Origin of the sequence: Streptomyces qinglanensis, from assembly GCF_900111245.1 — a bacterium.
Classification (GTDB): Bacteria; Actinomycetota; Actinomycetes; order Streptomycetales; family Streptomycetaceae; genus Streptomyces; species Streptomyces qinglanensis.
Map to the genome: position 1 here is coordinate 283456 of NZ_FOGO01000005.1, position 112700 is coordinate 396155.

Sequence of the window (112700 nt, forward strand, 5' to 3'; positions counted from 1 at the left end):
CCGGGAGGGTGAGGGTGGGAGCCATGGCGCCGGGCTCGGTGAAGCCGGTCTCGGCGTACCCGGCGGTGCACAGCGTGGACTCGCCGGTGCGGCAGCGGTCGCACAGCTGGCAGTTGCGGAACCCCTCCCCCACCGTCTTGCGGCCCACGAGCGTGCCGGGCACCCCGTCGCCGACCGCTTCGACGGTGCCCGACCACTCGTGACCGGGCGTCACCGGATAGCGCGCGTACGGCGCGGGGCGGTTGCCCTGGTGCAGCTCGCGGTCGCTGCCGCAGATGCCGGCGGCGTGCACCCGGACCCGTGCCTCGCCGGGGCCGGGCGGGCGCGGGGTGTGCGGGACGAGGCGGACGGTGCCGGGTGCCTCCAGGACGACGGCGCGGCCGTCACCGGCACCGGCGGTCCCGGCGGTCACCGGCCGGCGCCGCTCGGGTCGCGGGTCTCCCAGCCCTCGGCCCACAGGTCGAAGTGGGCGCGCTGCTGGGGGAACTCCGCGGCCGCGTCGGTGTCCAGCTCCACGCCCAGGCCCGGCTCCCGGGAGAGCGGGAAGCAGCCGGTCGCGGGGTCCACCTCGGGCGCGCCTCTGACCACCTTCCTGATCTCGGCGTCGGCGAAGTCGTTGAAGTGCTCCAGCACCTTGAAGTTGGGCGTGGCGAAGCCGACCTGGAGGCTGGCGGCGGTCAGCACCGGGCCGCCGACGTTGTGCGGGGCCACGAGTGTGTAGTGGGTCTCGGCCGTGGCGGCCAGCTTGCGGGTCTCGGCGATGCCGCCGAGGTGTCCGAGGTCGGGCTGGACGATGTCGGCGGCCTGGCTCTCGAACAGCTCGCGGAACTCGATCCGGTCGTGGATGCGTTCGCCCGTGGCCACCGGCATGTCCACCTTGTCCGCGACCTTGGCGAGCGCCTTGAGGTTCTCCGGCGGCACCGGCTCCTCCAGCCACGCGGGCCGGAACGGCGCCATCTCGCGGGCGAGCCGGACGGCGGTGGCGGGCGCGAACCGGCCGTGCATCTCCAGCATGAGTTCCGCCTCGGGGCCGATGGCGTCGCGCACCGCCTCGATGAGGGAGACCGCGTACCGCGTCTCGGCGTGGGAGAGTTCCAGGTGGCCGGTGCCGAACGGGTCGATCTTCAGGGCGCGGTAGCCGCGCGCCATGACGTCCCGGGCCGCCCGGTGGTAGGCGTCGGGTGTGCGTTCGGTGGTGTACCAGCCGTTGGCGTACGCGGGGACGGCCTCGGTGACGTTCCCGCCCAGCAGTTGCCACACGGGCACGCCCAGCGCCTTGCCCTTGATGTCCCAGCAGGCCGTCTCCACGCAGGCGATGCCGGACATCACGATCTCGCCCGCGCGCCCGTAGTCCCCGTACTTCATCCGCCGGACCAGGTCCTCCGTGCGGAAGGGGTCGGAGCCGGCGATGTGGTTGACCTCGGCCTCCCGCAGATAGCCGAGCAGCGCTTCGGTGCGGCCCAGCATCCGGGTCTCTCCGACCCCGGTGAGTCCTTCGTCGGTGTGGACCTGGACATAGGTCAGGTTCCGCCAAGGCGTCCCGACCACGTGGGTACTGATACCGGTGATGCGCACGAGAACCGCTCCTGAAGTCGTCCGCCATGTTCGACATTTCGACACGTGTTCGAAATAGCGATGTGACACTAAGGAGGACCCAGAGGGGTGTCAATGACCGGAACGCGCTTTTCTGTGCGCTCTGTTGAGTGAGCGTGACCGGCTTTGTTGCTCGCTGTGCGGTGTCCTCGTGCGCGCGGTCAGGGACTGCGCGCCGTCAGGGACGCGGGGTGATGCTGCTGTGCACCCGGTAGCGCGGCGGCTCCTGCCCCGCGCGCGGCGGACACAGCCGGACGGCGACCGGCCCCGCGAAGCTGAAGCGCCGCTCGGCTGCGTGCCGCCGCACCTCGGACGCGAGCCGTTCACCGACCGGGCCCGCCTGGCCGGCCAGCCGCGCGTAACTCTCGGACGGAAGTTCCAGCTCGAAGGCGTTGGGCACCACCGTGCGCCCCCGGCCCACGATGACCGCCTTCACCTCGCACTCGCGGCGCAGCACCTCCAGCACTTCCACCGGCTCCTCGGCGCCGCGTGCGAACAGCCGCCACAAGGAGTCGGAAAAGCGCTCCATCCTGCTCTCGACCTCACGGAAGAACGTCATCGCTGCCCGCTTCCCCCTCCACGCCCGAGCATGCTCCCCCGATCAGGTGGTCCGGAGCGGTCCGGGAGGAACACGCATGCGGAGGGGAAGCGGCCCCCCGTGGGTACGCCGGTCACCGAGCCCGTCCGGCGGGCCGCACCGCGCCCCGTGCCTCCTCCCCGCCGCCGGCCGGGCACGACGCCGCGGCCGCCGGGGGCTCCCGGCGCGCCGGGAGCCCGCCCGGCCCCGCAGGACCGGGCGGCCTGCCCCCGGCCGCTGCTCCGAGCGCGCTCAGCCGCGGCGCGACTCGGTGTGCAGGCCGAGGGCCTGGGCCAGCTCCTGGACATTGGTGAAGCGGATGTCCGCGGGAAGTCCCGCGGCCATGTCCACGAGCCGGTCCGGGGCGTGCTCGGCACGCAGCGCGTCCAGCACCTCCGCGCGCCCGGTCGGATACAGATGCCGGCCCAGGTACTGGGCGATCTCCGAGCGCAGCTCGACATCGCGGGGCGTCATCCCGGCCGGGGTGCCGCCGGTCCGCAGGGCCTGCGGGTCCCGGAAGGGCTCGGGCTGGTCCTCGCCCGAGGGCTCCATCTCCCGCCCTTCCTCGCGGTTGGAACGCAGCTCGCCGCGGAGCCGCTTCTTGGCCTCGTCGTCCTGGATCGGTCCGTTTTTGTCGTTCTCCTGCATGGTGTGCTCCTTACGCGCTGAGCAGACAGAAGGAGGCTCCCTTGGGATCGCGGAGCGTCGCGGTCCGCCCCAGGGGTCCGGCCCGGGGCGGGGTGGCGACGGCGCCGCCTTCCCGTTCCGCGGCACGCAGCGCCGCGTCCAGGTCGGGTACCCGGAAGTACGGCTCCCACCGCGCCCGGATGCCCGGATCGGGCGGGGCCTCCAGGGCGCCACCGCGCAGCCCGGCGACCGGGGCCCCGTCGACCCGTACGACGATCTCGTCGTACTGCTCCTCATAGGTGACCCCGTGGCTCGGGTCGGCCATCCAGTCGAAGATCTCTCCGTAGAAGACGGCGGCGGCGAAGGCGTCGGAGGTGTGCAACTGGAGCCAGGCGGGCGCGGGGCCGGACCCCACCCACCAGGAGGCGGGCCCGTCGCCCTGCCACAGGCCGAACGGCGCGCCCCACCGGTCGGCCGCGATGACGGCACGGCCGCCGCCCGCGCGCAGCGGGCCGACCGCGACGGTCGCACCCCGCTCGGCGATGCGTTCGGCGACCACGTCGGCGTCCTCGACCTGGAAGTACACCGTCCAGCGCTCGGCTTCCGGCCCGGCGCCGGCGGCGAGCTGGTTGATCCCGGCGACCGGCTGACCGGCCACCGTGGCGATCCGCCGGTCGGGCCCCGCGTCCGAGGTGACGAAGGTCCAGCTCAGCACCGGCCCGTAGAACTCCTCGGCGGCCCGTTGATCGGGGGTCATCAGACTCACCCAGCAGGGCACTCCGCCGACCGCAGCCATGTGTCCGCCTTCCCGCCGCGTGGGGCATCGCGTGTGCTCCACTCAGGGTACATATGGCGCCGTACCAGGCATAACGGACGCGTCTGCGACCGGAGGTGCACCCCACTTCTTCGCGCCCCCGCAAGTTCTTCGCGCCCCCGCAAGGGGCCTCCTCTGTACCGACCAGTACGTACACCTCGGTCGCGGCGTCACGGCAGGGTCAGGATGCGCGGGCCCTGGTCGGTGACGGCGACGGTGTGTTCGACATGGGCGGCCCGGCTGCCGTCGGTGGTCAGCAGCGTCCAGCCGTCGGCGCCGGTGCGGTAGGCGTTCCGTCCACCCGCCATGAACATGGGTTCGATGGCGAGCACCAGGCCGTGACGGAGCGGGAAGCCGCGGCCGGGACGGCCCCGGTTGGGCACATGGGGGTCCTCGTGCATGCTGCGGCCGATGCCGTGGCCACCGAAGTCGGCGGGCATGCCGCAGCCGGCCTGCCGGGCGACGGTGTCGACGGCGTGCGAGATGTCGCCGAGGCGGCCACCGGCCTGCGCGGCGGCGACACCGGCGGCCAGGGCCCGGCGGGTGGCGTCGATCAGCTCCCGGTCCGCGGGGCGCGGGGTGCCGACGGTGAAGCTGACGGCCGCGTCACCGGTCCAGCCGTCGAGCCGGGCGCCGCAGTCGAGGCTCACCAGGTCGCCGTCGCGCAGCCGGTGGTCGGTGGGGACGCCGTGCACCACGGCGTCGTTCACCGAGGCGCAGAGCACGGCCGGGAAGGGGGTCGCCGCGAAGGAGGGCCGGTATCCCAGGAACGGGGAGTCGGCTCCCGCCTCGGCCAGCACCGCACGGGCCGCCTCGTCGAGCTCCCGCAGGGACACCCCGACCCCGGCCGCCTCCCGGGCCGCGGCCAGGGCGCGGGCCACCACCCGCCCGGCCTCCCGCATCGCGTCCATCGCGGCGTCGGTCTTGATCTCCACCATGTGCTGCGTCTCCCCGCCTCGCCACTACCCAATACTTATACCGGTATTAGTATCACAGTCATGGTGAGGACTCCTTTGACCCCGGAGGAACGGGAACGCGGCGAGCGCTTCGGCCTGCTGCTGCGCCAGGCACGCGGCAGCAGGAGCATGACGGAGGTGGCCGCCGCCGCCGGCGTCTCCGCCGAGACGCTGCGCAAGATCGAGACCGGCAGGGCGCCCACTCCGGCCTTCTTCACCGTCGCGGCCCTGGCCTCGGCCCTGCATGTGTCCCTGGACGCGCTGGCCGCGGGATGCGCACCGGATCCGGAACGGGAGGAGGCGGCGCTCTCGGCCTGACGGCAGCGCCCCGCACGCACGGCCGCCGGAGCGCTGAGCACCGTTCACGCAGGTGACAGCGGCGACAGCGGCGACAGCGGCGACAGCGGCGACAGCTGACCCTAAACCGGTGGCTCGGGGCGGCAGGGGTCCGCGATCATGAACCGACCGCCGCCTCCGCCGAAGGACCACGCCCATGCCTGTGCCCGCCGATCCGACCGTACTCCACCCGATGCCCGGGCAGCCGCGGGTGGTGCTGCTCAAACCGCTGGTGACGTCCCCGCTGATCGAGGTCGGCGAGTACTCCTACTACGACGACCCGGACGATCCGACCGCGTTCGAGACGCGCAACGTGCTGTACCACTACGGCCCGGAGAAGCTCGTCATCGGCAAGTTCTGCGCACTGGGCACCGGCGTGCGGTTCCTGATGAACGGCGCCAACCACCGCATGGACGGCCCCTCGACCTTCCCCTTCCCCACCATGGGCGGTGCGTGGGCGGAGCACTTCGACCTGCTCACCGGGCTGCCCAGCCGGGGCGACACCGTCGTCGGCAACGACGTCTGGTTCGGCCACGGCACGACGGTGCTGCCCGGGGTGCGGATCGGACACGGCGCGATCATCGGCTCCGGCGCCGTGGTCACCCAGGACGTACCCGACTACGGAATCGTGGGCGGCAACCCGGCCCGGCTCCTGCGCACCCGGTACAGCCCCGAGGAGGTCGCCCGGCTGCTCGCGGTGGCCTGGTGGGACTGGCCCGCGGAACACCTCACCGCTCAGCTGCGGACGGTCATGTCGGGCAGCGTCGCCGAGCTGGAGGCCGCCGCCCCGCGGACGTGACGCTCCCGCGGCTCCGTCGCCCCCGCACGCCACTCGGCGCCCCGCCCGGGCCGCCCGGCTCCACGCGCGGCGCCGGAAGGCGGCGCCCCGGCGAAAAAGGGGATGCCCGCGGGCCGGGGCGGGACTACAGTCCCGCGCATGTACTTCTGCGCTCAGATCTACGGCTGACACGGCCGGGGCAACGCCCCGCCGCTCCCCGGCACGCCCCTGTGCGCGCCCCGTCCGGTACCGCCGGGCAGGCCGGCGCGCGGGCCTGCCGTGTCCTGTCCGCCGCAGATCTGAAGTGAGTGATCACCCTTGTCCCGTCGCCGTGCCCATATCGCGATGGTGGGCATCCCCGCCGTCAGCCACGTCCTGCCCAGCCTCGAGGTCATCCGCGAACTGGTGGCCCGCGGCCACCGCGTGACCTACGCCAACGACCCGGCGGTGGCCGCCATGACGGCGGCCACCGGAGCCGAACCGGTCGTCTGCACCTCCACGCTGCCGGTCGCCGACAACAACTGGCCGGAGGATCCCATCGCCGCGATGGACCTCTTCCTCGACAACGCCGTACAGGCGCTGCCCCGCCTGCAGGCCGCCTACCGCCATGATCCGGCGGACCTGTATCTGTACGACATCGGCGGCTACGCCGCCCGCGCGCTGGCCGAAGCGCAGAACCGGCCGCTGATGCAGCTCTCCCCGACCTTCGTGGCCTGGGACGGCTACGAGCAGGAGATCGGTGCACAGCTGCGCCGGTTGCCGGGCGCGGCAGCGCACCGGGCCAAGTTCGCCCGGTGGCTGGCCGGCTGCGGCGCCACCACCACCGATGTGGACGCCTTCGCCGGCTCGCCCCCGCGCGCCCTGGCGCTGATCACCCCGGCGATGCAGCCGCACGCCGACCGGGTCGACTCCCGCCGGGTGGATTTCGTCGGTCCCTGCTTCGACCCGGCCGCCTCCGCCGACCGGTGGACCCGGCCGGCGGACGCGGAGAGCGTGCTGCTGGTCTCCCTGGGCTCGGCCTGCACTCGGCGACCGGAGTTCTACCGCCGGTGCCTGGCGGCCTACGGCGACCTGCCCGGGTGGCATGTCGTCCTCCAGATCGGCAAGTACACCGACCCGCGGGAACTCGGCGCCGTCCCCGCCAACGTCGAGGTGCACCCCTGGGTGCCGCAGCGGGCGATCCTGGAGCAGGCGGACGCCTTCGTCACCCACGCCGGGATGGGCGGCTGCGGAGAAGGGCTGCTGGCGGGCGTCCCGATGATCGCGGTGCCGCAGGCCACCGACCAGTTCATGAACGCCGACCGGCTGGTGGAACTGGGCGTGGCCCGCCGGCTGGACACCCCGGAGGCGACCGCCGAGGCGCTGCGCACGGCGCTGCACGAACTGGTCACCGACCCGGAGGTCGCCCGCCGTTCGGCACTGCTGCGCGCGCAGGCACGGGCCGCGGGCGGCACCGCGCGCGCCGCCGACCTCGTCGAGGAGATGCTGGACTGATCCCGCCTGCGGCCGGGCACCGGGGTGCGCCCCGGTGCCCGGCCGCCCCCCCCGTCCCGGTGCCCCAGCCGTTCTGGGCGATCCGGGCGTCCTCAGCGCTCCAGCAGGAAGGTGGCGATCTCCCAGGGGCGCAGCCGCACGGCGACGGACTCGTCCGCCACGGACAGTTCGCCCTGCCCGACCGGCCGGCCGAGCAGATCGCAGCGCCGCGCGTACCGCAGCCCCGGCAGCGCGAGCCGGGCCGGCACCGGGTGCGGGACCTCGGCGACGACGCGGACCTCCAATCGCCCCTCCCGCTCCCGCACCGCGCTCAGCACCACGCCCTCACCGGCGAGGGACAGTCCCTGCCCCGCGGCGGGCAGCGGGGCGGCGGCGGGCGCGGTGCCGGGCAGCGCGGTGAAGGGATGCCGGAAGGACTCGGCGGCGGTGTGCACCCCCGACTCGTGCCACTCCCCCGGGTACGGCAGCACGCCGAACGTCACCGTCCGCGGCCCGCGGCACTGCGCCTGCGGGGTGGCGAACTCGCCGCCCGCGGGCTCGTCGCGCCACACATGGCGGTTGCGGGACATCATGCCGGTCGGCCGCAGCAGGGTCAGCGCCAGCTCGCGGCCCTCCGCCACCAGTTCGTACTCGGTGGCGTGCTCCAGCAGCACGGCCGCACCGCCCGCCGCGACGAAGGCGGCGGCGGGGAAGGTCGGCAGCGGCTCCTCGCCGAAGCCGCCCTCCGCGGTCAGGCCCCGCTCGACCACGGCGAACTGCCCCTCCGCGTGCGAGGTCCCGGCGCGGCGGGGCAGCGGGACGTGCAGCCGGACGCGGTGGTCCTCGCTGCGGTTGTCGAAGGAGACCCGCAGCCGCACGAAGGGTTCCCCGGCGCGCAGTTCGACGCGGGTGAGCACGGTCGTCGGCTCGGTGGCGGCGGTGCGGCCGTCGGCGGCGACGTCACCGGCCGCGGGCCAGGCGTAGCGGCGCTCGATCTCGTATGCGCCGAGCAGCGGGCCCTCGGCGAGGCGGCGGACGGCGACCTCGGTGGGCCGGTCCACCAGCACGTCGTGCCGGGGCGGGGCGTAGTTGTAGGTGTCGCCCAGGTCGCCACCGTCCACCACCCGGCCGACGCCGGTCAGTTCGACTCCGTCCGCGGTCCGCACCGTGCAGGTGCCGTCCTCGGCGGGCTCCACGGTGAGCAGGCCGTTGGTGAGCGTGCCGTCCGCCGCGCGCACCGGGTGGGCGGGCTCGGGCGCCGCGCCCGGTGCGGCGCGCACGGCCGCGTGGCCCAGGGCCGGTGCCGGCACTGCCGCGACGATCCGCTGCCGGGGCTCGGCCTCGATGACCACCCGCCAGTCGCCCTCCGGTCGCGCGGCGGACAGCGCGTCCCGGACCTCGGCGACGTCGAACCCGGCCTCGCTCCTGCGGGCGACGGTGAAGTGCAGCAGCCGCTCGGCGGGGTCGAGGTGCCAGGAGGTGATCTCCTGCCCGTACAGCTCGCTGCCGTGCACCCGTGCCAGCACGGTGGGCAGCCGGTCGGCCGGAACGGTGTCGTCGGCCAGCAGCGTGGCCGCGGTGGCCGTCCGCTGGGCGGGGAGGACGGTGCCGTCCGCGGCCGCCAGGTGCACGGGGCCGTCGCCCGCCACGTCCAGCTCCACCAGGTCGGTGCGGGGCGCGGGCGTCGGGTTGAGCAGCAGATGCGCATCGTGCGGGACCTGCGCGGTCAGCCGCTTGCCCACCATGTCCCGGACAGCCAGGCCGAGTTGCTCGGCCTCGGCGATGCGTGCCGCGACCTGCTGCGCGGTCTCGTCGCAGCCGCAGCCGGTGACGGAGTCGTGGCAGGAGACTTCGATCAGGCGGTGCCAGGCCATCTCCAGGAAGCGCTGTGCCGGGTCGTCGAGCCACAGCGCGGCCAGCGGTTCGGCGTACCGCTCCACGGCGCGTTCGGCGCGGGCCATGGCCTGCTTGAGCGGGACGCGCGCCGAGAGGACGCCGGGCAGGATGTTGGCCCGCGCATGGCTGCGCAGTTCGCCGTGCACGACCCGCAGTCCCGCCGTGCCGGTGGGCTGTGCCGCGAAGTACTCGGCCATGGTCGCCAGCCGCAGCCGGACTCCGCCCTCGGCCGGCTGCCGCTTGTTGTGCCGCTCCAGCAGATCGGCCAGGTCGGCTGCGGGCGCGGTGTGGTCCGAGCCGTACATCGCCAGCATCGGGGAACCGTCCGGGCGCCAGGCCCGGAGCGCTTCGGCGACGGCACCGGCGCGTTCGGCGACCCGTGCCGGGTCGTCGAACAGGCCCGCCGCACTGCCGTATCCGCCCGCGGCCAGATACTCGGTGCGGACGGCTGTGCCGTCGGGCGCGGTCCAGGCGAAGACGTGGCTGTCCACGGATTCCGGGACGCCGCGCCACACGCAGGCGTGTTCGAGCCCGGCTCCGCGCAGGATCTGCGGCATCTGGGCGCAGTGCCCGAACATGTCGGGCAGATAGCCGACCGGTAGCGAACCGCCCAGCTCCTGGCTGCGGCGCAGGCCGAGTTCGAGGTTGCGGACGATGTTCTCGCCGGAGCAGAGGAACTCGTCCAGCAGGATCTGCCACGGTCCTACGGCCAGCCGGCCCGCGGCGACCAGCGCCGCCAACTGCTCGCGCCGGTCGGGCCGGACCTCCAGATAGTCGTCCACCGCGACGGCCTGCCCGTCGAGGGTGAAGCGCTGGCGCGGGTCGTTGTCCATGCGCTCCAGCACCTCGTCCAGCAGCCCGATGAGCTGGAGGCGGAACTGCTGGAAGGGCAGGTACCACTCGCGGTCCCAGTGGGTGTGCGGCACGATGACGAGTTCGTCCGTGCGCTGCCGTGTGACGCTCATGCGGTTGCTGCCTCTCCTTCGCAGGGGAGCCGGTGGTGGTCCGCGTACGCCGTGACGGCGCGCTGCGCGGTGGTCAGGTCCTGCAGCGCGCCCTCGGTGCCGGTGCGCGGCGGGGTGCCCTCGGTGACCATCGCGTGGAAGGCGGCCAGCTCCTCCTCGAACGCCTCGGTCACCGAGCGGTGTTCGGCGCGCCGCTCGGCGGGCGGCCCCTCGCCCGGGGCTGTGGTGGTCTCGGTCAGCACGGTCGGTGCGTTCATCAGATAGGGCGAGGGGAAGGCCAGTTCGAGGGTGCCGCTCTCGTGGTGGACGGCGAAGGTCTCCCGGTAGGCGGCGTGCCCGGGCAGGAAGTGCCAGCGGACCGCGTAGCGGGCGCCGCCGGGCAGCCGCCCCGACAGTTCGACGGAGCCGGGACCTTCGGCGGAGGCACCCCACATGGCGGCCAGGTCGACGGTCTCGGGGGCGCCGACCGCGGTCCGCAGCAGCGACAGGTCGTGGCTGATGGAGCCGATGACGATGTGGTAGAGCGAGCGCATTTCCGGGGTGGCGCCGCTGCCGAGCGCCGCGTCGGTCAGTGCGTCGTCGCGCGCCGTGAGCGCGGCCAGTTCCGCCGCGTCCACGTCGCCGCCGGGTGCGGGCAGCCGGGCGAAGGCGAGCTGGTCGGGTCCGGTGGGGTGCAGTACGCACACCTCGGCGGACCGGACGCGGGAGGGCCCGCCGGCGTCCGCGAGCAGCGCCGCCAGCCTCCGGGTGGCCGGATCGTACTGCTTCATGTAGCCGACCATCAGCCGCGGGCCGCGCCGCTGGGCGCGTTCGGCGTCGGCGATGCGGGCGGCCTCGGCCCGGGTGAAGGCCAGCGGCTTCTCGCACAGGACGGCGTGCCCGGCGCGCAGCGCGGCCTCGGCGGCCGGACCGTGCGAGCCGGAGGTCAGCAGCACGACGGCGTCGAATCCGCCGTCGGCGAGCAGTGCTTCGGTGCTCGTGTGCCGGTGCTCGGGCGGTACGCCGTATCTGTCCCCGAGCTCCGCGAGGGCGCTCGGGGACAGGTCGCACAGCGCGGTGATCTCGAACAGCTCGCGGCGCCGCTCCAGCAGCGGCAGATGCGCGGTGCGTGCGATGGCCCCGAGCCCGGCGACGGCGATGCGCAGTCGCCGGCCGGCGGACGTGGAGGTGGCGGGGGTCATGGGTGCGGCCTTTCCTGACAGAGCGGTTCGGACGGTGTCCCGCGCGGTCCCGCGGGTGGCGGATCGCGCAGCAGGCCGCGGAGCAGGGCGCTGTTCGCCTTCTGCTGCGCGGCGATGCGGCCCTGGTCCGGGTCGGCTTCCCGGCCATGGGCCTGGTCCGGACTCCGGCCCGGGACCTGGTCCTGGTCGTGTTCCTGGGGAGGGGCGTCCTGCTCGACGACCAGCCAGCCGCCGTAGCCCGCCGCCTGCAGGGCCGCCAGGACGGCGGGGAGGTCGATGTCGCCCTCGCCCAGCGCGGGGAAACCGCCGGCGGCGACCACCGCCCAGAGGTCCCCGCCGGCGCGGCGGACCCGTTCGTGCACGGCGCGGTCCGCGTCCTTGAGGTGCACCTGGCGGATCCGGGGTCCGAACTCGGCCACCGCGGCCACCGGATCGCCGCCCGCCAGCCACCAGTGCCCGGTGTCCAGGCACAGCGAGACATCGGTGCGGGAGAGCAGCAGGCGGGTCTCCTCGGGGGTTTCCACCGCGGTGCCCAGATGCGGGTGGAAGACCGGCTCCAGCCCCCGCTCCCGGCACCGGTCCGCGGCCCGCTGCACATCCGCGGCGAAGTCCTCCCGCTCCTGGTCCGGACGGACCGAACGGCCTGGATGGCCTGGACGGCCTGGATGGTCCGGGGCGTCCGGCCGCTGCCGGTCCGGGCCGTAGGGCACGCCCGGGGCCGCGAAGCGCTCCGGGTCGGCGGGGCAGGCCAGGGTGGGGCGTGGCGCGAAGAGCGCGTCGTCGACCGGGACGGCGGTGAAGGCGTCCAGGGCCCGGTCGAGGGCGCGCAGGTCGGCGGCGAACGCGGCAGGCTCCGCGCCGTAGCGCAGATCGGCCCAGCCGCCCGCGAGCGAGAGGCCGTGCCGGGCGAGGCGGCGGGCCAGTGCCTCTCCTTCGCCGAGGTAGCCGAGCGGGCCGCTGTCGGTCCCCTGGTAGCCGTGGTCGCGGAAGGCGGCCAGCAGACGGTCCGGCGGGAGCGGGTGGTCGGGGCGGTAGATCCCGTACGAGACGGGGGCGTTGGCGACACGGACGCGCATGGATCCCTTTCGTCGCGCCGGGTGGGCGCCCGAACGGTTCAGCTGCACAGGGCCACCACCTCGCAGGTGTGCGTCTCCAGCCGGTGGAGCCCGTCGGCGGCCGGCAGCCGGACGGTGTCGCCGCGCACCACGGTGCGCCGCCCGTCGGGCCGCACCAGTACGGTGCCGTCGGCGTCGAGGGCGAGCAGTTCGTCCCCGTACCGCAGCAGCACGGCGGCGCCGGGACCGGCCGAGACGGCGGTGCGGCCCGCCGCGAGACCGGCCAGGACGTCACCGTCCGGGCACAGCACCCAGGTGGTCGGGGCGCCGAGGGGGCGGCCCTGCTCGGGGCGGTGGAAGTCGCTGCCGCCGAGCGGGACGACCTCTTCGCGCCAGGCCCGCGCCCAGGCGAGGGGTGCCGAGTGCCGCCGGTCGGTCCAGGTGTGGTGCCAGAGTTCGGCGTGCCGGGGCCGCCGTGCGGCGAAGGGGAGCTCCCAGCCGCAGTCGTCGGCCAGCGGGTGGTTGACGGACAGGACGCCGCCCGCGGCCTCGGCCTGCTCCAACCACTCCCCGGCGGGGCGGCGGAAGTCGATCCACCCGGTGTCGCCGAACACGTTGGCGTGCCCGAGGTCGGTGGTGACCTCCTGGCCGGGCAGCAGCCGGATGCCCTGCCGGCGGGCGACGGCCGGCAGCCAGGGGTGGTGGCTGACGGTGTTGTGGTCGGTGACGGCGAGGAAGTCCAGACCCTCGGCGGCCGCGGCGCGGACCAGCTCGTCCGGGGTGAGGGAGCCGTCGCTGTGCACCGTGTGCGCGTGCAGGTCGCCGGCCAGCCACTCGGCGCCGTCCAGCCGGGGGACGCCACGCCGCGGGCGCCGGTCCCCCGGCAGGTGCGGGGGCGGAGTGGCGGCCGGCGGCGCCGCGGGTGCCCGGGTGCCGAGCCGGGCCCGCACCGTCCAGGGCAGGCCCTGGGGCGGGATGCGGTGCAGCCGCAGCAGGACCTGCCAGGTCCCGGGCTCCAGCGGACCGGGCAGATAGCCGGGGGTGGCCCACTCCTCGGTGACGGTGAAGGCGTCGCGGGCGCCGCCCGACCAGCCGCGGAACTCCCCGTGCGGGCCGAGGAGTCCCAGGTCGAGCACGCCTGCGGCGCGCGGGTAGGCGAGGGTCGCGGTGAGCGCACCGGTACCGCCGGGCACCTCGACCGGGACCGTGCGGAGGACGTCCTGGGCGCGCTGCTCCATCGTCCAGGTGCCGTGCCGGATCTGTTCGCGTACGGTCATGACAGCGGGGCCGCGGCGGTTCCGGCTTCCGCGCGGGCCGCGAGGAGGTCTCCGTCCCGGTACAGCAGCGCCCGGTCCGCACGGGGTGCGGCCCAGCCCCGGGTGCCGGGCGCCGGCTCGTGCTCCTCGGGGACGACGACCTGCACGCTGCTGCCGTCCTCGGGCTCCAGGGTGACCAACTGGGCGCTGCCGAGGTTCTCCACGACCGAGACGGTGCCGCTCACCGCACCGTCCGCCGCGCTGTCGGACCAGCTCAGGTACTCGGGACGGATGCCGTAGACGACCTCTTCGCCCGCCTCGGCCAGCGGGGCGGCCTCGTCGGGCACCGGCAGCTCGCCGCCCGCCACCCGCACGGTCCCGTCCCCGGTGACCCGGCCCGGCAGCAGGTTCATGGGGGTCGATCCGATGAACGAGGCCACGAAGGTGCTGGCGGGCCGGCGGAAGACCTCGGTGGGGGTGCCCACCTGGCGCAGTTCGCCGCCCTCCATCACCGCGAGGCGGTCGGCCATGGCCAGCGCTTCGGCCTGGTCGTGGGTGACGAAGACGGTGGTCACGCCCAGTTCCCGCTGGAGCTTCTTGAGGAAGGTGCGGGCCTCCAGGCGCATCCGCGCGTCCAGGTTGGACAGCGGCTCGTCGAAGAGGAAGACCTGCGGATGGCAGGCCATGGCGCGGGCCAGCGCGGCCCGTTGCTGCTGGCCGCCGGAGAGCTGGCCCGGCCGGCGCTCCGAGAGGTGGCCGAGGCCGAGTTCCTCGGCGGTCCGCCGGGCCTTGGCGGCGCGTTCCGCCCTGCCCACCTTCTTGATCTTCAGCGGGTAGCCGATGTTCTCCTCGACGGTCATGTGCGGGAAGAGGGCGTAGTCCTGGAAGACCATGGCGATGTCCCGGTCGCCCGGCTGCAGTTCCGTGACGTCGCGCGCGCCGATCCGGACGGTGCCGCCGCTGGCGGCCTCCAGTCCCGCGACGGTGCGCAGCAGCGTGGACTTGCCGCAGCCGGAAGGGCCCAGGAGGGCGAAGAACTCGCCGTCCCGGACGGTCAGGTCCAGATCGTGCAGGGCCCGCACGCCACCGGGGTAGACCTTGGCGAGCCGGTCGAGGGTGATGTCTGCCATCAGGCCTTGATCCCTCCGTGGAAGCGGAAGCCGTAGCGGCGGCTGACGAAGAGGAACATCAGCACGACCGGCAGCGAGTAGAGCAGGGAGAAGGTGGAGATCAGCGCGAGGTCGGGCTGGCCGCCCTCGGTGTAGAAGGTGTACATGACCACCGCGGCGGGCGACTTGTCCGGCGAGCGCAGCAGCAGGAACGGGATGAGGAAGTTGCCCCACACCTGGGCTACCGTCCAGACCCCGACCGTGGCGAGTCCGGGCCGGACCACCGGCACGACGATGTCCTTCATGACGCGCAGCGGGGAGGCGCCGAAGACCCGTGCCGACTCCTCGTAGGAGCGCGGCGTGGTGTCCATGAAGTCCTTGAGGATGAAGATCGCCGCGGGCAGGAGACCGCCGGTGAGGACGAGGACGACCCCGAGGTAGGAGTCGACCAGGTCGAGTTCGGCGGCGAGCAGGAAGATCGGCACCATCGCCGCGGTGCCGGTGACGATGGAGGAGAGCAGCAGCAGCGCGTACAGCAGCCCGTCCCGGCCGCGGATGTGCACCCGGCTGAGCGCGTAGGCGGCCAGCGCGGAGAGTCCGACGACCAGTACGGCGCTGCCGCCGGCCAGGATCAGCGAACTGGCCAGCGAGTCGACGGCGTTGGGGTTGTTCCAGAGCCGTTCGAAGTTGGCGAGGGTGAAGTCGGGCAGCGAGACGGTGATGCCCGGGTGCTTGTCGAAGGGGGCGCTGGCCAGCCACAGCATGGGCAGCGCGAAGAACGCGAGGGTGAGGGCGACCAGGAGGTAGACGCCGACGCCGCGCAGCAGTGCGGCGGCGGGGTTCGCCGGGGTTCTCACGCTGACTCCTCCAGTTCGCTGCCGCGGGCGCCTTCGGCGGATCGTCCGCGTGCGGTCCGGGTCTTCTTCTTCCGGTTCTTCTGGCCGAGCAGCCGCAGGTAGATCACCGCCACCACCAGGTTGATCAGCAGCATCAGGAACGAGAGCGCAGCACCGTAGCCCAGCTCTCCGCTGCCGAGCGCCGTCTTGTAGATGTGCACGGGCAGCGTCTCGGTCTTCCCGTCGGGGCCACCGGCCGTGATGAGGAACGGGGTGAAGTCGTTGAACGTCCACAGGCTGATCAGCAGCAGGTTCGTCAGGATGTGGCCGCGGATGCGTGGGAAGACGACGTCGCGCAGTTGCTGGAATCCGCTCGCCCCGGCCAGCCGCGCGGTCTCCAGGTGGGAGGCGGGCACGTTCCCGAGGGCCGCGCTGTAGAGCATCATCGAGAAGGCGCTGCCGCGCCAGATGTTGTAGACGATGATCGACAGCATCGGGTGGTCGAGCAGCCAGGCGGCGCCGGGCGTGCGGAGCAGTTCGTTGAGGGTGCCGCCGTCCCGGTCGAGGAAGGCGATCCACAGGAAGGCCACGACCGAACTGGGCAGGATCCAGGCGAGCATCACCAGCGCTTCGAGCGTCGTCCTGAGCCATCCGCTGCGCTCGCGCATCCACCAGGCGAGCGCGAAGCCGAGTCCGGCCTGGCCGATGACGGCGGAGCCGAGGACGAAGAGCAGGGTGAGGCGGAGCGAGTGCAGGAAGCTCTCGTCGCCCAGCGCCTTGGTGATGTTGTCGAATCCGACGAAGCTGGGGTCGATGGCGGGGATTCCGGTCAGCCGGTAGTCGGTGGCGCCCAGGTAGAGCGTCCAGACGGCGGGCAGCACCAGGAACAGGGCGACCAGCACCAGCGCCGGCGCGACGAAGGCGGCGGCCCGGCGCCGGCCGAGTCCGGCCGCGTCCCGCTCGGGCTCCCGGCCCTCCGCGTTCCCCGGGCCGCGGTCCGCCGCCGGAGCGGCCTGTTCAGCCGATGATGTGGTCGCTGCCACCGAGCACCTCCTCCAGTTCCTTGCGGTAGCCCTGTGCGACGTGGTCGGGCTCCCGGCCCGCCACCACCCGGGCCGTCGCCTCCTGGAGCGCGAGGGAGACGGCGGTGTAGGCGGCGAGCGGGGGCCGGAAGCTGGTGACGGGCAGTGCCTTGTCGGCGCAGAACCGGAGCATGGGGTCCTTCTCCAGGACCGTGTCGTTGACGTCGTCCCGCTCGGTGATCATGGCGGCGTCCCCGAGCCGTGCCCGCAGCGCGCGGGCCGAGTGCAGCGCGGTCAGCAGGGCGAACGCCTGGCGGGGATGGCGGGTGTTCGGGTTGAGCACGTGCACGGCGCCGCCGGACAGGCTGACATGGTCCCGGCCCCCGATGCCCTCGTGCCGCGCGCGGGCGGGCACCAGGGCATAGCCGACATCGTTGTCACGCTGCTTCATGGGGGCCGTCCCGGTCCCGGGGGAGATCACGTCCCGCCAGAAGTAGTCGCCCTCGGCCAGGATGCCCAGCCTGCCCTCGGCGAACTGCTCGAAGGACTTGTCCCGGCCCTTGGCCTCCTGCTGGAGCCGCGGGTCGCCCAGCCCGTGCCGGTAGACGTCACGGTAGAAGCCGAGCACGGCACGGAGCTCCGGGGTGTCGCCGTACCAGCGGTCCCCCTTGGCGATCCGGCCGCCGGCCCCGGTGAGCAGCGGGAGCACGCCCTGCATGGTGGTGGCCTCGCCCATCGCGGTGCCCGCGTTGATCTGGAGCGGGGTGACACCGTCGAGGCGCTTGAGCGTGCGGGCCGCGTCGAGGATGTCCTGCCAACTGGCCGGCTGCCAGTCGGCGGGGAGTCCCGCCCTGCGGAAGAGCGGTTTGTGGAAGTAGAGGACCCGCGCGTCGGTGCCCGCGGGTATGCCGTAGAGCTTTCCCTCGAAACGGGCCAGAGAGCGCACCTTCGGGCTGATCTGCCGCCAGCCGGACCAGTCGGCCACGCCGGACCCGGCCACCTCGTGCAGCGGTCTGATGTACTCGGCCTGCGCGAACTCGCCCAGCCAGATGCCGTCCAGCGCCATCACGTCCGGCCCCGCCTGCGCCTTCAGGTCGAGGGCCAGTTTGGTCTTGTACTGCTCGTCGTCCACACCGCTGGGCTGGAACTCCACCCGTACGTCGACGCCTTCGGCGCGCTGCTGGGCGACGAAGCGGGGTATGACCCAGCGTTCGATCCACTCGGCCTCGTCGGCGTTCTTGCCGCCCGCGACGGCGTTGGTGGCGACGCTGAGCGCCATTGCGCCGTCCCCGCCCTCGCCTCCGCGTGGATCGAGCGGGCTCCCGCAGCCTGCGAGTGCCGCCGAGCCAGCTCCGAGGACGGCGGCGGTCAGCGCGGTTCTCCGCGCGACAACTCCCATCCGGGCCCCTCCTTGCGTCCTTGCGCCAGAGATCGTGCCCGGAAGAGTGGCACGGTGCCCGGATGACGTAAAGAGCTGTTGTCCTTACATTTACATCACGGACACAGCACCCGACCGGCCGCCACGAAGGGGCAGTTCGGCCGGCCGCCGCAGCGGGGGCGGTTCAGCGCGGAGAGCGCCGGTTGGCCCCGGCGGTGATGCGCCAGGCCGCGTACAGAAAGGCGATCAGCGCCACGAAGATGCCGATGACCAGCAAGTAGAACAGTCCTTCGACGATGGAGCCGAAGACTCCCAGCAGGATCGCCACCGCGACCAGGAACAGGAACAGCAGCATCGCGACCTCCCCGTCTCAGCGGCGCGCGAGGCGGCGCTCGCCACCCGCACCCGGGGTGTACTCGATCTCGTAGTGGGCGAAGACGGAGGGCTCGTCCCCGGCCGGCAGCACGTCGTCCGTCCCGATGGACGGGGCGTCCTTGACCTGGCTCCGGGGATACCGGACCTTCAGATACCCCGGCCCCACGGTGGCCCCTGCCAGCGGGACGAAGACCAGCCGGTGCCGGGTGGGCACACCGACGGTCACGGTGGCGAAGGAGGGCTGGTCGGTGGCCGTGTCCACGTACACCGACTCCAGCGGGCCGATCTTGCTGCCGCCCGCGTCCACCACGTCGTGCCCGCGCCACTCCCGGATGTCGTCCGGCTCGAACATCTCTTCCTCCATGTCGGGGGCCTGCTTCCATGGTGGCACCGGAACCCCCGGCGCTCGCGGCAGCGCGCCGGGAGCGCACGCAGCCCATGGGGCCACGGAGGGTGACGACGGGCCGCGCCGCCGCGGCAGCCGCGGCGGCGCGGCCGGGACCCCGGAGGCCGGCCCGCCCGGACCGACCGGGCTCGGCACCCCCGCTCGGCGCCACACGACCGGCGGACGGCCGGACGGGCAGCCGCGGGTGAGGTCCACGCGGGCCCCGGCGGAGAGGGAGCCGGGGCGAGGATCGGGCCGAGGAGGGCCCGGCGGCAGCGCACGAGACGGCGTCGCCGCGCATCGGACACCCCGCGGGAGACCGCCGATCGCAATCGCGTAGCCACGACCCCGGCGCCGCCCCGCGACACACCCGCTGCCGGGCGGCGCCAGGGACAGATGCACCGGTAAGAACGCGAAAGTTCGAGTTTCAATCGTACGAGCGAATACCGTCGGCGCTCAATTCCCGCCGTTGCGGCTGAAAACCAGCGGACCGAAGCAGCAACCTCCGGATCTCCCAGGCGAGTTCACCTATCGTTCACCTTTGACGTGCGGGTTCGTCACGCCCTGTGGGTGACGATGGAATCGGCCCAGCTCGGAGCAGTGGACCGGAGGACGACGATGCGACGCCATGTGACCGCCGCCAAGGCGTGCCTCTCGGCCCTCGTCCTGCTCCTGTCCGTCCTGCTGGCCGCCGAAGGCACCGGCGCCCTCCTCTCCGCGGCGAGCGGACCGCCGGCACCTGCCGCCGCGACCGCCGAGGACGTCTCCCCCTCCGCCGGGCACGAGACCGAGCACGGGGCAGCCGCCTGCCACCCGCGCCGCACCGTCCGGCCCCCGGGCGCACCGCCGGCCCCCGGTGAGCGGCCGCCGCACGCGTGCGCCCCGCCGCTCGGCCCTCCGGCCGCCGCGGGACCGGCCGCGCTGCCCGGGAACGGCAGCGCCGGTATGCCGTGGCGCAGATCCGTCGAGGTCCCCGTACTGCACCAGGTGCTGCTGCACTGATACCGGCTGCGGCGCCCGCCCGCCGGTACCGTCCGTGACGGACCGGTACGCGGTGCGCACCGCCGCGGGGCACGGCCCCCGCCGACTTCCGTACGCAGAGTCCCCGCGCCGCGATCCGCACGCGGCCCCGGCACCCGGCCCGGGCGGGAGGGCTCCGTACGCCGATCCCGTACGCACCTGAACGCAAGGTAACCTGATGCGCTCTCTCATCCCGTATGCACGCTCCTTCTCCGCACGGATCAGCGACCGCGACGACGACCGCGAGAGCTACGGCAGGCTGGCGCAGGGCCAGTCCCCCGAAGCCCTCTTCATCTCCTGCTCCGACTCGCGGGTGCAGCCTGCCGTGTTCACCGGCGCCCGCCCCGGACAGCTCTTCGAACTGCGCACCGCGGGCAACGCCGTACCGCCCTGCTCCGGAGCCGGACACCCCAGCGGCGAGTCGGCCACCATCGAGTACGCGGTCCGGGTCCTGGAGGTGCCCGAGATCGTGGTGTGCGGGCACTCGCACTGCGGCGCGGTCGGCGCCCTGGTGCGCGGCGAGGACCTGGCGGCCGTGCCGGCCGTGCACGGCTGGCTGACCGCCCAACTGCAGCCCTCCGCCGAGCTCGCTCCCGACGACGAGGCGCGCACGCAACCCGACGTGGCCGCCGCCGTGCAACGCCATGTCCGCGCCCAGTTGGCCCGGCTGCGCGACCATCCCTGCGTCGCCGAGCGCGAGGCCGCCGGGCTGCTCCGGCTGCGCGGCTGGTTCTACAGCATCGACACCGGTCTGATACTCCAACTCGACACGCGTCTCGACGCGTTCCTCCCGCTGTGAGAGGTGGCGTCATGACGCACTCCGAGAACTCCGAGAACAGCAGTGTGAAGAATCCGGGCGGCGCGCGTGCCGTCCGTCCCCCGCGCGACCGGCGCTCCCTGCGGGCGGACTTCACCGCCTCCCTGGTCGTCTTCCTCGTCGCCGTGCCGCTGTGCGTGGGCATCGCCGTCGCCTCCGGCGTCCCGGCCGAACTCGGGCTGGTCACCGGCATCGTGGGCGGTCTGGTCACCGGGTTCCTGCCCGGCAGCAGCCTCCAGGTCAGCGGCCCCGCCGCCGGGCTGACGGTGCTGGTGTACGAGGCCGTGCAGACCTACGGCATCGGCGCGCTCGGCGTCCTGGTACTGCTGGCCGGGCTGCTGCAACTGCTGATGGGCGTGCTCCGGCTGGGCCGCTGGTTCCGTGCCATCTCCGTCTCCGTCGTCCAGGGCATGCTCGCGGGCATCGGCCTGGTCCTGATCGCCGGCCAGCTCTACGCACTCGCCGACGCCGAGGCGCCCGCCGGCGGCCCGGAGAAGATCCTGGGCCTGGGCGGGCTGGTGCTGGACACCGCACGCGACAGCACCGCCGCGACCGCCCTGGCGATCGGGGCCGGAACGGTGGCGGTGCTGCTGCTGTGGCCGAAGTGGCGGTCAGCGGCCCAGGTGCTGCCCGCACCGCTGGCGGCGGTGCTGCTGGCCACGGCGGTGACGGCGGTGCTCGATCTGCCCGTCGCACGTGTCGAGGTGCACGGCCTGCTGGACTCCGTCCAGCCTCCCGGCCTGGACGAGTTCGGCGGCCTCGCCTCGCTCGGCATGCTGGGCACGGTGCTCGCGTTCACACTGATCGCCTCGGCCGAGTCGCTGTTCAGCGCGGCAGCCGTCGACCGGCTGCACGACGGTCCGCGCACCGACTACAACAAGGAGCTGATGGCCCAGGGCGCCGGGAACACCGTGTGCGGGGCGCTGGGCGCGCTGCCGATGACGGCGGTCATCGTCCGCAGCTCGGCCAATGTCCACGCCGGGGCCAGGACGAAGGTCTCCCGGGTGCTGCACGGCCTGTGGCTGCTGCTGTTCGCGGCCGCACTGCCCGGGGCGCTCGGCATGATCCCGCTCTCCGCACTGGCGGGCGTCCTGGTCCACGCGGGCTGGAAGCTGATTCCGCTCCGCGATCTGCGCCCGATGTGGCGGGAGCACCGCGCCGAGGCGGTGGTGCTGGCCGTGACCGCGCTGGCCATCGTGCTGACCAACATGTTCGAAGGGGTGCTGCTGGGACTGCTGATGGCCGTTGTCAAGACCGCCTGGGAGACCTCGCACGTCCATGTCGAGACGGAGGACCCCGGCGAGGAGCGGCCGCTGCGGGTCACGGTGCTGGGGAACGCCACCTTCCTGCGGCTGCCCAAGCTGCAGGACCAGTTGGAGGCGCTGCCCGCCGACCGGCGCGTCGAGCTGTGCCTGGAGAAGCTGCGGCACATGGACCACGCCTGCGGACTCGCCCTCTCCACCTGGGAGGAGCAGCACAACAAGGCGGCCGCACGCCGCGGTGCTGCCGGGCCCGGCGCCGGGGACCAGCACGGGAAGCAGCACGGGGAGGGCACTTCTAGCATGATCCGATGACACGTTTCGAGGGGTACGCGGCGCTGGTGACCGGCGCCGGGCAGGGCATCGGAGCGGCCGTCGCCCGCCGGCTCGCCGCCGAGGGCGCTCAAGTGCTGGTCACCGACCGGGATCCGGACCGCGCCGAGCGGATCGCCGCGGACATCCGCGGCAGCGGCGGCCGGGCCGAGTCCCGCGGCTGCGACGTGACGGACACCTCGGCGGCACAGGCGGCGGCCGACCACGCCGCCGAGGCGTTCGGAGGGCTCGACGTCCTGGTCAACAACGCCTACGCCTGCCACCGTGATCCGGCCCGCTTCGAGGAGTGGCAGGAGGCGCCCTGGTACGAGGACTTCGAGGTCACTCTGCACGGGGCGGCGCGGTGCACCCGTGCCGCGCTGCCCCTGCTGGCCGCGGCCGAGGCGCGTGGAGCCGTCGTCAACGTGGGCTCGGTCAACGCGGAGCAGCACTTCGGGGACCACGCCTACAGCGCCGCCAAGGCCGGACTGGCCTCCCTCACCCGCACCCTGGCGGTCGAGTCGGCGCCGCGCGGGGTGCGGGTCAACATGGTCGAGCCCGGCACGGTGCGCACCGACGTGTGGCGGGAGCGGGCCGAGATGCTGGAGCGCGTCGCCGCGCACTACCCGCTCGGCCGGGTGGGCGAGCCCTCGGACATCGCCGCCGCCGTGGCGTTCCTGGCCTCCCGGGACGCGGCCTGGATCACCGGGGTCAGCCTCCCGGTGGACGGCGGACTGCTGGTGTCCAACCTGGCGATGAACCGCACCATGGCCCAGCCCTGACCGGGCGCCACCCGGCCCGGACGGGACCACCCCGGGGCCCGGCGGGGCCGGGGGCGGCGGGGGCAAGCGGGCCTCCGCCCCGCCGCACCGGCCGGGCCCCGGCGGGCCGCGCTACGGGCACTGCGGCAGCGGTGTCAGACGTGCACGCCGCGGCTGCGCAGCCAGGGCAGCGGGTCCACCCCCGAACCGACGTCAGGAGTGACCCGGACCTCGAAGTGCAGATGCGGTCCTGTGGAGTTGCCGGTGCTTCCGGACAGGCCGATCTGCTCACCCGCGTGTACCCGGTCGCCCTGCCTGGTCTGGATACGGGAGAGGTGCGCGTACTGGGTGTAGTAGCCGTTGGGGTGCTTGATGACGACGTGGTTGCCGAACGGCCCGCCACTGCTGGTCCGTACGACGGTCCCCGCGCCGACGGCCCGCACCGGAGTGCCGGTCCCGACCGCGAAGTCCTGGCCGGTGTGGCTGTGCGCCCAGCGCTTGCCGGCCGAGGCGAAGCCCGCCGACAGCGTGTAGTCCTCGACCGGAGCCACCCACTTCGCTTCCTCGCCGCCGGAGCGGAGCGCGGCACGGGTGATCGGGCCGGCGGCGCGCGCGGCCCTCTCCTCCCGCCCCTCCCGGACCCGTTTCCCGGCCTGCGTCAGCCGCCGTTCGACAGCGCGCTGCGCGCGTCGCCGCCGGTCGGCCTCGGCCTTCAGCTCGCCCAGCACCGTTTCCCGGTGCGCCCGCTGCCGGGCCAGCTGCTGCTGGACCGTCTCCGTGGTGCGCAGCAGCCGGTGGAAGGCGTGGTCGCCCTGGTGCTGGGCCCGGAGCTGGTCGAAGAGGGTGTCCGGCGATCCGGTCGTCAGCAGCCGGGTGGCGGGGACCCAGCCGCCCTGCTGGTACTGCCTGCGGGCGACGGCACCGAGTTGCCGGTGCAGCCGCCGCAGCCGGTGCTCTCCTCTGCTGACGGCACGTTCGGCGCGGGCGACCGCCGCGCGTTGGGCCGCCACCTTGCGGGTGGCGGCCTCGTAGCGGGCGGCGGCGGCCGCGGCCTCCCGGTAGAGCGCGGGCAGCGGCCGCGCGGCCTCGGCGACGCCCTTCGCGGGGGCGGTTCCCGCGGCCTGCGGCGTGCCTCCGGCGAGTACCGCGGCACACACCAGTGCGGCCAGCGGAGCCGCCGCCCGTCTCTTTCGTACGGCCTCATTCATGGCACGATCGTGCGGCCGGGAACCGCGTGGCAGCCGTCGGGCGAGCGCGGCGCGCGGGCAGCTTGAGCCGTTCGCCGCAGCGGTCTGTCCTCAGGACGGGTGCTTTCCCGCCCGGTCCGCAAGTGCGTCAGTCGTGCCGGGCAGCGGCTGTCTTCCGGTCGGGGCCGGGATCCGTGCCGCCGCTCTCCCCGGGCCGGGGCCGCAGCAGCACCCACGCCAGGACGGCGGCGACCGCGAGCAGTGCGGCACCGGCCAGCCCGGTGGCCTGGACGCCGCCGGTGAAGGCGGACCTGGCCTCGGCGATCAGTGCCCTGCCGGGTTCACCGCCCAGTCGCGCGGCGGCGGCCAGCGCGTTGCCGAGCGTCTCGCGGGCCGCCTCCAGCGCGGCCTCCGGTACGCCGTCCACCGGGTCGAGGCGCATCCGGTACGCGGAGGAGAGCACGCTGCCCAGCACGGCCACCCCGAGGGCCCCGCCCAGCTCGATACCGGTCTCGGAGACGGCGGAGGCGGCGCCCGCGCGCTCGGGCGGGACGGCGGCCAGGACCATGCTGTTGGTCAGCGTCATCACCGTGCCCACGCCCAGACTGACCAGGCAGAAGGCGAGCACGACCAGGGCCACGCCGTGCCCGAGCGGCAGTGCCGTGAGCACCGCGAATCCGGCGGCCGCGGTCGCCAGCCCCGCGGTGATCAACTGTCGGACGCCGGTGTGGCGGGCCGCGGCCGCCGCGAAGAACCCGGAGGCCACCGAGAGGGCGGCGCCGGGCAGCAGGAGCAGTCCGCCGCGCAGCGGCGAGAGTCCGGCCGAGAGCTGGAGGAACTGGGGGATGAAGAAGAGCGAGCCGGCCAGCACGAAGACGACGAGCACATTGGTGACGATCGCGGCGGAGAAGTGCCGGATGCCGAAGAGGGAGAGGTCGATCAGCGGGTCGGCGAGGGTGCGCTGGCGGCGGACGAAAACCCAGCCGAAGGCGAGCCCCAGGACGAGGAAGGGCAGGGCCGCGGGGCCGTCGCCGTGTGCGAAGGACTTCACGGCGTAGACGGCGGGCAGCACGGCCAGCAGGGTCAGCGCCGCGCTGGGCAGGTCGAAGCGGCCCGGTGAGGGGTCCTTGGTCTCGGGTACCAGCAGCGGCAGGCCGATCAGCGCGAGCAGCACCAGCGGCAGGTTGATCAGGAAGACCGAGCCCCACCAGAAGTGCTCCAGCAGCAGTCCGCCGATGACCGGGCCGAGCGCGGAACCGGCGCTGAAGGCCGAGCCCCAGGCGGCGACGGCGACCAGCCGCTGGCGCTCGTCGCGGAACATGTTGCGCAGCAGCGAGAGGGTGGAGGGCATCAGCGTCGCACCGGCCACGCCGAGCAGCACGCGGGCCGCGATCAGCCAGCCCGCACTCGGGGCGTAGGCGGCGAGCGCGGAAGCAGCGCCGAATCCGGCGCATCCGGTCATCAGCAGTCTGCGCCGGCCGATGCGGTCGCCGAGGGTTCCCATGGTCACCAGCAGCCCGGCGAGGACGAAGGAGTAGATGTCCACGAGCCACAGCAGTTGGGTACCGGACGGTGCGAGGTCGGCGCTGAGGGCGGGGACGGCGAAGCCGAGGACGGTGAGGTCGACCGCGATCAGCAGCACGGGCAGGGTGAGGATCAGCAGCCCCGCCCACTCCCGGGGGCCGGCCTTCTCGGTCGTCTCCTGCGCCATGGCTCGCTGTCTCCGTCTCCCGGCGCCTTTCGCGGCGCGTTCTGCCCCCGTGTGCGGTGCGGCGCCACACCGGTGCGGCGCGTCCCCCACGCGTACCGCACTTTTGTGTACAGCCGTACATAAAACTGTGTACTAGGGTACACAGAATTGCCGGAGCCGAGGAAGGCGGTCAGCGCCGATGGGAGCCAAGCGCGGGCCCGCCGATCCCGCACGCCGGGAACGGATCATGGCCGCCACCGAGCGCATCCTGCTGCGGGGCGGCATCGCGGCTCTCAGCCACCGCGCGGTGGCCCGCGAGGCCGGGGTACCGCTGGGCTCGACCACCTACTACTTCGCCACCCTGGACGACCTGCTCGACGCGGCCATCCGCAGGCTGAGCGAGCGCTACGCGCTCCGGCTGCACGCCTGGGGCGCCGCGCTGGGCGACCTCTCCCGCGCCGGGCTGGTCGAGGCGCTGGCCGACCTGGTGGAGGCGCTGGTACGGGAGGACCGCCCCGCACTGGTGCTCTCGTTCGAGCTGTCCGCCGCCGCCATGCGCCGACCGGAGCTGCGCGATGCGGCGCTGCTGTACGCGGAGACCGAGTGCGAGGTACTGCGCGTGCACACCGACGAGCGCACCGCGCGCGCACTCTCCCGCGTACTCGACGGCCTGCTGCTGCACTCGCTCGCCGCGGCGGTCCCACCCACCCGTGCCGACATCACGGGGCCGCTCGCGGCACTGCTGACGCCCGGGGAATGAGCACCCGGCACACCCGGGACACGGGCCACGGGCCACGGGGCACGGCACACAAGGCCGCGCCCGGCAGGTGACGCATCCCCGGCCGGATCGCCGAGAAGCCGCGCCATCCTTCCGGGCGGGCCGCCGTGCGGTGCGGGGCCGCCGCGGTCCGCTGCGCTGCGCAGGGAGCCGGTCGCCTCAGCCGGCTCCGCCGCTGCCGAAGGATCCGCTCTTGCCGGGCTCCCACTTCTTGCGCGTCGGGGGTTCGCCCGGATGATGCTCGCGGTCGCCCTGGTCATGCACCCCGCTGTGCGGCAGCCGGCGGATCCCGTCGCGGGGCATCTCGTCCGGCTCGCGATTCTCCGTGATCTCCTCGACCGGGCCGCTGTCGGGCAGGTGCGGCTGCTGGTCGGGCTCCGGGAGTTCGGGCTCACGGCTCTTGATCCGGATGCCGAGCCAGACGGCGCCGATCAACGCGGCCACGATCAGCAGCCCGATGAGTCCGGGCACCAGGCCCACCAGGTGATCGCGGGCGGCGAGGTCCGTCGCCGTTCCGAGGACGTCCGCGTTCATGTGCTCAGCCCCCTTCGGCTCGCGGTGTCGCCCCACGGGGTTTCCGCAGCCGTCGGGCCGGAAACCTCGCTCCGGGGCGAGCACCCGGCCGCGCCGCGCTCAGTCACCGTCCTGCGCGCTCGCGGCGGTGCGGCCGTTGACCGCGCGCACCCCCGGCACCGCCACCAGCTCACCCACCAGCTCCGGCACCGAGCCGGGCCCGGAGACCGCGAGGGTCAGCCGCGCCAGATCCGGTTGCCGCTCGTCCATCTGCTCGACGCTGGTCTCGGTCACCGCGAACCCCCGCTCCGTGCACAGCTCCAGCACCGTGCGCAGCACGCCCCGCCCCTCCTGGTAGGTGAGCCGCAGATGGCCGGGCTCCACGCCCGGCAACCGATCGCTGATCTTGGTGAAGCCCCACACCGTGAGGAAGTGCATCGCCACGACCGCCACGGCCAGCAGCGGCAGACCCGCGCCGCAGGCCATCCCGACCGCGGCCGAGACCCACACGATCGCCGCGGTCGTCAGCCCGCGCACCACGTCCCGGCGCAGGAAGATGACCCCGGCACCGAGGAACCCGACGCCCGAGACCACCTGCGCCGCGATCCGGGACGGGTCGAAGGAGACGTCCTCCATCCCCATCAGATCGGCGAAGCCGTACTTGCTGACCAGCATGAAGAGCGCGGCACCGATGCCCACCAGCGCATGGGTGCGCAGTCCCGCGCTCTTGCGCTTGGCCCGCCTCTCCAGCCCGATCAGCGAGGTCAGGACGAAGGCGAGGGCGAGGTCGGCGAACTGCGGCCAGCCCTGGCCCGTCGAGGAGAAGAACGCGTCGTTCATGTCCGAGGTCTCACCGCTTCACATGGTCCGTCCGGGCAGGCGGCCCGCAGACGGCGACGGACGGGCTGCGCCCCGCACCGCGCCCGTCTCCGTCTCCGTCTCCGTCTCCGTCTCCGTCTCCGTCTCCGTCTCCGTCTCCGTCAGGTCCGACTGCCCGTGTTCCTGGGTTCCTGGTTCCTGGGTTCCTGAAGAAGTTTTCCGATTTTCTCCGTTTGGCACCCGTTTCGCCCCGTTTCACCGTTTCGTTGCGCGACGCGTGGGGACCCGCTCCGGTGAGCCGACCTCGGAGGTGATCCCACGTGCAGCAGGACCAGACGACCCGTGACGAGAACGCCCGGGAAACCCGCCGCCCGACAGTGCACGTCTCGCGGACGGCGAGCCGCCCGGACGGCCCCATGAGCTACGGACCGCGCTCCTCCCGCGGCGACGGGGACCCGGAATCGCACATCTTCCGCGGCGAGGACTGAGCCCGCTCCGACCGGGCCGGGACGGTGGCGGCCCCGGGCCGCCACGCGGCACCCGGGGCCGCCCGGGTACCCGTACCCGCCCGCCGCACTCCGCCCGGATGCCGGACCGGCCGGGCGGAGGACCGCACCCCGGCGACGGGGCCGGCCGCGCAGCCGGACGGCAGCCGTCGACGCCGACCAGGTCGAAGGGGGCCCAGCCGACGGGCCCCCAGGAGCCGAAGGCGTAGGTGACCCGCCCGCCGAAGTGTCCGGATCGCCGCCGCGGCCCGGGCGAGAATCGCGTGGAGCCGTTCGGGCACCGGCCCCGGCGAGGCGCCGAACTCGTCGTCGACGCTCTCGACACGGCACACGCCCGGGGCGGACCTGAGCCGGGCTGCGTGGAGCACAGCGATCGCGGCAGTGCGGACACGTCCGCCCAGCTCCGGCCGCGAATGGGGAAGTCGGGACTGCGGCAGAGCTGCGGACGCACCGGATCACGCTTCGACAACGCCGCCGCGGAAAGCTTCTGGTCCCTGCTCGAAGAGGAGGTCGGCGCCTGGTGACCCCCGTGCGGGTGGTCAGGACTGTGGGTGCGGTCGTTGCTGGGGCATCGGGGTGATGTTTGCGGGAATACGGGAGGGGGTGTGTCGCTCTTCGGAGGCGCGGTTGGGGGGTCGGTAGCGTACTGGGGAGTGCGGGTGTCGGCCCGGTGTTGCCGGTGGTCGCTGCGATGCGGCACTGGGCGCCTTCGGGCGCATGCCGAAGCCTGAAATCGGGGTTGTGGAGGCAGCCGTGGCGGAGTCGCAGGACGACGGGCGGCTCGCGGGGCGCTTGGCGGCCCTCGCCGCGCTGGGGTTCGTGCTGGTCATCCCGCCGTTGCTGGCGCGGTTCGACCGGGTGGACCGGGTTTTCGGCGTACCGGTTCTGTGGGCGTACCTCTATCTCGTCTGGGTGGTCGTGATCGGCCTGGTCGCCGCCGTGTGCGCCAGGTCCCGGTAGCACGGTGCTCCGGACCGAGGTCATCGTCGGGATTTCGGTGGCGTATCTGGGTCTGCTCTTCGGAGTGGCCTTCTACGCCGACCGGCGGGCGGATGCCGGGCGGAGTCTGATCAACAACGCTACGGTCTACGCGCTGTCGCTCGCGGTGTACGAGACGGCGTGGGCCCTTTACGGCAATGTGGGTGGGGCTGCCACGACCGGTATCGGCTTCCTGGGAGTCTATCTGGGGCCGACGCTCATGCTCGCGCTCGGCTGGCTGGTGCTGCGCAGAATCATCCGGATCAGCCGGCGGCACCGGCTGACTTCGCTGTCCGATTTCGTCTCCGCCCGCTACGGCAAGAGCGCGGTGCTGGGTGGCCTGGTGGCGGTCATCGCCGTGGTGGGGGTCGTCCCTTATATCTCGTTGCAGTTGAAGGCGATCTCCAACGCCTTCGAGATCCTTCGGCGGTATCCTGAGATCACCACTCCTTCGGAGCTCGGCCATGTCCCGCTGCTCGAGGACACCGGCTTGTATGTGACGCTGCTGCTCGCCGCGTTCACCATTCTTTTCGGTGCACGGCACCTGGACACCGCCGAGCGTCACGAGGGGATGGTGACGGCTGTCGCCTTCGAGTCCCTGGTCAAGCTCGGGGCGCTCCTGGCGGTCGGGGTCTTTGTCACGTTCTGGATGTTCAGCGGATTCGGTGATCTGTTCACTCGTGCGGCGAATGCCGACTTCACGCAACTGTTCGTTCTGGAAGGGCACGTCAGCTACGGCAGTTGGGTCTGGCTGACCGTGCTGTCGATGCTGTCGATCGTGCTGCTGCCTCGGCAGTGGCAGATCACCATTGTCGAGAACGTCGATGAGAGGCATCTCAAGCGGGGGATGTGGTTGTTCCCGCTCTATTCGCTCGCCATCACGATCTTTGTGCTTCCGCTCGCGGCCGGGGGGCTGCTGCGGCTCGGAGATACCGCCGACGCCGACACCTACGTACTGACCCTGCCGATGGCCGAGGGGCAGCAGGGGCTGGCGCTGCTGGTCTTCGTCGGGGGGCTCAGCGCGGGCACGGCCATGATCACGGTCGAGACCATCGCGCTCAGCACCATGGTGTCCAACTCGCTGGTGATGCCGCTGCTGCTGCGTCCCATGTCCCGGCTGGCGTACCGGGCCGACGTCACCCGGCTGGTGCTGGGCATTCGCCGGACGGCCATCGTGCTGATCCTGCTGCTCGGGTACGCGTACTTCCGGCTCGCGGGCGAAGGGCAGGCGCTGACGGCGTTCGGCCTGGTGTCGTTCGCGGCTGTGGCACAGTTCGCGCCCGCGATTCTCGGCGGCCTGTTCTGGAAGGGCGGTACTCGCTGGGGTGTGCTGGTGGGCCTCGTCGCGGGGTTCGCCATGTGGGCTTACACCCTGCTGCTGCCGAGCTTCGCCGAGGCGGGGTTGTTGTCCGCCTCGTTCCTGCGTGACGGCCCGTTCGGTATCGAACTGCTCCGGCCCCAGCAGTTGTTCGGCCTGACGGGAATGGATCCGATCAGCCATGCGATGTTCTGGAGTGCGCTGGTGAACATCGGCGGATATGTCGGCGTCTCCCTCGTAGGCCGGCCGACGGTCGCCGAGCAGGCGCAGGCGGTGCAGTTCGTCGACATCCTCACGGAGCCTGCCGGAGGGCGCCGTCGGCAGGTCAGTGCCACGGTCGGCGCGTTGCAGTCCGTGCTGGAGCGCTTCCTGGGGCGGGAGGGCGCACAGCGGGCGGTGCGCTCCTATCCCGGAGCCGGCCCCGACTCGCCGGAGGCCAAGGCCACCCCCGATCTGATCCATCACATGGAGGCTCAGCTCTCCGGCTCTGTCGGTGCGGCGTCCGCGCGGCTTGCGATCGACACGGTGGTCGGAGCGGAACCGGTCCGCACCGATGAAGTAATGGAGATGCTCGGCGAGGCCTCGCAGAGGGTCGAGCTGATCCGGCGACGGCTGGATTTCCTCTACGACGCGACCAGCGACATCGGCACCACCCTCGATGTGGTCCAAACGGCCGAGGAGCTGGCACGGGCAGCGGTCCCGGGCTTCGCGGACTATGTCACCGTGGATCTGGCCGAGCCGGTGCTGCGCGGCGACGAACCGGCGCTGGGCGGCGGCGACAGCAGACGGTTGCTCCGTACGGCCGTCAACGGGATCCGTGATGAGGTGCCTTTCTTCACCGTCGGTGAGGTGATCACGTTCACGCCGGCGTCGCCGTCCGCCCGCACCGTCGAGACAGGTCAGGCGATTCTGGTGCCCCGGCTGCGTGACTCCCCCGGATGGCGGACAGTTGGGCCGGAGCGGGCCGCCCGTATTCTCGACTTCGGGGCTCACTCGCTCATCACGGCGCCGCTGCCCGCCCGCGGTGTGCTCCTGGGCGTCGTCAACTTCTGGCGGTCGGAGAGACCGGAGCCCTTCGATCAGGACGACCTCTCCCTCGCGGCTGAACTGGCCACTCATGCAGCCGTGTCTCTCGACAACGCACGCCGCTACACCCGGGAACACGGTATGGCAGTGGCGCTTCAGCGGAGCCTGCTGCCGCGTGCCCTACCCGAGCAGCACGCCGTCGAGGTGGCTTACCGCTACCTCCCCGCGCAGGAGGGGGTCGGTGGCGACTGGTTCGATGTCATCCCCCTGCCGGGCGCCCGTGTCGCGCTGGTGATGGGCGACGTCGTCGGGCACGGGCTGCACGCCGCCGCCACCATGGGACGGCTGCGCACCGCTGTGCACAACTTCTCCTCCCTCGACCCGCCTCCCGACGAACTCCTCGGTCACCTGGAAGAGCTGGTCACCCTCACCGACCAGGACGTGGTCGCGGACGGTGACGAGACCACCATGACCGGCGCCACCTGCCTGTACGCCGTCTACGACTCCGTGACCCGTGACTGTGCGATCGCCAGGGCCGGGCACCCGACGCCCGCTCTAGCACACCCCGACGGCACGGTCGAGTATCTGGATGTGCCGTCCGGGCTGCCTCTCGGCATCGGCGGGCTGCCCTTCGAATCCGCCGAGCTGCGGCTGCCCGAGGGCAGCAGGCTCGTCATGTTCACCGATGGCCTGGTCGAACGCCGGGACCAGGACATCGACGTCGGACTCGAACAGCTCCGCGAGACTCTGAGGGGCGCGGACCAGTCCCCGGAGCAGATCTGCGACGCCGTACTCGAGGCCCTCCTCCCGGTTGTCCAGAGCGACGACATCGCGCTGCTGGTAGCCCGTACGCGAGTGCTGGGGGCGGGGCAGGTCGCACACTGGGACGTGGAGTCGGACCCGGCGGCTGTTCCCCGCGTACGCGCCGCCGTCTCCGCACAACTCACGGGGTGGGGCCTGGCGGGCCTTGCGGATACCACGGAACTGATTCTCAGCGAGCTGATCACCAACGCCATGCGCTACGGGGCCGGGCCCATCAAGGTACGGCTGCTGCACAGCCGTACCCTCACCTGCGAGGTGTACGACCAGAGCCTCACCTCGCCGCACCTGCGCTACGCGGCCACCATGGACGAGGGCGGACGGGGCCTCTTCCTCGTCTCCCAGCTCGCCGCACGCTGGGGCACCCGCTACACCAAGGACGGCAAAGTGATCTGGGCCGAGCAGACCATTTCGGTGCCCCCCGGTGGCTGACCGTCACCGCGTACGAACCGGCGCCCCTGCCCTGCCGGGCTGCGGCCGTAGACGCTGCGTCGTCACGAAGAGCCCGGGAGGAGCCCGGCTGGCCGGCTGGCCGGCTGGCCGGCGGCGCCGTATCGGCTGCGCGGCGTGGGAACTGTCCGGGAACTGTCCGGGGGCCTCGCGTTTTCACGGGGTGGCTGTCCGGCGCCTCACGTGACGCACAGCGCGAGGATCGTGGCGTCGTCCTCGGCCTCGCGCCCCAGCAGGGCGGCGGACAGGCAGTCGACGGTCTCCTGCACGGAGGCGAAGCGCTCCGCGCACTCCCGGGCGGCTGCCATCAGCGTGGCGACCCCCTCGTCCAGATCCATGCCGCGGCGTTCGATGACGCCGTCCGTGTAGCAGAGCAGCAGGTCGCCGGAGCGCAGCAGCGTGGTGGTGAGCGGGTAGGCCGCATGTGCGGTCACCCCGAGCATCACCCCGTGCTCCGCCTCCACCAGCCGCGGCACTCCGTCGCGGACCAGGATCGGCGTGGGGTGCCCGGCGCTGGCCCAGCGCAGCACCCGCTCCCCCGGGTCCAGATGGCCGACCACACAGGTGGCGGTGGCATCCAGGCCGCTGTAGTAGACGACCTCCCCCAGCGCCGTGGTGAGTTCCGCCGCGTCGTGGTCGGTGTAGGCGAGCCCGGCCAGCGCGGAGCGCTGCTGCACCGCCCGGCTGGCCGCGTCCACGCCGTGCCCGGAGGCGTCGCCGACGGCCAGCAGCACCCGCCCGTCGGGCAGCTCCCGGCACTTGTACCAGTCGCCGCCCACCCCTGAGTCGGAGGGCACGTAGACGGCGCCGACGGAGAGCCACGGCGCGGTCAGGACGCCCAACGGCGGGGTGAGCGCCTGGCGGAAGGTCTCGGAGACGCGCCGGTCGACGGCCGTCTCCCGGCGCAGCCGCTCGGTCTCGGTCAGGGCCCTGCTGAGCAGTTCCTCCTGACCGGTGATGTTCCGCGCGATGAACAGCAGGGAATCCGGCACCCCGGCGCCCTCCGGCTCGGCGTGGCCGATCCAGCGGATCCGCCGCTCCTGTCCCGCGACCCGGAGGGTCACCTCCCGGTCCACGACCTCGCCGCCGCGCAGCAGGGCGCTCATGTCGGCGGCGAAGGCGGGCACGTCCTCCGGGACGATCTTCCGCCGCAGCGTCAGCAGCTCGGCCGTGACGTCGTCGACCGAGGTCACCGAGCGCGCCTCGCCGTCCAGGCCGTGCTCCGGCTCCGCCGCGGCCCCGGGCTCGGTGGGCAGGCCCAGCAGCCGGCGCAGCCCGTGCGACCAGCGCATCCGCCCGCTGACCAGGTCCCATTCCGCCCACCCCAGTCGGCTGCGCTCCTGGATGCGGTGGCTGAGCCGCGTGTCGCCCACCGGTTCCCAGTTCGTCAGCAGCAGGCCCTCGTCCGGCAGCAGCACCACCGTGCCGCGCAGCCGCCCGCGCTGGAGACCGCCCCCGACGAGGTCGACGTAGTCGAGGTCGTCGGCGGAAGCGGGGCCGCGCCCTTCCAGGGCTGCCCGGTAGACGTCGTACATCCCGCTGGCGCGGATGCCCGGCCGGGTCTGCGACAACGGCCCGCCGAGCAGATCGCGGGGGTCGCGCTCGACCCCGCTCAGTTCGAGGTGGTTGGCGCCGACGACGAGGAAGTCCCGCGCCGTGCCGTCCGCGGCGTACTGCGGGCGCAGCACCGCGGCACTGCCCCGCTGGACGGCCAGCACCGCCGGCAGCCAGGAAGGCAGCCCGGGCAGTACCGCCACCTCGGGAGTCGCCCGGTCCGCGGCACCGCCGCGGCGCAGCGGTCCGCTCCCGGCGCACCGGACGGGCGCGGCAGGGAGGCGGCGTGCCTCGGTGACACGGACGCGCGCGCGGTGCCGGGCGTGCGCCTCCGTGCGCAGCGCGACCCGGTCGAGTTCCCGGAAGACGTCTTCCGGGGTTCGGGCGGCGGCTGCGGAGCCGGGATCCGCGGAGAAGGCGTCCATATGTGCCCATTGTCGGTCCTGCCGGGAATCTTCGCCGGGTGGCGGCCGGCGGCACGCGTCCCCCTCCCGGGGTCGCACCTTCCGGGGCGGGCCACCGGTCCGGGCCCGGCCGGCCGGACCGTCGCATGCGGCGCCCCGGATTCCTCCGGTCGCAGGGCCCTAGAATCGGGGGCATGACGGCAGACGAGGGGTCGGTGCGGGTCGACAGTTGGATCTGGTCCGTCCGACTGGCCAAGACCCGCTCCCAGGCGGCGACCGCCGCCCGCGGTGGACACGTCAAGGTCAACGGTGAGCGGGCGAAGGCGGCGCACGCGCTGCGGGTGGGTGACGAAGTACGGGTGCGGCAGGCAGGGCGGGAGCGGATCGTGATCGTCGAACGGCTGCTCAAGAAGCGGGTGGGGGCCTCGGTCGCCGTCGAGTGCTACCAGGACAACAGCCCGCCGCCGCCCTCTCCGGTGGAGGTCCCGCTCGTCCCCCGGCGCGAACGAGGTGCCGGCCGCCCCACCAAGCGCGACCGCCGCGAACTGGACCGGCTCCGCGAGGTGCGGCGCCCGGTTCCCGGGGCGGAGTGAGGCCCGGTTCGCGCGCGGAGCCGACGACGCCCGCGGAAGCGGACCAGAAGTCAGCCACCCGTCCCGCGCAGGCCGTTCGGCGGGGACGGCGGCCGGTACGCGGCGTCCGGCACCGCCTCCCGGGGGCGGGCGCCCCGCCCGGGGCCGGGAGCCCGGCACCGGGCCTGCTCGGGACGGCCGTACGGCCTGGTCCACGAGCACTGCGCCGGACAGGGGCCGTTCGGTCCGGCTCGAACGCGCGGTCGGGAGTTTCCGGATGACCGAGCGGAGCCGACGGCCGCTGGCAGGCGTGCTGGCCGCGATGGCCGTGTCCCTGACCGGGACCCGCATCTCGGCCATCGCACTCCCCTGGTTCGTCCTGGTCACCACCGGCAGCACCGCCCGCACCGGGCTGGTGGCCCTGTGCGAGATGGCTCCCTACGTCCTGGTCAAGGCGTTCACCGGACCGCTGGTGGACCGGATCGGCCCGCGCACGGTCTCCTGGATCACCGACGTGGTCAGCGCGGCCGCGATCGCCGCCGTCGGCCTGCTGCACCTGGTGGACGTGCTCTCCTTCTGGCTGCTGCTCCTGCTCGTCGCGGTGATCGGAGCGGCCCGCGGGCCCGGCGACCTGTCGAAGGAGATCATGGTCCCGGTGGCCGCGGAACGCGCCCGGGTGCCGCTGGAGCGGGCCGCCGGACTGGCGGGGGTCACCGAGCGGCTGGCCTCCACGGTGGGTCCGGCCGCCGGGGGCGCGGTGGTCGCCCTGCTCGGTGCGCAGACCGCGCTGTTCGCCATCGCCTGCTGCTTCGCGGCGGGTTCGGTCGTCATCGTGCTGCTGCTGCCGGGCCGCCGCGCAACCGCGCCGGCCGGCTCCGGCACCGAGCCCCGGGCCGCGCCCGAGGACGGCTACTGGCAGCGGCTCGGTGCCGGCTTCCGCTTCCTGCGGCGCGATCCGCTGCTGCTGACAGTGATCGCCATGGTCGGTGTCACCAATCTGCTGGACGCCGCCTTCGCCACGCTGCTGCTGCCCGTCTGGGCCCGGGAGTCCGGCAACGGGCCCGGTGCGATCGGGCTGGCCAACAGCGCGCTGGGGATCGCCGCGGTCCTCGGCAGCCTGCTGGCCGCCGCGGTCGCGCACCGGATGCGCCGCCGCCCCGTCTTCTTCGCCGGGTTCCTGCTGGCGGGCGCGCCCCGGTTCCTGATCCTGGCCGTGGACGTACCGCTGTGGGCGGTACTGGCGGTCTTCGCGCTCGGCGGGTTCGGGGCGGGTTTCCTCAATCCGATACTGGGGGCGCTCAACTTCGAACGGGTGCCCGGCGAGCTGCGCGGCCGGGTCAACGCGCTCGGTGACTCGCTCGCCTGGGCCGGTATCCCGCTCGGCGGCCTCCTGGCCGGTACCGCCGTCGCCTCCTTCGGCCTGGTGCCGGTGCTGTGCGTCGGGGCTGCGGCCTACTTCCTCACCACCAATCTGACCGGGCTGCGGCCGGAGTGGCGCGAGATGGACCGGAAACCGCCGCGGCCCCTGAGCTCCGGCGAGGAACCCGCGCACGCCGGAGCGGGTGCCGCGCCCGACGGCCGGGACACTGCGGCGGAGCCGGGACCGTCCGGCGACCTGACGTCCGTTCGACCGTAGCCCGCCGGGGGCCGGGGACGGTGCCGGGGAAGACGGGGGAGCGACCCGGCGGGCGTCCAGCCGGGCGGCAAAGCGCCTCGGCAGGCATGCCGGAGCGGCGGTCAGGGGACCCGGCACGCATGACGATCCTCGGTCTGCCGGACCGCATCCGCGCATGCCTGTTCGATCTGGACGGCGTGCTGACCAAGACGGCCGCCGTGCACGCCGCCGCGTGGAAGGAGATGTTCGACGCCTATCTGCGGGACCGGGACGGACCCGGCTTCCGCCCCTTCGACCAGGTCACGGAGTACGACGCCTATGTGGACGGGCGCCCGCGGGCCGACGGCGTACGGACCTTCCTCGCGGCACGGGACATCCGCCTCCCGGAGGGCGAACCCGACGATCCGCCCGGCCGCGAGACGGTCAACGGCCTGGGCAACCGCAAGAACGACCTGCTGCTGCAGAAGATCCGCACCGACGGCGTGGCGGCGTACGAGGGGTCGGTGCGGTATCTGCACGCGGTGCGGGCGGCGGGGCTGCGGACGGCCGTGGTCTCCTCCAGCGCCAACTGCCGCGACGTGCTGGCCGCCGCCGGTATCGAGGACCTGTTCGAGGTGCGGATCGACGGGATCGTGGCCCGGGAGCGCCGGCTGCCGGGCAAGCCGCATCCGGACACCTTCCTGGCCGCCGCCGAGGCCCTGGGGACGGCCGCGGGCGAATCCGCCGTCTTCGAGGACGCGCTCGCCGGGATGGACGCCGGCCGCGCCGGGGACTTCGGGTACGTCGTGGGGGTCGACCGGACCGGTCAGGCCGACGCGCTGCGCGCGCACGGCGCGGACACCGTCGTGCAGGACCTGGCGGAACTGACGGACCGGGAGGGGACCCGGGAGCGGGACGTCCCCCAGCACCCGCCGCGGAAGGAGCGCCCGTGATCAGCAACTCCTCCTATGCCGTGCAGCCCTGGTCGCTGCGCGAGAGCACGCTGGATGTCGACAGGCTGCCGCAGAGCGAGTCCCTCTTCGCGCTCTCCAACGGGCACATCGGCTGGCGCGGCAACCTCGACGAGGGAGAGCCGCACGGCCTGCCCGGCACCTATCTCAACGGGGTGCACGAGCTGCGCCCGCTGCCGTACGCGGAGGGGGGCTACGGCTACCCCGAGGCCGGGCAGACGGTCATCAACGTCACCAACGGGAAGGTCATGCGGCTGCTCGTCGACGACGAGCCGTTCGACGTGCGCTACGGCAAGCTGCGCTCCCACGAGCGGGTGCTGGACCTGCGCACCGGGCTGCTGCGCCGGGTCTGCGAGTGGAGCTCCCCGGCAGGCTGCACCGTGCGGGTCACCTCGACCCGGCTGGTCTCCTTCAGCCAGCGGGCCGTGGCCGCCGTCTCCTACGAGGTGGAGCCGCTGGACTCGGACGTGCGCGTCGTGGTGCAGTCCGAACTGGTCGCCAACGAGCAACTGCCGCAGAAGAGCGGCGAGGACCCGCGGGTCGCCACCGCGCTGGAGGACGTGCTGCAGCCGGAGGAGGACTTCGCCTCCGACATGCGGCTGCGGCTGGTGCACTGCACCGAGCGCAGCGGGCTGCGGGTCGGCGCGGCCGCCGACCACCTCGTGCACGGCCCCGAGTCGACCCGCACCTCCAGCGAGAGCGGGGAGAACGTCGCACGGCTCACCGTCACCGCCGAGCTGCGGCCGGGCGAGCCGCTGCGGGTGGAGAAGCTGGTGGCCTACGGCTGGTCGGGGGTCCGCTCGCTGCCCGCCGTGCGGGACCAGGTCGACGCTGCCCTCGCCGGCGCCGGCAGCAAGGGCTGGCAGGGGCTCGTGGACGAGCAGCAGGCGTACCTGGACAGCTTCTGGGCGCGGGCCGACGTGGAGGTGGACGGGGACGCGGAGATCCAGCAGGCGGTGCGCTTCGCCCTCTTCCACGTGCTGCAGGCCGGTGCCCGGGCCGAGAAGCGCGCCATCCCCTCCAAGGGCCTGACGGGCTCCGGCTACGACGGCCACTCCTTCTGGGACAGCGAGCAGTTCGTGCTGCCGGTGCTCACCTACACCTCGCCGGACTCGGTGGCCGAGGCGCTGCGCTGGCGGCAGGAGACCCTGCCCGCCGCACGGGACCGGGCCCGCCAGCTCGGGCTGCGGGGTGCGGCCTTCCCCTGGCGGACCATCGACGGCTCGGAGTGCTCCGCGTACTGGCCGGCCGGTACGGCCGCCTTCCATGTCAACGCCGACATCGCGGACGCGGTCACCCGGTACGTCGCGGCCACCGGTGACGTGGAGTTCGAGCGGGAGACGGCGGTGGAGATCCTGGTGGAGACCGCCCGGCTGTGGCACTCGCTGGGCCACCACGACCACCACGGCACCTTCCACTTCGACGGGGTCACCGGGCCCGACGAGTACAGCGCCGTCGCGGACGACAACCTGTACACCAATCTGATGGCGCAGCAGAACCTGCGCGAGGCGGCGGACGTGGTGGAGCGGTACACCGAGCAGGCCGCCGCACTGGGGGTGGACGACGAGGAGGCCGCCGCCTGGCGGGACGCGGCCGAGGCGGTGGCGCTGCCGTTCAACGAGACACTGGGCGTGCACGAGCAGTCGGCGGGCTTCACCGGGCACCAGATGTGGGATTTCGCCTCGACGGGCCCTGACCAGTACCCGCTGATGCTGCACTTCCCCTACTTCGACCTGTACCGCAAGCAGGTCATCAAACAGGCCGACCTGGCGCTGGCGCTCTACAAGCGCGGCGACGCCTTCGACGCCGAGCAGAAGGCGCGCAACTTCGACTACTACGAGCAGATGACCGTCCGGGACTCCTCGCTCTCCGCCTGCTGCCAGGCCGTGATGGCCGCCGAGGTCGGGCATCTGCGGCTCGCCTACGACTACGTGGGCGAGGCGGCGCTGATGGACCTGGCGGACCTGGAGAGCAACACCCGCGACGGGCTGCACATCGCCTCGCTGGCCGGGGCCTGGATCGCGCTGGTCGCCGGGTTCGGCGGGATGCGGCTGCGGCACGGCATGCTGGACTTCTCCCCGCTGCTGCCCGAGCAGTTGAGCCGGCTGGCGTTCACCGTGCAGGTACGGGGGCGGCGGCTGCGGGTGGAGATCCGCAGCCGGACGGCCGTCTACACGCTGCTGGAGGGCGAGCCGCTGGAACTGTGCCACTGCGGCGGTGAGTTCACCCTCTCGGCCGGGGAGCCGCAGACCCACCAGGTGCGGCGCCCGCCGCCCCGCCCGGAGCCGTCCGCGCCGCCGGGCCGGCACCCCGCCCGGCGGCGCGGCGGCCCGGTGCCGGTCGAGCAGGGGCGGTGACACCGGCGCGGCTCCGGACGGCGCGGAGACGACCGGTCCGCGGACGTCCGTCCGGGGCCGTCCACCGGACCGACGGCCGGAGCCGCCCCGGAGCCGGGCTCGGAGCCGGGCTCGGCGCCGTCCACCGGGCAGCCGGACGCGGCACCGCCGCCAGGCTTGGGCGCTGCCCTCAGGCGTGGCGCTTCAGCTCCCGGCGGGCCAGCGAGCGCTGGTGCACCTCGTCGGGCCCGTCGGCCAGCCGCAGTGTCCGCGCCGAGGCCCACAGATGGGCGAGCGGGTAGTCCTGCGAGACCCCGGCGGCGCCGTGCAGTTGGACGGCGTCGTCGAGGATCTGCACCACCGCACGCGGCGTGGCGATCTTGATGGCCTGGATCTCGGTGTGCGCGCCCCGGTTGCCGACGGTGTCCATCAGCCAGGCCGTCTTCAGCACCAGCAGCCGCAACTGCTCCACCTGCACCCGCGCGTCGGCGATCCACTCGCGCACCACTCCCTGCCGGGCCAGCGGCGCCCCGAAGGCCGTCCGGTCCAGCGCCCGGCGGCACATCAGCTCGATGGCCCGCTCGGCCATGCCGATCAGCCGCATGCAGTGGTGGATGCGGCCCGGACCGAGCCGGGCCTGCGCGATGGCGAAGCCCCCGCCCTCCTCGCCGACGAGGGCGGACGCCGGGACGCGGACGTCGTGGAAGACCACCTCGGCGTGGCCGCCGTGGTAGTGGTCCTCGTACCCGTAGACGGACATCGCACGGCGCACCTCGACGCCCGGGGTGTCGCGGGGGACGAGCACCATGGACTGCTGGCGGCGCACGTCCGCGCCGTCCGGGTCGGTCTTGCCCATGACGATGAAGACGGCGCAGTCCGGGTGCATGGCCCCGGAGATGTACCACTTGCGGCCGGTGACGACGTACGCGTCGCCCTCCCGCCGGATCCGCGTGCCGATGTTGGTGGCGTCCGAGGAGGCGACGTCCGGCTCGGTCATGGCGAAGGCCGACCGGATCCCGCCGGCCAGCAGCGGCTCCAGCCACCGGGCGCGCTGCTCGGGCGAGCCGAACTGGGCGAGCAGCTCCATGTTCCCGGTGTCGGGCGCCGCGCAGTTCAGCGCGGTCGGCGCGAGCTGCGGACTGCGCCCGGTGATCTCGGCCAGCGGCGCGTACTGCAGATTGGAGAGTCCGGCCCCGTACTCCTCGTCGGGCAGGAAGAGGTTCCACAGCCCCTGCTTCCGCGCCTCGGCCTTGAGCTCCTCGAGGACCGGCACCGTGCTCCAGGGGGAGTCCTGCGCGGCACGCTGCTCCTCGGCCGTCTGCTCGGCCGGGTACACGTGCTCCGTCATGAAGGCGAGCAGCCGCTCGCGCAGTTCCTCGGTGCGCGCGTCGTATGCGAAGTCCATGTGCTGCCTCAGCCCTTCCGCAGAGTGGAGAGTCCGTTGTCGATGAAGACCGGCACCAGTTCGCCGATCCGGTCGAAGCCCGCGCCGACCGTGCTCCCGAGCGTGAAGCGGTAGTGGATGCCCTCGAGGATGACGGCGAGCTTGAAATAGGCGAAGGCGGTGTACCAGTTGATCTGCGAGACGTCGCGGCCCGAGAGCCGGGCGTAGCGCTCGATCAGCTCGGTGGCCGAGGGGTGGCCGGGGGCTCCGCTGGTGGTGCTGACCGGCGAGTCGGGCACGTCCTGGCGCTCGCTGTACATCGCCAGCAGCCCGAGGTCGGTGAGCGGGTCGCCGAGCGTGGACATCTCCCAGTCGAGCACCGCGGCGACCTCGCCGTCGGCGTCGATCAGCACGTTGTCGAGGCGGTAGTCGCCGTGCACGACGGTCGGCCGCGGCGAGTCCGGCAGCGCCTCGCCGAGCGCGCCGCGCAGCTCGTCGACTCCGGCCAGCTCACGGCTGCGGGACGCCTCCAGTTGCTTGCTCCAGCGGCGAAGCTGCCGCTCCAGGAAGCCCTCGGGTCGGCCGAAGTCGCCCAGCCCCACCTCGTGCGGGTCGACGGCGTGCAGCGCCACCAGGGTCTCGGGCAGCGCCAGGACGACCTCGCGGGTCCGCTGGGCGCCGAGCGGGGCGAGCTCCTCGGCGGTGCGGTAGGGGGTGCCCTCGACGTGGTCCATCACGTAGAACGGCGCTCCGAGCACCTCCGGGTCCTCGCACAGCAGCACCGTCCCGGGCACCGGCACCGGGGTGTCGCGCAGCGCGCTGATGACGCGGTGCTCGCGGGCCATGTCGTGCGCGGTGGCCAGTACGTGCCCGAGCGGCGGCCGCCGTACCACCCACCGGCCGGTCCCGTCGGTGACCCGGTAGGTCAGATTCGACCTACCGCCCTGGACGACCTCGGCGCCCAGCGGCCCCCGTACCAGTCCGGGGCGCTCGCGCTCCAGGTACGCGGCCAGCCGTGGCAGATCGAGACCGGGCGGGTTCTGTTCGCTCATCGTGCGCGCTCCTTCGGCATCGGTCGGACCCGATCATGCCGACTAGTCGGTATGGAGTCCAGAGGGGGTCACCTGCCGGTCCGGATTCCGCTCCCCGCGGCGGGGCGACGGGACGACGGGGCAGCGGCGGAGAACGGTCCGGATTGACCGCCGACCTCCCGGCTCGGTGTGTGATGCACCGCTTTCCGACCGAAGTCCCATGACAGGCACACGGGTCGCGCTCTAGCCTCGGGGGCATGCCCATGGGTGACAACGAGCCGCTGTTCGTACGCGACGAGCGCTCCAGGAACGGCTACGTCCTCAACCACCGCAACCCCTCCGGCCTCGCCCTGATCATCGTCCTCTCGGTCGGGGTGCTGATCCTGGCCGCCGTCGCACTCGCCTGACCCACGGGCCGCAGCGCGCCCGACCCACGAGCCGCAGCCGCGCCCCTCGCACACCCGGGCGCGCGCCAGTGCGCTCCGCACGGCGCCGCGGGTCTCCTCCGGAGCGCGAGTCGTCCGCGCGGACGAACGGCACACCGAGCGCCCCGGCCAAGGGCTCCCCGACGGTGCTCTTGCCGGCCCCGGAGACCCCCACGACGACCGCGAGCGGCGCGTGCGCCCCCGCCGGGCTGTTCACAGCAGCATCATCCCGCCCACTCCGACCAGCACCAGCACGCAGGCCAGTGCCCCCAGGGTCTGGGCCGCCCCCATCGTCCGGGGCCGGGAGCGGGCGAGCGCGCGGATCCGGCGGTGCGCGGTCACCAGCAGGCCCACCCAGGCCAGCGCGCCGAGGCAGGCGGCCGCCACGGCGGGGCCGGAGGGATCGGCGAGCGCCACCCGCACCGTCAGCGCCACCGACACCGCGCAGGTCAGCGTGGTACGGCGCCAGGCCAGCCAGGTGCGCTCCGGCTGGGCGCCGGGATCGCGGGGCGGCTCGCCGCTCACCGGCCGGCCAGGCCGAACACCACGACGGCGACGACCAGCAGCGCCGCGAACGCCGTGCCGCCCGCCAGCAGCACCGGGAAGCGCGAGGCGGGCAGGTCCTCGCCGCGGCGCATGGCACGCTCGCAGCGCACCCAGTGGTTCACGGCGCGGACGGCGCACAGCGCGGCACCGGCCAGCAGCACGGTCGCGACGGCCGTGCGCACCCCCCAGCGCAGGTCGGTCAGGAACTGGTCGACCGCGATCCCGCCCGCCACCAGGGCCAGCGCGGTGCGGATCCAGGCGAGGAAGGTGCGCTCGTTGGCGAGCGAGAAGCGGTAGTCGGGCGTGGTGCCCTCCTCCCTGAGCCGCTGGGGGGCGAACCACAGCCGAAGAGTCGCCGAGAGCCGGTCGCGCATGGCTCAACCGTACGCGGTGACCTGCGGCGCTTCCCCGCGGGGACACCCGCGCCGCCCAGGGGCACCCCTTACAGCCCGGGACACCTGCGCCGCACCGGACGCTCCTTGCAGCCCGGTCACCCCGCGGCGAGCCGCCGGTGGCACTCCAGTCCGTCCGGGACGACGCTGCCCTGCGCGACCCAGCCGGCCAGCCGTCGCTCCAGCTCCTCCTCCGGCAGGAAGTCCCACCACGCGACCTCTTCCGGCTGCGGCCGGACGGGCTGCGTGCACACCACCTCGTACACCTGGAGGAACCAGGAGTACTCGGGCGTCTCGAAGAGGAACTTCAGCCGCCGCTCGGGCTGCGGCAGCCCGCTGACACTCAGCTCTTCCTCGGCCTCCCGGAGCGCTGCCGTGTCGTAGTCCTCGCCTGCGCCCACCACGCCGCCCACCACCACGTCGTACATCCCGGGGAAGATCAGCTTGGTGGGGGTGCGGCGGTGCACGAAGATCCGGCCCGCCGCGTCCCGGACCCGGATGGCGGTGCTGCGGTGCCGCAGCCGGCCGGCGTAGACCTCGCCGCGCAGCCGCTGCCCGACGACCCGGTCCTGTGCGTCCACGATGTCCAGCAGCTCGTCCGCCGAGCGCCCCTGCTGTTCCATACGCCCATCCAAGCACCGCAGACGGGCCCCGCGCAGGGGTGTCCGCGGGCGGGCCCGGAGGTTACTCTCCGGTCACCGGTCCCGGTGCAGGTGTCCGCGCACCTGTTGCGGCAGTTGTCACGAAAGGTGGGAGCATGGCGTACGACGCCGATGTGATCGTGGTCGGAGCCGGGCTCGCGGGCCTCGCCGCGACAGCCGAACTGGCCGACGCCGGGCGGCGCGTCGTCCTCCTCGACCAGGAGCCCGAACAATCGCTCGGCGGGCAGGCGCACTGGTCCTTCGGCGGCCTGTTCTTCGTCGACTCGCCCGAGCAGCGGCGGCTGCGCATCCGGGACAGCCGCGAACTCGCCTGGCAGGACTGGCTGGGCACGGCCGCCTTCGACCGGCCCGAGGACCACTGGCCGCGCCGGTGGGCCGAGGCGTACGTGGACTTCGCCGCGGGCGAGAAGCGTGCCTGGCTGCGCGCGCAGGGGCTGAAGCTCTTCCCCGTGGTGGGCTGGGCCGAGCGGGGCGGCTACGGCGCGGGCGGCCACGGCAACTCGGTGCCCCGGTTCCACATCACCTGGGGCACCGGACCCGGCATCGTCGAGCCGTTCGAGCGGCGCGTCCGCGAGGGCGTGGCGCGCGGGCTGGTGGAGCTGCGCTTCCGGCACCGGGTGACCGGCGTGTCCCGGACGGCCGGAGCGGTGGACACCGTGACCGGCCAGGTGCTGGTGCCCAGCGACGCACGGCGCGGCACGGCCAGCAGCCGGGAGGCCGACGGCAGCTTCGAACTGCGGGCCCAGGCCGTGATCGTGACCTCCGGCGGTATCGGCGGCAACCACGACCTGGTGCGCGCCCACTGGCCCGAACGGCTGGGCACCCCGCCCCGGAAGCTGCTCTCCGGCGTGCCGGCGCACGTGGACGGGCTGCTGCTCGACGTGGCCGGAGCCGCGGGCGGCCACATGATCAACCGCGACCGGATGTGGCACTACACCGAGGGGATCGAGAACTGGAACCCCATCTGGGCCCGGCACGGGATCCGCATCCTGCCCGGCCCCTCCTCGCTGTGGCTCGACGCCACCGGGCAGCGGCTGCCGGTCCCGCTCTTCCCCGGCTTCGACACCCTGGGCACCCTCGACCACATCATGCGGACGGGGCACGGCTACACCTGGTTCGTGCTCAGCCGGAAGATCATCGAGAAGGAGTTCACGCTCTCCGGATCGGAGCAGAACCCGGACCTGACCGGCCGGTCCGTGCGCGAGGTCCTGGGCCGGGCACGCGGCGGCGCCCCCGGGCCGGTGCAGGCGTTCATGGACCACGGGGCCGACTTCGTCATCGAGCGCGATGTCGCCGCCCTGGCCCGGCGGATGAACGAGCTGACCGGTGACGGGCTGATCGAGGCGGCGGCGCTGCACCGGGAGATCGCCGCCCGCGACCGGGAGATCCGCAACCCCTTCACCAAGGACCTCCAGATCACCGCGGTGAACGGGGCCCGGCGGTACCTGGGCGACCGGCTCATCCGGGTCGCGGCCCCGCACCGCCTGCTGGACCCGGCCGCCGGTCCGCTGATCGCGGTCCGGCTCAACATCCTGACCCGCAAGAGCCTGGGCGGGCTGGAGACGGACCTGTCCTCGCGCGTGCTCGCCGAACCCGCGCAAGGTTCGGCGGACGCGGCGCGGCCGCGCCGGGGCGACCCGGTTCCGGGGCTCTACGCCGCGGGCGAGGCGGCCGGTTTCGGCGGCGGCGGTGTGCACGGCTACCGCTCGCTGGAGGGCACCTTCCTGGGCGGCTGCCTCTTCTCGGGGCGCACGGCCGGACGGGCGGCGGCGGCCGCGGTCGCCTGACGTCCCGGGCCGGCCCCGCACCGGGGGCCGGCCCGAGCGGCGGGCACGGTGCGGGTGCTCTCCCGGACGCCCGGCTGCCCGGTGCTCCGCGGAGCGGCCGGGCCGGGGGCCGGGCCGCCGGCAGCACCGTCGGGTCGGCGGCGGGCCGCGGACGCGCCCCGATCCGCCGCCGCCCGGCCGGGGCCGGTCAGCCGGGGCCGGTCAGCCGGGCACCACGACCACGCGGCCCGTGGTCACGCCGTCGAAGACCCGCTGGACGGCATCGGCCGCGCCGCTCAGCGGTACGCGCTCGCTCACCAGCGGCTTGACCGCGCCCTCCGCCGCGAGGCGGGTGAGCTCCTCGTGGCAGCGGTCGACGGCGGAGGGCTCCCGCTGCGCGTACAGCCCCCAATGCAGCCCGAGAACGGAGTAGTTCTTCACCAGCGCGTGGTTGAGTCCGGGCGTGGGCACCGCGCCGCTGGCGAAGCCGACCACCACGATGCGCCCCTCGAAGGCGATGCACTTGGCGGACGCCGCGTAGGCGTCGCCGCCCACCGGGTCGTAGACCACGTCGGCACCCGCGCCGCCGGTGGCCTCCTTCACCGCGGCGACCACGTCCTCGCTCCTGCGGTCGACGACGACGTCGCAGCCCAGCTCCCGGGCGACCTCGGCCTTCGCCGCGCCGCCGACGACCCCGATCACCCGTGCCCCGGCGGCCCTGCCCAGTTGGACGGCCGCACTGCCGACGCCGCCCGCGGCGGCGTGCACCAGCAGCGTCTCGCCCTTCCGCAGCCCGGCCCGCCGGTGGAGACCGAACCAGCCGGTCTGGTAACCGATGTGCAGCGCGGCGGCTTCTGCGTCGTCCAGCGCGTCGGGCGCGGGACGGGCGCTCTCCTCGGCGACGACGGCCGTCTCACCGAAGGCGCCGCAGGGCAGTACGGGCTGCCCGAGCACCCGCTCCCCCGCCCGGGGCCCGCCGACGATCTCGCCGCAGAGTTCCACACCGGGGGTGAAGGGCAGCGGCGGACGCACCTGGTACTCGCCCCGGCACAGCAGGGCGTCCGGGTAGTTGACGTTTGCGGCCCGGACCCGGACCAGCAGTTGCCCCGGGCCCGGCTCGGGCTCGGGCACCTCTTCCAGCCGCATCACGTCGCGCGGTTCGCCGTTGGTGTGGACGCGCCATGCCTGCACGGATGGTCCTTTCGTCGACGGGGGGCCGCGCTCCGCGGCCCCGGGCCCGCTCAGGGCCGCAGCGCCCGCAGCAGCAGACCGGCCAGGTGGTCGGCGACCGCCTGGGGCGTCAGCCGCCCGCCGGGCCGGTACCAGCTACTGAGGTGGTGCACGGAACCGAAGTGGTAGTCCACGACCAGGTCGGCGGGGGTCGCGTCGCTGAACACCCCGGAGCGCTGGCCCTCTTCGATCAGCGCGCGGAACCTCTCGTGGTAGCGGCGCCGCTCGGCACGCACCTGCTTCTGCTTCTCCGGGGAGAGCTGGTGCATCGAGCGGAAGAAGATCATGGCGTCGTCGAGGTTGTCGATGGTGGTGACGACGACGTCGGCCGCGGCCTGCCGCAGTCGCTCCTCCACCGGAGCCGCACGGTCGGCGAGCAGGTCGAGACGCTCCTGCTGGAGCCGCAGCAGCCGGCCGTAGATCTCGTGGAGCAGATCGTCCTTGGAGCCGAAGTAGTGGTACAGCGCGCCCTTGGTGACGCCGGCCGCCTCCACGATCTCCTGCACGGACGTGCGGTCGTACCCCTGTTCGGCGAAGAGGCGGGTGGCGGCCGCCATCAGCCGCTGCGGTACCGGCACCCGGGTGTCGTCCCCGCTCCGGACGCGCGCCGTGCGCGCCCCGCTCCCGCGTACCGGATCTCCCTCACCGGCCCTGGTCGCCATGGCCGCCACCTGCCTCTCGCTCATCGTTCACCGACCGGCGCCGCCCGGCCGGCCCGGCTGCCCGCTCGCCGTCGGGGAGCCGTCCTGCCGGAAGCGCAGCTCCCGCCGGAGGATCTTGCCACTGGTGGTCTTGGGCAACTCCGGCAGCACCTCCACCTCGCGGGGGTACTTGTAGGCGGCCAGCCGCTCCCTGCAGTACCCGCTCAGCTCCTGAGGAGCGGCCGACACGCCCTCGCGCAGGCTGACGTACGCCTTGACGGTCTCGCCCCGGTACTCGTGCGGCACCCCGACCACCGCGGCCTCGCGGACGGCCGGATGGGTGTAGAGCACGTCCTCGACCTCGCGGGGCCAGACCTTGAACCCGGAGGCGTTGATCATGTCCTTCTTGCGGTCGACGACGTACAGCCAGCCGTCCGCGTCCATGAACCCGATGTCCCCGGTGCGCAGTTCGCCGCCGGGCATGCCGGCGGCGGTCTCCGCGGGCCGCCGCCAGTAGCCGGGCACCACCTGCGGACCGCGCACGGCGATCTCGCCCTGCTGCCCGAACGGCACCTCGGCGCCGGTCTCGTCGAGTATCCGCACCACCGTGTCGGGGCCGGGCAGACCCACGGCCAGCGTGCCGGACTCCGGGTCGACCGGGGCCTCCCGGCCGGGCGGCACGGAGGCGCACGGGGCCGAGCACTCGGTGAGGCCGTAGCCGTTGCCGATGTAGGGGCCGAAGGCGGCGCGGAACTTCTCCACCAGCGCGGGGGGCAGCGGCGCGCCGCCGGAGGAGAGGTGGGTGAACGAGGCGAAGTGTGCGCGGGACGCGGCCGGGTGCGCGGCCAGCGCCATGAACGCGGTGGAGGGGCCGACGGTGTAGGCGGGCCGGTGCTCCAGGAAGGCGTCCAGGACGACACCCGCGTCGAAGCGGTAGGCGAGGGCGAGCGTGCCCTTGTTGGCGATGCAGCCGCAGAGCTGGACGACCGCTCCGGTGATGTGGAAGAGCGGTGCCAGCGCGAAGACGCAGGCGCCCTCGGGGATGCCGTGGCCGACGCGCTGCCGCTCCGCGTTGTAGGCGAGATTGGCGTGCGTGTTCATGGCGCCCTTGGGGGCACCGCTGGTCCCGGAGGTGTAGCTGATCAGGGCGATGTCCTCGCCGGTGAGTCCGCGCCCCGCGGGGGCGGGCGCGCCGGTGCGGGCGACGGCGAGCAGGTCCTCGGCGTCCTCGGCGGGCGCGCACCGGGCGAAGTCGAGCACCCGGGGGTCGTCCCGTGTCTGCAGGTCGAGTTCGCAGGCGGTCAGCACCGTGCGCACGGAGCTGCCGGCCGCCGCGGTGCGCAGCCGGTCCTCCCAGGCGCGGTCGGAGCACACCAGCGCGGCCGCCTCCGCGTCCTGGAGCACGTGCGCCACCTCACGCTCCTTGTACATGGGGTTGACGGGCACGACGGTGGCGCCCGCCTTCCACGCGCCGAGCAGCGCCAGTACATAGTGCGGGCTGTTCTGCAGCATCAGGGCGAGCCGGTCGCCCTTGGCGAGGCCGCGCGCGGCGAGGTGCGCCGCGACGGCGTCGGAGAGGGCGTCGGTCTCTGCGTAGCTGAGCCGGCCGTCGAAGTAGCTGAGCGCGGCCCGGTCCGGCACCTCGCGGACCGCGGCGCGGAAGGCGTGCAGCAGCGTCTCCGGCGGCGTGACGGGGGCGCGTTGGGCTTCGGTGAGCTGGGCGAGCCAGGGCTTGTCCCCGTACCCGGCGGCGGTCGCTGAGGTCATGCCGGCTCCCCCTCCCGCGTCTCGGCGGCGCCCTGCGGGGTCCCGCCGGCCGCGTCCTCGACCTTGCGCTGCAGATGGTTCATGGCGCTCAGCCAGGTGTCGGTCCCGGTGGCCCGCGCGGTGTAGTGCCCCTGGGTGGTGGCGTGCGGCAGGACGAGGAAGCGCCCCTCGGCGAGCGCGGCGAACAGCGCGTCGGCCACGGCGTCCGGGGCGAGGGCGCCGGGCCGCAGTACGAGGTCGCCCGCGACGCCGGTGGCCTCCAGCATGTCGGTGCGTACGCCCTCGGGGCAGACGGCGTGCACCTGGAGGCCCCGGTGCCGGTAGGTGACCGACAGCCACTCGGCGAAGGCGAGTGCCGCGTGCTTGGTGACGCTGTAGGGCGCCGAGCCGACCATCGTCAGCAGTCCGGCGGCCGAGACGGTGGAGACGAAGCGCCCCCGCCCGCGCTCCAGCCAGTCCGGCAGCAGTTCGCGCGCGGCCCGGACGTGCGCCATCACATTGAGGTCCCAGGCCGCGTCCCACTGCGCGTCGGGGGTCTCGGGGCCGCCCTCGGTGCCCAGACCGGCGTTGGCGCAGAACGTGTCGACCGCTCCGCCGAGCGCCTCGCGCGCGGGTGCCACGACGGTGGCGGCGTCCCCGGGGACGGCGATGCCGCCGATCTCCTCGGCGACGGCCCGGGCCCGGCCCGGGTCGAGGTCGTTGACCGCGACCCGCGCGCCCTCGGCGGCGAATCTGCGGGCGAGGGCGGCTCCGATGCCCCCGCCCGCTCCGGTGACGACGACGGCACTGTCGCGCAAGGACTCCATCGGCTGCGCCTCCCACTCTCCGGGCGTGTGCTCCTGCGGCCCCGTTCGGGCGCGGCCGGCGGAAGGGTTCCGCGGCGCCGCGCCCGGTCGGCAGACTAACCAGTCGGTATGTCGTTGCGGAAGGGGGGCCGCCGGCTCTCTCGACGCTGCTTCGGGAACGGCGGCGGCCGCAGGCTCGTTCCTCTGCCGTGGGCGGCGCGCGGCGCCGCGCATGCGTGACCGGTGGAGAGCCCGGAAGCGGCTGCGCCCGATGAGGCGGGGTCGCAGCCCTTACAGGAATAGCGGACCGCATCCGGGGTAATCCGCCACGCCGAAGCAAGTGCGCGCTCTCCGCGCGAAAAAGCATCGCCGGAGACGGATCCGAACCGCGGGGCGGCACGTCACATCCCCGACGACACGGGTCCTCTCCGCCGGAGGTGGGATGATTGGCCGGTTTCAGAGCGCTCGCCCGACAGGTCCGGGATCCGGACAGAGAACGGTCCCAGCGGCGACAGGCGCTGCGCAAGTGCCTGGAGCGGTTCGCTCCCTACGGACACCGCGCCACCTGGCAACACTTGTGCAGGAACGCCGGGTTCGACCCGGAGGACCGCGAGCCCGACCCCGCACTGCTCGTCGCGGCTCTGGAGGAACTGGAGGAAGCCCGCGCGGTCTGGCTCGCCTACGAGTCCGAAGTCGCCGCCCGCCGCAGGCGGGAGAAGCACAAGGGGATCAGACAGCCGACCGCGCTCGACGAGTGGCACCGCAGGACGTGGGGCGGCAGGTCGCTGCTGCGCTGCGATCCGTCCCGGCCGCCGACCCCCCGGCTGGCGGAGGTGCTGCGCCGCATGATCGCGGTGCCGGGCGGCGTCCGGGACGCGCCCCCCTACCGCCGCGCCCTGCGCATGGAGCGGGGGGCCCGCACGGAGATCCGCACCGAGGGCACCGGCCGCCGCGAGAGCCGCAATCCGCACCGCCCGGGCGCCGGTTCCCGGCTCGGATTCGGCAGCCCACTGCCCTCCCAGGGCTGAGCGGCCGCCGCACACGACCGACCCGCGGGACCGCGGAACCGGCGGACCGGAGCACGCCACCGGGTCGGCACCCGGCGCCCGGGCCGGCACCGGTACTCGGACCGGGGCGCGGCAGGCGGCACCGGGCCAGGCGCGGCCGACGGCACCGGGCCGGGGTGGCGCCCCGACGGGCCCTGCTGGCATGCTGACGGGCACGTGCTGAGCAATCGCTTATTCGGCATCTGCTCCGCGACTTACCAGCGTGGGAGGTTGTTTGCATGGCGGAACCCCAGGTTTTCACCTCGGCCCCGGAGCTGCGCGCCGCGGTCGGCCAGGAGCTGGGCGTCAGCGACTGGCTCGAGGTGGACCAGAAGCGGATCGACCTCTTCGCGGACGCGACCGGTGATCATCAGTGGATCCACGTGGACCCGGAGCGCGCCGCCGAGGGCCCCTTCGGGAGCACCATCGCGCACGGCTATCTGACCCTCTCGCTGCTGCCGGCACTCGTCCCGCAGATCCTGCGCGTCGAAGGCGTGCGGATGGGCGTCAACTACGGCACCGACAAGGTGCGCTTCCCCGCCCCGGTGCCCGTCGGCTCCCGGCTGCGCGCCCGGGCGACCCTGGCCGACGTCAGCGAGACACCGGACGGCGGGGTGCAGGTCGCCGCGCAGGTGACCGTGGAACGGGAGGGCGGCGACAAGCCGGTGTGCGTCGCGGTGAGCCTCAGCCGCTACTACTGGTGAGACCGGCGGGCCGGTGGCCCGCCATCCGCAGGGCGAGATCGGCGTACAGCGCGCCGATCTCGTCCGGCGTCCTGCGGCCCTCCGGGCTGAACCAGCGGGCGACGTCGATGCACAGCGACATCACGGCCAGCGCGGTGCCCCGCAGATCGGGGATGTCGAACTCCCCGGCCGCCACGCCCTCCTCCAGGACCGCACGCAGGATCTCCTCACTGCGCCTGCGCAGCAGCACGATCCGCGCGTAGTGCTCCTCCCCCAGCGCCGCCAGCTCGTACTGGACGACCCGCGCCGTGGTGTGGTGCTCCGCGTGCCAGCGCACGAAAGCGCGGACGGCGCGGGCGAGCCGCTCCGCGCTGTCGGGTGCACTCGCGACGGCCTCCTCCAGTACCGCGACCGAGCGCTCGTGGCCGACCCTGCTGATGTGGAAGAGCAGCTCTTCCTTGGTCTTGTAGTGGATGTAGAGCGCGGCCGGGCTCATCCCCGCACGTCCGGCGATGTCGCGGGTGGTGGTGGCGTGGAAACCCCGCTCGGCGAACGCCTCGACGGCACCCAGCAGCAGGCGGCGGGCGGCGTCCGGAGTGACGCCGCCGAAGGATTCATCGATCTCACCCGTCGTCATCCGCCCAGCTTACTGCGCACTGAGCGGATGCTTAGCCCGACCCCGCCGAGGTCCGGAAGACCGCCGGGCTCCGGAGGACCGCCGGGTCCGGAGGACGGCCGGGTCCGGAGGACGGCCGGGGGCTCAGAAGACCACCAGCGTGCGCCCGCCCCGCCCGGCCCGCATGGCCGCGAAGGCGTCCCCGACCCCCTCCAGCCCGACCCGCTCGCTCACCAGCGCCCCGAGCTCCAGCCGCCCGTCCCGTACGTGCTGGGCCAGTACGGGGACGTCCCGCGCGGGATCGGAGTCGCCGTAGACGCAGCCCCGCAGCTCCCGCGCGAAGTGGAAGATCTCCAGCGCCGAGAAGGAGACCTGCTCGTCCTTGCCTCCGATGCCGACCACGACGGCCCGGCCGCCTCGCCGGGTGCAGTCCCAGGCGGCGCGGACGGTCGCGGCACGCCCCACGCACTCGATGGCCACATCGGCGCCGTAGCCGCCCTCGGTGAGCGCGCGGACCTCCTTGGCGGTCTTCTCTCCCGCCACCACGAAGTCCGTCGCCCCGGCGGCCCGGGCCATCTCCTCCTTCTCCGCGGAGACGTCCACCGCCACGATCTGTCCGGCACCGGCCAGCCGCGCCGACTGCAGGGTGGCCAGCCCCACCCCGCCCACGCCGAACACCGCGACGGATTCGCCCACCCGTACCCGGGCGCTGTGGTGCACCGCGCCGTACCCCGTGAGCATGGCGCAGCCCAGCAGCGCCGCGTCCTCCAGCGGCACCCCCGGAGGCAGCGGGAGGACGGCGCGGCGCGGGACGACCGTCTCCTCGGCGAAGGCCGCGACGCTCAGCCCGGGATAGAGGCCGTCGCCACTGCGGGTGCGCGCGTAGGGGGTGGTGGTGGCGTCGTTGGCGCGCACGCACAGCCAGGGCTCGGAGAGCTGCGCGCAGAAGTGGCACTCGCCGCAGCTCGGTGCCCAGTTCAGGACGACCCGGTCACCGGGGGCGACATCCCGTACGTCCTCGCCCACGGCGACGACGGTTCCCGCGCCCTCGTGGCCGAGGACGGCCGGTACGGGCTGGCGCAGGGTGCCGTTGGCCAGCGAGAGGTCGGAGTGGCAGACCCCGGCGGCGGCGAGCCGCACCCGCACCTGGCCGGGGCCCGGGTCCGGCAGGGCTATCGAGGTGACCTCCAGCGGTGCCGAGACGGCGGGCAGGACGAGGGCGCGAACCATGCGGGCTCCAAGCGGGGTGCGGGACGGGAGTGGCCTCGGACGGACCGGCCTGGCGCGGCCGGTGTGAGCGCGGGTCTCAGAGCTGGAGGGACTTGGTCTGCAGATACTCCTCCAGGCCGTGCACGCCCAGTTCCCGGCCGACGCCCGACTGCTTGTATCCGCCGAACGGCGCCAGGGGGTTGAACCGGCCGCCGTTGATGTCGACCTGTCCGGTCTCCATCCGGCGCGCGAAGGCGACGGCCTCCTCCTCGTCCTCGGACCACACGGCGCCGGCCAGGCCGTAGACGGTGCCGTTGGCGATCCGCAGCGCGTCCTCGGTGTCCTCGTACTTCAGCAGGGACAGCACGGGACCGAAGATCTCCTCCTGGGCGATGGTCATCCCGGGGGTGACGTCGGCGAAGACGGTGGGCCGGACGTAGTGGCCGCGCTCGACGCCTTCGGGGGGCTCGGCGCCGCCCGCCACCAGCCGGGCCCCTTCCTCGCGGCCGCGCTCGATGTAGCCGGTGACCCTCTCCCGCTGCGCGGCGTTGACGAGGGGGCCGACCCGGGTGGCCTCGTCCAGCGGGTCCCCGGTGGTGTACTTGGCGGTGGCCTCGGCCGCCAGCCGTACGGCTTCCTCGTAGCGCTCGGAGTCCACCAGCATCCTCGTCCAGGCGCTGCATGTCTGGCCGGAGTTGGACATCACGTTGGCGACCCCGACCTTCACGGCCTTCGCCAGGTCGGCGCCGGGCAGGACGACGTTGGCCGACTTGCCGCCGAGTTCGAGCGCGACGCGCTTGACGCCGGACGCGGCCGCCGCGCCGATGCGGCGGCCGACCGCGGTGGAGCCGGTGAAGGAGAGCAGGTCGATGTCCTCGTGCTCGGCCAGCGCCTGTCCGGCGACCGGGCCGAGCCCGGTGACCAGGTTGAAGACTCCGGCGGGCACCCCCGCCTCGTCGACGGCCTCCGCGAACAACTGGGCGACCAGCGGGGTGTCCTCGGCCGGTTTGAGCACCATGGTGCAGCCGACGGCGAGGGCCGGTGCGGCCTTGGCGACGATCTGGTGCAGCGGGTAGTTCCACGGGGTGATGGCACCGACGACTCCGACCGGCTCGCGCAGCACCAGGGAGTTGCCCAGCCGCTCCTCGAAGGAGTACGCGGCGGCGAGCTCGGCGTAGCCGGTGCAGACGGCGATCGGCACGGCGGCGTGCACCTTCTGCGAGAGGGTGAGCGGGGAGCCGAGTTCGGCGGTGACGGTCCGGGCGATCTCCTCGCGCCGGTCGGTGAGGATCCGCCGGAGCGCGTCCAGTCGCGCGGCGCGTTCCGCGGGCGGGGTGGCGGCCCAGCCGGGCAGCGCCGCGCGGGCGGCGCGCACGGCTGCCGCGACGTCTTCGGGCCCGCCCGCGGGGACGGTGGCCAGGAGGGTTCCGTCGGCGGGGTTGGTGACCTCGATCGTCCCGGTGCCCGCAGCGGGGCGCCAGGCGCCGTCGATGTACATGCCGTCGTGTGCCTTCATGGGGCAAACCTACTGTCGGGTCAGCAAGGTGTCAGCACGGCGTCGGGGTGCCCTGGATCACCGGGAGCCGCTGCCGTGCCCCCGGACCCGGCGTGTCCTGCGGGCGCGCGTGGTGCGTTGACGGGGACCCCCGTTATTCCTATGGTCCTCCATAGGAATTCATGATGCGGCGGGAGTTGGCGATGGGCCAGGGCACCGACAGCACCACCAGCAGCACCGGCACCTCCGCCGACCAGGCACGGGATCGGACGCGCGGCACGGCCGAGCGCCTGACCTACCAGGCCGGGTTCGGCAACGAGCACAGCAGCGAGGCCGAGCCGGGCGCACTGCCCCTCGGCCGCAACTCCCCCCAGCGGGCGCCGCTGGGTTTGTACGCGGAGCAGTTGAGTGGCAGCGCCTTCACCGAGCCCCGGGCGCACAACCGCCGCTCGTGGCTCTACCGCATCCGCCCCTCGGCGGCACACCCCCGCTTCGTCCGCGCGGACAACGGGGGCCTGCGGAGCGCTCCCTTCGAGGAGGCCGAGCCCGATCCCAACCGGCTGCGCTGGGGCCCGCTCCCCGAGCCTCCCCCGAGCTCTTCGAGCAGAGGGCACGCCCAGGGCACCGACTTCCTGGCGGGGCTCTGGACGCTGGGCGGCAACGGCGACGCGCGGCAGCGCAGCGGTATGGCCGTGCATCTGTACGCCGCCGACGCGTCCATGACCGACCGGGTCTTCAGCGACGCGGACGGCGAACTGCTGATCGTCCCCGAGCGCGGCGGGCTGCTGCTGCACACCGAGTTCGGGCTGCTCGGCGCGGCCCCGGGACACGTGGCGCTGATCCCGCGCGGGGTGCGCTTCCGGGTGGAGCTGCTGGAGGAGAGCGCGCGCGGGTATGTCTGCGAGAACTACGGCCGCCCCTTCGTCCTGCCCGACCTGGGGCCGATCGGCGCCAACGGGCTCGCCAACGCGCGGGACTTCCTGGCCCCCACGGCCGCCTACGAGGACGTGGAGCGGCCGGTCGAGGTGGTCAACAAGTTCTGCGGCAACCTGTGGAAGGCCGTCTACGACCACTCACCGCTGGACGTCGTGGCCTGGCACGGCAACCATCTGCCCTACGTCTACGACCTGCGCCGCTTCAACGTGCTGGGCAGCATCAGCTACGACCATCCCGACCCCTCGATCTTCACCGTGCTGACCTCGCCCTCGGACACCCCGGGCCTGGCCGGGGTGGACTTCGTGGTCTTCGCACCCCGCTGGCTGGTGGGCGAGGACACCTTCCGGCCGCCGTACTTCCACCGCAACGTGATGAGCGAGTACATGGGCCTGATCGAGGGCGCCTACGACGCCAAGGCGGGCGGCGCGGGCGGCTTCGTACCGGGCGGGGGCTCGCTGCACAACATGATGTCGGCGCACGGCCCGGACCGGGAGACCTTCGAGCGGGCCTCGGCCGCCGAACTGGCACCGCAGAAGATCGACGACGGGCTGGCCTTCATGTTCGAGACGCGCTGGCCGATCACGCTCACCGAACAGGCCGCGGGCGCCGCACACCTGCAGGCGGACTACGACGCGGTGTGGCAGGGTCTTGAGCGCCACTTCCCGGCTCCCTGACGTCCCCGGCCGGTCCGCCCGCGCGAGCCGGCGCGGCTCCGCTCCGCCGGGGCCCGCACCGGCCGTGCGGACCCGGGCGGGCCGACCTCACCCGTGGAGGCACGCCCCATGACGCCGCTGTTCACCCCCGACTCCGTCGAGCTGAACCGGAAGCTGCCTCTCTGGTACCAGGTCTCCCAGTCCCTCCGCGCCTCCATACTCGGCCGCCCTCCGCAGGCTCCGGACCGGCTGCCGCCCGAGGACCGGCTGGCCGAGCACTACGGGGTCAGCGTGCTGACCATGCGCCAGGCCCTCAAGGAGCTGGAGACCGAGGGGCTCATCAGCCGGCACCGGCGGCGCGGCACCTTCATCGAGCCGGAGGCGCGCCGGGCACGTCCGGTGCGGCTGCTGGGCTCGGTGGACACGATCGTCGCCCAGCAGTCCGGGGAGCCCACCACGCTGCTGGGCCACGGGCCGGAGCCGGTCCCGGCCGAGCTGGCCGAGTACTTCCCCGGCCAGCAGGAGGCGATGGCCTACCGGCGGCTGCGCTGCGAGCGGGAGAGCGGCGAGCCGACCAACTGGGCCTGCAACCTGATCCGCAGGGATGTCGCCGATCACATCGACCCGGCGGATCTGCGCCGGGACTGGCCGATGACGAAGGTGCTGCGGGACGCCGTGGGGGTGCGGATCAGCAGGATCACGGACACCGTCGAAGCGCGGCTGGCCGATCCGGAGACGGCCCGGCTGCTGCGGGTGCCGCTGCTCAGCCCGATCCTGCACTACACGGGAGTGACCTACGACGGGGAGGGGCGCGTGGTGGACGTGGTCCGCATCCACTACCGGGGGGACCGCTTCGCCTTCTCCGTGACGCTGGAGAACCTGGCGGACCACGACGAGCGGGCGTGACGGGCGCTACGGGCCGGGCCAGGGCGGCCGAGCGAGCCGGGGCCGGACGGGGGCCCGAGAGGCCGGGGGCCCGGGAGAACGGGGAGCCGGGAGTACGGAAGACACGGGGGAAACGGCCGCCGGGATGTTCCGCGGGGATCCGCGGACTCCGCGAGGGAGCAGTCCGGCGGCCGCCTTCAGCCGCGCTCGCCGAACAGCGTGCGGCGCAGCTTGCGCAGCGGGGCGAAGAGGGAGACCCGCGCACCGCGGTTGCGCGTGCGGCTGTGCAGCGCGTCGCGCTGCGTGATCTCCCGCATCAGCGTGGTCGCGTCCTCCGCCTCGCGTGGTGGGACAGCGGGACCCGCGAGCACGGAGAGGTGCCGGTCGAGGCGCGAACTCGTCGCACCGGTACCGCATTTGATCGCGGGCACCCGCGCCCTGCTGCCGACTGTTATCTGTTCCATGTCACTCCCCACCCGTACGAGGGCACCCGGCCCGGGCAGAGTAACCCTATCTCCCGACTACGACATGCGTGTATCCCGGCCACAGCATTCACCTGCCCCACAAGGCTGTTGACGCACACGGTACGCCGTCCCGGCACCCGCCCGGCACCCCGGGAAGCCCCGCGAACAGGATGAACCACCCCGATTCCGGGAGGCGTCGGGCGCACACAGGGGGCGGACGGGCTTCCGGGATGCGCGGGTGGCGCGCCGCGAAACCCGCGTGCGAGTGCCGCCGCCATGCCGGATCATGGCGGTCATGTGTACCGACCGCCGACCCGACCAGAGGAGCGCGGCCCTGGCTTCCGAGACCTCGACGACGCCCCCTTCGACCACCCCCGTCCCGGGCCCCGCGACGACCGCGGCCGGAAGCGGCGCACCGGAACCGACCGCGCCCGAACGGGCCCTGGTACCGCGGCTGCAGATCGACGACAGCGACTCCACCGGCGACATCATCGACGCCCTCTTCCTGGGCCGCTTCACCCTGGGGGAACAGCCGTACTCGCGCAGCCACACCGTCGACCGCGTCAAGAAGGGGAGCACCCTGCTGCCGCCGGGAGCGCGCATCCTGCGCGAGGCCAAGGACGACAACTCCGGCGCGGTCCTGGCCGAGGGGGAAGGCTGGACGGCGCGGGTCTCGCGCTGGAACCGCGGCGCCGAGGTCACGGTCACGGCGGTCACCGACGAACTCGCCGAGCAGCGGCTGCGGCAGGCGGTGGACGGCGCGGAGGACGAGCCCGAGCCGCAGGAGGACCAGGTGTCCATGGGGTTCTGGTACCACTCCCCCATGCGCGGCCCGCGCCGCACCTCCCGCACCATCAGCGCCGGCGCCTGGTCGGACGTGCGGCAGAACTACACGGCCCGGGTGGCCACCGCCATGGACGACCTGATGAAGGTCACCCCGGACGAGATCTCCGGGCGCCTGCTGCTGCTGCACGGCCCGCCCGGCACCGGCAAGACCTCCGCGCTGCGCACGCTGGCCCGGTCCTGGAGCGAGTGGTGCCAGGTGGACTGCGTCCTGGACCCCGAGCACCTGTTCAACAACATCGGCTATCTGATGGACATCGCCATCGGCTCGGACGACTCCGACCCGGAGTCCGGCCGCTGGCGGCTGCTGCTCCTGGAGGACTGCGACGAGCTCATCCGCGGCGAGGCCAAGTACGCGGCGGGGCAGGCGCTCTCCCGGTTGCTGAACCTCACCGACGGGCTGCTGGGCCAGGGCCGCAACGTGCTGGTGGGGGTCACCACGAACGAGGACCTGGAGCGGCTGCACCCGGCGGTGGTGCGGCCCGGGCGCTGCCTGGCCCGGATCGAGGTGGGCTCGCTCAGCCGCGAGGAGGCGGTCGCCTGGCTCGGCACCGAGGACGGTGTCGGCCGCGACGGCGCCACCCTGGCGGAGCTCTACGCCCGGAAGAAGGGCCGACGGCCCGCCGACGTCCCCGGCCAGGAGCGGGAGGGCGCGGGCCTGTATCTGTGACCGCCGGGCGGCGGTCCCCGGCCCGGCCACGACGGCCGGCCGCGGTCAGGTGCCGCCGCCCGCCGGGACCGGGCCGGTGGTGCGCCCGGCAGCCGCCCGCGCGGACAACCATCGGCCGCACTCATGGGTCTGACCCCACGACAGTTCGCCCAGGGGGAGGACCCACCATGCGTACGCGTTCCGCCGCCGGCGCGGCCACCGCCGCCGCCGTCGCCCTGCTCACCGCCGCGACGGCCACCGCCGCCGCGGCCCCGGCCGCGCCCCGCAGCGCGACACCGGGCTTCCTGACCGCCGACGACCTGCCGCCGCACGCCACGTCCCCGTGGTACGAGGGCGCGGTCGCCAAGGGCCTGCCGGACCCGGAGACCTTCTGCGTGGACGGTGCGGTACCCGACACCTCCGGCACCTACCACCGCCTCTTCGGCACCGACTACGACACCCACGCCTCCCAGGTCGCCACCACGACCGCGTCCGTGAAGGCGGCGGACAAACTCGCCTCGAAGCTGGCGGACCGCGCGGCGGGCTGCGCCGCCGACTGGCTGCGGGACCACCCCGGCAGCACGGCCTCCTGGGACGACTACGGCACGGTCGAGGCCGGGGACAGCGCACACCTCTACGGCGTGCACACCGCACCGCCGGAGTCGGAGCACGGCGTGAACCTGTTCGCGGTGATCCGCAAGGGCACGAAGGTCACCGTGGTGCGCTGGGCCGAGATGGGCACCCTGCAGGACGCGCCGGTCTCCGCGTTCCGCACCACCGCCACCAAGGCGGCGGCCCGCCTCTAGACCCCGGCCGCGCAGCGGGTCCGGCCCGCCGCGCCGGGAGCCGGTGCCGAGGTCCGTACGGGACGGAAAATCCGTACGAGGGGCGTACGGAGGGGGGCGTACGGGGGCCGGGCTACCCGCCGTACTGGGCGCGCAGCGCATCCCGGACGGCGGACAGCGCCGCGTCCTGACCGGCGTCCAACCGCATCGCCCGGGCGGCGAACGCCTGTGCCGCCTCGGCGAGTTCCCGCTCGGCGACTCCGCCGACGGCGGCGATGAAGGTCCCGTTGCGTCCCCGGGTCTCGATCACGCCGTCGGCCTCCAGCGCGCGGTAGGCCTTCGCGACCGTGTTCGCGGCGAGGCCCAGCTCCTCCGCGAGGCCCCGCACGGTGGGGAGTTTGTAGCCGGTGGGCAGGTCGCCGCCGCGTGCGAGCGCGGCGATGCGCGCCCGCACCTGCTCGTAGGGCGCTTCCGGCGCACCGGGGTCGAGGTCGATGTCCAGGGCGTTCACGGGGTTCGGCGGCACAGGTCCTCCGGGGAGCGAGCGGGTACGGGCCGATTCTCCCCCACCCCGGGAAATCCGGAGGCGGCGCGGCGCGCCGCCGACGTAGCCTCCGCGGCATGACGTCCCGGATACGCACCTTCAGCGCCGACGACCCCGGCGACGCCCGGTCCGTGGCCGCGGTCCGCCGCGCGACGATCCCGTATCTGGTGTGCACGGCCGAGACGGTCGCCTGGGAGGTGGCGCAAGCGCCCGCAGGGCAGCGGCGGCGGCTGCTGGTGGCCGAGGACGCGGACGGCACGGTCACGGGGTGTGCGGAGGCGGGCCTGGTCGCGGGGAGCGTGGAGCCGGGACAGGGCTTTCTGCACACGGCGGTGCCGCCCGGACACCGGGGCCGGGGCACGGGCTCGGCCCTGGTGGCCGCGGGCGAGGCATATCTGGCGGAGCTGGCGGTGCGGCGGGTGTACAGCTGGGTCGCCGCGGACGGCCACGCCGCCGGGTTCGCCGAACGCCGCGGCTATGCCCGCTCCCGGCAGGCGCACTTCCTCGGACGCGTGCTGGACCGCGCGGCCCTGCCGGAGCTGCCCGACCCGCTGCCGCCGGGGGTCACGCTGCACCGGGTCGCCGAGTTCGCCGACGACCTGCGGCCGCTGTACGAGGCCGACATCGAATGCGCCGCGGACGAGCCGGGCGACGTGCCCGTGGGCCGCGCACCGTACGCGCAGTGGCTGCGGCACAACTGGCAGCGGCCCGACTGGAACGCCGAGCTGAGCAGCGTGGCGCTGGTGGACGGGCGGATCGCGGCGTACAGCGTCGCGCAGACCGACGGGGTGGACCGCTACTGGTCGGGGATGACGGGCACCCGGCGCGCCTTCCGCGGCCGGGGCCTGGCGCGACTGGCCAAGCTGGCCGCGCTGCGGCGGGCCCGCGCGGTGGGCTACCGGCACGCCTACACCGGGAACGACGCGACGAACGAGCCCATGCTGGCCGTCAACCGGCGCCTGGGCTATGCGGAGGTCGCCACGGAGTGGCGGTGCGTCAAGCGGATATGACGGGCCGCCGCACCGGGTCCGGGCGGCGACCCGGGCTTCACAGCGCCGAGCGGTTCCCGGTGTCCACGGCGGCCGTGGCCTCCGCGGCCTCCCGTGCGGCTCCTCGCACCTGGTCGGCGGTGAGCGCGTACCCGGTTCCCGCATCCGTGGTCGAGCGCGCGAACACGACGCCGTACACCCGCCCGCCGGAGGTCAGCAGCGGCCCGCCGGAGTTGCCCGGGCGGACCTGGGAGCGTACGGCGTAGATGTCCCGGGTGGTCAGCGAGCCTCCGTAGATGTCCTGGCCGCGCGCCGGAGTGCGGGCCGCCACGGCCGCGGCACGCAGGTCCAGGCCGCCGTTCTCCGGATAGCCGGCCACCACGGCCCGGTCGCCCCGCTCGGCGTCCCCGGCGAACCGCAGCGCGGGCGCCTCCAGGCCCGGCACGTTCAGGACGGCGATGTCCTTGTCCGGATCGAAGAGGACGACCCGGGCCGGGTAGGGGCGGCCGACGCCGCCGACGCGGACGGTCGGCGCATCGACACCGGCGACGACGTGCGCATTGGTCATCACGTGGCCGCGGGCGTAGACGAATCCGCTGCCCTCCTGCCCCTGCCTGCCGCCCCGCACGTCGGCGACGCCCTCGACCTTGACCGTGCTGTGCTGTGCGGCCGCTGTCGCCGCCTGGGTGACGGCGTCCCCGGACGGCTGCGGCACGGACGCGCCCGGCTCCTGCTCGAAGGGGTTGAAGACCGGCGGGAAGCCCGCCGTGGTGAGCGCGCCGGTGGCGCGGTTGAACCAGGTCGCCGCGGTGTCGGGCATCCGCTCGTGCACGCCCTTCAGCAGCGCGGAGCCCCGTATGGCCTGGTTGAGCGCGGGCGAAGGGGAGGCCGCGAGCGCGCTGCCCACCATCCAGCCGACGACGAGGACGGCGACGACGTTGACGAGGGCGCCGCCCGCTCCGTCCGCCCAGCGCGCGGGGGTGCGTCGGAGGGCGTGGCGTATCCGCCAGCCGAGCTGGGAGGCCAGCGCGTGTCCGCCCAGGGCGGGTGCCAGCACGGTCAGCAGCGCGAGCAGGGTGGCGGTGGTGGTGCCGCGGTCCGCGAAGCGGAGGACGTAGGGGAGCAGCCACACGCCGAGGGAGGCGCCCCCGACGAACCCGGCCAACGAGACCAGGCCCGCGACCAGCCCCCGGTGGTATCCGGAACCGGCGTAGGCGAGCGCCGCGACGATCAGGAGCAGATCCAGCAGGTTCACGGCCTGCTCCCTCCCTTCGTGCGCTGGGTGTCCGCCGCGGCCCGCGGGAGCGTCCGCGGGGTCGGGCGGGGCGTTCAGGGAGGAAAACGCATAAGCCCAGCTCGCGGTTCCGCGCGGCTGTGCCGCAGCCCCGAGTCTGTCGGGGTGCTTAGACCCGCCTTAAGTGATCCCTAAGGATCCCGGCAGCGGCCGCCGGCGGGCCGCCTCGGGCCCTCGGCGTGACTAACGTGCTGGCCACCGGGGCGGGTTCGGCAGTGCGCCGCTGGGGAGGCGGTGCCGCCCCGAGCCCGCTCCGGCCCCCCGCACCCGCCGCCTGAGGGCGGCGTCCCCCCGTGACAAGGAGCTCTTCTCATGTCCGTTCGCCGCACGGCCGCCGGAATCGCCGCACTGGGCGCCGCACCGCTCGCGCTCGTCCTGGCGACCGCCGCACCCGCAGCCGCGCACGGTTCGATGGCCGACCCGGTCAGCCGGGTGTCCGCCTGCTTCGCCGAGGGGCCCGAGAGCCCGCAGTCGGCTGCGTGCAAGGCGGCGGTCGCCGCGAGCGGGACCCAGGCGTTCTACGACTGGAACGAGGTCAACATCCCGGACGCGGCGGGCAGGCACCGGCAGATCATTCCGGACGGGAAGCTGTGCAGCGCGGGCCGGGACAAGTACAAGGGGCTGGACCTGCCCCGTACCGACTGGCCGGCCACGGCGATGCAGGCCGGCGCGCACACCTTCCGGTACCGGGCCACCGCGCCGCACAAGGGCACCTTCGAGCTGTACCTCACCAAGGCGGGCTACGACCCGTCCGAGCCGCTGACCTGGTCCGACCTGGAGCCGGAGCCGTTCGCGAAGGCGACCGACCCGGCGCTGGAGGACGGCAGCTACGTCATCGAGGGCACCGTGCCGAAGAGGTCGGGCCGGCATCTCGTCTACAGCATCTGGCAGCGCTCGGACAGCCCGGAGGCGTTCTACACCTGCTCGGACGTCACCTTCGGCGGAGAGGGCGGCGCCGGCGCCGGGCAGGCGCCGAAGGCGCCCGACGAGCAGCAGATCGCGGCGGGTGCGGACAAGTCGACCGTGGACCACGGCGGGCACGGCGGCGAGGACGGCGGTTCCGGGCACGGCGCTGAAGGCGGCGCCGGACACGGCGACGGCTCCGCGGCTCCCGGCTCCGGGCCGGGCGGCGAGGGGCCCGCACCGCAGGGCGGGGCGGCGCCGCGCGGTGGGGCCGAGGGCGCTGACCTGGCCGAGACCGGTGGCGACAGCAGTACGGTCCCGCTCGCCGTGGGCGGCGCCGCGGTTCTCGCCGCGGGGGCCGGGGTGCTGGTCGTCGCCGCCCGCCGCAGGGCCGCCGCCGCGGCCCCGCCGCGCGGCTGAGCGCACCCGGGCGCAGCGGCCCGGCGCCGCTCTCCCCCTCGCAGCGGGGGAGGCGGCGCCGTACGCTCGTGCCCGGGAGCAGGGTTGAGGGAGTGGAGCAGTCATGACGGCACGTGGGGCGGAAGCGGTCGGAGCGGCGGACGGGATGGTGGAGGTCACCACCGAGGAGGAGTTGCGGGCCCTGGTGGGGCAGCCGGCCGCCCACGCGGTGCACAAGACCCGCTCCGCGCTGCATCCCCTGGACCGCGCGTGGCTGGCCCGCTCGCCGTTCTGCCTCGTGGCCACCTCGGCGGCCGACGGGAGCTGCGACGTCTCCCCCAAGGGCGATCCGCCGGGGTTCACCACGGTGCTGGACGACCGGACCATCGCCCTGCCGGAGCGACCGGGCAACAGGCGGGTGGACGGACTGCGCAACGTCCTGTCCAACCCGCACGTCGGCCTGATCCACTTCCTGCCGGGCCGCGGTGACACGCTCCGGATCAACGGCCGGGCGCGGATCGTGCGCGAGGCGCCGTTCCTGGACGGGATGGTGGCGCGCGGTCACCGTCCCGCGCTGGCGCTGGTGGTGGAGATCGACGAGGTCTTCCACCACTGCTCGAAGGCGTTTCTGCGCTCCGGCACCTGGGATCCGGAGACCTGGCAGCCGGACGCGCTGCCGAACCGCGCCCGGCTGGCCAAGGCCCTCGACCGGACCGAGGACTCCCTGGAGTTCCTGGAGGAGTACTACGGTCCGCGGTACGCCGAGAAGATTCACACCGAGGGGTGAGCCCCGGCGCCGGTCCGCCCCCGGAGGAGGCGGATCCGCCTCAGGAGAAGCAGGTGGTGCGGGTGGCGTGCGCCGGGTCGAGCGCGTTCGCCGTCTCGTGCCAGGCCGCCCGGTCGACGAGCGCGATGGTCAGGTGCTCGGAGATGTCGATCGGGCACAGGTCCTGGAGCGTCACGTTCTTGACGCCGGGCCCGTCGAGGAACTGCGTCCGGTAGGGCGTGACGACCTCGTCGTACCTGGTGGCGATCACGGTGTAGGCGACGCCGGGCACCGTGTCGCCGCCCGCGTTGAGCTTCTGGAGGAAGTCGGAGCCCTGCTTCTGCTGGAGCAGCGCCGGGCCGATCTCGTCGACCACGTCGCCGACGGGCGGGAACTGGTCGGCGAGTGCGGCCAGACCGCTGAGGGTGGTGCCGTGGTTGCTGGGGGCGATGCCGATGAGCGCGTTCACCTTCGGGGCACCGCCGAGGAACTTGAGGTAGTACCGGGGCATCATGCCGCCCTGCGAGTGGCCGACGATGTCGACCTTGCCGGTGCCGGTGGCGTCCAGCACCTTGTCGACGTAGGCGGAGAGTTGCCCGGCGGAGTTCTCGATGGGACCGAGCCCGTGGAAGAAGGGCTTGCCCGGCAACTGCCCGTAGTCCAGCGAGAAGACGCAGTAGCCGCGCCTGACCAGGTAGGGAGCGAGCCCCAGCCAGTTGTCCACGGAGTTGCCGAAGGTGCCGTGGACCAGGACGACGGCGCGTGGGTGTGCGGCGGACGGTGTGCAGGAGTAGTCGTTCCAGCCACTGGAGGTGCGTGCGCTCTCGGGCGCCGCGGTGGCGGTGGCGGGCAGTGCCACGACCGCCGCGACGGCCAGGGCCAGCGCGGCGGCCGCCGACCTGCGGAGGCGCGATCTGCGGAGGGTTCCGGCCGCCGACGCGGCCGGTGTTGACGGCTTCAGCTTCATGTCCGGCTCCTCGTGCTGTGAGGGATGGGGGGGAGGCGGAGCTGTTGAATCGCCGTCAACTTACGCGCGAGTAAGGTCACTGGCCAGTAGTCGCGCACGACTTTGTTACCGGGAGGTTTCCGCTCCCGTTCCGGTCTCCGCCCCCGAGGACGGCCGCGGAGACCGGAGTGCCCTCCCGGATCACGCTTCGCGCAACCCGGGAGCCCCTTGCGTCAGATACGGGGTAGGGGTATACATGACCTCGGCCCCACTGATACCCCAGGTGGGTATGACAGAGTGGTGCGGAGAACACCCGTGCCCCGGCATCCCGCCGGGCACCGCCGAGGAGACGTGATGACCGCGACGCATGAGAGCACGGAGCGGACCGCGGGCGCCGGGCGCCCCGCCGCACAGACCGAGGTCGAGCTGGCGATCGGCGGCATGACCTGCGCCTCCTGCGCCGCCCGCGTCGAGAAGAAGCTCAACCGGATGGACGGCGTCACCGCCAGCGTCAACTACGCGACGGAGAAGGCCAAGGTCAGCATGGCCGACGGCGTCCAGGTGACCGACCTGATCGCCACCGTCGAGGCCACCGGCTACACGGCGGCCCCGCCCGCGCCCCGGCACCCGGAGCCGGCGCCGGAGCACGGCGGCGGCGAGGGCCCGCCCCCCGCGGACGGCGGGGACGAGGAGCTGCGCACCCTGCGCGAGCGGGTGATCGGCTCGGCGGTCCTTGCGGTGCCGGTCATCGCGATGGCGATGATCCCCGCGCTCCAGTTCACCTACTGGCAGTGGCTCTCCCTCACCCTCGCCGCGCCCGTCGTGGTCTGGGGCGCCTGGCCCTTCCACCGCGCCGCCTGGACCAACGCGCGGCACGGCGCGGCCACCATGGACACCCTCGTCTCGCTGGGCACCTCGGCCGCGATGCTCTGGTCGCTGTGGGCGCTGTTCTTCGGCACCGCGGGCATGCCCGGGATGACGCACGCCTTCGAGCTGTCGATCGGGCGCAGCGACGGCGCGGGGAACATCTATCTGGAGGCGGCCGCCGGTGTCACCGCCTTCATCCTGGCCGGGCGGTACTTCGAGGCCCGCTCCAAGCGGAAGGCGGGCGCGGCGCTCAGGGCGCTGCTGGAGCTGGGCGCCAAGGAGGTGACCGTCCTGCGGGACGGGCGCGAGCTGCGGATCCGCACCGAGGAGCTGGCCGTCGGCGACCGGTTCGTCGTCCGCCCCGGCGAGAAGATCGCGACGGACGGCACCGTCACCGAGGGCAGCTCCGCCGTGGACGCCTCGATGCTCACCGGCGAGTCCGTGCCCGTCGAGGTCGGCGTCGGGGACGGCGTCACCGGCGCGACGCTCAACGCGGGCGGACGGCTGGTGGTGGAGGCCACCCGGGTGGGCTCCGACACCCAGCTGGCCCGGATGGCCGCGCTGGTCGAGGACGCGCAGAACGGCAAGGCCGCGGCGCAGCGGCTCGCGGACCGGATCTCGGCGGTCTTCGTCCCCGTGGTGATCGTGCTCGCGCTGGCCACCCTCGGCGGCTGGCTGGTGGCCGGCGCCGGTCCGACGGCCGCCTTCACCGCCGCCGTCGCCGTCCTGATCATCGCCTGCCCCTGCGCACTGGGGCTGGCCACGCCGACCGCGCTGATGGTCGGCACCGGACGGGGCGCCCAGCTCGGCATCCTGATCAAGGGCCCGGAGGTGCTGGAGACGACCCGCAGGGCGGACACCGTGGTGCTGGACAAGACCGGCACGGTGACGACCGGCGAGATGACGCTGCTGGCCGTGCACCTGGCGGAGGGGACCGCCCGGGAGGAGGCGCTGCGGCTGGCGGGCGCGCTGGAGAACGCCTCCGAGCACCCCATCGCGCAGGCGGTGGCCAGGGGGGCCGAGCGGGAGCACGGCACGCTGCCGGTCCCCGAGGACTTCGCCAACGTCCCCGGGCTCGGTGTCCAGGGGGTCGTCGAGGGCCACGCGGTGCTGGTGGGACGCGAGAAGCTGCTGCGGGAGTGGGCGATGGAGCTGCCGCCCGCGCTGGCCGCGGCCAAGGAGGAGGCCGAGCGGGCCGGACGTACCGCGATCGCGGTCGCCTGGGACGGCGAGGCACGCGCCGTCCTGGAGGTCGCCGACGCGGTGAAGCCCAGCAGCGCCGGAGCCGTCCGGCGGCTGCGGGCACTGGGGCTGACCCCGGTGCTGCTGACCGGTGACAACCGGGCCGTGGCCGAGTCGGTGGCCGCCGAGGTCGGCATCCCGGCCGACGACGTGATCGCCGAGGTCATGCCCGAGGACAAGGTCGGCGTCGTCAAGCGCCTCCAGGGCGAGGGGCGCTCGGTCGCCATGGTCGGCGACGGCGTCAACGACGCGGCGGCGCTCGCGCAAGCGGACCTGGGGCTGGCGATGGGCACCGGGACCGACGCGGCCATCGAGGCCGGGGACCTGACCCTGGTACGGGGCGACCTGCGGTCGGCCGCCGACGCCATCCGGCTCTCCCGGCGCACCCTGGGCACCATCAAGGGCAATCTCTTCTGGGCCTTCGCCTACAACGTGGCCGCGCTGCCGCTCGCCGCTGCCGGCCTGCTGAACCCGATGATCGCGGGCGCGGCGATGGCGTTCTCGTCGGTGTTCGTGGTGGGCAACAGCCTGCGGCTGCGGAGGTTCCGCGCGGCGGAGTGAGCGGGGGCGGCCTGCGGCGTCCCGGGAGCCGGGGCGCCTCAGGCCGCTTTCGGCGGGTCCGACCCGGCCGGGCGCACCGCGGCCGCGCCGAAGCGGCGGCGGGCGCGGTCGGCCGCCGCCTCCGCGCGGCGGGCCTTCTCCTCCCGGACGTCGAACGAAAGCTGGTGGGAGGCGAGTTCGGCCGCCGTCAGCTCCTCGGCGCGGAGCGCCAGGCCCCGGACCCTGGCGCGCTGCAGGCCCAGCGCGTCGTGCAGCGCATAGGCGGCGGCGGTCAGTCCGGGGGTGTGCGCGGTGGGTTCGGGCAGCCTGCGGGTGCGGGTGGTGGCGGTGCGGTCGGCATAGCGGACGGTGAGGGTGAGGGCTCGGGCCACCTGCCCCTCGGCGCGCAGTCGGAACCCCAGCTCGTCGGCGAGGGTGAGCAGCGCGCCGCGACGCCGGCCGGTGTCGAGTTCGTCCCGTTCGAAGCGGTGCTCGGCGCCCGCGGAGCGCGGCGGTGCCGTGGGGGTGACAGGTGCGGGGTCGATCCCCCGCGCCCGCTCGTGCAGCCGCCGCCCCGCCGCGGCGCCGAGGATCCGCTGGAGCGTGGCGGGCGGCGCGGCGGCGAGCCGGCCGACGCTGTCGAGGCCGTAGGCGCACAGCGCACGCGCCGTCGCGGGGCCGACCCCGTGCAGCGCGGCCACCGGTCTGCGGTCGAGGAAGCCGGCCGCGTCCTCGGGGCGCACCTCGCGCACCCGCCCCGGCTCCCCCGCCTGTGCGGCCATCCGCGCCAGCAGCGGATTGGCGGCGACCCCGACGGTGCAGTCGGTGCCGTACAGCGCGAGGGCGCGCAGCCGCACGAGCCGTGCCAGGTCGACGGCGTCCCGTCCGAAGTACCGCAGCGCGCCCCGGACGTCGGCGAGCGCGGCGTCCGGCGGCAGGGCCTGGACGACGGGGGTGATGTCGGTCAGCAGGGCGAGGAGCGCGTCGTGGCGTCCGGGCCCGGCGGCCCCGGTGTGGTCGAAGTGCACATAGAGCACGTGGGATCGCCGGAGTCCGGCCGGTGCCGGCGCCGGGCCGCTCATCCCGCGCTCCCCGGGCTGGAGTGCCACATCCTGCGGAGCGCCCTGGCCGAGCCCGCCGTCTCGCCCGCGGGGCGGAGGTCCGCCCAGGGATGCATCGCGTATCCGGGGGCGACCTGGAGGGTGCGGCCCGGGCCGTCGGCGGGCTGCGGACCGCCCTCCGGCGGCTCCGCCAGCCGGGCCGTGACCGCCTCCAGGCCGCCGGAGCGGCGCAGCTCGACCAGTTCGGCCAGGTCCCAGGCTGCGGAGCCGACGACGGTGAGGCTGCGCGGCCCGCGCCGCTGGACGACGCCGCGCACCAGCAGCAGCCAGGAGTGGAAGACGGTGTGGGCGCAGGCGGCGTGCGCGTCCTCGAAGAAGGCGAGGTCGGACAGGCCGGTGCCGTCGTCCAGGGTGGTGAAGATGACGCGCTTGCCCGAGGCGAGCGGCGGGGTCTGGGTGGCGGCCTTGGCCCCGGCGATCAGCACCGTCTCGCCGTGCCGTGCCGAGCGCAGGGTACGGGCCGAGCGGGCGCCCAGTTCCCGCAGGAAGGCGACGTGGTCGGTCATCAGATGGCGGGAGGTGTCCATGCCCAGGACGTCGAGCTCGGCGCCGAGCCGTTCGCCCCGGTCCAGGTCGGGCAGGTGGACCGGTTCGGCCTGCTGCGGGGCCCGGTCCGCGGACGCGGCGCCCTCGCCCAGTGCGAGCTGCCCCTCGCGTGCTCCGGCCGCGCGCTGGGTGCGGTGCAGTTCGGCGAGGTGCAGCAGCAGATCGCGGCGGTTGCCGCCGGGGGCGAAGGCGTCCAGCGCGCCGACCTGGGCGAGGCGTTCGGCCACGGGCCGGGAGGGGCGGGCCCGGCGCCAGAAGTCCGCGAGCGAGTCGTAGGGCTGCCCGGCCTCGATACGGGCCGCGTCGGCCTCGCTGATGCCCTGCACCTCACCGAGCGCGAGGCGCAGCCCCCACACCTTGGATTCGGACTCCAGTTCGATCCGATAGGACGCGGCGGACCGGTTCACCTCCAGCGGCAGCACCGGAACCCCGCGCCGCCGGGCGTCCGCCAGCAGCAGCCGCTTGGGGTACATCCCCGGGTCGTGCTCCAGGATCCCGGCGTAGAAGGCGGCGGGCCGGTGCGCCTTGAGCCACGCGGACTGGTAGGTCGGCACGGCGAACGCCACGGCGTGCGCCTTGCAGAACCCGTAGGAGCCGAAGGACTCCACGATCTCCCAGGCGTGCGCGACGGTCCCGGCCGCGAACCCCCGGCGCGCCGCCGCGCGTTCGAACCAGAGCTTCGCGGCGGGACGCTGCTCGTCGTCCTTGAGTACCCGCCGCACCTCGTCCGCCCGGCCGCGGTCGCAACCGGTGAAGCGCGAGAGGATGCGGATCACCTGCTCGTGGAAGACCGCGACGCCGTACGTCTCGGCCAGCGGCTCCGCCAGGTCGGGATGCGGATGGCGGATGCGGCGCCGCCCGTGCCGGGCTTCGACGAAGGGGTGGACCATGTCGGCGCCGACGGGTCCCGGCCGGAAGAGGGAGATGTCCACGACCAGGTCGTGGAAGGTCTCCGGCTGGAGCCGGCCGATCAGCTCGCGCTGGCCCGGCGACTCGATCTGGAAGCAGCCCAGCGTCTCGGAGGAGCGGATCAGCTCGTAGGTGGCCCGGTCCCCCTCAGGGACCGCGTCCAGGTCGATCCGCTCCCCCGCCGCGCGCTCCACCTCGGCGACCGCGTACGCCATCGCCGACTGGAGCCGCACGCCCAGCACATCCAGCTTGAGCAGCCCGAGGTCCTCCACGTCGTCCTTGTCGAACTGCGCCATCGCGAAGCCCTCGCCGCTGGTGGGCACGACGGGCGTACGGGCACGCAGCGACGCGTCCGAGAGCAGCAGCCCGCACGGGTGCATGGCCAGCCCGCGGGGCAGCCCGTCCAGCGCCTCGACCAGCTCCCAGAAGCGCTCCCCGTGCCCGGCGGGCGCCCCCTCGGCCGCCTCCTGCCGCAGCTCCGCCAGCTCCGGCAGCTCGGCCAGCGCGGAGCGCGCGTCCCGCGCCCTGATGTGCGGGAACGCCTTGGCCAGCCGGTCGGTCTCGGCCGGGTCCAGCGCCAGCGCCGCGCCGACGTCGCGGATGGCGTGCCGCACCCGGTAGGTCTCGGGCATGGCGACGGCGGCCACCCGCTCCTCGCCGAAGCGTTCGAAGACCGCGCGGTAGACCTCCAGCCGCCGGGCCGACTCCACGTCGATGTCGATGTCCGGCAGCTCGGCCCGGCGCGGGGAGAGGAACCGCTCCATCAGCAGCCCGTGCTCGACCGGGTCGGCGTGCGCGATGCCCAGCAGGTGGTTGACGAACGACCCGGCGCCCGAGCCGCGCGCGGCGACCCGGATGCCCCGCTCCCGCACGTCCTCGACGATGCGGGCGACGGTCAGGAAGTACGAGGAGTAGCCGAGCTTCTCGATGACGGCCAGCTCGTCCTCCAGCCGCCGCCAGCGGGCGGGCTGCCGGTCGTAGCGGCGGGTGACCATCGCGGCGGCGCAGCGGGAGCGCAGGACCCGCACGGCGGTGCGGCCGCCGGTGCCGGCCAGCCGGGACTCGGGGAAGTGGACCCGGCCCAGGCCCAGATCCTCCTCGGGGTCGACCCGGCAGGTCTCCGCGGTCTCCTCGGTGAGGGCGAGGAGACGGTGTGCGGTGTTGCGCCGGTACCCGGCGGCCTCGGCGATCCGCTCCGCGGCGGCGGCCATCTCCGCGGGCCCCTTCAGCCAGCGCTCACCGCTGTCGAGCCCCGCCCGCGGGTCGACGGGGACGAGGCGGCGGGCGGCGTCCAGCACGTCGGCGACGTTCACCTCGGCGGACGGAGCCGGATCGGCGTAGCGCACGGCGTTGGTCAGGACGGGTGCGACGCCCTCCTGCGCCGCCAGTCCCAGCGCTCGGGCGGCCTCGCGCAGCGGCCCGGCGGCGGAGACGGCCAGCCGGAGCGCGTCACCGTAGATCTCGCGCCACCACCCCAGGAGCGCGGCCGCGCGATCGGGGCGGCCCGCGGCGAGGGCGCGCCCGACGTCGGAGCCGGCGCCGAGCAGCACCGTCACCGCGCCGCCGCGCAGCGCGGTCCGCGGGAGGAGCGGCGCGTCCTGCCCGGCGGCGTGCGCCTCGGTGATCATCCGGCACAGTTCGGCCCAGCCGCGGGCGCCGTCGCGGGCGAGGAAGACGGCGCGCCGGGCGGACTCGTCGACGAAGCGCCCGCCTCGGACCGGGGTGCGGCGCCGCTCTCCGCCTCGCACGTCCGGCTGGTCCGGTGGCGGCCCGACCGCGAGGTCGACCCCGTACACCGGGCGCACCCCGGCGCGTGCGCACGCCTTCGTGAAGCGGACGGCACCCGCGACGCCGTCCCGGTCGGTGAGGGCGACAGCGGCCATTCCCCGCTCGGCGGCCCGCTCGGCGAGAGCCTCGGGGTGCGAGGCGCCGAAGCGCATGGAGAAGCCGGAGGCCACGTGCAGATGCGTGAACGCCGACATCGTCCGCACCACCTCCTGCCTCAGCACCCCCTCTGTCCCGAGCAACCACAATAGACCAGCTATCGAATCTGTATTCGAATAGCACACCACGCCACCGCCCCCTCCGCCGCACGGGGGCGGCCGGCCGGGCGGCGGACCCCGTGACAGGCGGCCGCGGCAGGCTCGGGACCGGCGGCCGGGACCGGCGCGGCCGGGACCGACGGCCGGGAGTCGGCCGGCTCACATATGGGTGCCGCCGTCGATGCGCAGTTCGGTGCCGGTGATGAAGGCGCCGTCCTCGGAGGCCAGCATCGCGATGGCACCCGCCACGGTCTCCGGGCCCGCGAACCCCTCCCCGAGGGCCGGTACGAGCTTCGTGAACAGGTCCGGGTCGGCGTCCCGGGGCAGCCCCGGAGCCCGGGTCATACCGGAGTCGATGGAGCCGGGCGCCACACAGACGGCCCGCAGCCCCTGCTTGCCGTACTCGGCCGCGATGGCGTGCGTGAAGGACTGGATGCCGCCCTTGGAGGCGGCATAGGCGGCCATGTAGGGATGCGCGAAGCTCGCCGAGGTCGAGCTGAAGTTGACGACGACACCCTTTCCGGTCGCCAGCAGCGCGGGCAGCGCCTGCCGGGTCACCAGGAAGGTGCCGGTGAGGTTGACGCCGATGATCCGGTTCCAGAACTCCAGGGTCATCGCCCCGGTGTGCCGCGAATCGAGGATGCCCGCCGCGTTGACCAGCACGTCCAGGCCCCCGAGGTGCTCGACGGCGGCATCGACCCGCGCGCGCACGGAATCCTCGTCGGCGATGTCGAGGACCGTACGGCTCAGCCGCTCGTCCGTGCCCGCCTCGGCGGCCAGCGCGCGGGTCTTCTCCAGTCCGGCCTCGGCGATGTCGGCGGCGGCGACACTGCCGCCCTCCGCGAGTATCCGCAGCGCGGTGGCCTGGCCGATACCGGAGCCGGCTCCGGTGACCAGGACTCTGCGGCCGGTGAAGCGGTTCATGACCGACTCCCCTTCTGGTGTGGGATGCCCGTTTCGGGCGCGTTCTCGAACACAGTACGCCTGAATGGCATGACGTGCCATCTCGGCGCATCACGCAATCCAGCGCGTCCTCTGGCATACGCTTCGACCCATGACCCCCCAGCCCGACAGGCCGACCCCGCACACCACCCGCCCCTCCCTCACCGAACGCCGCAAGGCCGAGACCGAACGGGAGATCGCGCGGCACGCCGCCGGACTGTTCTCCGCACACGGCGCGGCGAGCGTCACGGCGGAGGGGATCGCCCGCGCGGCGGGCGTCTCGCTGCGCACCTTCTACCGCTACTTCCGCACCAAGGAGGAGGCGGTCGCCCCGCTGCTGACCGGCGGCGTACGCCAGTGGCTGGCCGACCTGGCCGCCGCGCCCGCCGGGCTGCCCGTCGCCCGGGCCCTGGAGCACGCCGTCCGGGCGGCACTCACCCCGGCCGGGCCGTACGCGGACCTCCAGACCGAGGCGCTGGAGAGCACCCGGGGGCTGCTGCGCGCCGTCCCCGGCGATCCGGCACTGCGTTCGGTGTGGCTGCGGGTGCACGCGGAGACGGAGGAGGCGCTGGTGCCCGTACTGGCCGGGCTCGCCCGCAAGGACACCGACCCGCTGGAGCTGCGGCTGACGGCGAGCGCGGCCAATGCCGCCATGCGGATCGCGATGGAGACCTGGTCGGCCGGCGAAGCGGATTCCGACGATCCGGAACGGGGGCCCGCCGCGCTCGCCGTACGCTGTCTGCGGGGGCTGACCGCGGGACTGCACACGCCCCGCGCGTGACCCCCCGAGGCCGGGCGCCTCCGGCACCGGTTCCCCCCGATGCCGGTGCGACCCGGTGCCGGCGCCACCCGGTGCCGGTGCGACCCGGTGCCGGTGCGACCGTGCCGGGCTGTGACCCAAATCAAAGTGCTGGCACCCCGTACCCGGCACCGTGCAGGGTAGGGGCACGCGGGACACGCACGAGACCAGCGCGGCGGGACGAACCCACGAGGCCGCGCGTTCAGCAGAAGGAGCCCCATGAAGGTCGGGATTGTCGGAGCCACCGGTCAGGTCGGCACAGTGATGCGCGAGATTCTGGCCGAGCGTGATTTCCCGGTCGACGAACTGCGGCTGTTCGCCTCCGCGCGCTCCGCGGGCCGGACGCTGCCCTGGAAGAGCGGCGAGGTGACCGTCGAGGACGCGGCCACGGCCGACTACGCCGGTCTGGACATCGTCCTGTTCTCCGCGGGCGGTGCCACCTCCAAGGCGATCGCCGAGAAGGTCGCGGCCCAGGGCCCGGTCGTCATCGACAACTCCTCGGCCTGGCGGATGCACCCCGAGGTGCCGCTGGTCGTCTCCGAGGTGAACCCGGACGCGGCCCGGCAGCGCCCCAAGGGCATCATCGCCAACCCGAACTGCACCACCATGGCCGCGATGCCGGTGCTGCGTCCGCTGCACGCGGAGGCGGAGCTGACCGCGCTGGTCGTCGCCACCTACCAGGCGGTCTCCGGCAGCGGCCTGGCGGGCGTCGCCGAACTGGACGGCCAGGCGCGCAAGGCGGTGGAGAACGACGCCACCCGGCTCGCCTTCGACGGCGACGCCGTGGACTTCCCCGAGCCGGACAAGTTCAAGCGGCCCATCGCCTTCAACGTGCTGCCGCTGGCCGGATCGATCGTCGACGACGGCCTGGCCGAGACCGACGAGGAGCAGAAGCTCCGCAACGAGAGCCGCAAGATCCTGGACATCCCCGCCCTGAAGGTCTCCGGCACCTGCGTGCGCGTCCCCGTCTTCACCGGTCACTCGCTGCAGGTCAACGCCCGCTTCGCCAGCCCGATCAGCCCCGAGCGGGCCGCCGAGCTGCTCGCCGGCGCTCCGGGCGTGGAGCTGTCCCCGATCCCCACCCCGCTCCAGGCCGCGGGCAAGGACGCCAGCTACGTGGGCCGGATCCGCGCCGACGAGACGGTCGAGCACGGGCTGTCGCTCTTCCTGTCCAACGACAACCTCCGCAAGGGCGCCGCACTCAACGCCGTGCAGATCGCCGAGCTGGTCGCCGCCGAACTGGGCTGACCACCGGGGCGTACGGAACGGACCGGCGAAGCGCCCGGACCGGGTCGGCCGCCCGGAGGGAAAGCCGGGTCGCACCCTCGCCCCCGGCGCACCGGCCCGCCTTCCGGCACCCGGAACGCGGCACGGCAGCCGCACAGCAGCACGGAACCCCCCGGACCGCGTCCGGGGGGTTCCGCTGTGGGGGGTTCCGAGCCCCTCCCCGAGGGGCTCACCAGGATCCCGTCCGAAGGCCGGGCCCGTCGCCCGGCCGACCGGGGCCGGCCGGTCCCGCGGGGTCAGCCGATCGTGGCACCGAGCGCGTCGAGCGCGGCGGGCACCGGCTGGAAGTAGGTCTCGCCGCCGGACGAGCAGTCACCGCTGCCACCGGAGGTGAGGCCCAGCGCCTTGTCGCCCGCGAAGAGCGAGCCGCCGCTGTCGCCCGGCTCGGCGCACACATCGGTCTGGATCAGCCCCTCGACGGTGCCCTCCGGGTAGGAGACGGAGGCGTCCAGCGCCTTGACCGTGCCGTCGTGCACCTGGGTGGTGCTGCCGCTGCGGGTGACCTTCTGGCCCACCTCGGCCTCTCCGGCGCCGGAGATGGCCTGGGTGCTGCCGTCGTACAGGTCCACCTCGCTCGGGTGGTCGGTGTCGCCGGTGTAGGTGGCGATGCCGTAGTCGTTGCCCGGGAACTTGCCCTCTCCGCTCTCCGCGATGGGCTGGCCGCCCTGCGAGTCGGACCAGGAGGAGATCGCGGTGGTGCAGTGGCCCGCGGTCAGGAAGCCGGGCTTGCCGTCCGCGGTGGTGACGTTGAAGCCGAGCGAGCAGCGCCCGCCGTCGCCCCAGATGGCGTCCCCACCAGCGATCTTGGTGGTGAACTTGCCTTCGGTGCGCTTCAACTCGACCTTGCCGCCCTCGGCCTTGAGCTGCTTCTTGAGCTCGGCGAGCTCGGCGCCCTTGACCGTGCTGTCGGCGGTGACGACCACCTTGTTGGCCTTCACGTCGACGGCGCGGGCCGTGCCCGTCACATCGTCCTCGGTGAGCGTCTTCTTGGCGGAGGTGAGCTGGGAGAGCGTGTGCTGGACGACCCGGGCCCTGGCTCCGGCCGCCTCGACCTTCTCCTTGGCCGCGTCGTCGGTCACGTTGACGACGAGTTGCTTGGCCTTGGCGTCGTAGTAGGCTCCCGCGTCACCCTTGATGTCCGAGGTGAGCTTGGAGGCCAGCTTCGAGGCCGAGCCGGACGAGAGGGTCTTGACCGAGGGGGCCTCGGGCGCGGCGTTGGCGGTGGTGACCGTGAGTGCGCCGGCCGCGAGGGCCGCGGCGCCCGCGCCGGCCAGCAGTATCCGCCTCTTGGGTACGCGTCGGTGGTCGGACAAGGTGATACCTCCAGTGGGGGGTTGGGGCCGCCCCGGAGCGGGGTGGTCCCGGAGGATGTACGGACACGGCCCTCTTGCCCAAGAGAAAGTCGCGTCCATGCCAACGTGTGCGCCGAGTATTGCGATCCCCCCGACCTCCGCACAAGGTCCAGATCACGTCAGCCGACCGGAAGTTCGGTCCGGCTGTCAAGATGCCGAACATCCCTTTCCATCCCTGACGTCCGGCGGAACGAACACGACGCGCGACACCGCGTGTTCATGAGGTAAGGCATGGACCTGTCCGGTATTCGTCGCCGCGGAGGCCGAATTGCGGCAGCACAACGAAGCACTTCGCCGCGCCCCCGCCCGCGTGCGGCGACGTGGCGCCCGTCGCGCGCACCAACACACCCGCGCACGTGCGCACAAAGACGCCCCGCCGGAGGAACGGCCCACCCGCGCACCCCCGCACCCCCGCACCCCCGCACCAGGACACTCCGCTCCCAGGACACTCCGCGGACACGGACCTGCCCGCACGCACGGAAGTGCCCGTACACACACCCAGGGAGCGTGTACGGGCACAGGACCGAGCGCTACTCGCCCGGCCGGCACGGGTGGCGGTACGTCAGTAGACGTTCACGCCGTACGCGTTGAGCGCCTCGGTGACCGGCTGGAAGAAGGTCGTCCCACCACTGCTGCAGTTGCCGCTGCCGCCGGAGGTGAGGCCGAGTGCGGTGCTGCCCCGGTAGAGGGGACCGCCGCTGTCGCCCGGCTCCGCGCACACGGTGGTGCGGATGAGGCCGTAGACGATGTCGCCGCCGCCGTAGTTGACCGTGGCGTTGAGCCCGGTCACCCGGCCGCTGTGGGTGCCGGTGGTGCTGCCGCGCCGGGTCACGGTCTGCCCCACGGACGGGGTGCCGGCGCTGGTGATGTCCTGCCCGCCGACGGTACCGGGGTGCGAGATCGAGGTGTTGCTGTAACGCACGATCCCGTAGTCGTTACCGGGGAAGCTGGAGCCGGCAGTGGGCCCGATGAGAGTGGAGTGGCTGGAGTTGGTGTACCAGTTGCCCCCGCCCTCGGTGCAGTGCCCGGCGGTCAGGAAGTAGTAGGTGCTGCCGCGGCGGACGTTGAAGCCCAGCGAACAGCGGTAGGAACCCGAGTAGACGGCGTCCCCGCCGGAGAGGTACTTCTTGAACGTACCCTTGACGTGCTCGATCTCCACCGCACCCGCGTTCTTCCCCGCGGAGTGCCGGATCCGGGCGATGTCGGCACGTGAGACGCGACTGTCGACCGCGACGACGACCTTGTCGCTCTTCTTGTCGACGTGCCAGGCCGTGCCGGCGACATCCGCCGCGCGCACGGCGTCGCTCGCCGAGCCGAGCTGGCTCGCGGTGAAGGTGTGGGGGGACGGAGCTTCCGCGGCGGCCGTGGCGGGCGCGATCAGCGCCCCGGCCGCCGCCATGCCCGACGCGACGGCGATCAGCCGGTTGCGTCTGCGTCCGGCCGTGCCGTCGTTGGCTTTTGTGCGTTTGGTCTTCACTTTTCCTCCCGATCAGGGAAACCAAGCGTGCTCCTGACAAACGCTGCATGGAGTATTCGCGGTGGCATTCCGGCCCCGCAAGGGTGTCTTTCGGACTCCGTCGGTCCAGTTCGCGTCCCGTCCACACCGTTTGACACCAGGAGGTGCGGGGGAGAAGACGGTCCTGGCCTATCCCTGGCCAGCCCCTTGTCAATCTGGGCGCACGACCGGACCGTCGCTCACTCGGATGTCGTCGGGCGACCACCGGTCACGGCCGGAACGGGGCAATGCGGCACAATCCCGCGCCCTGTCACCAGCCACTCGGAACAACAACCTTGATCGAGCGCCACCCGTTGTGCACCAGAACCGTCACGAATGCCGTGCTGGACGGGTAACCGCTTGGCGCATCATCAGCATCATGGACGACCATAGGGGTTGCGGACCCGCGGCGGAGCGCTAGCAACGGTGGGACACCGCGCAGAGGAGAGGAGGCGTCCATGGGATCGGTGCGCAAGGCGAGTGCCTGGCTGGGCCTCGTCGACGACAGCGAGATGCGGTACTACGACTATGCCGACGGGGCGGACGGCCCGGCCGAAGGGCCGGAGACCGGGAACGCCGCACGCGAGCCGTGGGTCACCGACCCCAGAGTGCGCGTCACGGCCGAGACGGCACAGGACCAGGGCACCAAGATCGCAACGGTCAGCCCGGACTGCTTCCGGGACGCCCGCGGCATCGGCGAGCTCTTCCGGGACGGGGTCCCGGTGATCGTCAACCTCACCGCCATGGACCCCGCGGACGCCAAGCGCGTGGTCGACTTCGCGGCCGGGCTGACCTTCGGCCTGCGCGGCTCCATCGAACGGGTCGCCAACCGCGTCTTCCTGCTGACGCCGCCCGACTACAGCGTCGTCACCAACGAGGACCGCCGCGACCAGGGCGGCTTCTTCAACCAGAGCTGAGCTGCGGAGGGGCTGGGGAGCAGCCCCTCCGCAGCGTGGCGGACGCCGCTCAGCCCCGGAAGGCGTCGACACCGGTCAGCGCCTTGCCCAACACCAACTGGTGCATCTCCACCGTCCCCTCGTAGGTGAGCACGGACTCCAGGTTGGTGCTGTGCCGCATCACGGGATACTCCAGCGAGACACCGTTGGCACCCAGCACCGTCCGGGCGGTCCGGCAGATCTCGATGGCCTCCCGCGTGTTGTTCAGCTTGCCCAGGCTGATCTGCTCCGGCCGCAGCCGTCCCGCGTCCATCCGCCGCCCCAGGTGGTGCGCGAGCAGCATCCCCTTGTGCAACTCGACCGCCATGTCGGCCAGCTTGGCCTGGGTGAGCTGGAAGGCGGCCAGCGGCTTGCCGAACTGCTCCCGTTCGGTGGCGTAGGCCAGCGCCGTCTCGAAGCACGACCGCGCGGCACCCATGGAGCCCCACACGATCCCGTACCGGGCGTGGCTCAGACAGCTCAACGGGCCGCGCAGCCCCCGCGCCTCGGGCAGCACCGCATCCGCCGGCAGCCGCACCTCGTCGAGGACGAGTTCGCTGGTGACCGAGGCGCGCAGGGACCACTTGTGCTTGATCTCGGGTGCCGAGAAGCCCGGCGCGTCCGTCGGGACCACGAATCCGCGGACCCCTTCCTCGGTGCGGGCCCAGACCACGGCGACTCCGGCCACCGAGCCGTTGGTGATCCACATCTTGCGGCCGGTGAGCACCCAGTCCGCACCGTCGCGCCGGGCGTGCGTCCGCATTCCGCCGGGGTCGGAGCCGTGGTCGGGTTCGGTCAGCCCGAAGCAGCCGATCACCTCGCCCGCCGCCATCGGCGGCAGCCAGCGCTGCTTCTGCTCCTCGCTGCCGAACCGGTGGATGGCGTACATCGCCAGCGAGCCCTGGACCGAGACCAGGGAGCGGATGCCGGAGTCGGCGGCCTCCAGCTCCAGGCAGGCCAGACCGTACTGCACGGCACTCGCGCCCGCGCATCCGTAGCCGGTCAGGGGCATGCCCAAGGCGCCGAGCGAGCCGAGTTCCCGGGCGAGTTCGCGGATGCCGGGCAGCTCACCCCGCTCGTACCAGTCGGCGACCTGGGGCAGGACCCGGTCGGCGGCCCAGGAGCGCACGGTGTCGCGCACGGCGCGGTCCTCGTCGCCGAGCAGGTCGTCGATCCCCAGCGGATCGTGCGCGTCGAACGCGGGCAGCGGGCTCATGGGCGGCCTCCGGGAAGGGAACGATCACGGATACCGACCAGACGCTACGGCTGGGTAACGCCCCGCGACAAGGGGTTCTCGGCGCGCCCCGGACGGTCCTCGCAGATCCGGGCCCGCTGCGCGGAACCGGAGGCGGCACCCGGCCCGGCGCCGCCGGAACCCTCCACGCGCACGGTGCCGCCGGCGGTCTCCATCCGCCGGGGCAGCCGGAGCGCCGCCAGCGCACCGAGCAGCAGCAGGCAGGCACTGACCAGCAGCGTCACATGCAGTCCGGTGACGAACGAGGACCGCGCGGCGGACCGCAGCGCGGCGCCCGGAGCGCCGCCGAGGTGTCCGGCGACCTCGTACGCCTCCCCCAGCGAGTGCGCCGCGTCGGCGCCGGTGCGGTCGGGGAGGCCGAGGCGTCGCGCCGCGTCCCGCACCCCCGGCCCATAGGCGGCGTTCATCACGCTGCCCAGCAGTGCGATGCCGATGCCGGCGCCGAGCTGGTAGGCGGTCTCACCGACGGCGGCCGCGCCCCCGGACCGGCCGGGCGGTGCCTCGCTGAGCATGGACTCGTAGCAGCCGAACAGGGTGGTCTCCAGGCCGAAGCCGAGCAGCACGAACCCGCCGACCAGCAGGCCCGGCCGATCGTGCTGGCCCACCCCGGTCAGACACAGCACTGCGGCCGCGGTCGCCAGGAAGCCGAGCGCGACCATCGCGCGCGGCCCCAGCAGCGCCAGCAGCCGGGAGCCCAGCAGCCCCGCCGCGATGGCGGCCACGGACAGCGGCAGCAGCCGCACTCCGGTCTCCAGCGGGGAGAGCCCGAGGACGAGCTGCAGATACTGGGCCGCGATCAGCGCGAGTCCGACCAGCGCCAGCACGGTCAGCACGATGCAGCCCACGGAGGTGCCGAACGCGGCCCGGGTGAGGGTGCCGAAGTCGATCAGCGGATGGGTGCGCCGCCGCTGGCGGCGCACGAACAGCGCGATCAGCACGGTCCCGGCGAGCAGCGGCAGCCAGCACAGCGGGGTGAGCACCTCGCCGCCGCCCGCCTGCTTGACCCCGAGTATCACCCCGAAGAGGCCCAGCGCCGCCATCACGGCACCCAGGACGTCCCAGGGGCCGCCGCTGCCGGTGGCCGACTCCGGCAGCAGCCACCGCCCCACCGGAAGGCTGGCGGCCATCAGCGGAATGTTGACCAGGAAGACCGAGCCCCACCAGAAGTGCTCCAGCAGCGCTCCCCCGGCCAACGGCCCGACCGCCGCGCCCACCGCGGCGACGGCGCTCCAGATGCCGACGGCCAGGGCACGCTCGCGGCGGTCGGGGAAGACCTGGCGCAGTATCGAGAGGGTGGCGGGCATGATCATGGCGCCGCCCACTCCGAGCAGCCCCCGGGCGACGATCAGCACGTCCGCGGTGGGCGCGTACGCGGCGACGGCGGAGGCGGCGGCGAAGAGCGCGTAGCCGAACAGCAGCACCCGGCGGGTGCCGATCCGGTCGCCCAGGGTGCCGAAGAGGATCAGCAGCGAGGCGCACACCAGCGGATACGTGTCCACGATCCACAGCAGCTCGATCGAGCCGGGGCGCAGGTCCTCGGAGACCGCGGGCACGGCGACGTGCAGCACGGTGGCGTCGACGGCCACCAGCAGCAGGCTCGTGCAGAGCACGACGAGCACGACCCACCGGTTCGCCTCCCGGTCGGACCGCCGTGCTCCCGGTCCGCTGCCGGGGACGTCCGCCGCCGTCCGCGATATGGCCGTGGTCGTCCCGGACATGTACGCACCTCCTGTTGCTCTCGCACCCGCGGGACGGACCGTGGGGGTGGGGGACGGCTGCCCGGTCGCGGCTGTCGCACGCGGACCGATCGGCGTCGGCGTCCGGCCCCGGTGAAGAGGGGCGAGTGCCGGTCAGCGTACGCGAACCGGCACGGGCGTCCAGTGCTCCCCCGTCAAACGGAAGGAGCGCCCCCGGTGCAGCTGCCCGACGTGCGGCCGTTCATGACCGCGATTTTCCCGCAGTTTCCGGACACCGGTCGCGTCCTGCCCGTCGGCCGTCCCGCCGCACCGGGTGCCGGGAGCGTGGCCAATAATCGTCCGAATGACTGACCTCGCCGACCCGGGCACGCCCGAGGTGCGTCCCGGGACCACCGGATACGGCAGCTCCCGGCCCCTGCGCGGACCCGCCGCAGCGCTGCTGGGCTACACGGGCGTGCGCGTGCTGAGTCTGCTCGTGCTGGCGCTCTGGAGCGCCGAGCGCGGCACGAGCGCGCACACTCTGCTCACGGCCCGCTGGGACTCCCTGTGGTACACCCGGGTCGCCGACGGCGGGTACGGCTACCAGGTGCGGCTCCCGGACGGCGCCGTCCATTCCGACCTGGCCTTCTTCCCGCTGCTGCCGGCGCTGGAGCGCGGGCTGGCCGGCCTCTTCCCGCTCACCGCGCCGGACGCGGGCATGCTGGTGAGCTGGCTCTCCTCGCCGGCGGCGGCCTGGGCGCTGTATCTGACGGGCGCGCGGCTGCACGGGCACCGGGCGGGAGTGTGCCTGGCGGTGCTGTGGGCAGCGCTGCCGGTCGGCGTGGTGCAGTCGATGGCCTACAGCGAGTCGCTGTTCACCGCACTGGCCGCCTGGGCGCTGTGGTCGGTGCTGCGGGGCCGGTGGGTGTGGGCGGGCACGCTGGCCGCGCTGGCGGGACTGACCCGCCCGGTGGGGGCCGCCGTGGTGGCCGCGGTGTGGATCGCGGCGCTGCTGGAACTGCGGCGGGAGCGGCGCCGGCCGGATGCGCGGATGGCGCTGGGACTGCTGCTGGCACCGATGGGATGGCTGGGGTACGTCGTATGGGTGGGGTTCCGCACCGGAAGTGTGACCGGGTACCTGGACGTCCAGGGGCAGTGGGGCAACGGCTTCGACGGCGGCTGGGCGTTCGCGGGGTTCGTCCGGGACACCTTCGCGGACACGGCCGCCGGCGGCCTGGGGCTGCTCGCGGGGGTGGCGCTGGTGCTCTGGCTGTACGTGCTGTGCGTCCGCCGTGGGCAGCCCGCTGCGCTGCTGGTGTACACGGGCTTGGTGGTGGCTCTCGCGCTGGGTGCGAAGGGGTACTTCGGCTCCAAGCCCCGGCTGCTGCTGCCCGCCTACCCGCTGCTGCTCCCGGTGGCGGCCGCGCTGGCCCGGTGGCGGCGCGCGGCTGCCGCGGCGGTGCTGTGCGGCCTGGCAGCCGTCTCGGCCTGCTACGGCGCCTGGTGGCTCAACGGCTCCGGACCGCCGTGAGACCGGGGCCGGGGCGCGCCGGACTCCGGTGAGCGCAAGGGGCGTACGCAGGGGCGCGGGTCGGACCGACGCGCGGAGGAAAAGCGGGGCGCACCGGCCGGCGAATGGTGCGAATTTTCCGTCAACCCACGTGTGACGGAAGTCGCTTCACGGTCCCGTCCCGACAATGAATCGGGCCCGGAATCGTGGGAGATAAACAGAACCCGAGCCCGCCCGGGGTGCTTTTGCACATCACATCGGCATCACGAACGGGCCGCCCTCGCCGGACCGGCTCTTCACGGCCGGTAATCTCGATTAGGTGCGTACCGACCGAATCTTCTCCCGGCTGGAGCAGGAGCCTCATCGCCCCCGCGGGCCCTTCCCGCGGATGAGCCCTGTCCGGCTGGGCCTGTTCAGCACCACGGTCGCCTTCTACCTGGCGATCGTGGTCGCCGTGCTGGGCACGACATGGCTCGTGCAGCTCGACTGGCAGGTCATGCTCTTCCGCCCGTACAAGCAGTGGCCCACCATCCACGGGTTCCTGGACGCTTTCGTGGTGCTGGGACAGCGCGGTCCCACCGCGGTGCTGGTCGCGGCGTGGCTGGGCTGGCGCTCCTGGCGGCAGCGCACGCTGCGCCCGCTGCTGGCCCTGGGGTTCGCGCTGCTGCTGCTCAACGCGTCGGTCGGCGCCGTCAAGATCGGCCTCGGCCGGCTGGGCCCGCACTACGCCACCGAGATCGGCTCGGCCGAACTGTGGGCCGGCGGGGATATATTCCCTTCGGGACACACCGCCAACGCCGTGGTGACCTGGGGCATCCTCGCCTACCTGGCCACCACGCCGCGAGCCCGCAGATGGCTCTCCGTCGTCGCCGCCGTCTTCGCACTCGGGGTGGGCGCGACCACCGTCTACCTCGGTACGCACTGGGTGAGCGACGTACTCCTCGGCTGGGCCGCGGGGCTGCTGATCCTGCTGGGACTGCCCTGGTGCGAACCCGCGATCGCGCGGGTGGAGGCGACGGTCCTGGCGCTGCGCGACCGGTTCAGCACGGCGGGCTCACCGCACCCGGGTGCCTCGTCCCCGGCCGCCTCGCCCGCCGCGCAGCCGATGCCGGCCCGGCAGCCGCTGGTCGGGGCACGGCTCCCGGCGCAGGACTCCGGGAACGGGACCCGCGCGGGGCTGCCGCGCACGGCGGACGAGGCGCGCTCGGCCGCCTCGTCCCGGTCCTGACCGCCGGTCCTCAGCCCGCCCAGCAGCGGACCACCCGGTCGCCCTCGACCGCCAGGTTCAGCCGCCCCACCACGTACTCCATGGTGATGATCGCGTCCGGCTCCAGCCGCCGCACGCTCGGCCAGCCCCGCGCGCGGGCCCGCCGTTCGGCCTCCTCCGCTCCGAGGCCCACGTAGTCCTCGGGAGCGTCCTCGGGAGCGTCGTCGGGGGGCTGCGGTGCTGCGGGTTCCGGTGCCATGGGACCACCGTATGCACACGGCAGCCGGAAGTCCCGCCTTCGCAGCAGCGGCGTCACACTTGCGTCACAACGCTCCGTGCACTCGCCCCCGTTGCCCGCTTCACTCGTACGTGGCCGCTGCACGTCCGTACGCCCCGCAATTCGGCGAATTCCGCATTCGCTTTCCGGTGCCCGGATCAGAGGCATTGCCGACTGTCTTACGAATTCCGGAACCGTCTGGGAAGCACACGTGAAAACCGTCGGAAGAGTTGTCGAATAGTGCGCTACCGCCGCTCCCCCGCCCGGTCGGCGGGGACCAGTGCACGGGACAGCCGATCCCGCAGCAGACCGATCTGCTCCGCCAGGTCCGCAGGCCCGCGGATCTCGAAGTCGAAGTCGAGCAGGAGCAGATGGACGAGCAGCATCTCCCGCGAGGGAGCCCCGGTCCGCAGCAGGCAACTGTGCTCGTCGACCGCTTCCAGCGTCCCGGTGGCCAGGGATATCCGCTCGGCCGCCACCGCCGCGGGAGCGTGGAGCAGAACGGTGGCCTGCGCCGGATAGGCGCGCGTGGACACGCCTTCGGCCACCCAGGCGGCCAGGTCCTCGGCAGGGGCCGGCCGGGGCTCGAACCGCGGCCCGTGCGGCGGGGTGAGGGTGATGCGGTCGGCCCGGAAGGTCCGCCAGTCGGCGCGCTCGGTGTCCCAACCCACCAGGTACCAGCGGCGGTGCGTGGTCACCAGCCGGTGCGGCTCCACGAGCCGCCGGGAGGAGGCGCCCCCGTGCGACTCGTACCGGAAGCGCAGCCGCTCGTGGTCACGGCAGGCGCGGGCGAGCTCGGCGAGCGTATCGGCCTCCACGGTGGGCCCGCGGTGCGGACCGGCCAGCGGCACGGTGAACTCGTTCAGCGCCGCCACCCGCCGGCGCAGCCGGTCCGGGAGGACCTGGTCCAGTTTGGCGAGGGCCCGCTCCGAGGCGTCCCTGACGCCCTCGACGGCGCCGCTCGACGCGCCGCGCAGCCCCACGGCGACGGCGACCGCCTCGTCGTCCGCCAGCAGCAGCGGCGGCAGCCGGGCACCGGCGCCGAGCCGGTAGCCGCCCGCCGTGCCGCTGACGGAGTGGACCGGATAGCCCAGCTCACGCAGCCGCTCCACGTCCCTGCGGACCGTGCGGGGGGTGACACCGAGCTGTCGGGCGAGGTCGCCGCCCGACCGGTCGGGATGGGTCTGCAGCAGCGAGAGCAGCCGTAACAGCCGTGCCGAGGTATCCAGCATGGAACGATTCTGGCAGCGCTCGCGGGCGGAGCGCGCCCGGGCCCCGGACCGGCGCCGTCCGTCCGGGGCCCGGGATCACTCCGCGCGGTCGATCCGCACCGCCAGGTCGTTGTTGAGCGTGTAGTACGGCTTCGCCGTGACCGCCGCGGACTCGGTGGCGGCCGGCCCGGCCGCGGCCGGTTGCCCGGCGTCCCGGGCGACGGGCTGCGCGGGGTAGGTGAAGATCCGCTTCTTGTCCGGGACGTCGTCCAGGATCCGCGCGACCCGCACCGCCTCGGCCCCATCCGCGGGGCGCAGCCACAGGTCCCACAACCGGCCCCCGGCCAGCGCCGCGAACGGCAGCACGGCGGCGAACTCCCGCCGGTCGCCTCCCGCCCCGGCCGCGTCGGCGACCACCGGCTCGGCCGGCCCGCGGCGCGGCCACGCCTCCAGCCGCGCGGTGGCGGAGACCTCGCCGCCGTAGAGCCGTCCGTCGAGTTCCAGGGCGCCGTCCCGCATCCGCAGCGCACCGGCCTCGGCGTGCGGCCAGCGCATCCAGGCCCGGACGCTGAGGTTGCCGTGCTTGGTGGCGTAGGGGATGCGCACGCCCAGCCAGCCGCGGTTCTCGTGCGGAACCCGGTCCACCAGCGAGCGCAGGTCGTTGACGCCCGGGGACAGTCTGCGCGGCTCGCGCCCGGCGAGCACGAGGAAGACGTTCCAGCGCCCTTCGGTCAGCCTGACGGTGCTGGGCAGCGCGGCGCGCAGCGTGCCGGGCTCCGCGTCCTGCACCGGGGTCAGCGGCAGCCGGACCTCTTCCGTCTCGCCCGAGGCGTCCGGACGGCGGCGCAGCAGCAGTCCCGCGTCCTCGCCTCCGGCTCCGGCGTCGGTCCCGGCGAGTCTCAGGTCGAAGGTGAGGCCGCCCGCGCTGTCGGCGGTGCAGTCGGTTGCCGGACCGCGCTGGGCGGACTGTGGGGGCAGGGCTTCTCCCGCGCCGTGGCGGTGCTCCTCCTCGGCGCCGGAGGGAAGGTCGGCGAGCGCGTCCGCGACGGACGCCGCTCCTGTGGTGACGGTCCGGATCGTGCTGCCGCTCATGCTGTGTGTCCTCCCTGGAGCGCCGCTTGGCCGTTGGCCAGTGCGTCCTTGACGGCGTAGGCCCCGCTCAGCAGCGAGGCGCGGGTACGGTGCAGGCCCCGGCTGCCCTTGCCGACGAGGTCGTGGAGTATCGACTCGTAGCGGGCCCCGATGAGCGAGGGGTCGAAGCGCGCGGAGTCGGCGAGCGCGGCCCGGCCCATCCGGCGGCGCAGTTCGTCGTCGTTGATCAGGCCCAGGAGCGCTCCGGCGACGGCGTCCTCGTCACCCGTGGGCACGAGGCGTCCGTCGACGCCCGGCCGGACGATCTCGGCGGGCCCGTGCGGGCAGTCCGTGGCGACGACGGGCAGGCCGCAGCGCATGGCCTCGACGATGGTCATGCCGAAGGACTCCAGGCTGGAGGTGACGGCCGCTATCGACCCCTTGGCCCACTCCGGCTCGATGGGGTGGATGGGCCCCATCAGGAAGACGTGGTTGTAGAGGCCGAGTTCGTCTATCAGGGTGCGCAGCCCCGGCCGTTCCCGGCCTCCTCCGTAGATCCGCAGCCGCCAGTCCGGCCGCTCGGCCACCACCTTGGCGAAGGCCCGCACCAGCAGGTCGTACCGCTTGGCCGGGGCGAGCCGGCCCGCCGCGACGACCCACTTGCTGGTGCCGTCGGCCGGTACGACGGCAGGTGCGGGAACGCTGTTGGGGACCGCCTCCACCCGGACGCCGGGCAGCCGCAGCAGCCGGCGGTAGTCGGCGGCGTCGGCCTCGGTGACGGTGGTCAGCGCGTCGAGCCGAGGGTAGACGGTGCGCAGCACGCGTTTGAGGCTGCGGGAGTGGGTCGCGAGTGTGAGGTGCTCCTGCCCCAGTCTCGCGGGCCCGCGCCGGGTCTGGCGGGCGAGGTGGACGTTGAGGCCCGGCCGGGTGCCGATGACGACGTCCGCCTCGGTGCTGCCCAGGTGGTCTCCGATGAGGCGGTCGGTCAACTCGCTGTACATCGGGTACTTGCCGTCGGCCTCCGGGAAGACCGTGGCGGGCCTGGTGTGTTCGGCGCCCAGGCTGTCCGGTGAGCGCACCCCGCGGGCGTCGACGAGATGGCGCAGCCGCACGCCCGGTCCGGGGTCGAACACCGGCCGGTCCCGGGTCCGGAAGACCGAGACGACTTCGACGTCGTGGTGTTCGGCCAGGCACCGGGCCAGGTTGTAGGTGGTACGGACGGTTCCCCCGATGGCGTACCCGTTATGGAGCAAGAAGGAAATGTGCATTTTTCCCGAGTCCCACGCATCCTCGCGGTCAGTCCCCCTCTGTCCGCCTGTCACCGAGCTAGACCGTTAAGTGCGGTGCAGGGTTGGGTGCGTTGAGCAGGTTGTTTCAGAAGAGTTCTGAATGGTTTTACTTTTGTGACCTGTTGTGGGGAACGAAATCCGTGCGCGGGACGTCGCAGGCGCCGCGGGTGCAGACGGCGGCGGCCCCGCCAGGCGCACACCTGGCGGGGCCGCTCCGCGCCCGGCCGTCCGGCGGCCGGGCGCGGGTGGTCAGACGTCGAGCTTCTGACCGGCGAGGATGAGGTCGGGGTCGCCCCCGATGACGTCCTTGTTCGCGCGGTAGAGGTCCTTCCAGTCCTTGCCGTGCGCCGCGGCGATCGACCCGAGCGTGTCACCGCTCTCGACCGTGTAGTTGCCGGATCCGCCACGGTTGGCGCTGCGGCCCGGGTGCGTGGCGGGGCGCTCGTCCGACGGGGAGCCGGCGCGCGGCGGCGACTGCTGCCCGGAGCCCTGCTCGGACTGCGCCGGGCCGGTCGCCCGGGGCGGAGTGCCGGAGGCTCCGGCCTTGACCGAGCAGTTGGGCCAGGCGCCCCAGCCCTGGGCCTGCTGCACCTTGGTGGCGACCGCGATCTGCGCGGCCCTGCTCGCCTTGTCGGCGGTGGGCGCGTAGGCGCCGCCGCCGTAGGCCCGCCAGGTGCTCGCCGAGAACTGCAGGCCACCGTAGTAGCCGTTGTGGGTGTTGGTCTGCCAGTTCCCTCCGCTCTCGCACTGCGCGATGCGGTCCCACACTCCGTCGTTCGACGCCGCCGAGGCCGTCGGAGCCGTGGCGGCGAGCAGGGCGAGCGGGGCGGCGAGACCGGCACCCGTGAGCACTGCTGTACGACGCTTGGACAATTCGAACCCTCTCCACGAACCCGGGAGACCCCGTTGCTCCCCCGTGCGGGCCGAGTGGCGGTGGGCGCGTCCGGCGCCCGCACTCGACTTCGCCTGTCCCGGGTGGTGCTCGGTGCACCGCCGTGGAATGTAGGGAGCACCTCGCCCGAATTGCAACCAGAACACTGTCTTTGCAGGCCATGCACCGGTTACCGGCTATAACAGCGGTTTCAGGACACCCCCCGAACAGGTGCATTCCGGGCAGAAGTTGACAGTGCGACCGGCCCGCTGTGAGTCAGCTCACCAGTCGAACTCCTGCGCGCTCGACCGGTATTGACGGGGTGTGAACTCTTCTCCCGGTTATGTGACCGGTTACGTACGAACGGGGGACGCGCACCGGCACCCGCGCGTGACCGCGACCACAGATCTCCCGTTGTCCAGGCGAACAGGAACCGAAAGCCAGGAGTCCCCGTGTCCCCCATGCTCGATGTCAGCGACGCCGTACGCGCCGAGATCGGCGAAGCAGAAGCCGAGAGGCTGCTCGCCGGAGAGAACGCCCCAGGAGACTACGACTGCACCTCGTGCCGCGCCCGGGGCAACACCGGCCAGGAGCGCACCAGCACCGTGCTGTTCGTCGGCGAGGAGACCGCGGTCCTCGCCTTCGCACACGCGGCCTGCATCCCCTCCCAGGTGGTGACCGTCGCCGAGGACCAGCTCCAGGGTGCCGTACGCACCCTCTCCGCGCCCGAGTCCGCCCCGGCCGAGCCGCCCGCCGCAGCCGCCGTGCCCTCCCCCGCCGCCGAGCCCGGGACCGGGCAGCGCCAGGCGGTGCTGGGCATCACCTGCGGCCAGGTCCTCATCGACGGCACCGCGCGCTCCGCACTCGTGGTGGAGCCCACCGGCCCCATCGCCCGCCCGGGTTCGGACGGCCCGGGAGACGACTTCCTGCCGCTGCTGATCGAACAGGGCTTCATGCCCGTCACCGACGTCGGGCTGCTGCCCGCCCCGGTGGCCGGGTGGTCGGTGCTGGTGGCCATGGGGCAGCTGCACGCCGTCTTCCAGCCTCCCGCCACGCCCGGCGGACAGCCGGTCGCCTGGTGGCAGGCGCACCAGCCGCTCGCCGTCACCGAGGGCTGGCGCACGGCGGCCGCCAAGAACCACACGGTCGTGGTCTACGCCGCCCCCGCGGGCTCCATCGGCCAGCAGCCGCGCGAGGACCTGCTGCGGGAAGCGCTGGAGAAGGCGGCGGCCGGCGGCGTGCTGGTGGCCGGCACGATGCCGCTGACGGGCACATGAGCCGCCCTCCGCACACGCACGGGCCGCGCTCCGGGCAGCTCCCGGAGGCCGGGAGCGGGCGCACGAACAGCCCAGGACGACTGGTGCGATCCGGTCATTCGCCACACGGGGCCGCATCCGGTGTGCCGCAGGGTCGTTGGGCAGACGTGCAGCAATACGAGCCTCTCCGAGCCCATCACCCGCATCTCGGCCACGGCCGCGCCGTGAGCGCGTCCGGGGCCCCCGCTGTACCCCGGATGCGGACGCCGTACAGCTCGTCCCCCGAGGGGTCCACACCCATCTACGACTCGCTGTACGCGGAGTACCGCAGACTCTTCCGGGCCCTGCCGGGAGACCGCACCGGCGAGGAGGAGCTGCGCTTCGAGGGGTTCGGCACGGTGCACGGCATCGGATCGGGCGCCTGGAGCGACCAGGAGCCCCCGGCCGCCTGGCACACCCCCTCCTGGCAGCTTCCGGCGCTGCCTCCGGCGCCCCGCCACGGCCCCCACCGCTGACGGCACCCCGCCGGAACCCGGTCCCGGGTTCCGGCGGGGCAGCGCCCGCAGCGGCTACTTCTTGCGGCCGCGCTTCTCGCGCACCCGGACCGAGATCTGGACCGGTGTCCCCTCGAAACCGAACTCCTCGCGCAGCCGCCGCTCCACGAAGCGCCGGTAGCCGGCCTCCAGGAAGCCCGAGGCGAACAGCACGAAGCGCGGCGGGCGGGTGCCGGCCTGGGTGCCGAAGAGGATGCGCGGCTGCTTCCCACCGCGCACCGGGTGCGGGTGCGCGGCGACGATCTCGCCGAGGAAGGCGTTGAGCTTGCCCGTCGGCACCCGCGTCTCCCAGCTCTCCAGCGCCGTCTCGATCGCCGGTACCAGCTTCTCCACATGCCGCCCGGTGCGCGCCGAGACGTTGACGCGGGGCGCCCAGCGCACCTGGACGAGGTCCCGCTCGATCTCCCGCTCCAGGTAGTAGCGGCGCTCCTCGTCCAGGGTGTCCCACTTGTTGTAGGCCAGCACCACGGCCCGGCCGGAGTCCACCGCCATGGTGATGATGCGCAGGTCCTGCACGCTGATCGACTCGCTGACGTCGATCAGCACGACCGCGACCTCGGCCTTCTCCAGCGCCGCCGCGGTACGCAGCGAGGCGTAGTAGTCGGCGCCCTCGGCCATGTGGACCCGCCGCCGGATACCCGCCGTGTCCACGAACTTCCAGGTCCGGCCGCCGAGTTCGATCAGCTCGTCCACCGGGTCGCGGGTGGTGCCGGCCTCCTCGTTGACGACGACGCGCTCCTCGCCCGCCACCTTGTTCAGCATCGAGGACTTGCCGACGTTGGGGCGGCCGATGAGCGCGACCCGGCGCGGCCCGCCCGGCGGAACGCCGTCGAAGGTCTGCTGGGGCGCCTCGGGAAGCGCCTTGAGCACCTCGTCCAGCATGTCGCCCGTACCGCGCCCGTGCAGCGCCGAGACCGGGTGCGGCTCGCCCAGGCCCAGCGACCACAGATAGGCCGCGTCGGCCTCTCCCGACGGGCCGTCGACCTTGTTGGCGCACAGCACCACGGGCTTTCCCGCACGGCGCAGCAGCTTGACGACTGCCTCGTCGGTGTCGGTTGCGCCGACGGCCGCGTCCACCACGAACACCACCGCGTCGGCGGCCTCGACGGCGAACTCGGCCTGCGCCGCGACGGAGGCGTCGATGCCGAGGACGTCCTGCTCCCAGCCTCCGGTGTCGACGACCTTGAAGCGGCGGCCCGCCCACTCGGCCTCGTAGGTGACCCGGTCCCTGGTGACGCCCGGACGGTCCTCGACCACCGCCTCGCGGCGGCCGATGATCCGGTTCACCAGGGTCGACTTGCCCACGTTGGGCCGGCCGACGACGGCGAGGACGGGCAGCGGCCCGTGCCCCGCCTCGCCGAGCGCCCCCTCGACCTCCTCCTGGTCGAAGCCCTCCTCGGCGGCGAGCTCCATGAACTCGGCGAACTCGGCGTCACCCAGCTCACCGTGGCCGTGCTCGGTGCCGTCGTCGGCGGGGTGCATCTGGTCGTTCATGACGTCTCGTCCTCGTCGTTCAGCGGGTCTGTGCGGCTGCCGCGAAGGGTGCGGCCGCCGGTGGTACGGGGGTCAGGGTGCGGCGCGGCCGGTGAGCCGCCTGGCCTCGGTCAGATGCCCGGCGAGCCGTTCCTGGAGCCGTACGGTGGCCTCGTCCAGCGCCTTCCTGGTCCGGCGGCCCGAGCCGTCGCCCACGGTGCACGGGTCGCCGAAGACCACGTCGACCCGGCCGCGCAGCGGCGGCAGCGCCCGTATCACCCGGCCCGGGCGGTCCGAGCTGCCGAGCACCGCGACCGGGACGACGGGCGCACCGGAGCGCAGCGCGAAGTAGGCGAGCCCGCCGCGCAGTGCGGCGAAGTCGCCCTCGCCGCGGGTGCCCTCCGGGAAGATCCCCAGTGCCCCGCCCTGCTTCAGCACCGCCAGCGCGCCGGTCACCGCGGTGCGGTCGGCGCCGCTGCGGTCGACCTTGAGCTGGCCGATGCCGCGCAGGAACGGGTCGAGCGGCCCGACGAACGCCTCCTTCTTGATCAGGAAGTGCACCGGCCGCGGTGCCGTCCCCATCAGCATGGGTCCGTCGATGTTGTGCGCGTGGTTGACCGCGAGGATCACCGGGCCGGCCTGTGGCACCCGCCAGGCGCCCAGCACCCGGGGGCGCCACAGGGTGTACATCAGTCCGATGCCGATCCGGCGGCCGACGGCGGCGCCCCGCTCGCTCGCGGCGGAGTCGGATTCCGTCACCTGGCGGCCTTCTCCCGGTCCTGCGCGGGACCCTCCTTGCCCGCCGCCGCCTTCTCCACGAGGGTGACGACGCACTCGACGACCTGCTCCAGGGTCAGCTCGGTGGTGTCCACCTCGACGGCGTCGTCGGCCTTCTTCAGCGGGGAGGTCTTGCGGCTGGAGTCCGCCCGGTCGCGCGCGGTCAGCGCCTGCTGGGTGGCGGCCAGGTCGCTGACGGAGGTGCCGTCGGCGGTCTTGAGCTCACCGTTCCGCCGCGCGGCCCGCGCCTCGGGAGAGGCGGTGAGGAAGACCTTCAGATCCGCGTCGGGCAGCACCGTGGTGCCGATGTCCCGGCCCTCGACGACGATGCCGCCGCGCGCCTCCGCCGCGATCGTCCGCTGGAGCCCGGTGATCCGCTCCCGCACCTCGGGCACCGCGCTGACCGCGCTGACCGCGGCGGTGACCTCCTGGGTACGGATCGGGCCCGAGGCATCCGCGCCGTCGGCCGAGATCGCCGGGGAGAGCGGGTCGGTGCCCGAGACGATGCTGGGCTTGCCCGCGGCGGCCGCGACGGCGTCGGCATCGGCGGTGTCGACACCGTTGTTCAGCATCCACCAGGTGATCGCCCGGTACTGGGCCCCGGTGTCGAGGTAGCTCAGCCCCAGCCGGGCCGCGACGGCCTTGGACGTGCTCGACTTGCCCGTGCCGGAGGGGCCGTCGATGGCGACAATCACTGCCGGGGTTGCAGACACGGTTGTGGGCACCTTTCGTGGGTCTGAGGCTCGCGCGCGGCGCACAGGAACGGACGGGACCGGCCTCGGCCCCCCGCACAAGGCTACCGGCTGCCACGGACACGCCAGGCCGCGCGTCCGGACCGCGCCGCCGCCCCGCGATGCGGCCTCGGCCCGGTCCGAGCGGGCCCCGTCGGCCCGTCGGCCTCACCTCACTGCCGCAGGGACCAGCCGCGTTCGCGCAGCGCCTGCTCCAGCACCGGCACCGCGCCGGGCTCCACCATGAGCTGCATCCGACCGGCCTGCTGCCCGGTCGCGTGCTCGATGCGGACGTCCTCGATGTTCACGCCCACCGACCCCGCGTCGGCGAAGATCCTGGCGAGCTGCCCCGGGCGGTCGCTGATCAGCACCGTCACCGTCTCGTAGGCGGTCGGCGCCTGGCCGTGCTTGCCCGGGACCCGGGCGCGCCCCGCGTTGCCGCGGCGCAGCAGCTCCGCCACGCCCGCGGTGCCGCTGGAGCGCTTCGCCTCGTCGGCCGACTCCAGCTCGCGCAGCGCTCGTACGGCGGCGTCCAGGTCGGTGGCGACCGCGGCGAGGATGTCGGCCACCGGGCCCGGGTTCGCGGAGAGGATGTCCACCCACATCGCCGGGTCGGATCCGGCGATCCGGGTCACGTCCCTGATGCCCTGGCCGCACAGGCGCACATCGGTCTCGGCGGCCTCCTCGAGCCGCGCCGCCACCAGGGTCGAGAGGAGCTGCGGGGTGTGCGAGACCAGCGCGACGGCCCGGTCGTGCGCGTCCGCGTCCATCACCACCGGCACCGCCCCGCACAGCGCGATCAGCTCCAGCGCGAGGTTGAGCACCTCCGTGTCGGTGCCCTGGGTGGGGGTGAGCACCCAGGGGCGCCCCTCGAACAGGTCGGCCGAGGCGGCCAGCGGGCCGGACTGCTCGCGGCCGGACATGGGGTGGCTGCCCAGGTAGGTCGTCAGGTCGCCGCCCCGCTCCAGCAGCTCCCGGCGGGGCCCGCCCTTGACGCTGCCCACGTCGATGACGCCGCGTGCCAGCCCGGCGCGCTGCACGTCGGCCACGGTGGCGGCCAGGTGCGCCGGGGGCACGGCCACGATCGCCAGGTCGACGGGTGAGCCGGGGGCGGGTTCCTCCCCGGTTCCGGCGCCCAGCGCGACGGCCGTGCGGACCCGCTCCGGGTCGCGGTCGCGCAGGTGCACCTCGACGCCCCGCGCGGAGAGAGCCAGCGCGGCCGAGGTGCCGATGAGTCCCGTACCGAGCACGAGGGCGGTGCGCATTGCCGTGGGGTGTCCTTACTGGGCGATGTCCTTGCGGAGGGCGGCTGCGGCGCCCAGATAGACGTGCTGGATGCCGGACCTGGGCAGCTCGGTCTCCGTGTGAGCAAGGATACGGACCACCCGGGGCATCGCACCCGCGACCTCGAGTTCCTGCGCGCAGATCAGCGGCACGTCCGCGATGCCGAGCCTGCGGGCCGCGGCGGCGGGGAAGTCGCTGTGCAGGTCCGGGGTGGCGGTGAACCAGATGCTGATCAGGTCCTCGGTGGAGAGGCCGTTGCGCTCCAGCACCTCGGTCAGCAGTTCCCCGACCCGCTCGGTCATGTGCCCGGCCTCGTCACGGTCGAGCTGGACGGCTCCCCGTACCGCACGTACCGCCACCGCCGCTCGCCCCTTTCCGACCCGCCGCCGGTCCCGATCCGCTGCCGGCCGCCTGCCCGGCGGGGCCAGGGTAGGTAGGTTCCAGCGCGGATGTCCGGGCCGCCCGCACAGTGAGACGGTACAAGTGGAGGCATGCTCTTCCACGTGGTCCCGCTCGACGACTGGTTGCTCGCCCCGGACCGTCCGTACGCGCCGCGCGCGCTGGCCGAGGACGGGTTCATCTCCTGCACGCCCGACGAGAAGCAGGCGCTGGCCGTCGCCGACGCGCGCTTCCGCGAGGCGGTGGGGCCGCTGATGGCCCTCATGATCGACGAGCGGCGGCTGGACGCCCGCGTCTGCTGGGACCCCGCGCCGCGGATCCACGGCCGGGTGAACCGGTCCGCCGTGGCGGGCATGCTGGAGGTCCGGCGCGACGACGAGGGCCGGGCCGTCGATCTGGCGCTGTGGTCCTGAGCCCCCGGGCCCGCCCGGTCCCGGCCACGGGCGGGCGGGGCGCTCCCGTCCCCGGCCTGGAGGACCCCGAGAACCCGTGTCCCGGCGACCGGCGCACGGGGCGCTCCCGGCCGCCGGTGGCACGGGGCCGCCGGGCATCTCCGTGGCGCGGGCAGGCTCTCCGCGGATGCGGAGAGCCCGGTGCCGCTAGAGGCCGACCTCGCCCATCAGCATGCCGACCTCGGTGTTGGTGAGGCGGCGGAGCCAGCCCGACTTCTGGTCACCCAGCGCGATGGGACCGAAGCGGGTGCGCACCAGCCGCTCCACCGGGAACCCGGCCTCGGCCAGCATGCGCCGCACGATGTGCTTGCGCCCCTCGTGCAGCGCGACCTCGACCAGGTAGTTCTTTCCGGTGTTCTCCACGACGCGGAAGTGGTCGGCGCGCGCGTACCCGTCGTCGAGCCGGATCCCGGACTTCAGTTGCTTGCCCAGGTCCCGGGGCAGCGGGCCCTGGATGGCGGCCAGGTAGGTCTTGGTCACGCCGTAACGCGGATGGGTGAGGCGGTGGGCCAGCTCACCATGGTTGGTGAGCAGGATGATCCCCTCGGTCTCGGTGTCGAGACGGCCCACGTGGAAGAGCCGGGTCTCCCGGTTCTGGACGTAGTCGCCCAGGCACTGGCGGCCGTCCGGGTCCTCCATGGAGGCGACGACCCCGGCGGGCTTGTTCAGCGCGAAGAACAGGTACGACTGGGTCGCGATGGTCAGCCCGTCGACCTTGATCTCGTCCTTCTCCGGGTCGACGCGCAGCCCCTGCTCCTGGACGATCTCGCCGTTGACCTCGACCCTGGCCTGCTCGACCAGACCCTCGCAGGCGCGGCGCGAGCCCATGCCCGCACGTGCCAGCACCTTCTGCAGGCGCTCGCCCTCCACCTCGCCGAACGTCTTGGGGAGCTTGACCGGGGGCTTGCTGTGCCGGGCCCGGTTGCGCTCCTCGATCTGCGCCTCGTACTCGCGGGGGCGCGCGGGCGCCGAGGCCCTGCGGGCGCGTGCCTTGGGGGCGCCGCTCTTGGTCACGTCCTTGCGCACGTTGCTCTTGCTGCCGGGCTTGCCGCCCTGGCCCTTGGGGGCGCCGCCCTGGCCCTTCGGGGCACCGGGCTTGGCCTTCGGGGCGCCGGGCCGGCCGTCGCCGGGCTTGCCGCCACCGGGCTTGCCGCCACCGGACCCGGAGCCGCCGGACCCGGAGCCGGCTCCGGCGCCGCCCTGGGTGTAGCGGCGCTCCTCGGGCCGCAGCGGCCGGGAGTCCGCGGACTGCTGCCGTCCTCGCTGCCCGCCCTGGCCCTGCCGGCCGCCGGGGGCGCCCTGCCCGCGCCGGCCGGCCTGCCCGCGGCCCTCCTGGCCGGCGCGGCCCGCGCCGCCCTGCTTGCCGCCTCGGTTTCCGCCGGTGTTCCTGCCGCTGCTTCGCATCAATGTTCCGTCTGGGAGTCGGGGGAAGGATCGTCTACGTCGAACGACGGCATACCTTCCTGGGTCTCCCCCTCGACGGCCTCCGCTTCCGGGAGGAAGGGCGCCAGCTCCGGAAGCTCGTCCAGGCCGCGCAGGCCCATCCGCTCCAGGAAGTAATGCGTCGTCCTGTAAAGGATCGCACCTGTCTCGGGTTCCGTGCCCGCCTCCTCCAGCAGACCGCGCTGGAGGAGGGTGCGCATCACGCCGTCGCAGTTCACACCGCGTACGGCGGAGACCCTCGAGCGGCTGACCGGCTGCCGGTAGGCGACGACGGCGAGGGTCTCCAGCGCCGCCTGGGTGAGCCGGGCCTGCTGCCCGTCCAGCACGAAGCGCTCGACCGCGTCCGCGTAGTCACCGCGGGTGTAGAACCGCCAACCGCCCGCGACCAGCCGCAGCTCGAAGCCCCGGCCCTCGACGGTGTACGCGTCGGCGAGCTCGCGCAGCGCGTCCGACACCTCGCGCGGGCGCCGCTCCAGGACCTTGGCCAGGTGCTCGGCGGTGGCCGGCTCGTCGACGACCATCAGCACCGCCTCCAGCGCGGGCTTCAGCGCCAGCTCCGCGACACCGTCGCTCCCGGCGGGCTCCGCCGCCGCGCCGCGCTCCTCCTCGGCCTCCTGCACCTCGTAGGTCTCCGCGGGGGTCTCCGCGGGGGTGCCCACCGGGCCTTCGGCCGCCGCCGGGACCGCGGCCTCCGCCGCTCCGGGTGCCCCGCCGGTCCCGGCCCGGTCGCCGCCGACCGCTTCAGTCATCCTTGCGCTCCCCTGGCTCCTGGTCGAACTCGTCGGTCACGAGCGGTGTCCCGTCCCCGGCGTCCGCGGCGCCGCTCCATCTGACGAGGAGCGCGCCCAGCGCCTCGTCCTGGTCCAGTGAGACGGCCCGCTCCCGGTACAGCTCCAGCAGCGCGAGGAAGCGGGCGACGACCGTGAGGGTGTCGGGAGCGTCCCGGGTGAGGTCCTGGAAGCTGGCCTCGCCCCGCTCCCGCAGCCGCGCCACGACCACCTCGGCCTGCTCCCGGACGCTGACCAGCGGCGCGTGGATGTGCTCGACGTACACCTGCGGTTTGGGCTTGGGCCGCATCGCCTTGACGGCCAGCTCGGCGAAGCCCTCCGGGCCGACGCTGAGCGCCACTTCGGGCAGCAGCTCGGCGTGGTGCGGCTCCAGCCCCACGGTACGCGGATGGCGCCGGGCCTCCTCGTCCAGCCGGGCCGCGAAGATGTTCGCGATCTCCTTGTAGGCGCGGTACTGCAGCAGCCGCGCGAAGAGCAGGTCCCGGGCCTCCAGCAGCGCCAGGTCCGCCTCGTCCTCCACCTCGGCCTGCGGCAGCAGCCGGGCGGCCTTCAGATCCAGCAGCGTGGCGGCGACGACGAGGAACTCGGTGGTCTGGTCGAGGTCCCATTCCGGGCCCATGGCGCGGATGTGGGCCATGAACTCGTCGGTGACCCGGGAGAGGGCGACCTCGGTGACGTCCAGCTTGTGCTTGGAGATGAGCTGGAGCAACAGGTCGAAGGGACCCTCGAAGTTGTCGAGGACCACCCTGAACCGCCCGTCGTCGGCCTCCTGCCCGGCCTCTGCGGCCTCGACCGGCTCGACCGGCTCGACGGGTTCAGCGGGGACTTCGGGGCGCTCCTGGGCGGTGGCCGGCCGGGCGGCCGCCGCGGGCCCGTCCTGCGGCGTCTCCGCGGCCTCCGCGGGGAGTTCCGCCGCGGGCTCGTCGGCCGCACGGGGTTCCGCTGCGGCCCCATCGCCCTCATCGGCCCCATCGGTCTCGAGGAGTGCCGCTGCGCCCCCGCCGACCGGTGCGCGGGTCGCCGCGGAGCCGTCCGCCGGTCCGCCGGACGGCTCCGGAGGTTCCGGCGCGGGCTGCGGCGGGCCCTGTGGTGCGGGTGCGCCGACGGGGCCTTCCGGCACCGGCGCGGGTGGCTCGCCCGGCGCCGCGGAAGCCGGTCCGGCCGCCGCGGGCCCCTCGGGACTCCCGGCGGCGGACTCCGCCTCGGACGCCGTTCCGGGCCCCCGCCCCAGCGGTCGGCGGGAGCCCCGGCTGCGGAGTGCGTCGTCAGGAGTGGGCATCGCAGGCAGCGTACTGGCAAGCAGGTCAGCGCCCGCGCAACCGCCGTACGAGAATGCTCGCGTCTCCGCGGGATTCGAGGTCGGCCAGCACCACGGCCACGGCCTCGCGTACGATCCGCCCCCGGTCGACGGCGAGTCCGTGTTCGCCGCGCAGCACCAGCCGGGCGTGTTCGAGGTCCATCAGTTCCTCGGCGGAGACATAAACGGTGATCTTCTCGTCGTGCCGCTCGCGCCCGCTGGGGCGGCGGGCCGCCCGGCCGCGGCGGGAGGCCGCGGGCGCGGCGGAGGCCGTCGGGGAGGCCGTTCCCGAAGCACCGGTCGACTGGCGGCCTTTGGCGGCGCCGCCGCGGCGTCCGGTGCGCTCGCCCGGCGCCGGGCCCGCCTGTTGGGGCGGTGCGGTCCGCTGCTCGTCGGCCGTGGCCGTGCCACGCGCACCGCGCGCGGCACGCCGTGCGCCGCCGGCCGCGGCGCTGCCGGGCTCGCCGCCGGACTCGTCGGTCGCGGAGCGCTCGGCGCCGCCGGCCTCCGGAACCGGCTCGGAGGCGGGAGCGGGCACCTTGGGGCCGGGCGTGGCGGGGGCGGTGGCGGGCGAGCCCACCGAGGGCTGCGCCGGGGCCTCCCCGTTCGCCGGGCCGACCTGCGCGGACCGCTCCTCCTGCGGCGCGGACGGCTGTACTGCGGCACCGCCTGTCGTGCGGAACAATTCGTCGGCTGCCGGGAGACTCACTCGGCGTGGCACCGGGCGAGCACCTCCCTGGCGAGCTGGCGATAGGCGGCGGCACCGACGGAGTTGGAGGCGTACGTCGTGATCGGCTCACCCGCGACGGTGGTCTCGGGGAAGCGGACGGTGCGCCCGATGACGGTGTGGTAGACGTTGTCGTCGAACGCCTCGACCACCCGGGCGAGCACCTCGCGGCTGTGCACGGTCCGTGAGTCGTACATCGTCGCCAGGATGCCGTCCAGCTCCAGCTCCGGGTTGAGCCGCTCCTGGACTTTCTCGATCGTCTCGGTCAGCAGCGCGACACCGCGCAGTGCGAAGAACTCGCACTCCAGCGGGACGATCACCTTGTGCGCCGCGGTGAGCGCGTTGACCGTGAGCAGGCCGAGCGAGGGCTGGCAGTCGATGACGATGAAGTCGTAGTCGTTCAGCAGCGGGCCCAGCGCGCGCTGCAGCGTCGACTCGCGGGCCACCTCGCTGACGAGCTGCACCTCGGCCGCCGACAGGTCGATGTTGCTGGGCAGCAGGTCCATCCCGGCGACCGCGGTCTTCAGCAGCACCTCGTCGGGGGCCAGGCCGCGCTCCATCAGGAGGTTGTAGACCGTCAGGTCCAGTTCCATCGGATTGACGCCGAGGCCGACCGAGAGAGCGCCCTGCGGGTCGAAGTCGACCAGCAGCACGCGCCGTCCGTACTCCGCGAGTGCCGCGCCCAGGTTGATGGTCGACGTCGTCTTGCCGACGCCGCCCTTCTGGTTGCACATGGCGATGATCTTGGCCGGGCCGTGCTCGTTCACCGGTCCGGGGATCGGGAAGTACGGCAGCGGGCGTCCGGTCGGGCCGATGCGCTCCCGGCGCTGCCGCGCGGCATCGGGCGCGAGGGTGGCCGCGTACTCCGGATCGGGTTCGTACTCCGCGTCCGGGTCGTAGAAGTGACCCTCGGGCAACTCGCCCTGGTTGGGGTCGTAGTGCGGGTCACTGTAGTCGGCGAAACGCTCGGCGGACGGGCCGTTCGCAGCGTCGCCGGCCGTGGCGTTCACGTGGTGGCCGTCCGTGCTCTGGTTGGCTGTCATGGTGGGCGTCGGGTTCTGGTGGGCTGCGAAGGTGCGGACAGCGACGGAGCCGACACCCTCGGGTCCTGTGGGACCTGAGGACCCCTGGCCTCGTACAGGCGCTCCTGGTTGACCACCCCCGGGAGAAAATGTCGACTCGTTCACAAGTCGTCGTACCTCCTTGGTGACCAGGAAATTTCTCAACAGGTCAGCGTGACACCATGCCGACGGTTGGCGACTCTATGGCGTGTCGGCGGTCCGCAGCAACACAATCCGCCTCAGACGGCCCGATGTGTCGGTATGCGGACCCCCTGCTGTCAAGAGGCTCCCGGGTGACGTCGGGGTGGTTTCCCCGGTGGGCAAAAAGGTTGGACAGTTACGTTAAGGGCAAGTCGGGTCGCCGTCCCGCGGACACGACGACGTCACCGTCCGGACCTTCCCTACAAGGCCCGGACGGTGACGTGAGGTTGCCGACGTTGACGCCGCGGGTTGACCCGGCCGGGGGCTCGCCCCGGCCCCCGCCGCCGGTGTACCGGTGGCTCGGCGCTCAGCCCAGCAGCGTCGCGATGTCCCGCACCGGCAGGTCGTGCGCCTCGCCCACGGGGCCGTAAGTGACCTCGCCGTCGTGCGCGTTGAGGCCCTTGGCCAGCGCCGGGTCGCGGCGCAGCGCCTCCCGCCAGCCGCGGTTGGCCAGCTCCACGATGTACGGAAGCGTCGCGTTGGTCAGCGCGTGCGTGGAGGTGTTCGGCACGGCGCCGGGCATGTTGGCGACGCAGTAGAAGACCGAGTCGTGGACGCGGAAGGTCGGCTCGGCGTGCGTGGTCGGCCGCGAGTCCTCGAAGCAACCGCCCTGGTCGATCGCGATGTCGACAAGGACACTTCCCGGCTTCATCCGGGCGACCAGCTCGTTGCTGATCAGCTTCGGGGCCTTGGCACCCGGGATGAGCACGGCACCGACCACCAGGTCCGCCTCGAGCACCGCACGCTCCAGCTCGAAGGCGTTGGAGGTGATGGTGCGCACCCGGTTGCCGAAGATCTTGTCGGCTTCACGGAGCTTGTTGACGTCCTTGTCCAGCAGGGTGACGTGGAAGCCGAGGCCGACCGCGATCTGGGTGGCGTTCCAGCCGGAGACACCGCCGCCGATCACGACGGCGCGGCCGGGGTTCACGCCGGGCACCCCGCCGGGCAGCACACCGCGGCCGCCCGCGGAGGCCATCAGGTGGTAGGCGCCGACCTGCGGGGCGATCCGGCCCGCGACCTCGGACATCGGGGCGAGCAGCGGAAGGGTGCGGTTGGCCGGCTCGACGGTCTCGTAGGCGATGGCCGTGGTGCCCGACTCCAGCAGCGCGTCGGTGCACTCACGCGAGGCGGCCAGATGGAGGTAGGTGAAGAGGGTCTGGTCCTTGCGGAGCCGGTGGTACTCCTCGGCCACCGGCTCCTTGACCTTCAGCAGCAGGTCGGCGGTGGCCCACACCTCGTCCGCCGTGCCCAGGATGGTGGCACCGGCGCCGGTGTACTCGGCGTCCGGGATGGAGGAGCCGACCCCGGCGTCCTTCTCCACGTACACGTCGTGGCCGTTCCGCACCAGTTCGTTGACCCCGGCCGGGGTGATGGCGACACGGAACTCGTTGTTCTTGACCTCGCGGGGGATACCGACCTTCACGTCGATCACGGTCCTTCACTCAGGGGTGCAGAAGGCAGAGAGAGCCGGGTCGCGCATGCTCGAAAACACCGGAGGGACCGCGGCTCGACCAGTCTAATGAAGGAGGCCGAGCTGTCCAGCCTTACAAACAGTCGATCTTTTTCGAGATTGCTATGTGATTCGCAGGTTCCCGGCGGAGGGCCGCGACGGCGCCTCCGCGACCGCCTCGGACGGCCGCCGAGTGGCGCATGTCACGCCCCGCAGCGGCACGAGGATTCGTTCCGTTTCCACTCCTCGCCCCGATCCGTCCCCAGCTCGACCCCGCTCCGGCTCCGCGCCCCGCGGCTCCGCTTCCGGACCGGGCCCGGGCTCGGGCCGGGGCCGGCCCGCGGGCCGGAGAGCGAGGCGTGGCCGGCAGCCGGGCTCGGGCCCGGTGCCGCTGGGCCCGGGCTCGGCAGCACTGCCGGGCGCGGGCCCGCTCCGGGCCAGGCCGGAATTCAGTCCCCGGCGGCCCCGGCGGCCCCGGCGGTACCCGCCGCGGGACGCCGCAGCCGCGCCGCCGCCGTCCGGTACCGCCGGGCCTCCCGCAGGCTCCCGGCCCGCTCGCACGCCTCCGCGGCCCGCAGCGCCAGCTCCGCCGCCGGCCCGGTGTCCCCCGCGCCCCGGGAGACCTCACACGCCTGGCCCCAGGTGCGCAGCGCGTCCTGCCACCGCCCCGCCTGCTCCTGCACCGCCGCCACCTCGGCCAGCGCCCGCGCCCGCGCGGCCGGCTCCTGGAGCCTGCGGAAGGCCGCCGCCGCGGCCCGCCACGCCCGCAGCGCCTCCTCCGGGCGCGCCGCCCGGGTGTGCACGGCACCGATCCGGCCGTGCAGCCGCGCCGTCGCCGCCCGGTCCGCATGCTCGTCCCGGGCCAGCCGCAGCGCCAGCGCGCGGCCGTACCAGTCGGCGGCCCGGTCCCAGTCGGCCAGCTCCGCGTAGCCGTCCCCCAGCGACTCCAGGGCCCGGCCCGCCGCCCACTCGTCCTCGCCCTCCCGCGCCGCGTCCAGCGCCGCGCGGTAGCGGACGAGGGCCTCCGCCCAGCGGTCCGTGCGTGCGTCCAGGTCCCCGAGGTTGAGCAGCGCGGCGGCCCGCTCCCGGTGCCTGCCGTTGCGCTCGGCCACCAGCAGCACCAGCTCGTGCAGCTCGTAGCGGTCGGACGCCGCCTGCTCGGGCGCCTCGTGCGCGTCGAAGGCCCGGGCCAGCGCCGACACCAGGCGGCGGGCCAGCGTGTCGAGCTCCCCCGCGCCTTCCGCGACGGCCGCCCGTACGGCCGACAGCAGCGCCGGGCGCCGGGTGCGCAGCCAGCTCCGCGCCTCCAGAGGGTGCAGGAAGCGCAGTGCGCGCGGCATCCCCGCCAGTTGCCGACGCGCCTCGGACCCCGACGGTTCGCACACCGCGCGGCATGCCTGGAGCCGGCTGACCAGCCGCTCCAGCATCCGCGCCCGGGCCAGCAGCACCTCGTCCGGCTGCTCGTGCACGGCCGACGCGGCGCGCAGCAGCGGATCGAGGCACCCCGGAACCTGGTAGTGGCCGGAGTCGAGGGGACGCAGCAGACCGAGCCGCACATAGTCGTCCAGGGCGGCGTGCGCGGTGCTCAGCGAGCAGCCGCCGAGCGCGGAGGCGAGCTGCGGATCGACGAACCCCGCCGGTGCGAGGGCGAGCAGCCGCAGCAGGCGCCCCAGCGGACGCGGGAGGGAGTCGTGGACGAGCCAGAAGGACCGCTCCAGCGGATCCGGGGCCGCCGGGGACCGCGCGGCTTCCGCGGTCTGCTCTGCCTCCCGCCCCGGCGGCCCGCTTCCGGCCAGCGCCCGGGAGGCGTCGAGCAGCGACCGCTTGGGGTGGGCGCCGAGCCAGCCGCCCAGCAGCGTCAGGGCCGCCGGGAGGGCACCGCACTGCTCGATCAGCGTCTCGGCGCTGCGCGGATCCACGGTGACCCGGGGCGAGGAGCCGGCGTGCCGGGACAGCAGCGCCACGGCACTCGCGCGGTCGAGTCCGCCGAGGGCGCAGGGGCGGACGTCGGGCACGTCGGTGAGCGGCCCCGAGGAGACGGCGACCACCAGGCAGTCGCGGCTCTCCGGCGCCAGGTCCAGGAGCTGCTCGGAGTCGGCCACGTCGTCGAGGAGCAGCAGGACCCGGCCGCGGCGCTCGAGGGCGGAGCGCAGCGCCTCGGCGACGTCCGCCGGGTCGGCGCCGGGCGGCGGATCCGGGGGCGCCGCGTCCTCCCCGGGAGGGCGCGCAGGGCCGGTGCTGCGGGCGAGGGAGGCCAGCAGGTCGCGGGCCGTGCGCTCGGTGGGAACCGGGATCCCGCCCGGCTCGGTGAGCCGGGCCCGCAGCACCCCGCCGGGATAGCGGTCGGCCACCTGCCGGACGAACTCCTCGGCCAGCGTGGTGCGGCCCGATCCGGCCGCCCCCGCGATCAGCAGCACCCGGCTCTGCGGGAGCGGACGGCCGGACATGGTGTGCAGCCCGGCGCTCTCCAGGTCGGCACGCAGGGCGCGCAGTTCGCGGTCGCGGCCCGTGCAGGAGTGGGGGCCCGGCCCCGCGGTCGCGGGCTGCACCGCCTGATCTGTCACGGGCTACGCTCCCGTTCGCTGTTCACCTGGTGTGTGCGCGGACGAATACCGCGAGCGTAGTTCACCGTGGGCCGCCGACCGGTGCGAACGGGCGCCGCGCCCGCGCCGGGAATCACCACATCGGCTCAGGTGGGCCGGGCGGGGAGCCCCCTCCGCCCTTCCGGCTCCACCCGGGCGTGGCCGCCCGCACCCCGGACGGGCCGCTCCCCGGACGGCCCGCTCCCCGGACGCCCCGCGCGCCGGGGAGGCGCGGGCGCCGCGGAGGCGCGGGCGCCACAGGGGCGTCTCCCGCAGGCGGGGCGGGCTACATCGGGTCGAAGGGCCGGGCGGGCCAGGGGGCTTGGGCCGGGCGCAGCGCACCCAGGCCGCCGCCGCTGGAGAGCGCGGCGCTCAGCGCCAGGCATCCGACCACGAGGCAGTTGTTGTGCAACTGCCCGGCGAGCGCCCCCCGCACCAGTTCCTCCATCGGCACCCTGGCCAGCTCCATGTCGGCCTCTTCGCCGGAGACCTCGAAGCGCGCCCCCTCGGCCTCGGACAGCCGCCGGGCCAGGAAGATCCGTACGGCTTCGTCGCTGCCGCCGGGGGTGGTGTAGACGTCGACCAGGACCCGCCAGTCCTCGGCCCGGACGTGGGCCTCCTCGTACAGCTCCCGCTGCGCGGCGGCCAGCGGGTTCTCGCCGGGGACGTCCAGCAGCCCGGCCGGGATCTCCCACAGCTTCTCGCGGACGGGGTGCCGGTACTGGCTGAGGACCAGCACGTGGTCCTGGTCGTCCAGGGCCAGCACGGCGACCGAACCGGGGTGGGTCTGGTAGTCGCGGCTGGCGGCGACCCCGTCGGGCATGACGACGTGGTCGGTGCGGACCCCCGTCTTGGCGCCCTGGAACGGCGTGGAGGTCGCGGTGACCTCCCACTCCTCGGGGGTGTCGGCGATGCGGGACGCGGACACGGCGCTCACTCCCCCTGCTGGCGCGCCACGGCGGCCTTGACCAGGCCGGCGAAGAGCGGGTGCGGGCGGGTCGGCCGGGAGCGCAGCTCGGGGTGCGCCTGGGTACCGACCAGGTAGGGGTGCACCTCGCGCGGGTACTCGACGTACTCGACCAGCTTGTTGTCGGGCGAGGTGCCGGAGAAGACCAGTCCGGCCTTCTTCTCCAGCTCGGTGCGGTAGTGGTTGTTGACCTCGTAGCGGTGGCGGTGGCGCTCCTCGACGTAGGGCTCGCCGCCGTAGGTCTCGCGCACGATGGAGCCGTCGGCGAGCTTGGCCGGGTACATGCCCAGCCGCATGGTGCCGCCCATGTCGCCCTCGCCCGCGACGATGTCGAGCTGCTCCTCCATGGTGGAGATGACCGGGTGCGCGGTGCCCTGGTCGAACTCGGTGGAGTTGGCGTCCTCGATGCCCGCCAGGTTGCGGGCGCCCTCGACGACGATGCACTGCAGCCCCAGGCAGAGGCCGAGCAGCGGAACGCGGTGCTCGCGGGCGTAGGTGATGGCACCGACCTTGCCGTCCACGCCGCGCTCGCCGAATCCGCCGGGGATGCAGACGGCGTCGCAGTCGCCGAGTTCGCGCTCGGCGCCCTCCGGGGTGCGGCAGTCGTCGGAGGTGACCCACTTGATCTTGACGCGGGCCCGGTTGGCGAAGCCGCCCGCCCGCAGCGCCTCGGTGACCGACAGATAGGCGTCCGGCAGGTCGATGTACTTGCCGACCAGGGCAACCTTCACCTCGTGGTCCGGCTGGTGGACCCGGCGCAGCAGGTCGTCCCACTGGGTCCAGTCCACGTCGCGGAAGGGCAGGTCCAGCTTGCGGACGACGTAGGCGTCCAGGCCCTCGGAGTGCACGACCTTGGGGATGTCGTAGATGGAGCGCGCGTCCTTGCAGGCGACCACGGCGGCGTCGTCCACGTCGCACATCAGCCCGATCTTCCGCTTGATGGAGACGGGGACGTCGCGGTCGGCCCGCAGCACGATGGCGTCCGGCTGGATGCCGATGTTGCGCAGCGCGGCGACCGAGTGCTGGGTGGGCTTGGTCTTCAGCTCCCCGGAGGGGCCGATGTAGGGCAGCAGGGAGATGTGGACGACGAAGACGTTGTCGCGGCCGACCTCGTGGCGGACCTGGCGGACGGCCTCCAGGAAGGGCAGCGACTCGATGTCGCCGACGGTGCCGCCGACCTCGGTGATGACGACGTCCACGTCGTCGGTGGCCATCCGGCGGATGCGGTGCTTGATCTCGTTGGTGATGTGCGGGATGACCTGCACGGTGTCGCCCAGGTACTCGCCGCGCCGCTCCTTGGCGATGACCGTGGAGTAGACCTGGCCGGTGGTGACGTTGGCGCTGCCGTCGAGGTCGACGTCGAGGAAGCGCTCGTAGTGGCCGATGTCCAGGTCGGTCTCGGCGCCGTCGTTGGTGACGAACACCTCACCGTGCTGGAAGGGGTTCATCGTGCCCGGGTCGACGTTCAGGTAGGGGTCGAGCTTCTGCATGGTCACCCGCAGGCCGCGCGCCTTCAGGAGCGCGCCCAGGCTGGAGGCGGTGAGCCCCTTGCCGAGCGAGGAGGCGACACCCCCGGTGACGAAGAGGTGCTTGGTCGTCATGGACGTAGGCGGCATGGCCAAGAGGGGGCTCCCGTGGTCGCTTGGTGGGGTGCGATGGCTGCGTCCCGGGGGTGACCCGGAGGGCCTCGCTGCGGTTCGGGGGGCTGCCGTCTCGAACACTTCGCGTTCGCGCGCCCACCGCTCCACGGGCTACCAGCGTAACAGTGCCGAGGGGGCGGTGCCGCTGCCGAGGCACGTCGGCGGGTGGGGGTCGCGGCCGGGTGCGCCCCAGGGTGACGGGAGAGTCGCAGCAGGTGAAGCCCTCGGTCAAGCTCACCCCATCGGCGCAGCCGGACTCAGCCGACCGTCGGGCGGAAGGGATCGCTGCGTCGTATCCTGCACGGACACTTGCCTGGGGACAGGCAGAAACTCACAGGTCATCCAGCACGTCCCGCGGGGGCGTCGCAGTTCGTTCGACTGGAGATGCACGTGGCTGGGCGCATCGAAGATTACGCACTCATCGGGGATATGCAGACTGCGGCCCTGATCGGCAGGGACGGCTCGGCCGACTGGCTCTGCCTACCCCGCTTCGACTCCCATGCGGTGTTCGCCGGGCTGCTCGGCACCGAGGAGCACGGGTTCTGGCGGGTGGGTCCGGCACACCCGGCCGGCGGCGACCCGCCACCGGCCGACCGCCGCCGCTACCGGGGGGACTCCCTCGTACTGGAATCGGAGTGGGACACCCCTCGGGGTACCGTCCGGATCATCGACTTCATGCCTCCGCGTGAGAACCACGCACCGCAGTTGGTGCGCATCGTGGAGGGCGTCAGCGGGCGGGTGCGGATGCGCTCGGCGCTGCGGATGCGGTTCTCCTACGGCTGGGTGGTGCCGTGGGTGCACAAGGAGGGACGGCGCACGGTCGCCGTCGCCGGGCCGGACTCGGTCTGGCTGGACACCGAGGCCGACACCTACGGCAAAGACCTGACGACCTACTCCGACTTCACCGTCGGCCCCGGCGACCGGGTGGCGTTCACCATCAGCTGGGAGGCGTCGCACCGGCCCGCTCCGGAGCTGCCCGAGCCGGAGGAGGCGCTGCGCACCACCGAGGACTTCTGGCGCGAGTGGGTCGAGACCTGCACGTACCACGGGCCCTACCGGGAGGCCGTGGTGCGCTCGCTGATCACGCTCAAGGCGCTGACCTACGCGCCCACCGGTGGGATCGTCGCCGCGCCGACCACCTCGCTGCCGGAGGAGATCGGCGGGGTACGGAACTGGGACTACCGCTTCACCTGGCTGAGGGACGCGGCCATCACCCTCTCCTCCCTCCTGCGCACCGGGTACCGCGAAGAGGCCCGCGCGTGGCGCGAGTGGCTGCTGCGTGCCGTCGCGGGCGATCCGGAGAACCTCCAGATCATGTACGGCATCGCGGGCGAACGCGAACTGTCCGAGGCCGAGTTGAGCTGGCTGCCGGGGTACGAGGGATCCAAGCCGGTGCGGGTGGGCAACGGCGCGGCGGGTCAGCTCCAGCTCGATGTGTACGGCGAGATGGTCGAGGCACTGCACCTGGGCCATATGACGGGCCTGGCGCGCAACGACTACGCCCAACTGCTCCAGCTCAAGCTGATCGGCTATCTGGAGGACCACTGGGAGGAGAAGGACGAGGGCATCTGGGAGGTGCGCGGCCCGCGCCGGCACTTCGTGCACTCCAAGGTGATGGCCTGGGTGGCCGTCGACCGCACGGTCAAGCTCATCGAGTCGGGCGACGTGGACGGGCCGCTGGAGCGGTGGCGGAATCTGCGGGACGAGATCCACCGCCAGGTCTGCGAGAAGGGCTACGACAAGGAACGGAACACCTTCACCCAGTCCTACGGCTCCAAGGAGCTGGACGCCTCGCTGCTGCTGATCCCGCAGATGGGCTTCCTGCCGCCGGACGACAAGCGGGTGATCGGCACCATCGAGGCCATCCAGCGGGAGTTGACCACCGAGGACGGCTTCGTACTGCGCTACCCCACCAGCAGCGAGGCGGGCGCCGACGGCACGGCCGAGAACGTGGACGGCCTCGCGGGCGAGGAGGGGGCCTTCCTGGCCTGCTCGTTCTGGCTCGCCGACGACCTGGCGATGATCGGCAGGGTGGACGAGGCCCGGAAGCTGTTCGAGAAGCTGCTGGCACTGCGCAACGACGTGGGTCTGCTGGCCGAGGAGTGGGACTCGGCGCGCCAGCGGCAGGTCGGCAACTTCCCGCA

Annotated in this window: 100 protein-coding genes and 1 pseudogene (2 of these 101 only partly in view); 38 read left to right on the top strand and 63 right to left on the bottom strand. The window is 73.6% G+C overall.

Annotation, left to right across the window (positions count from 1 at the left end):
* From BMX65_RS13750 to map, 6 genes are all read right to left on the bottom strand, one after another.
* On the bottom strand, positions 1 to 412 hold the 5' portion of the coding sequence (locus BMX65_RS13750) for a zinc-dependent alcohol dehydrogenase (protein ID WP_075000650.1). Its footprint begins 623 nt before the window's first position; only the first 412 of its 1035 coding nucleotides appear in the window; it begins with the start codon at positions 410 to 412; its stop codon lies beyond the left edge, outside the window.
* On the bottom strand, positions 409 to 1575 hold the full coding sequence (locus BMX65_RS13755; protein WP_075000529.1) for a mandelate racemase/muconate lactonizing enzyme family protein: 1167 nt from the start codon (positions 1573 to 1575) through the stop codon (positions 409 to 411). The genes BMX65_RS13750 and BMX65_RS13755 overlap by 4 nt, the downstream gene beginning before the upstream one ends.
* A 196-nt stretch (positions 1576 to 1771) precedes the next feature.
* Positions 1772 to 2152 (bottom strand): FhaA domain-containing protein, encoded by a 381-nt coding sequence (locus tag BMX65_RS13760; protein ID WP_075000530.1) that lies wholly within the window; start codon positions 2150 to 2152, stop codon positions 1772 to 1774.
* Between the two features lie 270 nt (positions 2153 to 2422).
* Entirely contained in the window at positions 2423 to 2818 is a 396-nt protein-coding gene (locus BMX65_RS13765; RefSeq protein ID WP_075000531.1) for a DUF2795 domain-containing protein, read from the bottom strand.
* 10 nt (positions 2819 to 2828) lie between these two features.
* Positions 2829 to 3593, bottom strand: coding sequence for a VOC family protein (locus tag BMX65_RS13770; RefSeq protein ID WP_075000532.1), 765 nt, complete (start codon positions 3591 to 3593; stop codon positions 2829 to 2831).
* Between the two features lie 188 nt (positions 3594 to 3781).
* Entirely contained in the window at positions 3782 to 4549 is a 768-nt protein-coding gene (gene map, locus BMX65_RS13775) for a type I methionyl aminopeptidase (protein ID WP_075000533.1), read from the bottom strand.
* Positions 4550 to 4609: 60 nt separating this feature from the next.
* Here map and BMX65_RS13780 point away from each other — a divergent pair, with 60 nt between their 5' ends.
* From BMX65_RS13780 to BMX65_RS13790, 3 genes are all read left to right on the top strand, one after another.
* Positions 4610 to 4885, top strand: coding sequence for a helix-turn-helix domain-containing protein (locus BMX65_RS13780; RefSeq protein ID WP_075000534.1), 276 nt, complete (start codon positions 4610 to 4612; stop codon positions 4883 to 4885).
* Between the two features lie 175 nt (positions 4886 to 5060).
* Complete coding sequence (locus tag BMX65_RS13785) at positions 5061 to 5702, top strand: CatB-related O-acetyltransferase (RefSeq protein ID WP_019355397.1); 642 nt, start codon at positions 5061 to 5063, stop codon at positions 5700 to 5702.
* Positions 5703 to 6026: 324 nt separating this feature from the next.
* Positions 6027 to 7175: a macrolide family glycosyltransferase gene (locus BMX65_RS13790; RefSeq protein ID WP_019355396.1), complete on the top strand. Its 1149-nt coding sequence runs from the start codon at positions 6027 to 6029 to the stop codon at positions 7173 to 7175.
* A gap of 92 nt (positions 7176 to 7267) precedes the next feature.
* On the opposite strand, the gene BMX65_RS13795 is transcribed toward BMX65_RS13790, so the two are convergent.
* From BMX65_RS13795 to BMX65_RS13835, 10 genes are all read right to left on the bottom strand, one after another.
* Positions 7268 to 10015: a glycoside hydrolase family 38 N-terminal domain-containing protein gene (locus tag BMX65_RS13795; protein WP_075000535.1), complete on the bottom strand. Its 2748-nt coding sequence runs from the start codon at positions 10013 to 10015 to the stop codon at positions 7268 to 7270.
* Complete coding sequence (locus BMX65_RS13800) at positions 10012 to 11196, bottom strand: Gfo/Idh/MocA family protein (protein WP_075000536.1); 1185 nt, start codon at positions 11194 to 11196, stop codon at positions 10012 to 10014. The genes BMX65_RS13795 and BMX65_RS13800 overlap by 4 nt, the downstream gene beginning before the upstream one ends.
* Entirely contained in the window at positions 11193 to 12272 is a 1080-nt protein-coding gene (locus BMX65_RS13805) for a sugar phosphate isomerase/epimerase family protein (protein ID WP_075000537.1), read from the bottom strand. The genes BMX65_RS13800 and BMX65_RS13805 overlap by 4 nt, the downstream gene beginning before the upstream one ends.
* Positions 12273 to 12310: 38 nt before the next feature.
* Entirely contained in the window at positions 12311 to 13528 is a 1218-nt protein-coding gene (locus BMX65_RS13810; protein WP_075000538.1) for a CehA/McbA family metallohydrolase, read from the bottom strand.
* The gene (locus BMX65_RS13815) at positions 13525 to 14637 is read right to left on the bottom strand and encodes an ABC transporter ATP-binding protein (protein WP_075000539.1); all 1113 of its coding nucleotides are present in this window, start codon (positions 14635 to 14637) and stop codon (positions 13525 to 13527) included. Before BMX65_RS13815 ends, BMX65_RS13810 begins: the two co-directional genes overlap by 4 nt.
* On the bottom strand, positions 14637 to 15473 hold the full coding sequence (locus tag BMX65_RS13820; protein ID WP_075000540.1) for a carbohydrate ABC transporter permease: 837 nt from the start codon (positions 15471 to 15473) through the stop codon (positions 14637 to 14639). The genes BMX65_RS13815 and BMX65_RS13820 overlap by 1 nt, the downstream gene beginning before the upstream one ends.
* Positions 15470 to 16495, bottom strand: coding sequence for a carbohydrate ABC transporter permease (locus tag BMX65_RS13825; protein WP_075000541.1), 1026 nt, complete (start codon positions 16493 to 16495; stop codon positions 15470 to 15472). The genes BMX65_RS13820 and BMX65_RS13825 overlap by 4 nt, the downstream gene beginning before the upstream one ends.
* A complete protein-coding gene (locus tag BMX65_RS13830) occupies positions 16470 to 17753 on the bottom strand; it encodes an extracellular solute-binding protein (protein ID WP_239501862.1) in 1284 nt (427 codons plus the stop codon). The genes BMX65_RS13825 and BMX65_RS13830 overlap by 26 nt, the downstream gene beginning before the upstream one ends.
* A gap of 283 nt (positions 17754 to 18036) precedes the next feature.
* Positions 18037 to 18207, bottom strand: coding sequence for a hypothetical protein (locus BMX65_RS32870; RefSeq protein WP_177214265.1), 171 nt, complete (start codon positions 18205 to 18207; stop codon positions 18037 to 18039).
* A 15-nt stretch (positions 18208 to 18222) separates the two neighbouring features.
* Entirely contained in the window at positions 18223 to 18579 is a 357-nt protein-coding gene (locus BMX65_RS13835; RefSeq protein ID WP_075000651.1) for a PRC-barrel domain-containing protein, read from the bottom strand.
* Between the two features lie 603 nt (positions 18580 to 19182).
* Here BMX65_RS13835 and BMX65_RS13840 point away from each other — a divergent pair.
* The 4 genes from BMX65_RS13840 to BMX65_RS13855 all read left to right on the top strand — a co-directional run bounded on the left by BMX65_RS13840 (position 19183) and on the right by BMX65_RS13855 (position 22802).
* Positions 19183 to 19614, top strand: coding sequence for a hypothetical protein (locus tag BMX65_RS13840; RefSeq protein WP_143081845.1), 432 nt, complete (start codon positions 19183 to 19185; stop codon positions 19612 to 19614).
* Between the two features lie 196 nt (positions 19615 to 19810).
* Entirely contained in the window at positions 19811 to 20431 is a 621-nt protein-coding gene (locus tag BMX65_RS13845) for a carbonic anhydrase (RefSeq protein ID WP_075000544.1), read from the top strand.
* An 11-nt stretch (positions 20432 to 20442) separates the two neighbouring features.
* Positions 20443 to 22023, top strand: a complete 1581-nt coding sequence (locus tag BMX65_RS13850) for a SulP family inorganic anion transporter (RefSeq protein WP_239501861.1) — start codon at positions 20443 to 20445, stop codon at positions 22021 to 22023.
* A complete protein-coding gene (locus BMX65_RS13855; protein ID WP_075000545.1) occupies positions 22020 to 22802 on the top strand; it encodes an SDR family NAD(P)-dependent oxidoreductase in 783 nt (260 codons plus the stop codon). The genes BMX65_RS13850 and BMX65_RS13855 overlap by 4 nt, the downstream gene beginning before the upstream one ends.
* 134 nt (positions 22803 to 22936) lie before the next feature.
* Here the strand turns inward: BMX65_RS13855 and BMX65_RS13860 are convergent, their stop codons facing one another.
* Positions 22937 to 23989: a M23 family metallopeptidase gene (locus tag BMX65_RS13860; protein WP_075000546.1), complete on the bottom strand. Its 1053-nt coding sequence runs from the start codon at positions 23987 to 23989 to the stop codon at positions 22937 to 22939.
* A 127-nt stretch (positions 23990 to 24116) separates the two neighbouring features.
* Positions 24117 to 25679, bottom strand: coding sequence for an MFS transporter (locus BMX65_RS13865; RefSeq protein ID WP_075000547.1), 1563 nt, complete (start codon positions 25677 to 25679; stop codon positions 24117 to 24119).
* 178 nt (positions 25680 to 25857) lie between these two features.
* Here BMX65_RS13865 and BMX65_RS13870 point away from each other — a divergent pair, with 178 nt between their 5' ends.
* Positions 25858 to 26418, top strand: a complete 561-nt coding sequence (locus tag BMX65_RS13870; RefSeq protein WP_075000548.1) for a TetR/AcrR family transcriptional regulator — start codon at positions 25858 to 25860, stop codon at positions 26416 to 26418.
* Between the two features lie 177 nt (positions 26419 to 26595).
* On the opposite strand, the gene BMX65_RS13875 is transcribed toward BMX65_RS13870, so the two are convergent.
* The gene (locus BMX65_RS13875; protein WP_075000549.1) at positions 26596 to 26970 is read right to left on the bottom strand and encodes a DUF6479 family protein; all 375 of its coding nucleotides are present in this window, start codon (positions 26968 to 26970) and stop codon (positions 26596 to 26598) included.
* 99 nt (positions 26971 to 27069) lie between these two features.
* Positions 27070 to 27789, bottom strand: a complete 720-nt coding sequence (locus BMX65_RS13880) for an MgtC/SapB family protein (RefSeq protein WP_075000550.1) — start codon at positions 27787 to 27789, stop codon at positions 27070 to 27072.
* Between the two features lie 299 nt (positions 27790 to 28088).
* Here BMX65_RS13880 and BMX65_RS32875 point away from each other — a divergent pair, with 299 nt between their 5' ends.
* From BMX65_RS32875 to BMX65_RS34285, 4 genes and pseudogenes are all read left to right on the top strand, one after another.
* A complete protein-coding gene (locus tag BMX65_RS32875) occupies positions 28089 to 28256 on the top strand; it encodes a hypothetical protein (RefSeq protein WP_162637625.1) in 168 nt (55 codons plus the stop codon).
* 281 nt (positions 28257 to 28537) lie between these two features.
* Positions 28538 to 28798: a DDE-type integrase/transposase/recombinase gene (locus tag BMX65_RS13890; protein WP_079171874.1), complete on the top strand. Its 261-nt coding sequence runs from the start codon at positions 28538 to 28540 to the stop codon at positions 28796 to 28798.
* Between the two features lie 229 nt (positions 28799 to 29027).
* On the top strand, positions 29028 to 29234 hold the full coding sequence (locus BMX65_RS13895) for a hypothetical protein (protein ID WP_075000552.1): 207 nt from the start codon (positions 29028 to 29030) through the stop codon (positions 29232 to 29234).
* Between the two features lie 1756 nt (positions 29235 to 30990).
* A pseudogene (locus BMX65_RS34285) lies at positions 30991 to 32847 on the top strand (ATP-binding SpoIIE family protein phosphatase); the annotation flags it as partial.
* A 197-nt stretch (positions 32848 to 33044) separates the two neighbouring features.
* Here the strand turns inward: BMX65_RS34285 and BMX65_RS13905 are convergent.
* Positions 33045 to 34844, bottom strand: a complete 1800-nt coding sequence (locus tag BMX65_RS13905) for a PP2C family protein-serine/threonine phosphatase (protein WP_075000554.1) — start codon at positions 34842 to 34844, stop codon at positions 33045 to 33047.
* Between the two features lie 173 nt (positions 34845 to 35017).
* Here BMX65_RS13905 and BMX65_RS13910 point away from each other — a divergent pair, with 173 nt between their 5' ends.
* From BMX65_RS13910 to BMX65_RS13925, 4 genes are all read left to right on the top strand, one after another.
* On the top strand, positions 35018 to 35416 hold the full coding sequence (locus BMX65_RS13910; RefSeq protein ID WP_075000555.1) for an RNA-binding S4 domain-containing protein: 399 nt from the start codon (positions 35018 to 35020) through the stop codon (positions 35414 to 35416).
* 256 nt (positions 35417 to 35672) lie between these two features.
* On the top strand, positions 35673 to 37031 hold the full coding sequence (locus BMX65_RS13915) for an MFS transporter (protein WP_075000556.1): 1359 nt from the start codon (positions 35673 to 35675) through the stop codon (positions 37029 to 37031).
* Positions 37032 to 37150: 119 nt separating this feature from the next.
* Complete coding sequence (locus BMX65_RS13920) at positions 37151 to 37942, top strand: HAD family hydrolase (protein WP_075000557.1); 792 nt, start codon at positions 37151 to 37153, stop codon at positions 37940 to 37942.
* Positions 37939 to 40317, top strand: coding sequence for a glycoside hydrolase family 65 protein (locus tag BMX65_RS13925; RefSeq protein ID WP_075000558.1), 2379 nt, complete (start codon positions 37939 to 37941; stop codon positions 40315 to 40317). The genes BMX65_RS13920 and BMX65_RS13925 overlap by 4 nt, the downstream gene beginning before the upstream one ends.
* 169 nt (positions 40318 to 40486) lie before the next feature.
* Here BMX65_RS13925 and BMX65_RS13930 read toward each other — a convergent pair whose 3' ends face one another.
* Positions 40487 to 41701 (bottom strand): acyl-CoA dehydrogenase family protein, encoded by a 1215-nt coding sequence (locus BMX65_RS13930; RefSeq protein ID WP_075000559.1) that lies wholly within the window; start codon positions 41699 to 41701, stop codon positions 40487 to 40489.
* A gap of 8 nt (positions 41702 to 41709) precedes the next feature.
* Positions 41710 to 42732, bottom strand: coding sequence for a phosphotransferase family protein (locus tag BMX65_RS13935; RefSeq protein ID WP_075000560.1), 1023 nt, complete (start codon positions 42730 to 42732; stop codon positions 41710 to 41712).
* A gap of 236 nt (positions 42733 to 42968) precedes the next feature.
* Here BMX65_RS13935 and BMX65_RS32880 point away from each other — a divergent pair, with 236 nt between their 5' ends.
* Entirely contained in the window at positions 42969 to 43118 is a 150-nt protein-coding gene (locus tag BMX65_RS32880) for a hypothetical protein (protein ID WP_019355368.1), read from the top strand.
* Between the two features lie 231 nt (positions 43119 to 43349).
* On the opposite strand, the gene BMX65_RS13945 is transcribed toward BMX65_RS32880, so the two are convergent.
* The 3 genes from BMX65_RS13945 to BMX65_RS13955 all read right to left on the bottom strand — a co-directional run bounded on the left by BMX65_RS13945 (position 43350) and on the right by BMX65_RS13955 (position 44697).
* Positions 43350 to 43661, bottom strand: a complete 312-nt coding sequence (locus BMX65_RS13945; protein WP_075000561.1) for a DUF202 domain-containing protein — start codon at positions 43659 to 43661, stop codon at positions 43350 to 43352.
* Positions 43658 to 44056, bottom strand: a complete 399-nt coding sequence (locus BMX65_RS13950; RefSeq protein ID WP_019355365.1) for a YidH family protein — start codon at positions 44054 to 44056, stop codon at positions 43658 to 43660. Before BMX65_RS13950 ends, BMX65_RS13945 begins: the two co-directional genes overlap by 4 nt.
* 116 nt (positions 44057 to 44172) lie before the next feature.
* Complete coding sequence (locus BMX65_RS13955; protein ID WP_075000562.1) at positions 44173 to 44697, bottom strand: NUDIX domain-containing protein; 525 nt, start codon at positions 44695 to 44697, stop codon at positions 44173 to 44175.
* Positions 44698 to 44831: 134 nt separating this feature from the next.
* On the opposite strand from BMX65_RS13955, the gene BMX65_RS13960 reads away from it, so the two are divergent.
* Positions 44832 to 46523: an FAD-binding dehydrogenase gene (locus tag BMX65_RS13960; protein WP_075000563.1), complete on the top strand. Its 1692-nt coding sequence runs from the start codon at positions 44832 to 44834 to the stop codon at positions 46521 to 46523.
* Positions 46524 to 46724: 201 nt separating this feature from the next.
* Here the strand turns inward: BMX65_RS13960 and BMX65_RS13965 are convergent, their stop codons facing one another.
* From BMX65_RS13965 to BMX65_RS13980, 4 genes are all read right to left on the bottom strand, one after another.
* A complete protein-coding gene (locus tag BMX65_RS13965) occupies positions 46725 to 47693 on the bottom strand; it encodes an NADPH:quinone oxidoreductase family protein (protein ID WP_075000564.1) in 969 nt (322 codons plus the stop codon).
* Between the two features lie 50 nt (positions 47694 to 47743).
* Positions 47744 to 48289 (bottom strand): TetR/AcrR family transcriptional regulator, encoded by a 546-nt coding sequence (locus BMX65_RS13970; RefSeq protein ID WP_075000653.1) that lies wholly within the window; start codon positions 48287 to 48289, stop codon positions 47744 to 47746.
* A 132-nt stretch (positions 48290 to 48421) separates the two neighbouring features.
* Entirely contained in the window at positions 48422 to 50140 is a 1719-nt protein-coding gene (locus tag BMX65_RS13975; RefSeq protein ID WP_075000565.1) for an AMP-binding protein, read from the bottom strand.
* On the bottom strand, positions 50137 to 50946 hold the full coding sequence (locus BMX65_RS13980) for an SDR family oxidoreductase (protein WP_075000566.1): 810 nt from the start codon (positions 50944 to 50946) through the stop codon (positions 50137 to 50139). Before BMX65_RS13980 ends, BMX65_RS13975 begins: the two co-directional genes overlap by 4 nt.
* A gap of 425 nt (positions 50947 to 51371) precedes the next feature.
* Here BMX65_RS13980 and BMX65_RS13985 point away from each other — a divergent pair, with 425 nt between their 5' ends.
* Both BMX65_RS13985 and BMX65_RS13990 read left to right on the top strand, forming a co-directional pair.
* Positions 51372 to 51953: a hypothetical protein gene (locus BMX65_RS13985; RefSeq protein ID WP_075000567.1), complete on the top strand. Its 582-nt coding sequence runs from the start codon at positions 51372 to 51374 to the stop codon at positions 51951 to 51953.
* A gap of 257 nt (positions 51954 to 52210) precedes the next feature.
* Positions 52211 to 52675, top strand: a complete 465-nt coding sequence (locus BMX65_RS13990) for a MaoC family dehydratase (RefSeq protein ID WP_019355358.1) — start codon at positions 52211 to 52213, stop codon at positions 52673 to 52675.
* Here the strand turns inward: BMX65_RS13990 and BMX65_RS13995 are convergent.
* From BMX65_RS13995 to BMX65_RS14005, 3 genes are all read right to left on the bottom strand, one after another.
* A complete protein-coding gene (locus tag BMX65_RS13995; RefSeq protein WP_075000568.1) occupies positions 52656 to 53291 on the bottom strand; it encodes a TetR/AcrR family transcriptional regulator in 636 nt (211 codons plus the stop codon). The two genes, BMX65_RS13990 and BMX65_RS13995, sit on opposite strands and share 20 nt — an antisense overlap.
* Before the next feature lie 123 nt (positions 53292 to 53414).
* Positions 53415 to 54500 carry a zinc-binding dehydrogenase gene (locus BMX65_RS14000; RefSeq protein WP_075000569.1) on the bottom strand — a complete coding sequence of 362 codons (1086 nt, stop codon included), beginning with the start codon at positions 54498 to 54500 and terminating at the stop codon, positions 53415 to 53417.
* A 76-nt stretch (positions 54501 to 54576) separates the two neighbouring features.
* Entirely contained in the window at positions 54577 to 55995 is a 1419-nt protein-coding gene (locus tag BMX65_RS14005) for an aldehyde dehydrogenase family protein (RefSeq protein WP_075000570.1), read from the bottom strand.
* A gap of 182 nt (positions 55996 to 56177) precedes the next feature.
* On the opposite strand from BMX65_RS14005, the gene hmgA reads away from it, so the two are divergent.
* Positions 56178 to 57584: a homogentisate 1,2-dioxygenase gene (gene hmgA / locus BMX65_RS14010; protein ID WP_075000571.1), complete on the top strand. Its 1407-nt coding sequence runs from the start codon at positions 56178 to 56180 to the stop codon at positions 57582 to 57584.
* A gap of 108 nt (positions 57585 to 57692) precedes the next feature.
* Complete coding sequence (locus tag BMX65_RS14015; protein WP_075000572.1) at positions 57693 to 58469, top strand: GntR family transcriptional regulator; 777 nt, start codon at positions 57693 to 57695, stop codon at positions 58467 to 58469.
* Between the two features lie 176 nt (positions 58470 to 58645).
* On the opposite strand, the gene BMX65_RS14020 is transcribed toward BMX65_RS14015, so the two are convergent.
* The gene (locus BMX65_RS14020; protein ID WP_037705985.1) at positions 58646 to 58912 is read right to left on the bottom strand and encodes a hypothetical protein; all 267 of its coding nucleotides are present in this window, start codon (positions 58910 to 58912) and stop codon (positions 58646 to 58648) included.
* Between the two features lie 295 nt (positions 58913 to 59207).
* Between BMX65_RS14020 and BMX65_RS14025 the strand changes: the two genes are divergently transcribed.
* Together BMX65_RS14025 and BMX65_RS14030 are read left to right on the top strand one after the other, a co-directional pair.
* Positions 59208 to 60425, top strand: a complete 1218-nt coding sequence (locus tag BMX65_RS14025; protein WP_079171875.1) for a DUF5925 domain-containing protein — start codon at positions 59208 to 59210, stop codon at positions 60423 to 60425.
* A gap of 167 nt (positions 60426 to 60592) precedes the next feature.
* The gene (locus tag BMX65_RS14030; protein ID WP_075000573.1) at positions 60593 to 61210 is read left to right on the top strand and encodes a hypothetical protein; all 618 of its coding nucleotides are present in this window, start codon (positions 60593 to 60595) and stop codon (positions 61208 to 61210) included.
* 112 nt (positions 61211 to 61322) lie between these two features.
* Here the strand turns inward: BMX65_RS14030 and BMX65_RS14035 are convergent, their stop codons facing one another.
* Complete coding sequence (locus BMX65_RS14035; protein ID WP_075000574.1) at positions 61323 to 61715, bottom strand: GntR family transcriptional regulator; 393 nt, start codon at positions 61713 to 61715, stop codon at positions 61323 to 61325.
* A gap of 95 nt (positions 61716 to 61810) precedes the next feature.
* On the opposite strand from BMX65_RS14035, the gene BMX65_RS14040 reads away from it, so the two are divergent.
* Complete coding sequence (locus tag BMX65_RS14040; RefSeq protein ID WP_075000575.1) at positions 61811 to 62743, top strand: GNAT family N-acetyltransferase; 933 nt, start codon at positions 61811 to 61813, stop codon at positions 62741 to 62743.
* Positions 62744 to 62780: 37 nt separating this feature from the next.
* Here the strand turns inward: BMX65_RS14040 and BMX65_RS14045 are convergent, their stop codons facing one another.
* Entirely contained in the window at positions 62781 to 63977 is a 1197-nt protein-coding gene (locus tag BMX65_RS14045) for a MarP family serine protease (RefSeq protein ID WP_075000576.1), read from the bottom strand.
* Positions 63978 to 64328: 351 nt separating this feature from the next.
* Here BMX65_RS14045 and BMX65_RS14050 point away from each other — a divergent pair, with 351 nt between their 5' ends.
* Together BMX65_RS14050 and BMX65_RS14055 are read left to right on the top strand one after the other, a co-directional pair.
* Complete coding sequence (locus BMX65_RS14050; RefSeq protein WP_075000577.1) at positions 64329 to 65339, top strand: lytic polysaccharide monooxygenase auxiliary activity family 9 protein; 1011 nt, start codon at positions 64329 to 64331, stop codon at positions 65337 to 65339.
* A gap of 103 nt (positions 65340 to 65442) precedes the next feature.
* Complete coding sequence (locus BMX65_RS14055; protein WP_079171876.1) at positions 65443 to 66105, top strand: pyridoxamine 5'-phosphate oxidase family protein; 663 nt, start codon at positions 65443 to 65445, stop codon at positions 66103 to 66105.
* Positions 66106 to 66145: 40 nt separating this feature from the next.
* On the opposite strand, the gene BMX65_RS14060 is transcribed toward BMX65_RS14055, so the two are convergent.
* Positions 66146 to 67051, bottom strand: a complete 906-nt coding sequence (locus BMX65_RS14060; protein ID WP_075000578.1) for an esterase/lipase family protein — start codon at positions 67049 to 67051, stop codon at positions 66146 to 66148.
* 333 nt (positions 67052 to 67384) lie between these two features.
* Here BMX65_RS14060 and BMX65_RS14065 point away from each other — a divergent pair, with 333 nt between their 5' ends.
* Positions 67385 to 69700 (top strand): heavy metal translocating P-type ATPase, encoded by a 2316-nt coding sequence (locus tag BMX65_RS14065; protein WP_275435022.1) that lies wholly within the window; start codon positions 67385 to 67387, stop codon positions 69698 to 69700.
* A 38-nt stretch (positions 69701 to 69738) separates the two neighbouring features.
* Here the strand turns inward: BMX65_RS14065 and BMX65_RS14070 are convergent, their stop codons facing one another.
* The 3 genes from BMX65_RS14070 to BMX65_RS14080 all read right to left on the bottom strand — a co-directional run bounded on the left by BMX65_RS14070 (position 69739) and on the right by BMX65_RS14080 (position 75221).
* A complete protein-coding gene (locus BMX65_RS14070; RefSeq protein ID WP_075000657.1) occupies positions 69739 to 70761 on the bottom strand; it encodes a DNA polymerase Y family protein in 1023 nt (340 codons plus the stop codon).
* Positions 70758 to 74237 (bottom strand): DNA polymerase III subunit alpha, encoded by a 3480-nt coding sequence (locus tag BMX65_RS14075; protein WP_075000579.1) that lies wholly within the window; start codon positions 74235 to 74237, stop codon positions 70758 to 70760. The genes BMX65_RS14070 and BMX65_RS14075 overlap by 4 nt, the downstream gene beginning before the upstream one ends.
* A 219-nt stretch (positions 74238 to 74456) precedes the next feature.
* Positions 74457 to 75221 (bottom strand): SDR family NAD(P)-dependent oxidoreductase, encoded by a 765-nt coding sequence (locus tag BMX65_RS14080; RefSeq protein ID WP_075000580.1) that lies wholly within the window; start codon positions 75219 to 75221, stop codon positions 74457 to 74459.
* A 130-nt stretch (positions 75222 to 75351) separates the two neighbouring features.
* Between BMX65_RS14080 and BMX65_RS14085 the strand changes: the two genes are divergently transcribed.
* Both BMX65_RS14085 and BMX65_RS14090 read left to right on the top strand, forming a co-directional pair.
* A complete protein-coding gene (locus tag BMX65_RS14085) occupies positions 75352 to 76020 on the top strand; it encodes a TetR family transcriptional regulator (RefSeq protein WP_075000581.1) in 669 nt (222 codons plus the stop codon).
* Between the two features lie 237 nt (positions 76021 to 76257).
* Positions 76258 to 77286 carry an aspartate-semialdehyde dehydrogenase gene (locus BMX65_RS14090; protein WP_075000582.1) on the top strand — a complete coding sequence of 343 codons (1029 nt, stop codon included), beginning with the start codon at positions 76258 to 76260 and terminating at the stop codon, positions 77284 to 77286.
* A gap of 275 nt (positions 77287 to 77561) precedes the next feature.
* Here the strand turns inward: BMX65_RS14090 and BMX65_RS14095 are convergent, their stop codons facing one another.
* Complete coding sequence (locus BMX65_RS14095; RefSeq protein ID WP_075000583.1) at positions 77562 to 78638, bottom strand: S1 family peptidase; 1077 nt, start codon at positions 78636 to 78638, stop codon at positions 77562 to 77564.
* A gap of 601 nt (positions 78639 to 79239) precedes the next feature.
* Positions 79240 to 80154, bottom strand: coding sequence for a S1 family peptidase (locus BMX65_RS14100; RefSeq protein WP_075000584.1), 915 nt, complete (start codon positions 80152 to 80154; stop codon positions 79240 to 79242).
* A 476-nt stretch (positions 80155 to 80630) separates the two neighbouring features.
* Between BMX65_RS14100 and BMX65_RS14105 the strand changes: the two genes are divergently transcribed.
* On the top strand, positions 80631 to 81089 hold the full coding sequence (locus tag BMX65_RS14105) for a cell division protein SepF (RefSeq protein ID WP_019355337.1): 459 nt from the start codon (positions 80631 to 80633) through the stop codon (positions 81087 to 81089).
* 49 nt (positions 81090 to 81138) lie between these two features.
* Here the strand turns inward: BMX65_RS14105 and BMX65_RS14110 are convergent, their stop codons facing one another.
* On the bottom strand, positions 81139 to 82323 hold the full coding sequence (locus BMX65_RS14110) for an acyl-CoA dehydrogenase family protein (RefSeq protein WP_075000585.1): 1185 nt from the start codon (positions 82321 to 82323) through the stop codon (positions 81139 to 81141).
* A 44-nt stretch (positions 82324 to 82367) separates the two neighbouring features.
* Positions 82368 to 84080, bottom strand: a complete 1713-nt coding sequence (locus tag BMX65_RS14115; RefSeq protein WP_075000586.1) for an MFS transporter — start codon at positions 84078 to 84080, stop codon at positions 82368 to 82370.
* A 195-nt stretch (positions 84081 to 84275) separates the two neighbouring features.
* Between BMX65_RS14115 and BMX65_RS33945 the strand changes: the two genes are divergently transcribed.
* From BMX65_RS33945 to BMX65_RS14125, 3 genes are all read left to right on the top strand, one after another.
* Positions 84276 to 84410, top strand: a complete 135-nt coding sequence (locus tag BMX65_RS33945) for a hypothetical protein (protein ID WP_275435021.1) — start codon at positions 84276 to 84278, stop codon at positions 84408 to 84410.
* Positions 84403 to 85569: a glycosyltransferase family 39 protein gene (locus tag BMX65_RS14120; RefSeq protein WP_075000587.1), complete on the top strand. Its 1167-nt coding sequence runs from the start codon at positions 84403 to 84405 to the stop codon at positions 85567 to 85569. The genes BMX65_RS33945 and BMX65_RS14120 overlap by 8 nt, the downstream gene beginning before the upstream one ends.
* A 298-nt stretch (positions 85570 to 85867) precedes the next feature.
* Entirely contained in the window at positions 85868 to 86776 is a 909-nt protein-coding gene (locus tag BMX65_RS14125; protein ID WP_075000588.1) for a phosphatase PAP2 family protein, read from the top strand.
* Positions 86777 to 86786: 10 nt separating this feature from the next.
* On the opposite strand, the gene BMX65_RS14130 is transcribed toward BMX65_RS14125, so the two are convergent.
* The 5 genes from BMX65_RS14130 to BMX65_RS14150 all read right to left on the bottom strand — a co-directional run bounded on the left by BMX65_RS14130 (position 86787) and on the right by BMX65_RS14150 (position 91476).
* The gene (locus tag BMX65_RS14130; protein ID WP_075000589.1) at positions 86787 to 87014 is read right to left on the bottom strand and encodes an I78 family peptidase inhibitor; all 228 of its coding nucleotides are present in this window, start codon (positions 87012 to 87014) and stop codon (positions 86787 to 86789) included.
* A 263-nt stretch (positions 87015 to 87277) separates the two neighbouring features.
* The gene (locus BMX65_RS14135; protein WP_075000590.1) at positions 87278 to 88264 is read right to left on the bottom strand and encodes a helix-turn-helix transcriptional regulator; all 987 of its coding nucleotides are present in this window, start codon (positions 88262 to 88264) and stop codon (positions 87278 to 87280) included.
* Between the two features lie 75 nt (positions 88265 to 88339).
* On the bottom strand, positions 88340 to 89335 hold the full coding sequence (locus tag BMX65_RS14140; RefSeq protein ID WP_075000591.1) for a hypothetical protein: 996 nt from the start codon (positions 89333 to 89335) through the stop codon (positions 88340 to 88342).
* Positions 89332 to 90582, bottom strand: a complete 1251-nt coding sequence (locus tag BMX65_RS14145) for a glycosyltransferase family 4 protein (protein WP_075000592.1) — start codon at positions 90580 to 90582, stop codon at positions 89332 to 89334. The genes BMX65_RS14140 and BMX65_RS14145 overlap by 4 nt, the downstream gene beginning before the upstream one ends.
* A gap of 270 nt (positions 90583 to 90852) precedes the next feature.
* Positions 90853 to 91476, bottom strand: coding sequence for a LysM peptidoglycan-binding domain-containing protein (locus tag BMX65_RS14150; protein ID WP_075000593.1), 624 nt, complete (start codon positions 91474 to 91476; stop codon positions 90853 to 90855).
* Between the two features lie 459 nt (positions 91477 to 91935).
* Between BMX65_RS14150 and BMX65_RS14155 the strand changes: the two genes are divergently transcribed.
* Both BMX65_RS14155 and BMX65_RS14160 read left to right on the top strand, forming a co-directional pair.
* Positions 91936 to 92751 carry a hypothetical protein gene (locus BMX65_RS14155; protein WP_075000594.1) on the top strand — a complete coding sequence of 272 codons (816 nt, stop codon included), beginning with the start codon at positions 91936 to 91938 and terminating at the stop codon, positions 92749 to 92751.
* Positions 92752 to 92987: 236 nt separating this feature from the next.
* On the top strand, positions 92988 to 93245 hold the full coding sequence (locus BMX65_RS14160) for a hypothetical protein (RefSeq protein WP_075000595.1): 258 nt from the start codon (positions 92988 to 92990) through the stop codon (positions 93243 to 93245).
* Positions 93246 to 93299: 54 nt separating this feature from the next.
* Here the strand turns inward: BMX65_RS14160 and der are convergent, their stop codons facing one another.
* The 5 genes from der to aroH form a co-directional block, all read right to left on the bottom strand.
* The gene (gene der, locus BMX65_RS14165; protein WP_075000596.1) at positions 93300 to 94778 is read right to left on the bottom strand and encodes a ribosome biogenesis GTPase Der; all 1479 of its coding nucleotides are present in this window, start codon (positions 94776 to 94778) and stop codon (positions 93300 to 93302) included.
* Between the two features lie 72 nt (positions 94779 to 94850).
* Positions 94851 to 95516, bottom strand: coding sequence for a lysophospholipid acyltransferase family protein (locus BMX65_RS14170; RefSeq protein ID WP_075000597.1), 666 nt, complete (start codon positions 95514 to 95516; stop codon positions 94851 to 94853).
* Positions 95513 to 96247, bottom strand: coding sequence for a (d)CMP kinase (cmk, locus tag BMX65_RS14175; protein WP_239501860.1), 735 nt, complete (start codon positions 96245 to 96247; stop codon positions 95513 to 95515). Before cmk ends, BMX65_RS14170 begins: the two co-directional genes overlap by 4 nt.
* Before the next feature lie 191 nt (positions 96248 to 96438).
* Entirely contained in the window at positions 96439 to 97530 is a 1092-nt protein-coding gene (locus BMX65_RS14180) for a prephenate dehydrogenase (protein WP_075000599.1), read from the bottom strand.
* 15 nt (positions 97531 to 97545) lie between these two features.
* On the bottom strand, positions 97546 to 97908 hold the full coding sequence (aroH, locus tag BMX65_RS14185; protein WP_075000600.1) for a chorismate mutase: 363 nt from the start codon (positions 97906 to 97908) through the stop codon (positions 97546 to 97548).
* 132 nt (positions 97909 to 98040) lie between these two features.
* Here aroH and BMX65_RS14190 point away from each other — a divergent pair, with 132 nt between their 5' ends.
* Positions 98041 to 98361 (top strand): DUF952 domain-containing protein, encoded by a 321-nt coding sequence (locus BMX65_RS14190; protein WP_019355320.1) that lies wholly within the window; start codon positions 98041 to 98043, stop codon positions 98359 to 98361.
* Positions 98362 to 98547: 186 nt separating this feature from the next.
* On the opposite strand, the gene BMX65_RS14195 is transcribed toward BMX65_RS14190, so the two are convergent.
* The 9 genes from BMX65_RS14195 to BMX65_RS14235 all read right to left on the bottom strand — a co-directional run bounded on the left by BMX65_RS14195 (position 98548) and on the right by BMX65_RS14235 (position 110532).
* The gene (locus tag BMX65_RS14195; protein ID WP_075000601.1) at positions 98548 to 99804 is read right to left on the bottom strand and encodes a pseudouridine synthase; all 1257 of its coding nucleotides are present in this window, start codon (positions 99802 to 99804) and stop codon (positions 98548 to 98550) included.
* On the bottom strand, positions 99804 to 100592 hold the full coding sequence (gene scpB / locus BMX65_RS14200; RefSeq protein ID WP_075000602.1) for an SMC-Scp complex subunit ScpB: 789 nt from the start codon (positions 100590 to 100592) through the stop codon (positions 99804 to 99806). Before scpB ends, BMX65_RS14195 begins: the two co-directional genes overlap by 1 nt.
* The gene (locus BMX65_RS14205; protein WP_075000603.1) at positions 100585 to 101910 is read right to left on the bottom strand and encodes a segregation and condensation protein A; all 1326 of its coding nucleotides are present in this window, start codon (positions 101908 to 101910) and stop codon (positions 100585 to 100587) included. Before BMX65_RS14205 ends, scpB begins: the two co-directional genes overlap by 8 nt.
* Before the next feature lie 25 nt (positions 101911 to 101935).
* On the bottom strand, positions 101936 to 102649 hold the full coding sequence (locus tag BMX65_RS14210) for a hypothetical protein (protein WP_079171878.1): 714 nt from the start codon (positions 102647 to 102649) through the stop codon (positions 101936 to 101938).
* On the bottom strand, positions 102634 to 103698 hold the full coding sequence (locus BMX65_RS14215) for a ParA family protein (RefSeq protein WP_388549572.1): 1065 nt from the start codon (positions 103696 to 103698) through the stop codon (positions 102634 to 102636). Before BMX65_RS14215 ends, BMX65_RS14210 begins: the two co-directional genes overlap by 16 nt.
* Before the next feature lie 526 nt (positions 103699 to 104224).
* Entirely contained in the window at positions 104225 to 105340 is a 1116-nt protein-coding gene (gene ald, locus BMX65_RS14220) for an alanine dehydrogenase (protein ID WP_075000658.1), read from the bottom strand.
* A gap of 476 nt (positions 105341 to 105816) precedes the next feature.
* Positions 105817 to 107931: a tetratricopeptide repeat protein gene (locus BMX65_RS14225; RefSeq protein WP_075000606.1), complete on the bottom strand. Its 2115-nt coding sequence runs from the start codon at positions 107929 to 107931 to the stop codon at positions 105817 to 105819.
* 304 nt (positions 107932 to 108235) lie between these two features.
* Positions 108236 to 108877, bottom strand: a complete 642-nt coding sequence (locus tag BMX65_RS14230; RefSeq protein WP_075000607.1) for an NUDIX domain-containing protein — start codon at positions 108875 to 108877, stop codon at positions 108236 to 108238.
* Between the two features lie 5 nt (positions 108878 to 108882).
* Positions 108883 to 110532 (bottom strand): CTP synthase, encoded by a 1650-nt coding sequence (locus tag BMX65_RS14235; protein ID WP_075000608.1) that lies wholly within the window; start codon positions 110530 to 110532, stop codon positions 108883 to 108885.
* 408 nt (positions 110533 to 110940) lie between these two features.
* Here BMX65_RS14235 and BMX65_RS14240 point away from each other — a divergent pair, with 408 nt between their 5' ends.
* A protein-coding gene (locus BMX65_RS14240; protein ID WP_075000609.1) for a glycoside hydrolase family 15 protein crosses the window boundary here: on the top strand, positions 110941 to 112700 show its 5' portion. It continues 70 nt past the right edge of the window; 1760 of the gene's 1830 nt are visible here — the first part of the coding sequence; its start codon is at positions 110941 to 110943; the stop codon falls past the right edge of the window.

What these genes read in the sequence shown, in the direction of transcription:
- BMX65_RS13760 (WP_075000530.1), bottom strand. Translation starts at nt 2,152, where the DNA reads ATGACGTTCTTCCGTGAGGTCGAGAGCAGGATGGAGCGCTTTTCCGAC.
- BMX65_RS13765 (WP_075000531.1), bottom strand. Translation starts at nt 2,818, where the DNA reads ATGCAGGAGAACGACAAAAACGGACCGATCCAGGACGACGAGGCCAAG.
- BMX65_RS13770 (WP_075000532.1), bottom strand. Translation starts at nt 3,593, where the DNA reads ATGGCTGCGGTCGGCGGAGTGCCCTGCTGGGTGAGTCTGATGACCCCC.
- map (WP_075000533.1), bottom strand. Translation starts at nt 4,549, where the DNA reads ATGGTGGAGATCAAGACCGACGCCGCGATGGACGCGATGCGGGAGGCC.
- BMX65_RS13780 (WP_075000534.1), top strand. Translation starts at nt 4,610, where the DNA reads ATGGTGAGGACTCCTTTGACCCCGGAGGAACGGGAACGCGGCGAGCGC.
- BMX65_RS13785 (WP_019355397.1), top strand. Translation starts at nt 5,061, where the DNA reads ATGCCTGTGCCCGCCGATCCGACCGTACTCCACCCGATGCCCGGGCAG.
- BMX65_RS13790 (WP_019355396.1), top strand. Translation starts at nt 6,027, where the DNA reads ATGGTGGGCATCCCCGCCGTCAGCCACGTCCTGCCCAGCCTCGAGGTC.
- BMX65_RS13795 (WP_075000535.1), bottom strand. Translation starts at nt 10,015, where the DNA reads ATGAGCGTCACACGGCAGCGCACGGACGAACTCGTCATCGTGCCGCAC.
- BMX65_RS13800 (WP_075000536.1), bottom strand. Translation starts at nt 11,196, where the DNA reads ATGACCCCCGCCACCTCCACGTCCGCCGGCCGGCGACTGCGCATCGCC.
- BMX65_RS13805 (WP_075000537.1), bottom strand. Translation starts at nt 12,272, where the DNA reads ATGCGCGTCCGTGTCGCCAACGCCCCCGTCTCGTACGGGATCTACCGC.
- BMX65_RS13810 (WP_075000538.1), bottom strand. Translation starts at nt 13,528, where the DNA reads ATGACCGTACGCGAACAGATCCGGCACGGCACCTGGACGATGGAGCAG.
- BMX65_RS13815 (WP_075000539.1), bottom strand. Translation starts at nt 14,637, where the DNA reads ATGGCAGACATCACCCTCGACCGGCTCGCCAAGGTCTACCCCGGTGGC.
- BMX65_RS13830 (WP_239501862.1), bottom strand. Translation starts at nt 17,753, where the DNA reads ATGGCGCTCAGCGTCGCCACCAACGCCGTCGCGGGCGGCAAGAACGCC.
- BMX65_RS32870 (WP_177214265.1), bottom strand. Translation starts at nt 18,207, where the DNA reads ATGCTGCTGTTCCTGTTCCTGGTCGCGGTGGCGATCCTGCTGGGAGTC.
- BMX65_RS13835 (WP_075000651.1), bottom strand. Translation starts at nt 18,579, where the DNA reads ATGTTCGAGCCGGACGACATCCGGGAGTGGCGCGGGCACGACGTGGTG.
- BMX65_RS13845 (WP_075000544.1), top strand. Translation starts at nt 19,811, where the DNA reads ATGCGCTCTCTCATCCCGTATGCACGCTCCTTCTCCGCACGGATCAGC.
- BMX65_RS13850 (WP_239501861.1), top strand. Translation starts at nt 20,443, where the DNA reads ATGACGCACTCCGAGAACTCCGAGAACAGCAGTGTGAAGAATCCGGGC.
- BMX65_RS13855 (WP_075000545.1), top strand. Translation starts at nt 22,020, where the DNA reads ATGACACGTTTCGAGGGGTACGCGGCGCTGGTGACCGGCGCCGGGCAG.
- BMX65_RS13860 (WP_075000546.1), bottom strand. Translation starts at nt 23,989, where the DNA reads ATGAATGAGGCCGTACGAAAGAGACGGGCGGCGGCTCCGCTGGCCGCA.
- BMX65_RS13865 (WP_075000547.1), bottom strand. Translation starts at nt 25,679, where the DNA reads ATGGCGCAGGAGACGACCGAGAAGGCCGGCCCCCGGGAGTGGGCGGGG.
- BMX65_RS13870 (WP_075000548.1), top strand. Translation starts at nt 25,858, where the DNA reads ATGGGAGCCAAGCGCGGGCCCGCCGATCCCGCACGCCGGGAACGGATC.
- BMX65_RS13875 (WP_075000549.1), bottom strand. Translation starts at nt 26,970, where the DNA reads ATGAACGCGGACGTCCTCGGAACGGCGACGGACCTCGCCGCCCGCGAT.
- BMX65_RS13880 (WP_075000550.1), bottom strand. Translation starts at nt 27,789, where the DNA reads ATGAACGACGCGTTCTTCTCCTCGACGGGCCAGGGCTGGCCGCAGTTC.
- BMX65_RS13905 (WP_075000554.1), bottom strand. Translation starts at nt 34,844, where the DNA reads ATGGACGCCTTCTCCGCGGATCCCGGCTCCGCAGCCGCCGCCCGAACC.
- BMX65_RS13910 (WP_075000555.1), top strand. Translation starts at nt 35,018, where the DNA reads ATGACGGCAGACGAGGGGTCGGTGCGGGTCGACAGTTGGATCTGGTCC.
- BMX65_RS13915 (WP_075000556.1), top strand. Translation starts at nt 35,673, where the DNA reads ATGACCGAGCGGAGCCGACGGCCGCTGGCAGGCGTGCTGGCCGCGATG.
- BMX65_RS13920 (WP_075000557.1), top strand. Translation starts at nt 37,151, where the DNA reads ATGACGATCCTCGGTCTGCCGGACCGCATCCGCGCATGCCTGTTCGAT.
- BMX65_RS13930 (WP_075000559.1), bottom strand. Translation starts at nt 41,701, where the DNA reads ATGGACTTCGCATACGACGCGCGCACCGAGGAACTGCGCGAGCGGCTG.
- BMX65_RS13935 (WP_075000560.1), bottom strand. Translation starts at nt 42,732, where the DNA reads ATGAGCGAACAGAACCCGCCCGGTCTCGATCTGCCACGGCTGGCCGCG.
- BMX65_RS32880 (WP_019355368.1), top strand. Translation starts at nt 42,969, where the DNA reads ATGCCCATGGGTGACAACGAGCCGCTGTTCGTACGCGACGAGCGCTCC.
- BMX65_RS13950 (WP_019355365.1), bottom strand. Translation starts at nt 44,056, where the DNA reads ATGCGCGACCGGCTCTCGGCGACTCTTCGGCTGTGGTTCGCCCCCCAG.
- BMX65_RS13955 (WP_075000562.1), bottom strand. Translation starts at nt 44,697, where the DNA reads ATGGAACAGCAGGGGCGCTCGGCGGACGAGCTGCTGGACATCGTGGAC.
- BMX65_RS13960 (WP_075000563.1), top strand. Translation starts at nt 44,832, where the DNA reads ATGGCGTACGACGCCGATGTGATCGTGGTCGGAGCCGGGCTCGCGGGC.
- BMX65_RS13970 (WP_075000653.1), bottom strand. Translation starts at nt 48,289, where the DNA reads ATGGCGGCCGCCACCCGCCTCTTCGCCGAACAGGGGTACGACCGCACG.
- BMX65_RS13975 (WP_075000565.1), bottom strand. Translation starts at nt 50,140, where the DNA reads ATGACCTCAGCGACCGCCGCCGGGTACGGGGACAAGCCCTGGCTCGCC.
- BMX65_RS13980 (WP_075000566.1), bottom strand. Translation starts at nt 50,946, where the DNA reads ATGGAGTCCTTGCGCGACAGTGCCGTCGTCGTCACCGGAGCGGGCGGG.
- BMX65_RS13990 (WP_019355358.1), top strand. Translation starts at nt 52,211, where the DNA reads ATGGCGGAACCCCAGGTTTTCACCTCGGCCCCGGAGCTGCGCGCCGCG.
- BMX65_RS13995 (WP_075000568.1), bottom strand. Translation starts at nt 53,291, where the DNA reads ATGACGACGGGTGAGATCGATGAATCCTTCGGCGGCGTCACTCCGGAC.
- BMX65_RS14000 (WP_075000569.1), bottom strand. Translation starts at nt 54,500, where the DNA reads ATGGTTCGCGCCCTCGTCCTGCCCGCCGTCTCGGCACCGCTGGAGGTC.
- BMX65_RS14005 (WP_075000570.1), bottom strand. Translation starts at nt 55,995, where the DNA reads ATGAAGGCACACGACGGCATGTACATCGACGGCGCCTGGCGCCCCGCT.
- hmgA (WP_075000571.1), top strand. Translation starts at nt 56,178, where the DNA reads ATGGGCCAGGGCACCGACAGCACCACCAGCAGCACCGGCACCTCCGCC.
- BMX65_RS14015 (WP_075000572.1), top strand. Translation starts at nt 57,693, where the DNA reads ATGACGCCGCTGTTCACCCCCGACTCCGTCGAGCTGAACCGGAAGCTG.
- BMX65_RS14020 (WP_037705985.1), bottom strand. Translation starts at nt 58,912, where the DNA reads ATGGAACAGATAACAGTCGGCAGCAGGGCGCGGGTGCCCGCGATCAAA.
- BMX65_RS14025 (WP_079171875.1), top strand. Translation starts at nt 59,208, where the DNA reads ATGTGTACCGACCGCCGACCCGACCAGAGGAGCGCGGCCCTGGCTTCC.
- BMX65_RS14030 (WP_075000573.1), top strand. Translation starts at nt 60,593, where the DNA reads ATGCGTACGCGTTCCGCCGCCGGCGCGGCCACCGCCGCCGCCGTCGCC.
- BMX65_RS14040 (WP_075000575.1), top strand. Translation starts at nt 61,811, where the DNA reads ATGACGTCCCGGATACGCACCTTCAGCGCCGACGACCCCGGCGACGCC.
- BMX65_RS14050 (WP_075000577.1), top strand. Translation starts at nt 64,329, where the DNA reads ATGTCCGTTCGCCGCACGGCCGCCGGAATCGCCGCACTGGGCGCCGCA.
- BMX65_RS14055 (WP_079171876.1), top strand. Translation starts at nt 65,443, where the DNA reads ATGACGGCACGTGGGGCGGAAGCGGTCGGAGCGGCGGACGGGATGGTG.
- BMX65_RS14060 (WP_075000578.1), bottom strand. Translation starts at nt 67,051, where the DNA reads ATGAAGCTGAAGCCGTCAACACCGGCCGCGTCGGCGGCCGGAACCCTC.
- BMX65_RS14065 (WP_275435022.1), top strand. Translation starts at nt 67,385, where the DNA reads ATGACCGCGACGCATGAGAGCACGGAGCGGACCGCGGGCGCCGGGCGC.
- BMX65_RS14070 (WP_075000657.1), bottom strand. Translation starts at nt 70,761, where the DNA reads ATGAGCGGCCCGGCGCCGGCACCGGCCGGACTCCGGCGATCCCACGTG.
- BMX65_RS14075 (WP_075000579.1), bottom strand. Translation starts at nt 74,237, where the DNA reads ATGTCGGCGTTCACGCATCTGCACGTGGCCTCCGGCTTCTCCATGCGC.
- BMX65_RS14080 (WP_075000580.1), bottom strand. Translation starts at nt 75,221, where the DNA reads ATGAACCGCTTCACCGGCCGCAGAGTCCTGGTCACCGGAGCCGGCTCC.
- BMX65_RS14085 (WP_075000581.1), top strand. Translation starts at nt 75,352, where the DNA reads ATGACCCCCCAGCCCGACAGGCCGACCCCGCACACCACCCGCCCCTCC.
- BMX65_RS14090 (WP_075000582.1), top strand. Translation starts at nt 76,258, where the DNA reads ATGAAGGTCGGGATTGTCGGAGCCACCGGTCAGGTCGGCACAGTGATG.
- BMX65_RS14105 (WP_019355337.1), top strand. Translation starts at nt 80,631, where the DNA reads ATGGGATCGGTGCGCAAGGCGAGTGCCTGGCTGGGCCTCGTCGACGAC.
- BMX65_RS14110 (WP_075000585.1), bottom strand. Translation starts at nt 82,323, where the DNA reads ATGAGCCCGCTGCCCGCGTTCGACGCGCACGATCCGCTGGGGATCGAC.
- BMX65_RS14115 (WP_075000586.1), bottom strand. Translation starts at nt 84,080, where the DNA reads ATGTCCGGGACGACCACGGCCATATCGCGGACGGCGGCGGACGTCCCC.
- BMX65_RS14120 (WP_075000587.1), top strand. Translation starts at nt 84,403, where the DNA reads ATGACTGACCTCGCCGACCCGGGCACGCCCGAGGTGCGTCCCGGGACC.
- BMX65_RS14130 (WP_075000589.1), bottom strand. Translation starts at nt 87,014, where the DNA reads ATGGCACCGGAACCCGCAGCACCGCAGCCCCCCGACGACGCTCCCGAG.
- BMX65_RS14135 (WP_075000590.1), bottom strand. Translation starts at nt 88,264, where the DNA reads ATGCTGGATACCTCGGCACGGCTGTTACGGCTGCTCTCGCTGCTGCAG.
- BMX65_RS14140 (WP_075000591.1), bottom strand. Translation starts at nt 89,335, where the DNA reads ATGAGCGGCAGCACGATCCGGACCGTCACCACAGGAGCGGCGTCCGTC.
- BMX65_RS14145 (WP_075000592.1), bottom strand. Translation starts at nt 90,582, where the DNA reads ATGCACATTTCCTTCTTGCTCCATAACGGGTACGCCATCGGGGGAACC.
- BMX65_RS14155 (WP_075000594.1), top strand. Translation starts at nt 91,936, where the DNA reads ATGCTCGATGTCAGCGACGCCGTACGCGCCGAGATCGGCGAAGCAGAA.
- BMX65_RS14160 (WP_075000595.1), top strand. Translation starts at nt 92,988, where the DNA reads ATGCGGACGCCGTACAGCTCGTCCCCCGAGGGGTCCACACCCATCTAC.
- der (WP_075000596.1), bottom strand. Translation starts at nt 94,778, where the DNA reads ATGAACGACCAGATGCACCCCGCCGACGACGGCACCGAGCACGGCCAC.
- BMX65_RS14180 (WP_075000599.1), bottom strand. Translation starts at nt 97,530, where the DNA reads ATGCGCACCGCCCTCGTGCTCGGTACGGGACTCATCGGCACCTCGGCC.
- BMX65_RS14190 (WP_019355320.1), top strand. Translation starts at nt 98,041, where the DNA reads ATGCTCTTCCACGTGGTCCCGCTCGACGACTGGTTGCTCGCCCCGGAC.
- BMX65_RS14195 (WP_075000601.1), bottom strand. Translation starts at nt 99,804, where the DNA reads ATGCGAAGCAGCGGCAGGAACACCGGCGGAAACCGAGGCGGCAAGCAG.
- scpB (WP_075000602.1), bottom strand. Translation starts at nt 100,592, where the DNA reads ATGACTGAAGCGGTCGGCGGCGACCGGGCCGGGACCGGCGGGGCACCC.
- BMX65_RS14205 (WP_075000603.1), bottom strand. Translation starts at nt 101,910, where the DNA reads ATGCCCACTCCTGACGACGCACTCCGCAGCCGGGGCTCCCGCCGACCG.
- BMX65_RS14215 (WP_388549572.1), bottom strand. Translation starts at nt 103,698, where the DNA reads ATGACAGCCAACCAGAGCACGGACGGCCACCACGTGAACGCCACGGCC.
- BMX65_RS14235 (WP_075000608.1), bottom strand. Translation starts at nt 110,532, where the DNA reads ATGCCGCCTACGTCCATGACGACCAAGCACCTCTTCGTCACCGGGGGT.